92 protein-coding genes, 3 tRNA genes and 2 pseudogenes (1 of these 97 running past the window's edge) are annotated in these 95,021 nt (G+C 65.6%); 56 read left to right on the plus strand and 41 right to left on the minus strand.

All coding sequences use genetic code 11. The features are described 5' to 3' along the window. The 7 genes from NQ152_RS09610 to ndk form a co-directional block, all read left to right on the plus strand. Positions 1-438 carry the final stretch of an ABC transporter permease gene (locus NQ152_RS09610; protein WP_257523804.1) on the plus strand. 552 nt of this gene lie to the left of the window's left edge, so 438 of the gene's 990 nt are visible here — the last part of the coding sequence; its start codon lies off the left edge, out of view; its stop codon occupies positions 436-438. Next, positions 438-1,241, plus strand: a complete 804-nt coding sequence (locus NQ152_RS09615) for an ABC transporter permease (protein WP_257523805.1) — start codon at positions 438-440, stop codon at positions 1,239-1,241. Before NQ152_RS09610 ends, NQ152_RS09615 begins: the two co-directional genes overlap by 1 nt. Further along, positions 1,238-2,890 carry an ABC transporter ATP-binding protein gene (locus NQ152_RS09620; protein WP_257523806.1) on the plus strand — a complete coding sequence of 551 codons (1,653 nt, stop codon included), beginning with the start codon at positions 1,238-1,240 and terminating at the stop codon, positions 2,888-2,890. Before NQ152_RS09615 ends, NQ152_RS09620 begins: the two co-directional genes overlap by 4 nt. 153 nt (positions 2,891-3,043) lie before the next feature. Further along, positions 3,044-6,442 (plus strand): isoleucine--tRNA ligase, encoded by a 3,399-nt coding sequence (gene ileS / locus NQ152_RS09625; RefSeq protein ID WP_257523807.1) that lies wholly within the window; start codon positions 3,044-3,046, stop codon positions 6,440-6,442. Then, positions 6,439-7,791, plus strand: a complete 1,353-nt coding sequence (locus NQ152_RS09630) for a folylpolyglutamate synthase/dihydrofolate synthase family protein (RefSeq protein WP_257523808.1) — start codon at positions 6,439-6,441, stop codon at positions 7,789-7,791. The genes ileS and NQ152_RS09630 overlap by 4 nt, the downstream gene beginning before the upstream one ends. After that, positions 7,788-8,201, plus strand: coding sequence for a DUF4233 domain-containing protein (locus tag NQ152_RS09635; protein ID WP_257523809.1), 414 nt, complete (start codon positions 7,788-7,790; stop codon positions 8,199-8,201). The genes NQ152_RS09630 and NQ152_RS09635 overlap by 4 nt, the downstream gene beginning before the upstream one ends. A gap of 2 nt (positions 8,202-8,203) precedes the next feature. After that, the gene (gene ndk, locus NQ152_RS09640) at positions 8,204-8,620 is read left to right on the plus strand and encodes a nucleoside-diphosphate kinase (RefSeq protein WP_257523810.1); all 417 of its coding nucleotides are present in this window, start codon (positions 8,204-8,206) and stop codon (positions 8,618-8,620) included. Here the strand turns inward: ndk and NQ152_RS09645 are convergent, their stop codons facing one another. Then, positions 8,621-9,223: a vitamin K epoxide reductase family protein gene (locus NQ152_RS09645; protein ID WP_257523811.1), complete on the minus strand. Its 603-nt coding sequence runs from the start codon at positions 9,221-9,223 to the stop codon at positions 8,621-8,623. A 286-nt stretch (positions 9,224-9,509) separates the two neighbouring features. On the opposite strand from NQ152_RS09645, the gene NQ152_RS09650 reads away from it, so the two are divergent. Beyond that, positions 9,510-11,777, plus strand: a complete 2,268-nt coding sequence (locus tag NQ152_RS09650; RefSeq protein WP_257523812.1) for a ribonuclease E/G — start codon at positions 9,510-9,512, stop codon at positions 11,775-11,777. A gap of 2 nt (positions 11,778-11,779) precedes the next feature. Here NQ152_RS09650 and NQ152_RS09655 read toward each other — a convergent pair whose 3' ends face one another. Beyond that, entirely contained in the window at positions 11,780-12,052 is a 273-nt protein-coding gene (locus NQ152_RS09655) for a DUF4031 domain-containing protein (RefSeq protein ID WP_257502151.1), read from the minus strand. 176 nt (positions 12,053-12,228) lie between these two features. On the opposite strand from NQ152_RS09655, the gene rplU reads away from it, so the two are divergent. From rplU to rsfS, 9 genes are all read left to right on the plus strand, one after another. Further along, positions 12,229-12,537, plus strand: coding sequence for a 50S ribosomal protein L21 (gene rplU, locus NQ152_RS09660; RefSeq protein ID WP_257502153.1), 309 nt, complete (start codon positions 12,229-12,231; stop codon positions 12,535-12,537). Between the two features lie 20 nt (positions 12,538-12,557). After that, entirely contained in the window at positions 12,558-12,815 is a 258-nt protein-coding gene (gene rpmA / locus NQ152_RS09665; protein WP_179432775.1) for a 50S ribosomal protein L27, read from the plus strand. A 111-nt stretch (positions 12,816-12,926) separates the two neighbouring features. Then, positions 12,927-14,447, plus strand: a complete 1,521-nt coding sequence (gene obgE, locus NQ152_RS09670) for a GTPase ObgE (protein ID WP_257523813.1) — start codon at positions 12,927-12,929, stop codon at positions 14,445-14,447. Beyond that, positions 14,444-15,295 carry a glutamate 5-kinase gene (proB, locus tag NQ152_RS09675; protein WP_257502155.1) on the plus strand — a complete coding sequence of 284 codons (852 nt, stop codon included), beginning with the start codon at positions 14,444-14,446 and terminating at the stop codon, positions 15,293-15,295. The genes obgE and proB overlap by 4 nt, the downstream gene beginning before the upstream one ends. Beyond that, positions 15,295-16,554: a glutamate-5-semialdehyde dehydrogenase gene (locus NQ152_RS09680; protein ID WP_257523814.1), complete on the plus strand. Its 1,260-nt coding sequence runs from the start codon at positions 15,295-15,297 to the stop codon at positions 16,552-16,554. The genes proB and NQ152_RS09680 overlap by 1 nt, the downstream gene beginning before the upstream one ends. A 56-nt stretch (positions 16,555-16,610) precedes the next feature. Then, entirely contained in the window at positions 16,611-16,835 is a 225-nt protein-coding gene (locus NQ152_RS09685; RefSeq protein WP_257502157.1) for a hypothetical protein, read from the plus strand. 9 nt (positions 16,836-16,844) lie between these two features. After that, positions 16,845-17,441 (plus strand): nicotinate-nucleotide adenylyltransferase, encoded by a 597-nt coding sequence (nadD, locus tag NQ152_RS09690; RefSeq protein WP_257502158.1) that lies wholly within the window; start codon positions 16,845-16,847, stop codon positions 17,439-17,441. Continuing rightward, positions 17,438-18,433 carry a hypothetical protein gene (locus NQ152_RS09695; RefSeq protein ID WP_257523815.1) on the plus strand — a complete coding sequence of 332 codons (996 nt, stop codon included), beginning with the start codon at positions 17,438-17,440 and terminating at the stop codon, positions 18,431-18,433. The genes nadD and NQ152_RS09695 overlap by 4 nt, the downstream gene beginning before the upstream one ends. Then, positions 18,433-18,810 (plus strand): ribosome silencing factor, encoded by a 378-nt coding sequence (rsfS, locus tag NQ152_RS09700; RefSeq protein ID WP_257502160.1) that lies wholly within the window; start codon positions 18,433-18,435, stop codon positions 18,808-18,810. The genes NQ152_RS09695 and rsfS overlap by 1 nt, the downstream gene beginning before the upstream one ends. 4 nt (positions 18,811-18,814) lie before the next feature. Here the strand turns inward: rsfS and NQ152_RS09705 are convergent, their stop codons facing one another. Then, the gene (locus tag NQ152_RS09705; RefSeq protein WP_257523816.1) at positions 18,815-18,997 is read right to left on the minus strand and encodes a VOC family protein; all 183 of its coding nucleotides are present in this window, start codon (positions 18,995-18,997) and stop codon (positions 18,815-18,817) included. Between the two features lie 215 nt (positions 18,998-19,212). Between NQ152_RS09705 and NQ152_RS09710 the strand changes: the two genes are divergently transcribed. The 5 genes from NQ152_RS09710 to NQ152_RS09730 all read left to right on the plus strand — a co-directional run bounded on the left by NQ152_RS09710 (position 19,213) and on the right by NQ152_RS09730 (position 22,182). Then, positions 19,213-19,285, plus strand: a tRNA-Ala gene (locus tag NQ152_RS09710). Between the two features lie 346 nt (positions 19,286-19,631). After that, complete coding sequence (locus tag NQ152_RS09715; protein WP_257523817.1) at positions 19,632-20,393, plus strand: SDR family oxidoreductase; 762 nt, start codon at positions 19,632-19,634, stop codon at positions 20,391-20,393. A 77-nt stretch (positions 20,394-20,470) separates the two neighbouring features. After that, positions 20,471-21,331 carry an RNA polymerase sigma-70 factor gene (locus tag NQ152_RS09720; RefSeq protein ID WP_257502165.1) on the plus strand — a complete coding sequence of 287 codons (861 nt, stop codon included), beginning with the start codon at positions 20,471-20,473 and terminating at the stop codon, positions 21,329-21,331. After that, the gene (locus tag NQ152_RS09725; RefSeq protein ID WP_257523818.1) at positions 21,328-21,747 is read left to right on the plus strand and encodes a hypothetical protein; all 420 of its coding nucleotides are present in this window, start codon (positions 21,328-21,330) and stop codon (positions 21,745-21,747) included. The genes NQ152_RS09720 and NQ152_RS09725 overlap by 4 nt, the downstream gene beginning before the upstream one ends. Before the next feature lie 51 nt (positions 21,748-21,798). Continuing rightward, positions 21,799-22,182, plus strand: a complete 384-nt coding sequence (locus tag NQ152_RS09730) for a PPOX class F420-dependent oxidoreductase (RefSeq protein ID WP_257523819.1) — start codon at positions 21,799-21,801, stop codon at positions 22,180-22,182. A 76-nt stretch (positions 22,183-22,258) separates the two neighbouring features. Here the strand turns inward: NQ152_RS09730 and NQ152_RS09735 are convergent, their stop codons facing one another. Continuing rightward, on the minus strand, positions 22,259-24,316 hold the full coding sequence (locus tag NQ152_RS09735) for a serine hydrolase (protein WP_257523820.1): 2,058 nt from the start codon (positions 24,314-24,316) through the stop codon (positions 22,259-22,261). 118 nt (positions 24,317-24,434) lie between these two features. Here NQ152_RS09735 and NQ152_RS09740 point away from each other — a divergent pair, with 118 nt between their 5' ends. The 4 genes from NQ152_RS09740 to NQ152_RS09755 are packed head-to-tail and all read left to right on the plus strand — an operon-like array spanning position 24,435 to position 25,815. Further along, a complete protein-coding gene (locus tag NQ152_RS09740; RefSeq protein ID WP_257523821.1) occupies positions 24,435-24,836 on the plus strand; it encodes a helix-turn-helix transcriptional regulator in 402 nt (133 codons plus the stop codon). Next, positions 24,829-25,260, plus strand: coding sequence for an SRPBCC domain-containing protein (locus tag NQ152_RS09745; protein ID WP_257523822.1), 432 nt, complete (start codon positions 24,829-24,831; stop codon positions 25,258-25,260). The genes NQ152_RS09740 and NQ152_RS09745 overlap by 8 nt, the downstream gene beginning before the upstream one ends. Continuing rightward, a complete protein-coding gene (locus NQ152_RS09750; RefSeq protein ID WP_257523823.1) occupies positions 25,257-25,481 on the plus strand; it encodes a hypothetical protein in 225 nt (74 codons plus the stop codon). The genes NQ152_RS09745 and NQ152_RS09750 overlap by 4 nt, the downstream gene beginning before the upstream one ends. Positions 25,482-25,485: 4 nt before the next feature. Then, on the plus strand, positions 25,486-25,815 hold the full coding sequence (locus NQ152_RS09755; protein ID WP_257523824.1) for a TfoX/Sxy family protein: 330 nt from the start codon (positions 25,486-25,488) through the stop codon (positions 25,813-25,815). Here the strand turns inward: NQ152_RS09755 and NQ152_RS09760 are convergent. From NQ152_RS09760 to NQ152_RS09780, 5 genes are all read right to left on the minus strand, one after another. Further along, positions 25,775-26,986 (minus strand): trans-acting enoyl reductase family protein, encoded by a 1,212-nt coding sequence (locus tag NQ152_RS09760; protein WP_257523825.1) that lies wholly within the window; start codon positions 26,984-26,986, stop codon positions 25,775-25,777. The two genes, NQ152_RS09755 and NQ152_RS09760, sit on opposite strands and share 41 nt — an antisense overlap. 77 nt (positions 26,987-27,063) lie before the next feature. Further along, the gene (locus NQ152_RS09765) at positions 27,064-27,426 is read right to left on the minus strand and encodes a hypothetical protein (RefSeq protein WP_257523826.1); all 363 of its coding nucleotides are present in this window, start codon (positions 27,424-27,426) and stop codon (positions 27,064-27,066) included. A gap of 15 nt (positions 27,427-27,441) precedes the next feature. Beyond that, on the minus strand, positions 27,442-27,570 hold the full coding sequence (locus NQ152_RS09770; RefSeq protein ID WP_257523827.1) for a hypothetical protein: 129 nt from the start codon (positions 27,568-27,570) through the stop codon (positions 27,442-27,444). Positions 27,571-27,591: 21 nt separating this feature from the next. Further along, positions 27,592-28,389: an ABC transporter permease gene (locus NQ152_RS09775; protein ID WP_257523828.1), complete on the minus strand. Its 798-nt coding sequence runs from the start codon at positions 28,387-28,389 to the stop codon at positions 27,592-27,594. Beyond that, complete coding sequence (locus tag NQ152_RS09780) at positions 28,382-29,341, minus strand: ABC transporter ATP-binding protein (protein WP_257523829.1); 960 nt, start codon at positions 29,339-29,341, stop codon at positions 28,382-28,384. Before NQ152_RS09780 ends, NQ152_RS09775 begins: the two co-directional genes overlap by 8 nt. A gap of 139 nt (positions 29,342-29,480) precedes the next feature. Between NQ152_RS09780 and NQ152_RS09785 the strand changes: the two genes are divergently transcribed. From NQ152_RS09785 to NQ152_RS09805, 5 genes are all read left to right on the plus strand, one after another. Then, positions 29,481-29,556 (plus strand) — tRNA-Ala (locus tag NQ152_RS09785). Positions 29,557-29,713: 157 nt separating this feature from the next. Next, positions 29,714-29,947 carry an AlpA family transcriptional regulator gene (locus NQ152_RS09790; RefSeq protein ID WP_257523830.1) on the plus strand — a complete coding sequence of 78 codons (234 nt, stop codon included), beginning with the start codon at positions 29,714-29,716 and terminating at the stop codon, positions 29,945-29,947. 71 nt (positions 29,948-30,018) lie between these two features. Continuing rightward, the gene (gene xerC, locus NQ152_RS09795) at positions 30,019-31,215 is read left to right on the plus strand and encodes a tyrosine-type recombinase/integrase (protein WP_257523831.1); all 1,197 of its coding nucleotides are present in this window, start codon (positions 30,019-30,021) and stop codon (positions 31,213-31,215) included. A 388-nt stretch (positions 31,216-31,603) separates the two neighbouring features. Next, positions 31,604-31,879 (plus strand): hypothetical protein, encoded by a 276-nt coding sequence (locus tag NQ152_RS09800; RefSeq protein ID WP_257523832.1) that lies wholly within the window; start codon positions 31,604-31,606, stop codon positions 31,877-31,879. Continuing rightward, complete coding sequence (locus NQ152_RS09805; RefSeq protein WP_257523833.1) at positions 31,872-32,840, plus strand: hypothetical protein; 969 nt, start codon at positions 31,872-31,874, stop codon at positions 32,838-32,840. The genes NQ152_RS09800 and NQ152_RS09805 overlap by 8 nt, the downstream gene beginning before the upstream one ends. Here NQ152_RS09805 and NQ152_RS17360 read toward each other — a convergent pair. Further along, positions 32,772-33,167: pseudogene (locus NQ152_RS17360) on the minus strand (aldo/keto reductase); the annotation flags it as partial. The gene NQ152_RS09805 and the pseudogene NQ152_RS17360 sit on opposite strands and share 69 nt — an antisense overlap. A gap of 34 nt (positions 33,168-33,201) precedes the next feature. Then, positions 33,202-33,525: a hypothetical protein gene (locus tag NQ152_RS09810; RefSeq protein ID WP_257523834.1), complete on the minus strand. Its 324-nt coding sequence runs from the start codon at positions 33,523-33,525 to the stop codon at positions 33,202-33,204. Between the two features lie 74 nt (positions 33,526-33,599). Here NQ152_RS09810 and NQ152_RS09815 point away from each other — a divergent pair, with 74 nt between their 5' ends. The 3 genes from NQ152_RS09815 to NQ152_RS09825 all read left to right on the plus strand — a co-directional run bounded on the left by NQ152_RS09815 (position 33,600) and on the right by NQ152_RS09825 (position 35,757). After that, positions 33,600-33,860: a hypothetical protein gene (locus tag NQ152_RS09815; protein ID WP_257523835.1), complete on the plus strand. Its 261-nt coding sequence runs from the start codon at positions 33,600-33,602 to the stop codon at positions 33,858-33,860. A gap of 310 nt (positions 33,861-34,170) precedes the next feature. Next, on the plus strand, positions 34,171-34,920 hold the full coding sequence (locus NQ152_RS09820) for a hypothetical protein (protein WP_257523836.1): 750 nt from the start codon (positions 34,171-34,173) through the stop codon (positions 34,918-34,920). Between the two features lie 348 nt (positions 34,921-35,268). After that, complete coding sequence (locus NQ152_RS09825; RefSeq protein WP_257523837.1) at positions 35,269-35,757, plus strand: hypothetical protein; 489 nt, start codon at positions 35,269-35,271, stop codon at positions 35,755-35,757. Positions 35,758-35,845: 88 nt separating this feature from the next. Here NQ152_RS09825 and NQ152_RS09830 read toward each other — a convergent pair whose 3' ends face one another. After that, positions 35,846-36,424, minus strand: coding sequence for a hypothetical protein (locus tag NQ152_RS09830; protein WP_257523838.1), 579 nt, complete (start codon positions 36,422-36,424; stop codon positions 35,846-35,848). A gap of 348 nt (positions 36,425-36,772) precedes the next feature. Here NQ152_RS09830 and NQ152_RS09835 point away from each other — a divergent pair, with 348 nt between their 5' ends. Continuing rightward, a complete protein-coding gene (locus NQ152_RS09835) occupies positions 36,773-36,949 on the plus strand; it encodes a YegP family protein (protein ID WP_257523839.1) in 177 nt (58 codons plus the stop codon). Between the two features lie 154 nt (positions 36,950-37,103). On the opposite strand, the gene NQ152_RS09840 is transcribed toward NQ152_RS09835, so the two are convergent. Then, a complete protein-coding gene (locus NQ152_RS09840; RefSeq protein WP_257523840.1) occupies positions 37,104-38,030 on the minus strand; it encodes a nucleotide-binding protein in 927 nt (308 codons plus the stop codon). A 248-nt stretch (positions 38,031-38,278) separates the two neighbouring features. Next, complete coding sequence (locus NQ152_RS09845; protein WP_257523841.1) at positions 38,279-38,479, minus strand: hypothetical protein; 201 nt, start codon at positions 38,477-38,479, stop codon at positions 38,279-38,281. Between the two features lie 198 nt (positions 38,480-38,677). On the opposite strand from NQ152_RS09845, the gene NQ152_RS09850 reads away from it, so the two are divergent. Next, the gene (locus NQ152_RS09850; protein WP_257523842.1) at positions 38,678-38,902 is read left to right on the plus strand and encodes a hypothetical protein; all 225 of its coding nucleotides are present in this window, start codon (positions 38,678-38,680) and stop codon (positions 38,900-38,902) included. Positions 38,903-39,226: 324 nt separating this feature from the next. Here NQ152_RS09850 and NQ152_RS09855 read toward each other — a convergent pair whose 3' ends face one another. Next, positions 39,227-40,135, minus strand: coding sequence for a hypothetical protein (locus tag NQ152_RS09855; RefSeq protein WP_257523843.1), 909 nt, complete (start codon positions 40,133-40,135; stop codon positions 39,227-39,229). Positions 40,136-40,263: 128 nt separating this feature from the next. Between NQ152_RS09855 and NQ152_RS09860 the strand changes: the two genes are divergently transcribed. Continuing rightward, complete coding sequence (locus NQ152_RS09860; RefSeq protein ID WP_257523844.1) at positions 40,264-41,970, plus strand: AIPR family protein; 1,707 nt, start codon at positions 40,264-40,266, stop codon at positions 41,968-41,970. A 298-nt stretch (positions 41,971-42,268) separates the two neighbouring features. On the opposite strand, the gene NQ152_RS09865 is transcribed toward NQ152_RS09860, so the two are convergent. From NQ152_RS09865 to NQ152_RS09945, 17 genes are all read right to left on the minus strand, one after another. Next, complete coding sequence (locus NQ152_RS09865) at positions 42,269-42,844, minus strand: hypothetical protein (protein WP_257523845.1); 576 nt, start codon at positions 42,842-42,844, stop codon at positions 42,269-42,271. 7 nt (positions 42,845-42,851) lie between these two features. Beyond that, positions 42,852-43,280, minus strand: a complete 429-nt coding sequence (locus tag NQ152_RS09870) for a single-stranded DNA-binding protein (RefSeq protein ID WP_257523846.1) — start codon at positions 43,278-43,280, stop codon at positions 42,852-42,854. A 54-nt stretch (positions 43,281-43,334) separates the two neighbouring features. Further along, positions 43,335-45,107 carry a type IV secretory system conjugative DNA transfer family protein gene (locus NQ152_RS09875; protein WP_257523847.1) on the minus strand — a complete coding sequence of 591 codons (1,773 nt, stop codon included), beginning with the start codon at positions 45,105-45,107 and terminating at the stop codon, positions 43,335-43,337. Further along, positions 45,104-45,622: a hypothetical protein gene (locus tag NQ152_RS09880; protein WP_257523848.1), complete on the minus strand. Its 519-nt coding sequence runs from the start codon at positions 45,620-45,622 to the stop codon at positions 45,104-45,106. The genes NQ152_RS09875 and NQ152_RS09880 overlap by 4 nt, the downstream gene beginning before the upstream one ends. A 68-nt stretch (positions 45,623-45,690) precedes the next feature. Then, positions 45,691-47,184 (minus strand): ATP-binding protein, encoded by a 1,494-nt coding sequence (locus NQ152_RS09885; protein ID WP_257523849.1) that lies wholly within the window; start codon positions 47,182-47,184, stop codon positions 45,691-45,693. Beyond that, a complete protein-coding gene (locus NQ152_RS09890; RefSeq protein WP_257523850.1) occupies positions 47,181-47,663 on the minus strand; it encodes a hypothetical protein in 483 nt (160 codons plus the stop codon). Before NQ152_RS09890 ends, NQ152_RS09885 begins: the two co-directional genes overlap by 4 nt. Positions 47,664-47,718: 55 nt before the next feature. Then, on the minus strand, positions 47,719-49,182 hold the full coding sequence (locus NQ152_RS09895; RefSeq protein ID WP_257523851.1) for an SCO6880 family protein: 1,464 nt from the start codon (positions 49,180-49,182) through the stop codon (positions 47,719-47,721). Then, entirely contained in the window at positions 49,179-50,528 is a 1,350-nt protein-coding gene (locus NQ152_RS09900) for a conjugal transfer protein TrbL (RefSeq protein WP_257523852.1), read from the minus strand. Before NQ152_RS09900 ends, NQ152_RS09895 begins: the two co-directional genes overlap by 4 nt. A gap of 32 nt (positions 50,529-50,560) precedes the next feature. Next, positions 50,561-50,830, minus strand: a complete 270-nt coding sequence (locus NQ152_RS09905; protein ID WP_028495551.1) for a DUF6112 family protein — start codon at positions 50,828-50,830, stop codon at positions 50,561-50,563. 98 nt (positions 50,831-50,928) lie between these two features. Next, positions 50,929-51,195: a DUF6112 family protein gene (locus NQ152_RS09910; RefSeq protein ID WP_257523888.1), complete on the minus strand. Its 267-nt coding sequence runs from the start codon at positions 51,193-51,195 to the stop codon at positions 50,929-50,931. A gap of 10 nt (positions 51,196-51,205) precedes the next feature. Continuing rightward, entirely contained in the window at positions 51,206-52,375 is a 1,170-nt protein-coding gene (locus NQ152_RS09915) for a M23 family metallopeptidase (RefSeq protein ID WP_257523853.1), read from the minus strand. A 12-nt stretch (positions 52,376-52,387) separates the two neighbouring features. Beyond that, on the minus strand, positions 52,388-53,068 hold the full coding sequence (locus NQ152_RS09920; protein ID WP_257523889.1) for a hypothetical protein: 681 nt from the start codon (positions 53,066-53,068) through the stop codon (positions 52,388-52,390). Then, complete coding sequence (locus tag NQ152_RS09925) at positions 53,068-54,072, minus strand: ParB/RepB/Spo0J family partition protein (protein WP_257523854.1); 1,005 nt, start codon at positions 54,070-54,072, stop codon at positions 53,068-53,070. The genes NQ152_RS09920 and NQ152_RS09925 overlap by 1 nt, the downstream gene beginning before the upstream one ends. A gap of 2 nt (positions 54,073-54,074) precedes the next feature. Next, positions 54,075-54,974, minus strand: coding sequence for a hypothetical protein (locus NQ152_RS09930; protein ID WP_257523855.1), 900 nt, complete (start codon positions 54,972-54,974; stop codon positions 54,075-54,077). 423 nt (positions 54,975-55,397) lie between these two features. Next, positions 55,398-56,054, minus strand: coding sequence for a DUF2637 domain-containing protein (locus tag NQ152_RS09935; protein ID WP_257523856.1), 657 nt, complete (start codon positions 56,052-56,054; stop codon positions 55,398-55,400). Then, positions 56,051-56,941, minus strand: a complete 891-nt coding sequence (locus NQ152_RS09940; RefSeq protein ID WP_257523857.1) for a bifunctional DNA primase/polymerase — start codon at positions 56,939-56,941, stop codon at positions 56,051-56,053. The genes NQ152_RS09935 and NQ152_RS09940 overlap by 4 nt, the downstream gene beginning before the upstream one ends. After that, complete coding sequence (locus tag NQ152_RS09945) at positions 56,941-58,041, minus strand: ArdC-like ssDNA-binding domain-containing protein (protein ID WP_257523858.1); 1,101 nt, start codon at positions 58,039-58,041, stop codon at positions 56,941-56,943. Before NQ152_RS09945 ends, NQ152_RS09940 begins: the two co-directional genes overlap by 1 nt. 398 nt (positions 58,042-58,439) lie before the next feature. Between NQ152_RS09945 and NQ152_RS09950 the strand changes: the two genes are divergently transcribed. Then, positions 58,440-58,862 (plus strand): hypothetical protein, encoded by a 423-nt coding sequence (locus NQ152_RS09950; protein WP_257523859.1) that lies wholly within the window; start codon positions 58,440-58,442, stop codon positions 58,860-58,862. Here NQ152_RS09950 and NQ152_RS09955 read toward each other — a convergent pair. Then, positions 58,817-59,329, minus strand: a complete 513-nt coding sequence (locus NQ152_RS09955) for a hypothetical protein (RefSeq protein WP_257523860.1) — start codon at positions 59,327-59,329, stop codon at positions 58,817-58,819. The genes NQ152_RS09950 and NQ152_RS09955 overlap by 46 nt on opposite strands. Before the next feature lie 62 nt (positions 59,330-59,391). Between NQ152_RS09955 and NQ152_RS09960 the strand changes: the two genes are divergently transcribed. Both NQ152_RS09960 and NQ152_RS09965 read left to right on the plus strand, forming a co-directional pair. Then, complete coding sequence (locus NQ152_RS09960; protein WP_257523861.1) at positions 59,392-60,411, plus strand: hypothetical protein; 1,020 nt, start codon at positions 59,392-59,394, stop codon at positions 60,409-60,411. Beyond that, the gene (locus NQ152_RS09965) at positions 60,408-61,553 is read left to right on the plus strand and encodes a S9 family peptidase (RefSeq protein ID WP_257523862.1); all 1,146 of its coding nucleotides are present in this window, start codon (positions 60,408-60,410) and stop codon (positions 61,551-61,553) included. Before NQ152_RS09960 ends, NQ152_RS09965 begins: the two co-directional genes overlap by 4 nt. A gap of 70 nt (positions 61,554-61,623) precedes the next feature. Here NQ152_RS09965 and NQ152_RS09970 read toward each other — a convergent pair whose 3' ends face one another. Next, positions 61,624-64,266 (minus strand): CFI-box-CTERM domain-containing protein, encoded by a 2,643-nt coding sequence (locus NQ152_RS09970; protein WP_257523863.1) that lies wholly within the window; start codon positions 64,264-64,266, stop codon positions 61,624-61,626. 360 nt (positions 64,267-64,626) lie between these two features. Here NQ152_RS09970 and NQ152_RS09975 point away from each other — a divergent pair, with 360 nt between their 5' ends. Continuing rightward, a complete protein-coding gene (locus NQ152_RS09975; RefSeq protein WP_257523864.1) occupies positions 64,627-65,223 on the plus strand; it encodes a hypothetical protein in 597 nt (198 codons plus the stop codon). A 278-nt stretch (positions 65,224-65,501) separates the two neighbouring features. Here NQ152_RS09975 and NQ152_RS09980 read toward each other — a convergent pair whose 3' ends face one another. Further along, entirely contained in the window at positions 65,502-65,696 is a 195-nt protein-coding gene (locus NQ152_RS09980) for a hypothetical protein (protein WP_257523865.1), read from the minus strand. A 268-nt stretch (positions 65,697-65,964) separates the two neighbouring features. Between NQ152_RS09980 and mobF the strand changes: the two genes are divergently transcribed. The 3 genes from mobF (at position 65,965) to NQ152_RS09995 (ending at position 71,817) form a co-directional block, all read left to right on the plus strand. Further along, a complete protein-coding gene (gene mobF / locus NQ152_RS09985; RefSeq protein ID WP_257523890.1) occupies positions 65,965-69,459 on the plus strand; it encodes a MobF family relaxase in 3,495 nt (1,164 codons plus the stop codon). 81 nt (positions 69,460-69,540) lie between these two features. Then, positions 69,541-69,891, plus strand: coding sequence for a sulfate permease (locus tag NQ152_RS09990; protein WP_257523866.1), 351 nt, complete (start codon positions 69,541-69,543; stop codon positions 69,889-69,891). Between the two features lie 576 nt (positions 69,892-70,467). Then, on the plus strand, positions 70,468-71,817 hold the full coding sequence (locus tag NQ152_RS09995) for a hypothetical protein (RefSeq protein ID WP_257523867.1): 1,350 nt from the start codon (positions 70,468-70,470) through the stop codon (positions 71,815-71,817). Between the two features lie 31 nt (positions 71,818-71,848). Here the strand turns inward: NQ152_RS09995 and NQ152_RS10000 are convergent, their stop codons facing one another. Then, on the minus strand, positions 71,849-72,325 hold the full coding sequence (locus NQ152_RS10000; RefSeq protein WP_257523868.1) for a hypothetical protein: 477 nt from the start codon (positions 72,323-72,325) through the stop codon (positions 71,849-71,851). A 50-nt stretch (positions 72,326-72,375) separates the two neighbouring features. On the opposite strand from NQ152_RS10000, the gene NQ152_RS10005 reads away from it, so the two are divergent. Next, a complete protein-coding gene (locus NQ152_RS10005) occupies positions 72,376-72,501 on the plus strand; it encodes a hypothetical protein (protein WP_257523869.1) in 126 nt (41 codons plus the stop codon). Positions 72,502-72,638: 137 nt separating this feature from the next. Here NQ152_RS10005 and NQ152_RS10010 read toward each other — a convergent pair whose 3' ends face one another. From NQ152_RS10010 to NQ152_RS10025, 4 genes and pseudogenes are all read right to left on the minus strand, one after another. Beyond that, positions 72,639-73,130, minus strand: a complete 492-nt coding sequence (locus tag NQ152_RS10010) for a GCN5 family acetyltransferase (protein WP_257523870.1) — start codon at positions 73,128-73,130, stop codon at positions 72,639-72,641. 192 nt (positions 73,131-73,322) lie between these two features. Next, positions 73,323-74,207, minus strand: coding sequence for a PIN domain-containing protein (locus NQ152_RS10015; protein WP_257523871.1), 885 nt, complete (start codon positions 74,205-74,207; stop codon positions 73,323-73,325). Between the two features lie 467 nt (positions 74,208-74,674). Next, positions 74,675-75,877: pseudogene (locus NQ152_RS10020) on the minus strand (IS110 family transposase); the annotation flags it as partial. A gap of 159 nt (positions 75,878-76,036) precedes the next feature. Further along, entirely contained in the window at positions 76,037-76,849 is an 813-nt protein-coding gene (locus NQ152_RS10025; RefSeq protein ID WP_257523872.1) for a GIY-YIG nuclease family protein, read from the minus strand. 93 nt (positions 76,850-76,942) lie between these two features. On the opposite strand from NQ152_RS10025, the gene NQ152_RS10030 reads away from it, so the two are divergent. Together NQ152_RS10030 and NQ152_RS10035 are read left to right on the plus strand one after the other, a co-directional pair. Further along, complete coding sequence (locus NQ152_RS10030; protein WP_257523873.1) at positions 76,943-77,689, plus strand: hypothetical protein; 747 nt, start codon at positions 76,943-76,945, stop codon at positions 77,687-77,689. Between the two features lie 137 nt (positions 77,690-77,826). Beyond that, positions 77,827-78,750: a hypothetical protein gene (locus NQ152_RS10035; RefSeq protein WP_257523874.1), complete on the plus strand. Its 924-nt coding sequence runs from the start codon at positions 77,827-77,829 to the stop codon at positions 78,748-78,750. Positions 78,751-79,169: 419 nt separating this feature from the next. Here the strand turns inward: NQ152_RS10035 and NQ152_RS10040 are convergent, their stop codons facing one another. Continuing rightward, complete coding sequence (locus NQ152_RS10040; protein ID WP_257523875.1) at positions 79,170-80,321, minus strand: ATP/GTP-binding protein; 1,152 nt, start codon at positions 80,319-80,321, stop codon at positions 79,170-79,172. Positions 80,322-80,609: 288 nt separating this feature from the next. On the opposite strand from NQ152_RS10040, the gene NQ152_RS10045 reads away from it, so the two are divergent. The 9 genes from NQ152_RS10045 to NQ152_RS10085 all read left to right on the plus strand — a co-directional run bounded on the left by NQ152_RS10045 (position 80,610) and on the right by NQ152_RS10085 (position 94,894). After that, positions 80,610-80,813 (plus strand): helix-turn-helix domain-containing protein, encoded by a 204-nt coding sequence (locus NQ152_RS10045; RefSeq protein ID WP_257523876.1) that lies wholly within the window; start codon positions 80,610-80,612, stop codon positions 80,811-80,813. Beyond that, on the plus strand, positions 80,810-81,502 hold the full coding sequence (locus tag NQ152_RS10050) for a DUF1819 family protein (protein ID WP_257523877.1): 693 nt from the start codon (positions 80,810-80,812) through the stop codon (positions 81,500-81,502). Before NQ152_RS10045 ends, NQ152_RS10050 begins: the two co-directional genes overlap by 4 nt. Next, positions 81,502-82,113, plus strand: coding sequence for a DUF1788 domain-containing protein (locus NQ152_RS10055; protein WP_257523878.1), 612 nt, complete (start codon positions 81,502-81,504; stop codon positions 82,111-82,113). Before NQ152_RS10050 ends, NQ152_RS10055 begins: the two co-directional genes overlap by 1 nt. Before the next feature lie 4 nt (positions 82,114-82,117). After that, positions 82,118-85,600 (plus strand): BREX system P-loop protein BrxC, encoded by a 3,483-nt coding sequence (gene brxC / locus NQ152_RS10060; RefSeq protein ID WP_257523879.1) that lies wholly within the window; start codon positions 82,118-82,120, stop codon positions 85,598-85,600. Next, positions 85,600-89,082, plus strand: coding sequence for a BREX-1 system adenine-specific DNA-methyltransferase PglX (pglX, locus tag NQ152_RS10065; RefSeq protein WP_257523880.1), 3,483 nt, complete (start codon positions 85,600-85,602; stop codon positions 89,080-89,082). Before brxC ends, pglX begins: the two co-directional genes overlap by 1 nt. Then, the gene (gene pglZ / locus NQ152_RS10070; RefSeq protein WP_257523881.1) at positions 89,075-91,567 is read left to right on the plus strand and encodes a BREX-1 system phosphatase PglZ type A; all 2,493 of its coding nucleotides are present in this window, start codon (positions 89,075-89,077) and stop codon (positions 91,565-91,567) included. The genes pglX and pglZ overlap by 8 nt, the downstream gene beginning before the upstream one ends. A 7-nt stretch (positions 91,568-91,574) precedes the next feature. Next, entirely contained in the window at positions 91,575-93,767 is a 2,193-nt protein-coding gene (gene brxL, locus NQ152_RS10075; protein WP_257523882.1) for a BREX system Lon protease-like protein BrxL, read from the plus strand. A gap of 57 nt (positions 93,768-93,824) precedes the next feature. Then, a complete protein-coding gene (locus NQ152_RS10080; RefSeq protein ID WP_257523883.1) occupies positions 93,825-94,598 on the plus strand; it encodes a hypothetical protein in 774 nt (257 codons plus the stop codon). Between the two features lie 220 nt (positions 94,599-94,818). Continuing rightward, positions 94,819-94,894: transfer RNA gene (locus NQ152_RS10085), tRNA-Ala, on the plus strand. The last annotated feature ends 127 nt before the right edge of the window (positions 94,895-95,021 follow it).

Below are 95,021 nucleotides of genomic sequence, written 5' to 3' on the forward strand. Positions count from 1 at the left end.
GCCGTCACGCTCGCGCTTCCCTGTGCGGCGCTGCTGGGCCAGGTGCTGCGCGACGGAATCGAGCAGGCCGAGCGCCAGCCCTTCGCCCTCACGGTGCGTGCGCGGGGAGCCGGCGGCTCGCGGCTGCTGCTGCGTCACACGCTGCGCCACGGCTCGACCGGAGCCCTCACTCTGGCCGGCTACCTCGTCGGATCGCTGCTGGGCGGAGCGGTGCTCGTGGAGACGGTGTTCGCCCGCGCGGGGCTGGGGCGCGTGACGCTCACCGCCATCACCGACCGGGACCTGCCCGTGGTGGCGGGTGTGATCATGCTCAGCGCCGTGGTGTTCGTCGTGGTGCACCTGCTGGTCGACCTGGCCTACCCGCTCCTGGATCCGCGCTTGCGTTCGCACGCGGCACCGATCGGCGTGACGCCCACCCGGATGCCGGAGCCGGTCTGATGCGCCGGGTGTGGCTGGTCGCGGCATCGGTCGTCCTGCTCGTCGTACTGGGCATGGCCGTGGCGCCCGGCGTCTTCACCAGTGCGGATCCTCTGGCGACGGACCTGCGTGCGGCACTGCTGCCCCCGAGCGCGGAGCACCTGTTCGGCACCGACCAGAGCGGGCGCGACATCTTCACGCGGGTCGTGTACGGCGCCCGCATCTCGATCGGCATCGGGCTGGCAGCCACTCTCCTCGCCGCTGTCCTCGGGCTCCTGCTCGGTATCGCCGTCGGTCTGGCGCCGCGTCCGGTCGGCGCCGTCGCGATGCGCGGAGTCGATGTGCTGCTGGCGTTTCCGGAGTTCCTCGTGGCGCTGGTCGTGGTGGCGATCCTCGGCCCCGGGCCGGTGACGGTGGCGGTCGCCGTCACGATCGCCGCGGTGCCCGTGTACATCCGCCTTGCGCGCGCGCACACCCGCACGCTCCGGCAGGCCGATCATGTGGAGGCCGCGTACCTGCTCGGTGTGTCCCGGCCGGTGGCGATCGCACGGCACGTGCTGCCCGGTGTGGCCGGCTCGCTGAGCGTGCTGGCCACCATCGGCGTCGGCTCGGCGATCCTCGCCGCGGCCGGTCTGAGCTTCCTCGGGCTCGGGCCCACCGAGCCGACCCCGGAATGGGGGCTCCTGCTGTCGGGCGGCCGGAACGTGCTGGGGCGAGCCTGGTGGATCGCGGTCTTCCCGGGCATGGCGATCACCCTGACGGTGATCTCGCTGAGCGCGCTCGGGCGGGCGCTGCGTGCCCGCGCCGAGGGGCGGCGCGGATGAGCGCCCTGGAGGTTCGCGGTCTGCGGATCGTGATGGATGGGCGCGTCATCGTGGACGGCGTCGAACTGTCTGTGGCGCCGGGGGAGTGCCTGGCGATCGTGGGGGAGTCCGGCGCGGGCAAATCGATGACCGCGCACGCACTCCTCGGCCTTGCCCCCGATCGGGCCACCGTCACCGCCGACGTGCTCTCGGTCGACGGAGTGGATGTCAGCACAGCGGATGAACGCGCCTGGCGCGGAGTGCGCGGATCGCGGATCGCCCTGGTCTCGCAGGATGCGCTGGTCTCCCTCGACCCGTTGCGTCGCATCGGCCGCGAGATCGAGGAACCGCTGGAGATCCACACCGGCGACACACGAGCGCGACGACGTGAACGCGCCCTGGCGGCGCTCGAATCCGTCTCGATGCCCGATGCGTCCCGGCGCATCGAGGCGTACTCCCACGAGCTCTCCGGGGGTCTCAGGCAGCGCGCGCTGATCGCTTCGGCGCTGGTCACGAACCCGCGCATCGTCGTGGCAGATGAACCCACGACCGCCCTGGACGCGACCGTGCAGCTGCGGATCCTGCAGCTGCTGCGCGAGATCGTGGATGCCGGAACCGCCCTGGTCGTGATCAGCCACGACCTCACTGCCGTCGCGCACGTCGCCGACCGGATCGCGGTCATGCGGGCCGGGAAGATCGTGGAGGAGGGGGCGACCGCCGAGGTGCTTGCCGGCCCGGGGCACCCGCACACCCGTGAGCTCGTCGCTGCGTGGCGCATCCGCACCCCGCCCCGCTCCGAGCCGTCCGGACAGATCGTGCTGGCCGCGCAGGGGCTCAGCAAGAGCTTCGCCGGGAGCGGGACGGTGGTCCACGACGTGTCGCTCGCTCTGCGACGCGGGAGCACGCTGGGGATCGTGGGCGAATCCGGATCGGGCAAGACCACTCTGGCCCGCCTCCTGATGGGGATCGAGTCGCCGGACGCCGGAGAGGTGACGCTGGAAGGCGCGATGTGGAACCCGGCCACCGAAGCACGGCGGCGGCCCTCGCGCAGCCGCATCCAACTCGTGCATCAGAACCCCCGGGCCGCGTTCGATCCGCGCTGGAGCATCGGTCGTTCGCTGTCCGAGGCTCTTCGCGCGGGCGGGGTCGCCCGTGCCGCCAGCAGGCACCGTGTCGCCGCACTGCTCGAGCAGGTGGAACTCGATCCGGGCATCGCCCTGCGCCGCCCGGGGGAGGTCTCCGGCGGACAGCGTCAGCGCGCGGCGATCGCACGTGCGCTCGCCGTCGGACCCGACATCCTGATCCTCGACGAGCCGGTCTCCGCGCTGGATGCCTCGGTGCAGGTCACTGTGCTCGCCCTGCTGAACCGTCTGCAGCGCGAGACGGGGATAGCGATGATCCTGATCTCCCACGACCTGCGGGTGGTCGCGGCCGTCGCCGACGAGATCATGGTGATGCGGGATGGCCGCGTCGTGGAAGCGGGGTCCACTGCGGAGGTCTTCCGCGAGCCGCGGCATCCGTTCACCCGCGCGCTGCTGCGCGCCGGGAAGATGGACGGAGCCGATCGGGGAGAGGCGCCGGGCGGCGTGCGTGGGTACAATCGACTCAGCAGCGCAGATCCGGCCATCACCGGGGAGCTTCCGGAAGAACAGGGCGCGAGCCCCCAGTAGAACCGGACGGGGCAGGCCCGTCACAGCCGCAGTGAGAGGGGCACGGTGGACGGATCGGAAGATCCGGTGCACCGGCGCAAGGCGGGGTGGTACCGCGGTTCTCCGGACAGGGGGGTCGTCCTCGCAGGAAGCATCGCAACCTGCTGGAGTGACATGACCTATCCCAAGTCCGGACCCGACGTCCCGCCGAGCCCCCGGTTCCCCGCGATCGAGCGCGAGGTCATCGACTTCTGGAACGCGGATGACACCTTCCAGGCGTCCATCCGCAACCGCGAGGGCGCACCGGAGTGGGTCTTCTACGACGGGCCTCCCTTCGCCAACGGTCTGCCGCACTACGGGCACCTGCTCACCGGGTACGCCAAGGACCTCTTTCCGCGGTTCCAGACGATGCGCGGCCATCGCGTCGATCGCGTCTTCGGGTGGGACACGCACGGCCTGCCCGCCGAACTGGAGGCGATGAAGCAGCTCGGTATCACCGAGAAGGAGGAGATCGAGCGGATGGGCGTCGCGACCTTCAACGCGAAGGCCCGCGAGTCGGTGCTCGCCTACACCCAGGAGTGGCAGGAGTACGTCACGCGTCAGGCGCGCTGGGTCGATTTCGACCGCGGTTACAAGACCCTCGACACCGACTACATGGAGAGCGTGCTGTGGGCCTTCAAGACCCTCTACGACAAGGGGCTCGCGTACGAGGGCTACCGCGTGCTGCCGTACTGCTGGCGCGACCAGACGCCGCTGTCCAGCCACGAGCTGCGCATGGACGACGACGTCTACAAGATGCGCCAGGACCCCTCGGTGACGGTGACCTTCCCGCTCGTGGGTGTGAAGGCCGAAGCGCTCGGGCTCACCGCCGTCCGCGCTCTGGCCTGGACCACGACCCCCTGGACGCTTCCGACCAACCTCGCCCTGGCCGTAGGCCCCGGCATCCGCTATGTCGTCGTCCCCGGCGGTCCGCTGGGCGCCGCTGACGTGCATCACGACCCGTCACCCGGCGCAGCCGGGGCGGCGCACGATCCGGCCGAAGCCCAGTCGCACCGCTACCTCCTCGCGGAGGACCTGCTGGCGAACTATGCGAAGGACCTCGGCTATGAGAACGCGGCGGATGCCGTGGCGGCCGTCGAGGCGGTCCACCTCGGCGCCGATCTGGCGGACGTGCACTACGACCGTCTGTTCGACTACTACGCCGACGCCGAGGTGTACGGCACCCAGAACGCCTGGCGGATCCTGGCCGACGACTACGTCACCACCGGCGACGGCACCGGCATCGTGCACCAGGCTCCCGCGTACGGCGAGGACGACCAGAGGGTCGCCGATGCCGCCGGCATCCCGACGATCCTCAGCCTCGACGACGGCGGCAAGTTCCTGCCCGCGGTGACCGATGTCGTCGGCCAGCTCTGGATGGACGCGAACACGCCGCTGGTGCGCATCCTGCGCCAGAACGGCCGACTGCTCCGCCTGGCCAGCTACGAGCACTCGTACCCGCACTGCTGGCGCTGCCGCAATCCGCTCATCTACAAGGCCGTCTCGAGCTGGTTCGTGCGGGTCACCGACACCCGCGACCGCCTGGTCGAGCTCAACGAGCAGATCACCTGGGTTCCGGAGAACGTCAAACACGGACAGTTCGGCAAGTGGCTCCAGGGCGCGCGGGACTGGTCGATCAGCCGGAACCGGTACTGGGGTTCGCCGATCCCGATCTGGAAGAGCGACAACCCCGACTTCCCGCGCGTGGACGTGTACGGCTCGCTGGCCGATCTGGAGCGCGACTTCGGGCGGCTGCCGCGCGACCCCACCGGTCAGGTCGATCTGCACCGCCCGTACATCGACGAGCTGACCCGGCCGAACCCGGACGACCCGAGCGGCGCGAGCACGATGCGCCGCATCGAGGACGTGCTGGATGTGTGGTTCGACTCCGGCTCGATGCCCTTCGCACAGGTGCACTATCCGTTCGAGAACCACGAGTGGTTCGACCAGCACTCGCCGGCTGATTTCATCGTCGAGTACATCGGCCAGACCCGCGGCTGGTTCTACGTGATGCACGTCCTGTCCGGTGCGCTTTTCGACCGCCCCGCGTTCACCGGGGTCAGCTGCCACGGCATCGTGCTGGGCAGCGACGGCCAGAAGATGTCCAAGTCGCTGCGCAACTACCCGGACGTGTCCGAAGTGTTCGACCGCGACGGCTCGGATGCGATGCGGTGGTTCCTGATGGCCAGCTCGGTCCTGCGCGGGGGCAACCTCGTGGTCACCGAGGAGGGCATCCGCCAGGGCGTGCGGGAATTCCTTCTCCCGGTGTGGAACGCGTGGTACTTCTTCTCCACGTACGCCAACGCCGCCGGCGGCCCCGGCGGCGGCGGGTATGAGGCGACCTGGCGCACCGACTCCACGGATGTCCTGGACCGCTACATCCTCGCGCTGACCGGCGACCTGGTCCGCGACGTCGCCGCCGACCTGGACGGGCTGGACTCCACCACGGCCGCGGCGAAGCTGCGCGACTTCGCAGAAGCGCTCACCAACTGGTACATCCGCCGCTCGCGCGACCGGTTCTGGGTGGGCGTGAGCGACGATCCGCGAAGTCGCGAGGCCTTCGACACGCTGTACACCGTGATGGAGACGCTCACCCGGGTCGCGGCTCCGCTGATCCCGCTGGTGTCCGAGCGCGTGTGGCAGGGGCTCACCGGCGGACGCAGCGTCCACCTGCAGGACTGGCCGGATGCCGACGCGTTCCCGGCCGCGGATGACATCCGCACCGCGATGGATGCCGTCCGTGAGGTCTCCTCGGTCGCCAACGCACTGCGCAAGCGTGAGGGGCGGCGTGTGCGGCTCCCGCTGGCGCGGCTGACCGTCGTCGCGACCGCCGCCGAATCGCTCCGGCAGTTCGAGGACATCCTGCGGGAGGAGCTCAACGTCAAATCGGTCGAGCTGGTGGAACTGCAGCAGGACACCGCGTCGCGTTACGGCATCTCGCACCGCCTCTCGGTCAACGCTCGCGCCGCAGGTCCCCGGCTGGGCAAGCAGGTGCAGCAGGCGATCCACGCGGCCAAGGCGGGGGACTGGTCCGAGACGGACGGGTCCGTCACCGCGGGTTCGATCGTGCTGCAGCCCGGTGAGTACGAACTCGTCCTCGAAACGACCGGACGGCCGGAGGGAGAGGCCCTGGCAGTGCTCCCGCACGGCGGTTTCGTGCTCCTCGATACGAACACCACCCCCGAACTGGAAGCCGAGGGCCTGGCCCGCGACGTCGTGCGGGCGGTGCAGGACACGCGCAAGGCGGCCGGTTTCGATGTCAGCGATCGCATCCGGCTGGTGCTGACCTTCCACTCCGTCACCGACGGCGAGGCGGTGGCATCGGCGTTCGACATCGCCGACGTCGCCGGCGAAACCCTCGCGGTCGAGTACGCCGTCACCGACGCGGACGCGACCCTGCTGCTCGGCGACGGAGCGCTCTCGGCGGCCGGAGCCGACCACGCCACGGAGTTCGCGAAGGGCACCTTCGCCAACGCCGGAGACTTCACCGTTTCGGTGAGCAGAGCACTGACGAAGGTCGAGGACCCCCGATGAGCGATCGCAGCCGCGCGGACGCCGTGTACGACGCCCTGCTGACCCGCCAGGGCGAGCGCTGGGTGCAGCCACGGGTCGAGCGCACCCGTCGGGTGCTGGAACTGCTGGATGACCCGCAGCGCACGTACCGCGTGGTGCATGTCACCGGCACCAACGGAAAGACATCCACGAGCCGCATCATCGAGAGCCTGGTGCGCGCGCACGGACTGCGCACGGGGCTGTTCACCAGCCCGCATCTGGAGCGTTTCACCGAACGGATCATGATCGACGGAGAGCCCGTCTCAGATGGGGCGGTGGCCGACGCCTGGGACGAGATCCTCCCGTTCGTCGAGTTCGTCGACGCCGAGCTGGCGGCAGCGGACGACGCGCCGCTGACGTTCTTCGAACTGCTCACCGTGCTTGCGTTCGTGGCCTTCGCCGACGCGCCGATCGATGTCCTCGTGCTGGAGGTCGGGATGGGCGGATCGTGGGACTCGACCAACACGGCCGACGGCGATGTCGCGGTGTTCACGCCGATCGACATCGACCACGCGGACCGGCTGGGCTCCACCATCCGTGAGATCGCCACAGTGAAATCCGGAATCATCAAGGTCGGCGCAGCTGCGGTCTCCGCACGACAGGATGCCGCGGCCGAAGCTGTGCTGCGCGCGGCGGCCGCCGCGCAGGACGCCACGATCGCGTTCGAAGGAGAGCAGTTCGCGCTCACCGACGCCCGACTGGCGGTGGGTGGCCAGCTCATCTCGGTCCGCGGGCTCGCCGGCGTCTACTCGGAGGAATACCTCCCGCTGTTCGGAGGACACCAGGCGCAGAACGCTGCGCTCGCGATCGCGGCCGTGGAGTCGCTGATCGGAGGCGGAACCCAGCCGATAGCCGGCGACATCCTCGCCGAGGGTTTCGCGCAGGCCACCTCACCGGGCCGGCTGCAGCTGGTCGGGGTGAACCCGACGGTGATCGTCGACGCCGCACACAACCCGCACGGCGCGCGCGCTCTGGTAACGGCGCTGGGCGACTCGTTCGACTTCGACGAGTGGGGCGTGGTCCTGGGGGTTCTGGCCGACAAGGATGCCGCAGGCATCCTGGCGGAGATCGCCCGCATCGCAACCCACGTGTTCGCGACGGCGCCCGACTCCGAGCGTGCCGACGACGCGGACCGCATCGCCGATCTGGCCGAGGCGGCCGGACTGCCCGTCACCGTCCACGCGAACGTGACCGACGCGGCCGAGGCGGCGCGCTCGTGGGCGGCGGCATCCGACCGCCGGGCGGTCGTGATCGCCGGCTCCGTGGTCCTGGCCGGTGAGGCCGTCGGCCTCGCGGCCGAAGAGGACTGGAAGGCCGGGTGGGTCGAATGAGCGGGGGAGAGGTGCGCGCGCCGCGTCAGCGCCGCGCGCGCGGCGCAGAAGAATCGCTCGGATCGATCGTGCTGGCGTTCGAATCGATCGTCGTATTCCTGGGCGGGCTCGCGATCTACGGGCTGAACGCGCTGCCACCGCAGATCCCCGGCTGGTGGGGCATCGTGGCCGGGGCGGTCCTGGCGGTCGTGATGGTGCTCACAGGTCGCGCGCTGCGGCACCGATGGGGCATCGCCCTGGGCTGGGCCCTGCAGCTGGTGGTCGCCCTGGGCGCCATCCTGGTGCCGGCGCTTGCGCTGGTCGCGCTCATTTTCGGTGCGATGTGGGGATATGCGACGATCAAGGGGGCTTCCCTGGACGCGCGCAACGCGCGGCTCGCCGCCGAAGCCGACACCCTGAACGGAGAATGACCATGGCCACCGAAGAGACTCTCGTCCTCGTCAAGCCCGACGGCGTCGCGCGCGGCCTGACCGGCGCGATCCTTGCTCGAATCGAGGCGAAGGGGTACTCGCTCGTCGACATCCGACTGGTCGAGCCCGATCGCGACATGTTCGAGAAGCACTACGCCGAACACGCCGGCAAGCCGTTTTACGAGCCGCTGGTGGAGTTCATGATGTCGGGACCGTCGGTGGCCATCCGGCTGGCTGGCAATCGGGTGATCGAAGGATTCCGGTCCCTGGCCGGTACGACCGACCCCACGACGGCGGCTCCGGGGACCATTCGTGGTGACTTCGGACGCGACTGGGGACTGAAGGTGCAGCAGAACCTCGTGCACGGCTCGGACAGCCCGGAATCGGCAGCTCGAGAGCTCCACATCTGGTTCCCCTGATCAGAAGACGGCGCCGAGAACGTCCAGACGGATCTGGGCGATCACCGCGATGATCGCGTAGCTGATGACCGCGAGCAGCGGAAGCCACGCCATCAGCGTGTCGGCGGCGCTGCGGACCGGTCGGGGCGCAGGGACGAGTCCGGTGCGCAGCAGATGCAGGGTGACCGCGTAGAAGGTCGGGATCGTCACCACCCACGTCACCATGCACCATGGGCAGAGGGTGCCCAGCACGAACACGCTCTGAGCGATCAGCCAGATCACGAAGACGAAGGCGAACGCCAGGCCGAGTTCGAACAGCAGCCAGAACCAGCGCGCGAACCGTGCCCCGGCCAGGATCGCCGCGCCAACGACGATCGGCGCCACCCACCCGGTCAGACCCATGATCGGGTTGGGAAAGCCGAACACGCTGCCCTGCCAGGACTCGAGGTTCTTGCCGCACTGCACGAGGGGGCTGATGTCGCAGCCGAGGATCGCATCCGGGTCCATCAGCAGGTGCAGTCGCTCCATGGTGAGCGAGAAGGCCGCCCACCAGCCGATGACGCCGGCGATCAGAAGCCACACCGCCAGGGCGGTCGGCCGGGTGCGGGAACCGGGCTGCGTCATGTCTCGGATTATGGCATCGAGGCCTGTGCAGACGCCGCGCGCGTCCGGCCTCGAAACACCGATGGGGCGCGTCGGCACATTCAGTCCCTGAAAGTGCGATAATGGTTGCGATGCGTCGCGGCCGCGCCGCCATACGCGTCACCAGAAGACTTCGGGCGATGAGCGCCCTTCGCAGCACGAGCCACGGGCCGGCTGCAGACCGATGAGTTAGCGGCACCGCAGGTGCGGCACCGCACGAGATTTCGCCGGACGACGCGCGGTGTCGTCCGCAGGGAGTACGCCAGTGATGGCCGATGAAACCGATGCACACCTCGAATCCGCCGACGTCTCAGACGCACCGGTAGCGCCCAGCGCTCCCGACGCACCGGACACGCCCGCGCCGGAAGTCGAGTCCGATGTGACCCAGACCGCCGAGGCGACGGGTCCGACCTCCGCCGATCCGGCAGAACCCGGCACGGAGGTCGCAACACCTCCCGCCGAGCAGCCCGAACCGGCTGCACCGCCGGCCGAGGACTCCGGCCCGAAGTCCGCGGTGGATCTCGGTCTTCTTCCGGAGGTCTTCGTCTCGGCGGTGTCCACTCAGCTGGTGTTCTACGCGCCCGAGCCGCCGGCGCTGCCGGCGCTGCCGGCGTTGCCCGATGAGGAGCCCGCTGCCGAGCAGTCCTCATCAACCAGTGCCCGCCGCCGCAACCGCCGCCGGACGGGCGAGGGCCGGGACGAGGCATCCGCTCCGCCGGAGCCGCAGCAGCCCCGTCAGCGGGCGGTCGAGCTGATCACCGAGCCGCAGCGCATCAAGGGCTCCACCCGCCTCGAGGCCAAGAAGCAGCGCCGCCGGGACGGCCGTGAAGCGGGTCGTCGTCGCGCCGTGGTGACCGAGGCGGAGTTCCTCGCGCGCCGCGAATCCGTCGACCGCGAGATGATCGTGCGTTCCAAGAACGGGCGCATCCAGATCGCCGTGCTCGAGGACAACGTGCTCGTTGAGCACTACGTCGCCCGCAATCAGGACGCGTCGCTGATCGGCAACGTGTACCTGGGCCGGGTCCAGAACGTCCTGCCCAGCATGGAGGCGGCGTTCGTCGACATCGGCCGTGGACGCAACGCGGTGCTGTACTCCGGCGAGGTCGACTGGGACGGCGTGGAGACGGGCAACCAGCCCCGCCGCATCGAGCTCGCGCTCAAGAGCGGCGACCGTGTCCTGGTGCAGGTCACCAAGGACCCGATCGGCCACAAGGGCGCCCGGCTCACGAGTCAGATCTCCCTTCCTGGTCGTTACCTCGTGTACGTGCCCGGCGGCACGATGAACGGAATCTCGCGCAAGCTGCCGGACACCGAACGCGCTCGCCTGAAGAAGATCCTCAAAGAGGTGCTGCCCGAATCCTCGGGCGTCATCGTCCGCACCGCGGCCGAGGGGGCCACGGAGGATCAGCTCACCCGCGACGTGCAGCGTCTCACCACGCAGTGGGAGCACATCAGCCGCCAGGTCGAATCCATCCAGGCGCCGGCACTGCTGCACTCCGAACCCGACCTTCTGGTCAAGATCGTCCGCGACGTCTTCAACGAGGACTTCACCAAGATGCTCATCCAGGGCGAGGACGCGTACCAGACGATCACGGCGTATCTCGAGAGCGTGGCACCGGACCTGCTCGATCGCGTCGAGGTGTATGACAGCGACGTCGATCCGTTCGACCGGTTCCGTGTGACGGAGCAGATCGAGAAGGCGCTGGACCGCAAGGTCTGGCTGCCCTCGGGCGGGTCGCTGGTGATCGACCGCACCGAGGCGATGACTGTGGTGGATGTCAACACCGGCAAGTTCGTCGGCACCGGCGGAAACCTCGAGGAGACGGTCACCAAGAACAATCTCGAGGCCGCTGAGGAGATCGTCCGCCAGCTGCGGCTGCGCGACATCGGCGGCATCATCGTGGTGGACTTCATCGACATGGTGCTCGAATCCAATCGCGACCTCGTGCTGCGACGCCTGGTGGAGTGCCTGAGTCGTGACCGCACCAAGCACCAGGTCGCCGAGGTGACCTCGCTCGGCCTCGTCCAGATGACCCGCAAGAAGCTGGGTCTCGGCCTGCTCGAGACCTTCAGCGAGCCGTGCGAGGTGTGTGCCGGTCGCGGAGTGATCGTCCACCACGACCCCGTCGTGAAGCACCGCGCACCGGCCGGCAACGGGTCCCCTCCGGGTCGCCGTCCGCGTGCCGCCGCGCCCACCGCCAACGGTGCGACCGGTGGCACCCACGTCATCACCGAAGGCGTCAAGTCGGCACTGGCCCAGATCGCGGCATCCACGATCCACTCGCACCAGGACGAGGAGATCGTCCCGGTCGAGGCGCCGGTCGCAGAGGCGCCGGTCGAGCGGCCCAAGAAGCAGCGTAAGAAGCGACAGGATGCCGGGTCGAAGGCGCCGCGGACCGAGAAGGATCTGCTGCTGGACTCCGTGCTCAGCGCTCTTCCCGAGCCCAAGGCGCCCGGTCAGGGGCGGTCGCGCCGCCGTGTGACGACGGCTGCGCTGACGGGAACTCCTGTCTCGCATACGCCGACCGAGGAGTAGCCTCAGCGTTCGCGGCGTTCCCTCGCCGTGACGCGAAGACCGGATGCGATGAGCGCTTTGACCAGGACGCGCCCGTCGACATGGCGTGCGCCTGCAGCGACCAGGCGGGCGTGCGCCTCATCCGGCACGTCGTAATGATCGCGATCGAAGCCGCGCCCGGGGATGCCGTTCGCGGCCGCGAACTCGTGCAGTTCGTCGAGGCTGGAATCGCTCACCAGGTGCGCCCAGAATCGACCGTGCGCCGGCCAGCGCGCGTCGTCGATGAGGATCGCCATCACCCGATCCTATGCACCGACCAGGTCGTGGGGACGAGCCCCAGGGGAGGCGCTTTTGCTTGTGGCGTGCGCATCCGGTAAAGTATCCCCTTGGTGCGTTGACGACATTTCTGCTCCGCATCGAGTCTTTGCTCAGGCATCCGGAGCCGCGCGCTCCCCGAAGAAACAGGTATGAAGTGGTCTACGCAGTTGTGCGCGCCGGTGGCCGGCAGGAGAAGGTCGAGGTCGGCACGATCGTCGTCCTCGATCGTCAGTCCGCGAAGGTCGGCGACGAGATCAAGTTGCCCGCCGTGCTGTTCGTCGACGGGGACACCGTCACGACCGACGCTGACAAGCTTGCCAAGGTGACCGTCACGGCCGAGGTCGTCGGCGAGGAGCGCGGCCCCAAGATCGTGATCCAGAAGTTCAAGAACAAGACCGGGTACAAGAAGCGCCAGGGGCACCGACAGGACCTCACGCGCGTCAAGGTCACCGGCATCAAGTAAGCACGGAAGAGACTCAGGACATGGCACACAAAAAGGGCGCAAGCTCCACTCGCAACGGTCGTGACTCCAACGCACAGCGCCTCGGCGTGAAGCGCTTCGGCGGCCAGAAGGTTCTCGCCGGCGAGATCATCGTCCGCCAGCGCGGAACCCACTTCCACCCCGGCGTCAACGTCGGACGCGGTGGAGACGACACGCTGTTCGCCCTCGAGGCCGGCGCGGTCGAGTTCGGCGCCAAGGGCGGCCGCAAGGTCGTCAACATCGTGGTCCCGGCGGAGTAGTCCGCCGCACACGCAGTTTTCTCGTGAGGGGGCGGGCTTCGGCCCGCCCCCTCACGTGTTCATCAGTAGGCAACACTCATCAGGCACCAAGAGCCCGAAAAGGGGGAGCGCATGGTCACATTCGTTGACCGAGTGACGCTGCACCTGTCCGCCGGCAAGGGCGGAAACGGGTGCGTGTCGGTGAAGCGCGAGAAGTTCAAGCCGATGGCCGGCCCCGATGGCGGCAACGGCGGTCACGGCGGCGACATCGTGCTGGTCGCAGACCCTCAGGTCACGACCCTGCTGTCGTATCACCACTCGCCGCACCGATCGGCCGGCAACGGCGGATTCGGAATGGGCGATCATCGCTCCGGCGCTGTCGGGGAGACTCTGGAGCTGCCCGTGCCCGTGGGCACCGTGGTCAAGGACGTCTCCGGCGAGACCCTGGTCGACATGATCGAACCCGGTATGCGGTTCGTGGTGGCGCCCGGCGGCATCGGCGGCCTCGGCAACGCGTCCCTGGCCAACCACAAGCGCAAGGCCCCCGGATTCGCCCTGCTCGGTACGCCCGGATGGGAAGGCGACGTCCTTCTCGAGCTGAAGACGGTCGCCGACGTGGCGCTGGTCGGGTACCCGTCCGCGGGCAAGTCGAGCCTCATCGCCGCGATCTCGGCCGCACGGCCCAAGATCGCCGACTACCCCTTCACCACGCTGCACCCCAACCTGGGCGTCGTCCAAGCAGGGGACGTGCGCTACACCGTCGCCGATGTCCCCGGCCTCATCGAGGGTGCCAGTGAGGGCAAGGGCCTGGGCCTGGAGTTCCTCCGCCACGTGGAGCGCTGCACTGCGCTCGTGCACGTTCTGGATTGCGCCACGCTGGAGCCGGGGCGCGATCCGCTGACCGACCTCGACGTGATCCTGGCCGAGCTGGCGGCGTACCCCGTACCGGAGGGGCAACTGCCCCTGCTGGAACGACCGCAGATCGTCGCCCTGAACAAGGTGGACGTTCCCGAAGCCAAAGACCTCGCCGACCTGGTCCGTCCCGAGCTGGAGGCTCGCGGCTACCGCGTCTTCGAGATCTCCACGGTCAGCCACGAGGGCTTGCGTCAGCTCACCTACGCGCTGGGCGACATCGTCGCCGCGCATCGGGTGGAAGAGGCGGACAAGCCCGTGGTCGAACGGGTCGTCGTCCGCCCGCACGGTTCGGAGCGCGAGTTCACCATCCGGGTCGAGGGTGGCACGTACGGGGACATCTACCGCGTCCTGGGCGCCAAGCCGCTGCGCTGGGTGCAGCAGACGGACTTCCAGAACGAAGAAGCCGTCGGCTACCTGGCAGATCGTCTGGAGAAGCTGGGCGTGGAGGATCAGCTCTTCAAGTCGGGTGCGCAGCCCGGATCGACGGTCGTCATCGGCGAGGACGACGGTGTCGTCTTCGACTGGCAGCCCTCGCTGGGATCCATGGCGGAGCTGGCGACGGCGCCGCGCGGCACGGACCCGCGTCTCGACCTGAATCCGCGGCGCACGACATCCGAGCGGCGCGAGCGCTACTACGAGCGCATGGACGCGAAGTCGGAGGCGCGCGCTGAGCTGGAGACCGAGCGCATCGCCGCGAAAACCAACCCGGTCGGGCGGGACGACGAGGAGCAGGCGTGACGGCCGCCACACGGGCGGAGCTTCGCACCGCGCGCCGCATCGTCGTGAAGGTCGGCTCCTCGTCGATCAGCGGGGAGAACTCCGGAAAGATCCCTCCGATCGTCGACGCGCTGGCCGAGGCGCACGGGCGCGGAACGGAGGTCGTGCTGGTCTCCTCGGGAGCGATCGCGACCGGCATGCCGTACCTCCGCCTCGGGGAGCGTCCCAGCGACCTCGCCACCCAGCAGGCCGCGGCTGCCGTGGGTCAGAACGTCTTGATCTACCGCTATCAGGAGGCGCTGCGTCCGTTCCGGATCGTCGCCGGTCAGGTGCTCCTGACCGCCGGTGACCTGGAGAACCCGACGCCGCGCTCGAACGCGCGTCGTGCGATGGAGCGGCTGCTGGGTCTGCGGATCCTGCCGATCGTGAACGAGAACGACACGGTCGCGACGCATGAGATCCGCTTCGGCGACAACGACCGGCTTGCCGCCCTCGTCGCTCAGCTGATCGGCGCCGATGCGCTGGTGCTGCTGAGCGACATCGAATGCCTGTACACGCGCCCGCCTGACCAGCCCGGTGCGCTGCCGATCTCCTACGTCGCGCACGATGACGACCTGCACGGATACGAGTTCGGATCCGTGGTCGTCAACAGCGTCGGCACCGGGGGAGCGGCGACGAAGGTCTCCGCGGCGAGGCTGGCGGCGGCATCCGGAATCGGCGTGCTCGTCACGAGCGCCGATCTGGTGGATCGCGCCCTGCGCGGCGATGAGATCGGCACCTGGTTCGCGCCGCATCCTGAACCGGTCGTGGGTTCGCTGACCGGGCCCATCCGCCGGCCCGCCGCGCACGCCCTCGATACACTGGGCTGATGACCACCACCGCGACGACCGCGCGCGACCGGATGCTCCTGGCCAAGTCCGCGGCCCGATCCATCGGCCTGCTCGGCGACGCGGAGAAGCGCGATGCGCTCCTGGCCGTCGCCGGGGCCATCGATTCCGCGGCTGCGGACATCGTCGCCGCCAACGGTGAGGACCTGGAGCGCGGACGCGTGAGCGGACTCTCGACCGCGCTGCAGGATCGTCTGCGTCTGGACGAGCCGCGCGTTGCCGCTCTGGCCGCGGCGGTACGCGACATCGCCGCCCTGCCGGACCCGGTCGGGCGGGTGCTGGAGGAGCGGACGCTCGCCAACGGCGTCGCGCTGACCAAGGTGAGCGTGCCGTTCGGTGTGGTCGGCTCGATCTACGAGGCGCGCCCGAACGTCACGGTCGACATCGCTGCGCTGTCGCTGCGCTCCGGCAATGCCGTGGTGCTGCGGGGCGGCTCGGCAGCGGAGCAGACCAACGCGGCGCTGGTGCGCGCCATGCGCGACGCCCTCGCCGCCCGGGGAATCGATCCCGAGGCGATCCAGACCATCGACGAGTTCGGCCGCGACGGCGCCCGCGAGCTGATGCACGCGCGCGGCATCGTCGACGTGCTCGTGCCGCGGGGCAGCGCGCAGCTGATCGAGACCGTGGTGACCGAATCGACGGTGCCCGTCATCGAGACCGGTGCGGGTGTGGTCCACATCCTGCTGGACGAATCGGCCCCGCTGGAGTGGGCGCGCGAGATCGTCGTGAACGCGAAGGTGCAGCGTCCCAGCGTCTGCAACTCCGTCGAGACCGTCCTGGTGCACCGTGACGCCGCCCGCCGGCTGGTGCCCGCGGTGGTCTCCGCATTGACCGAGCGCGGTGTCACCGTGCACGGCGACTCCGAGGTGGTCGGGCTCTGCGCCGACGTCGTTCCCGCCACCGATGAGGACTGGGCCACCGAGTACCTCAGCCTGGATGTCTCCATGCGCGTCGTCGGCGATCTGGACGAGGCGCTCGCGCACATCCGTCGCTACTCCACCCACCACACCGAGTCGATCATCACGCAGGATGCCGGGAACATCGAGCGCTTCCTCGCCGAAGTCGACTCGGCCGTCGTGATGGCCAACACGTCCACGAGGTTCACCGACGGCGGTGAGTTCGGCTTCGGTGCCGAGGTGGGCATTTCGACGCAGAAGCTGCACGCGCGCGGTCCGATGGGTCTGAACGAATTGACCAGCACCAAGTGGCTGGCGCGGGGCTCCGGGCAAGTCCGCCCGTGACCACATAAACTGATAGCTGCGTCGTCGCTGCGACGCGAAACCCGAACGGAGCACGAATGACCATCGCCTCGCTTCTCGTCCTCGCCGCAGAAGAGGCCGAACATACCGGCAACGTGGCGCTGGAGACCGTCATCTTCGGCATCGTCTCGATCGTCGTGTTCGGTGCGCTGGCGCTGGTCACCCTGTCGTACCGCAACGTCGCCAACCGGCACGCGAACAAGGCCGACGCGTATGCCGCCTCCCACGCGCATGAGGTGCAGAGGGCGGGGCACGGCCACTAGGCCGACTGCATGTCGGTGACGCGCGCCCCGAGGATCGGGGTCATGGGCGGGACGTTCGACCCCATCCACAACGGTCACCTCGTGGCGGCCAGCGAAGTCGCCCAGTCCTTCGGCCTGGACGAAGTCGTGTTCGTGCCCACCGGTCAGCCGTGGCAGAAGCACGACGTGTCTCCCAGCGAGCACCGTTATCTGATGACCGTGATCGCCACGGCATCCAACCCGCAGTTCACCGTCAGCCGCGTGGACATCGACCGGGCCGGACCCACCTTCACGATCGACACTCTGCGCGACCTGAAGACGCAGCGGCCCGACGCGGACCTGTTCTTCATCACCGGAGCAGACGCCTTGGCGCAAATTCTCAGTTGGAGGGACCATGATGAGTTGTGGGACCTCGCCCACTTCGTCGCCGTCTCCCGACCCGGGCACGTATTGAGCACTGCGGGTCTGCCGACAGAAGACGTAAGCCAACTCGAGATCCCCGCCCTGGCCATCTCATCGACGGACTGCCGCGAGCGCGTTGAGCACGGTAATCCCGTCTGGTACCTCGTTCCCGACGGGGTCGTCCAATACATCGCGAAGCATCACCTCTACCGGAGCAAGGAATGAGCACACCCGAGCAACCGGCGACACCAGCCCTCACCCGCAAGCAGCTGCGTGACCTGCGCAATACGGGAGCGACCCCCGTCGCCTCTGATGCGAGCGCTGACCCCGAATCGGCATCCGACCTCGCAGGCGAGGCGACCGAGCCGGACGATACCGCTGCGCCCGTCTCGGCCCCGCTTCCGCGCGCGGCTGTCCCGGCGCCCGTTCGCGACCAACCCGCACCCGACGCCAGCGTCGATCTCGATGCCACCCCGCTGACACGCCGACAGGCGCGTCAGCAGGAGCGCATCCGCACCGCGTCGGTGCCGGTCATCACGCCCGAGATCGCCGCCGCGCATGCGGCATCGGTGGCCGACGCTGCGGCATCCCCCGTCGAGACCGCCGAGGCGGAGCGCGACGGTGCAGACGAGGTCGCGGACCAGAACGACAGCGAGTCCGCCGACGCGGTGCTGGACTTGGTGGCAGTCGAAGGCGATGCGGACGAGGACGGCGCCGACAAGGCTGTGGTCAGTCCTCAGCTGGGTGCCGGGCTCCTGGCCGGTGCGGCGGTGCAGCCGGATCTGCCTCCCTCGTTCGACCAGCTCATCTCTCGTTCGGTGACCGGTTCCATCGGCACCGGCAACGCGCTGATCCTTTCGCAGACCCCTTCTGCCCCCAACCTCGTCGCACCGGTGACCGCGACCGGCGAGGTGCTGATCACGGGATCATTCAACCTGCCCGAGGGTCTCGGTTCGACCGGCCACGCCGACGGGACGGCGGACGGCAAGGACGTCGACGCGGTCCTGGTCGACGGCGAACTGCCCGCACACTCATCGCCGACGCCGATCGCCGCCAGTGCGGCGATCAGCACCGTCAAGAACGACGGCGACATCATCAAGCCCCCGACGCCGGAGAAGGGCGGGCGCCTCATGCTGACGCTCGCAATCACGGCTGGCGTGCTCGCGCTCGCGCTCGTCGGTGTGCTCATCCTTGCGTTTGTGACTGGAGTTTTCTGATGACCGCCACCCCGCAAGCCCGCGACATGCTCCGCGTCGCTGCGCACGCTGCCGATGCCAAGGGCGGTGAGGATCTCGTCGCTCTCGACGTGTCCGGTCCGCTGCCTCTGGTCGACATCTTCCTGCTCGTCACGGGCCGCAGCGAGCGCAACGTGGCAGCGATCGCCGACGAGATCGAGGACAAGCTCCTCGAGGCCGGACACAAGCGGCTCCGTCGCGAAGGCCGCCAGGAATCGCGGTGGATCCTGCTGGACTTCGGGGATCTGGTCGTGCATGTCTTCCACGAGGAGGAGCGCCTGTATTACGGGCTCGAGCGTCTGTGGAAGGACTGCCCGGTCGTGCCGATCGAACTGGCCGCCCGGTCAGCGGTCGAGTAGCCCCTCACTGCAGGCAGAACTCGTTCCCCTCGGGGTCCTGCAGCTGGTAGTACAGCTCCGGCCACGGTCCCCAGCTCTGCTCGACGAGCCGTACGACGGTCGCGCCCAGCGACCAGGCGGTCGCGCCCAGCGACCAGGCGGTCGCGCCCAGCGACCAGGCGGTCCTTCTCGGCGTCGAGCTGGGCACGCGTGGCCGACTCCAGCATCGGTTAGTGGAAGACCCCGGCCCAGAAGTGCGCGAGCGTTCGCGGGTCCGTCCCGTGGAAGGTGATGTTGCCGAGCGTGGCCATTCCGCCCCTTTCGTGCACCACCGTAGACGGATGCACGGACATCGGCCGGTTCGGACCATGCGTATCGGTGTAGTAATCTTTTGGGGTTGCCTCCGATCGGGAGGCGGTTTCCGGGCCTGTGGCGCAGCTGGTAGCGCACCTGCATGGCATGCAGGGGGTCAGGGGTTCGAGTCCCCTCAGGTCCACCGTGTGATGTCTCGCGACATATGTCTCATATGTCGCGAGACATCTGTCATTTGTGGGGCCAGCGGCCGGGTGGGGTGAGTTGGCCCGCGCGTCGGATGCTGACGCGGTCGTCGGTTTCGACGCGGTCGTAGCGCAGCCGGTATCGGTCGGGCAATCGTCCCTCGGCAGGGAGAGCTTGGGCGGTCGCGCGGTGGACGGCGTCGGGGGGAGCGGTCGGACGTCGGCCGCTCACCAGGAAGGACCGGAGGGCCCGTCCCGATGTGACAGCACCGGGCAATTCGGCCCTCGTCGTCACACATGCGGCTGCCGCGCGGTCTGAGCTTTCGAATGAGGAAAGGAACCGAGATGAGAATCACCGTCATCGGAGGCACCGGTCTGATCGGAAGCCGATTGGTCGACGTGCTCGAACGCGGCGGGCACCAGGTCATCGCGGCGTCCCGAGCGACCGGCGTGAACTCCTTCACCGGCGAAGGCCTCGCAGACGCGCTCGAGGGGACGCAGACCGTGATCGACGTCTCGAACTCTTCGTACACCGACGAGGCGGCCGCACTTGAGTTCTTCGAGACATCCACCCTCAACCTGCTCACCTATGGTGCCGCCGCGGGCGTCGCACACCACGTCGCGCTCTCCGTGGTCGGAACCGATCGACTCGCCCGGTCGCACGGCGGATACTTCATCGCCAAGGCCGTGCAGGAGCGCCTGGTCATCGATTCGAGGCGCGCGTACTCCCTCGTGCACGCCACCCAGTTCTTCGAGTTCATCCGGGACATCACAGAAACAGCGCTGCGTTGCGGCGGCGGGTCTCTCGCCGATGTGCTCGTCCAGCCGATGGCCGCGGACGATGTCGCCTCGGCTGTGGGCGACATCGCCGTCGGCGAGCCCGTGGGGGGCATCGTGGAGTTCGCCGGGCCGGAGGTGTTCAGCCTCGCCGATGTGGCCAGGCGTGACCTGCGGTTCCGGCACGATGAGCGTGAACTGCTCGCAGATCCGCTCGGAACCTACTTCGGTGCGCGGGTAGGCCGGTGGGACCTGCTCCCCGACAGGGGCGCGACAATAAGTGCCACGTCACTGCACCAGTGGCAGACCGGTGTCCCGGTGCCACACTGAATCGATTCGATGCTCCGGATCCACGCGGAAAGGGCGGATTGATCGTGCCAGACGACGCGAGCACACAGGACTTGGCAGTGGCGACGGAAGCGTTCCAGCGCTGCAGAGGCCGACTCTTCGGCATCGCCTATCGCATGCTCGGCAGCGTCGCCGATGCCGAAGACATCCTTCAGGACGTGTGGATCCGCTGGCAATCGACCCGCCGTGACGAGGTGCTCGAGCCGGCGGCGTTCCTGTCCACGATCACCACCCGGCTGGCGATCAATTCACTCCAGTCCGCGCATACGCGACGGGAGACCTACATCGGCCCGTGGTTGCCGGAGCCGGTCAACACGGCCGACGATCCGTCGTTGGGCGCCGAGCGGGGCGAAGCGCTGCAGTACGCGATGCTGATCCTGCTCGAGAAGCTGACTCCCACGGAGCGTGCCGCCTATGTGCTCCGTGAAGCATTCGACTATCCCTACGACCGGATCGCCGAGATCGTGCAGACCGCACCCGCCACCGCACGGCAGCTCGTGAGCCGGGCGCGCAAGCACCTGGCCTCGGAGCGGCGAACAGCGGTGGCCACGGGTGAACAGCGCCGCCTGCTGGAAGCGTTCCTCTCCGCCGCGCAGCGGGGGAACGCCGTGGCGCTGGAAGAGCTCTTCGTCGCGGATGTGGTCAGCTACACCGACGGCAACGGGGTCAAACTGGCCGCGCGCATTCCCGTCGTCGGGCAGTCGCGGGTGGCCAAGTTCGTCGCCGCGTTCTCCAGTCATTTCTGGACCGGGAAGACCATCGATTGGGTGGAGGTGAATGGTCAGCCCGCCGTGACCCTGTCCGAGGACGGCGTCGTCACCACGGCGCTGACGCTGACCGTATCCGACCGAGGGATCCATCAGCTGCTCTGGATCATGAGCCCCGACAAGCTTCAGCACGTCACGACGGTGGGCGCATGACATGGTGGCGCAGCCCGTCACGGCACCCGGATCCGAAGACGAAGGCCGTCCAGCAGCAGTGGCACGCGGTTGCCGTGAGCGCACTCGAGGCAACGTGCGAACGGCGTGATCCCGAGCAGATCGCGCGGCTGTTCGCCCGCGATGTGGAGCTCGCCGTCGACAGCGGGGGGCTCGTCCCGACACCCGCGGATCGGGTCGAGGGCGACCGGGCCGCAGCCGATCTGCTCCTGGGGATCCTCGCGCAGTACTCACCGCTCACCCTCGACGTGGGTGCCGTGAACGGTGCGCCCGGGATCCTCCTGCGCGAGGGCGGCATCCTGGTCGCGGTGATCAGCGTCGCAACGACGCGCGAGGCGATCTCGCGCATCTGGGTCGTCGTGAACCCGGATAAGCTCGTGCGCTTCGACGTCGCCTGACGCTGGTCCGTGCTGGCGCCGGGCCAGTGCGGAACGGCGGAGAATAGAAGAGTGATCCCTGCGCTCCACGACATCGCCGCCCGCGAGTACGTTCTGCTGACGACGTTCCGTCGAACCGGCGTCCCGGTGGCAACTCCGGTCTGGATCGTCCGCGACGGGGAGGATGCCCTGATCACCACCGCCGCCACGTCGGGCAAGGTCAAGCGCCTGGCTCATACCGCCCGCGTGGTGCTGACCCCCTGCGACATGCGAGGACGACTCCTGGACGGCGCTGAAGCAGTGGAAGCCACGGCGGTCGTGCGCCACGACGAAGACACTCGCGCGCGGATCGACCGCGCGCTGATGCGCAAGTACGGCGTGAAGTACACGGCGATCCGGGCCGGGCAGAAGCTGATGCGTTCCAAGAGCGTCTCGGTGACGCTCGTGCTCAACTGATGCGCTGCTGCCTTCCGCGTCGGTAGCCGCGTGATTCGGGCTCTGTCACGCCGGCGACACTGTCCCTGCTCCGGGTTCAGATCCGTTCAGCACTGAGACTGATGGTCTCTCCGGCCATCCCGAACACGGCGACGAGCGATCCGGCGGGCAGCACTCCCCAGCCGGTCGCCACATCGATCGGATCACCGTCCGCGGTGTACGCGCGCCAGCTGCCGTCGCCGGTCGAACTCAGCCGCGTCTCGGCGGGGACAGAACGCCATTGCGCGGCGGAATCGACGCCGATCGATATCCGCACCACGCCTTCCTCCAGGGGTGGGATGCTCTCGACGGGGCGATACGTCGCCGAGCCGAACTGCACCCACTCCTCGCCCTCGCGCAAGAGCATGCGCAGGTCGTTCATGTCGCGCCCGTTCACCCCGGGCAGCTGCACGAACATCGACGCGAGATCATCGCTGTCTCGCGGATCGACGGGTGTCGATCCCTGGGCATGGGTGACCCACAGATAGCCGGTGCCATCCGGATCCGCCATGGTCAGGGTCGGGTTGCCGTTCCAGAGCAGCGAGTCGGAGCGCTCGTTGACGATGACCCAGCTCCGCTCCGCCCGTTCCTTCCAGGTGGCGCGGAGCGCGTCGTGCGGTGACACCTTCTCGCCGAGGATGGTGGTCTCCAGAAAGGTCCCCTGCGGTTCGGCAAGCTGAAGCACCAGGTAGGTCCGTCCCCAGGCGGAACGGGTCTGCAACGATCGTGACGGCTCGGTCGTGCTCCAGAAGAGGCCGTCGCTGCGCAGCGTGTAAAAATCCGGCGGCACCCATTTTCCGCCGGCGTACGCATCCACGGCGAGCGAGTCCTCCGGCGTGGCTGCCACGCGGACCAGCATCGACCCGGCGTAGGAACCGACCATCGCGGCCAGCTGACCGGTCGTAGGCCGTGCCTCCGGCGGGTCGTGCTCGACGGATGCACCCGGCGGCAGCACAGCGCCATGGATTTCGCTGATCGCGCTGCGCAGGACGGTCTGCGCCAGAGTGCTCAGCATCCCCGAACCGACCTGCCGGCCCGCGGCCGTGATGATCACCGCGACGTCGGAATCCGGAGCAAGCAGGAACGCCGCGTGGTAATCCACCGTGTCGCCGCCTTTGCCCCAGCCGCGTGCACCGACTGCCTCCAGCCCGGGATCGGCCACGGTGTCCCAGCCCAGACCGTACCGGAAGGCCGTCGAGGCGATAGGGTCCAGCGTGCCGGACATGTGGTCCAGACCCATCTGCTGGATCGAAGCGGGGGAGATCACCTGCCGGCCACGCCACGTGCCGTCGCCGAGCAGCACCGCCGCCAGCCGTGCCAGCTCGTGCGGTGTCGAGAACAGGGCGCCGGACGCGTAGAGGTTGAGGTATTCCGGAGGCTGGGCCTCGCCGTCGACGATCACCGGTGCGAACCCGCCGGGCTCCAGCGGATCCGTGGGGTACATCGACGCGGTCATGCCGAGCGGCTCGAACACTCGGGCCTGGACGTATTCGGTGAACGGGATGCCGCTGACCCGTTCGACGAGGAGACCGGCCATGGTGAAGCAGTCGTTGCAGTACACCGCGACCGATCCCGGCATGCTCTTGAGCCGGGAACGAGCGAGCTGCGCGAGCATCTGCTCGGCGTAGTCGGCGAACGGGGCGGACGTGAAGCCGTTGGCGTAATCGGTGCCGGGGAACCCGGCGGAGTGGTTCAGCAGCATACGCACGGTGACCCGTGTGTAGCCCGGGTCCTCCATCCGGAAATCGGTGATGTAGTCCGCGACCGCCGCGTCGAGGTCCACCTTCCCGGCGTCGACCAGCTGCATGACCGCCACCGTCGTGACGATCTTGCTGACCGACCCGATGCCGTACAGCGTCTCGGCGGTCGGCGCTGTGCCGCGCGTGTCGACCGCGCCGAAGGTGGCAGACCAGGCGAGCTCGTCGCCGGCGACCAGCGCCAGGGAAAGGGATGTCCCATCGTGCGCGGCGAGCAGGGCTTCCGCGTCCTGGCTCGCGATGGAGGCGGTCCGCGAGAAGTCCGAGGTCTTCGGGGTCGCTGCGATCGTCACCGCGACCACCGTGATGATGGCGGCGCAGGCGGCGAATGCCGCGTACACGGGCGAGGTCGCCCTCATCTTGCACTCCTTCGTGCCGAGGGGGCGCCATCGAGCGTGCACGCCATGTGGCGACGGAGGTGGCGACCCCAGCACCCGCGTGGGCGTCAGTCTCCCGCATCGCTTCTGCGGAGCGCAAATGCTGACACGCCGCGGAACGTCCTTCACCACCTTGCGCTTGTACAAACAGATGTTTGTGGGCACACTGGTAGGCATGGAACCGGCGGCCCTCGACGAGGCGTTTCGCGCCCTCGCAGATGAACACCGCCGGGCGATCCTCGCGTTGGTGCGCGACGGTCGGCGGCCGGTCGGGGAGATCGCCGCCGAGCTGGGGCTGTCGCAGCAGATCGTGTCGCATCACCTGAAGGTGCTCAGCCAGGCCGGGCTGGTCTCCGGCACCCGATCCGGCACCCGGCACCTGTTCGCCGTGCGTGTGGAGGGCCTCGCGATCGGCAAGGCGTTCTTCGATGACTTCTGGCCGGAGCGCCTCACACGCCTCAAGCGCGCGGTCGAGAGCAGCACGGAGGGTCTCGATGGCTGAGCATCGATCCAGCGTCGAGATCGCGGCAGCACCGGAGCGCGTCTTCGAGTATCTGATCACCGCGGATGGGATCACCGCGTGGATGGGCGATTGGGCGCAGGTGGAGCCGACCCCCGGGGGCGAGTTCTCGGTGAACATCGCCGGTTACGGCGCCCGCGGAACCTTCCTGGAGGTGGACAGGCCGCGGCGGGTCATCGTCTCGTGGGGATTCGAGGGCAGCGCGACACTGCCGCCGGGTTCATCCACCGTGTCGTTCGAGCTGACCGCCACCGCCCTGGGCACGCGGGTCGAGGTGGTGCACACCGACCTGCCCGAGGGTGAGGTCGCCGGGCACGTCGACGGGTGGCAGCACTTCGTCGGGCGACTGGCATTGGCGGCCACCGGCCGGAACCTGCCGGCGGATGACTGGACGCCCTCAGCATGACCACCACCGAGTACGAAGGAGAGCACGGGATGCCGAACCCCACCACACCGCAAGCCATCGTCGATGCCTACCACCGGGCCTGGACCAGCGGCGATGTCGATCGCGCACTGGATCACGTGTCGGATTCGCTGATCTGCGAGCTGTTCACCGTGGAAGGCGATCAGATCACCGATATCCGCCTGTCCTTCGACCGGCTCGGCTACCTGCCGCACGGGGGGTGAGCCGATGTCGACGCAGGTTGACCGGCGTGACCTGTTGAACAGGATCGAGCAGCTGCTGCCCGCCGAGTCCGTGCGCGAGGTCTCCATGTTCGGGGCCGTCGCCGTCATGGTCGAGGACACCATGCTCGTCGCCGTCAACAAAGACGGCAGTCTGCTCGTGCGCATCGACCCCGCGGACGACGCGACGCTGCTTCAGCGATCGGAGGCCACACGGGCGGAGATGGGTGCGGGCAGGTCCATGGGCATCGGCTGGATTCGCGTCGACGGCGCCGCCGCCGCCGACGAGGCGATCCTCAGCCTGTGGGTTCAGCACGCGCGCCGGCGTCCAGCGTGAACCCGTGCCGGCGCAATCGATCGGCGAGCGCCTCTCCCATCGCCACCATCGGCGTCAGAACCCCGGAGCGGTCGGGCAGGTCATCGAGTGCGAGGCTGAGCGCCGACTCACCGAGCATCACACCGGTGCCCCCGTAGCCGGGATCGTACGGCGCCGCCACGCGCGTGCGGATGGGGTCGCCTTCGACGGGGTAGATGTCGATGTCGAGGGCGAAGCGGCCGCGGGCGATCGCCGTCGCCCCGGGGCCGGCCCCCGGCGCGGGCAGAACACGGTCCAGGATCGCCCGGCTCGGCCGAAACGCCACGCCGGCGACGAAACCCGCCGTCCCCAGGCCGATTCCCGCGGCGCGCACGAAGCCGGGCAGCCCGCGTCCTGTGCTCACGACCTCGCGGTACCGCATGAGCTGACCGTAGCTCCAGCCCGTCAGGTGGTTGCTGCGCTGGACGATCTGCTGGTTGTAGGCGCCCATGATGAACGGCGCCTGCCACACCCCGCGCTCTCTGCCCCACACACGCGGGTCACGGCCGGGCAGACGAACGGAGGGACCGGGCGTGAGTGCATACGGATCCCCGACGATGCGGCGGGCCGCGGCATCCGTTCTGACCTCCTTCATCTGCTGGCGCAGCGAGTCGATGGTTCCGCCGCTGATCCCGCCGCGCAGCGATCGCACGCGCAGCGTCGCCGCGACGATCGGCACGCCGCCGGCGGCCGCATGGCCCAGACCGAGGCCGAGATCGGACGGGATCGAGTCGAAGCCGCACGAGTGGACGATCTTCGCTCCGCTCTGCTGGGCGGCGTCGTGATTGTCGCGGATGCTGCGCGCGACGAAGATGCTCTCCCCGGCCAGGTCGGCGTACGACGTGCCGGCCCGTGCGGAGGCGGAGACGACGCGCTCGCCGTAGCGCAGATACGGCCCGACCGTCGTCGCGATCACGGACGTCGAGGCGGCGAGGCGGGTGACACCCGCCTCGTCCGCGGTGTCCACCTCGATCGTCGGCCAGTTCACGCCGAGCTCACGCGTGAGGCTCAGCAGCCGTGCGCTCGATCGTCCCGCGACGGCGATGCGCGCGCCCTCGGGCGCGGATCGGGCCAGATGCTCGGCGGTGAACCGCCCGACGAAGCCCGTGGCGCCGAGCAGGACGATGTCATGTTCGCGGTCGTTCGTGCCCATGGCACGCGAGCCTACGCGCGGCAGACCGCCGCAGGCACCGGCTTGCGTGCGCGCGTCTGACCCCTACGGTGCCCTCGTCATCGTGAGCGGAACCGCAGCACCAGTCGCACCATGCTCGGCAGCCCGCGCGAGGTGGCCGGGTGCCCGGTGATGCGCTCCAGGGTCGGGGTGGCGTGTCCCTCGCCCGCGATCCTGTTGCGCACGAGCGCCCAGCGCGGACCGGTGTCGACGAGTTCGCAGCGATTGCGGTCTGCTTCACCGACGACCTGCGCATCCACGAGGTCGATGGTGCCACCGCGGTGCGCGGTGAATTCGAACCGCCGTGGCTCGCTCACTCCGGCGTACCTGTCGACGACCGCCGCCACGTCCTGGAAGGCGATCCAGAACATGTCACGCACATGTCCCGAGCGGATGGCGATCGCCGCAGCAGCGGCGTCCACCACCGTTTCCGGGGATCACGCATCGAACAGGATCGTCCCGTTGCTCTGGAACGTCACCGCGTCGGGGCACCCGGCGTCGGCGAAGCCGGCCAGGATGGCGTCGGTGGACGGGTGGCCGCGCTGGCCTTGGTTGACGTTCCGCATGAGGGCGACGCAGCGCATCCGTCAGCCCGTGACGTCGCGGCGCTGCAGCGCCCCGGCACAGGCAGCGATCAGGACAGCGGTCGCAGCCCACAGCGCGGTCAGCCCGACCGGATCGGCGCCGTCGGCGAGCGGGGACTGGTGGTATGCCCACGAGTACGGTGAGAAGAAGCGCAGCCACTCCGCTTCCGGCAGCTGGTTGGCGACCGCGGTCAGGACGTACCCGAGGACCGCGACCCCGGCTCCCGCCCCGATGGCCCACAGCCGTCTGCCGCTGAGGGCGCCTGCCAGGAGCGCCACTGCGCCGCACAGCGCGGTCAGTCCCCACAGCGCGACGGTGGCTCCGAGGATGTTCGCCCCATCCAGTCCGAGGGTGGCCGGCGCGTCGAGAAGCGCGACGATCGCGCCGGCCGCTGCGCTGAGCCAGAGGAGGCGCAGCAGCATCGCCAGCGCGGACTGGAGTGCGTAGGATCGCCGCGCGATGCCATGGGCGAGATCCAGCTCGAGACGGCCCGATTCCTCCGCACCGGCGACCGCGCCGGTGCCCCACGCGATGGCGGCGATGCTCAGCAGCAGGAATCCGATGAGCCCGTAGAACGTCGATTGGGTGTATCCCGCGCCCGTTCCGATCTGGTCGTATCCGAGCGCGGCGACCAGTTCTGGCGGCAGGCTGTCGATGACCTGCTGCAGCTGGCCATTGCCGCCGATACTCGGAAACAGCGGGAGGTACAGCGCCAGCGCCGCCGCGACGCCTGCGGTCCAGCCCAGCAGCCCGCGCCATGACTCCCGCAGGGTCCGCCGCAGCAGGGCCAGCTCACGCATCGGGTGCTCCCGTGGTGTGCGCTCCGTAGAGGCGCAGGACGGATTCCTCCAGGTCGGGCTCTTCGACGGCGAGATCCGCGATGCGATGGCGGGCTAGCATCCCGACCACGGGATTGATGTCGCCGGCCACCGTGGCGGTCACCCGGACGGACCCATCCGGACCGGAGATGACGTGGACCTCCCCGACCTGGCTGAGCGCGGCCAGTTCCTGCTCGATCCTGGCGGGCTCGGCGTCGACCAGTCCGACCCGGAGGCGGCGCACCGCCGCGAGGCGCAGTGACGCCACATCGCCGCTTGCCACCACCCGCCCGCCGCTGAGGACGGCGACGGCATCCGCGGCTTGCTGAATCTCGCTGAGCACGTGCGAGCTGAGCAGTACCGTCTGGCCGGCGGCACGCGCTTCTCGCAGCATCTGCAGGAACTCGCGCTGGACCAGTGGATCCAGACCGCTGGTCGGCTCGTCCAGGACCAGCAGCTCCGGCCGGTGCATGAAAGCCTGAACGAGCCCGAGCTTCTGCTTGTTGCCCTTCGAGAGGGTGTGCACCGGCCGATTCAGCTCGGCGCCGAGTCGGTCGGCGAACTCCTCGATCGCACCGGCAGCGACCGGACCCGACACCTCGGCGTAGAACTCGAGCAGGCGTCTGCCCGTGACGCGTCCCTCGAGCCGGAGGTCTCCAGGGACGAAGCCGATCCGTCGTCGCAGCGCAGGTCCGCCTCGTCGCGGGTCGGAGCCGAGCACGCGGGCGATCCCCGCCGTCGGGCGGATGATGTCCAGCAGCATCCGCAGCGTCGTCGTCTTGCCCGCTCCGTTCGGGCCGATCAGCCCGAACACGCTGCCCGCGGGGATCGTCAGGTCGAGGGACTGCACAGCAGTACGGGTTCCGTACCGTTTGTGCAGGCCCGAGGTCTCGATCGCAGCAGGGGTGGTCCGATCAGCAGTGGGTGTGCGCACGTACAGGATGCTAGACACCGTTCGCGGGCGCGCAAGGGGGGCGTCGAAGTGATCCCCGGCACGACTCGGCTAGACTGGCGTCACCACCTGGAACGAGGCGCTCGGCCGAGAAACCGGGGTGGTGGCGAAAGAACTATTCGGGCCTGTGGCGCAGCTGGTAGCGCACCTGCATGGCATGCAGGGGGTCAGGGGTTCGAGTCCCCTCAGGTCCACCAAAACTCCCGGTAGCGTCCCAAATCTTCATTCCCTGATCAGGGAGCATGAATGTTTGGTAGTCGTTTACTGGACACTTCGCCGGGTCGCCGCAGTGCGCTCTCGGACCTTCTCGAAGTATCTGGAAGGTACGCGGCAAGGCCCGCGCACCTTCGCTATATGGACGGCATTGGCACCTCGGAGTCGGGACACGGGAACTACGTCTCGTTGGCTGAGCTTGCCGCCGACCTGAAGGTTTCGGTCCAGACGATCTATGACCTGCGGAGTAAGGGCCGTGGACCCCGTGGATTCCGCGTCGGCACACAGCTGAGGTTTCGCAAGAGCGAGATCGACGCATGGGTCCACCGCATGGAGCTGGCCGACGAGCAGCGACACAGCGGGGGAGTGTTGTGAACGGGGGCCGGCCGCGCACCCTGATCGGCTCATACGGAACCATCAGCGTTAGCAGGCGGGGATCGTCGTACGTGGCGTTGGCGCGCATTCGCGACGCCGACGGGCGTCTGCGCAGAGTGACGGGTGCTGCACGTACGGAGTCCGCCGCTCGAGCCCGTTTGAAGGAGCGCCTGCTGGACAGGCCGGGCTTCGGGGCGGGAGGCCTGCTCGATCTCAGTAGCTCCTTCCGTGACCTCGCTGATCTATGGCTCGAGGATCTGGAGATGCGTGAGCTGTCGGATGGGACAAAGAAGAACTACCGCGATGATCTCCGCCTCCGCGTGCGGCCGCAGTTCGAGCACTTTTCGGTCGGTGAGATCACCACGGGCCGCGTGGAGTGGTTCCTCCGCTCTGAGAGGGCCGTGTCGTTCTCTCGTGCGCACCACTCGCGGACGATACTCAATCAACTCTTCGGTTTTGCTCTCCGGCACGACGCGGTACCGCGGAATCCAGTGCAGGGAACGAGTCCTTTGCGCCGGCCGAAGGGCGAGCGTCAGGCGTTGACTATCGAGCAGATCAACGCGATCCGCGATGCCGCGGGTCGCTGGCGGACGGGACCGGACGTGAAGGGTCCCAAGCCCGACGGGCAGGTGCGCGACATCATCGAGGTGCTCCTCGGCACCGCGCTGCGTATCGGCGAGTGCCTCGCTCTCCGCGTGTGCGATGTCGAGGACGGTCCCAGCGGGATGACGATCTCGGTGACGGGGACGGTCGTGTTGCGCACCGGCAGCGGTGCCGTGCGTCAAGACCACCCGAAGACCGAGCACTCTATCCGCCGCATCGCGGTTCCCGACTTCGCTGCGGACGTCGTTCGAGCACGGCTCACCGGCATCTTTACGACGGACCCGCAACGGACCATCTTCGCCAATCGTGCGGGCGAGCCACTGAGCCCGTTCAATGTGCGACGCACCTTCCGAGCGTTCCTCGAGTTGGCAGATCTCGAGGGGGAGGGGATCACATTGCGCTGGTATCGGCGGACTGGTGCAACGGTCATCGCGCGCGGGGCGAGCGCCGACGCTGCCGCCACCTTCCTCGGCCACGGATCGACCGCGATCACAGAAGGGCACTACATCGAGCCCGACCGCACCGTGGATCGGGGGCCGGCGGGAATCCTCGACCGGACCCTACGCCGCGTGAGCCCAGACACCTCGCTTCTCTCGACCGACGACGGAGCGGGCGATGAGCCGGCGCTCGAGTTCCTCGACGAGGAAGACATCGAAGCGGCTTAGAACCTATTCGATCGGTTGACCTCGATCGTTCGTGCCCCAACTCGCGATCGGTTCGCCGTTCGGGCCGTGGTTCCGCAGGAAACTCGTCGTGGACCCGCTCGCAGGCGAGACGGAGGTTTGTTGACCAGCCGATGGCCTTACCCCGGAAGCTGGCACGGTAGCGAACTTCGGTGGCGTTCACCCGGCGGATCTCGATCGTGCCGTACACGCGGTAGAACGCGTCGACTAAGGTCCACGTGCCCGCCGGACCTTCCTGCGCTGCGAGCAGCGGGTGCCACCGGCGCGGTTCGGCCGTTGGCTTCTTCCTCCGGCCGAACATGCACGAGAGTAGACCGACCAGCAGACGTCGCCGCGCGAATCGTGGGCGCTGGGTGCGCACCTTCCTGCTATGAGCGATCGTGAGCGCGTTGACGCCGTCCTGGAGCACGTAGCTGTGCTCGCGTTCCTGTACTACCCCGGCATCGAGGTGGATGATCCGAGCTACAGCCTCGCCGACGACATCGAATGGAGTCTCGCGCGGCTGGGCGATGTGGCCGACGTCGATAGGGAATGGATCGGCGAGCTCTTCGCGCGAGCGATCACCGACCCCACCGCGGCACGCGAGGAGCTGTTCACGGCGCTCGCTGAGCTCGACGGCGTGCTCATGGTGGATCACCATGAGTGACGCGCAGCCGAGCGACGACGAGCGTGCAGCGCGCTTAGCCGCGCAGCGGAAGGCATGGAACGACGCGCACCCGACGTACTACGCGGAGTACCGTGAGCGGAATCGCGAGGACATCCGCCGGAAGAACCGCGACCGGGAGCGTGAGCGTGCCCAGCGCGAGCGGGAGGAGAAGGCGCGGCGCCAGAAGGGGATCGATCGCGCAAGGGCGTGGGCTGCGGAGCACCCGGAGGAACGTCAGCAAGCCCGCGAACGCTACAAGCAGAAGCACCCGGACGTGTACAAGCAGGCTCAGCGCGACTACTACCGCCGCAATCGCGACGCGATCGCCGAGCGCCGGCGGGCGCGTGAGGCTGCCGACCCAGAGAAGGCGAACCAGGCTCGACGCCGCGCGGTCGACCGTGCCCGGGCTACCGGCCGCGACGCGGCATGGTCGCCCACTCCTGACCAACGCGCGACGTATCGTGAGCGCGAGAACGAAGCGAGGCGCCTGCAGCGTCGCCGCGCGCGTGCCGGGCTGCCAGAGCGTCGGCTGCATCGGGCACTGGCTGCAGAGCGGCGTCACAACGCCGCCGCCGCTGATGCGTTCTTCGCACGGAAGCGCAGTCGGGGGGAGGTTGCTCGGATCCGAGAGCAGGACGTCCGCACTCCACCGGAGCTGGTGCACGCGCTCGAGCAGCGGTCAGAGACGGGTCGCGTGGTTCGTCAGATTCTGGCCGTCGCTGACGTCTACTTCACCGAGCACGAACTTGAACTCCGGGCGCGTGTCGCCGAGATCTCGCGTACGCGCTTCCGCGCAGGGCTGCTCCCGCTGGATGTGTATACCGAGCCGCGCCGCCGCGCTCTCGAAGTAGCGAGCACCGGCTACCTCCGTCGCAGTGCCGTGTCTCAGACCTCATCGCTCGCCGTCTTCCAGTGGCTGACGTCGGATCTTGCGAAGCGGACACCCGACATCCTGCTCTGATCCCGTGGCCGCTTTCAGAGTCGCGCTCACGCAATGGCTCAGCAAGGTGGTTCGGTTCCGCACGCACTGAGTCGCCGGCGAAAGCCAGCAGGAGGCGCGCGACGAAGAGTCCCTTGCAGTGCAAGGATGGTCCGCGCTGGACGAAGGGTGCGTCAAGGGGCGATGCGTCCTCTCGCTGAGCTCGAGGTCGTGGGTGCCGACTGCCTCGGCAGAGTGGCGAGGTTTGGTGGCACGCACGATCGGTGCGGAGACGAGGCAGTTGCGCAGGACCCATGCCAGTGCGACTTTGGCCATGGTGACGCCGCGGCGTTCCGCGAGCGTCTCGACGGCGTCGAGAGTCCGTGCTCAGCGGGAGAATGCCCTAATTCGCTGGACGCGTTCCGGCCGGGGTGATGGCGTTTGCCCAAACCCAGCAACGCATTTCCTTGTCTGCGACGGTGAATTGGATGCCGCACGCGAGGTCGTTCCAGACGACTACAGTCGCGTCGACTTGCACGGCGTGTGGACCGAACCGGACCCAAGCCCGACAAGGCTTGGGCTGCGGGTCACGAGTAACTGGCAGTGTGTCCTTGCGGAGTTCTTGATCGGTGAGTGTCTGCAGAGTGTGGTCGGCGGCGATACGTTGCAGGATGCGGTTGTTCATCATGCGGTCGACACCGGCGCTGTATCGCTTGTTGGTTCCCACGCCCGGACGTCCCTTCACCAGGCTACGAAGATCAGACTAGAGCTTATCGAACGCATGTTCTACTATTGGGTTTCATGACTGATGTGGCGATCGAACATGACGTGATGCTCTGGATGGAAGAGGACGTCCCAGTGCGGATGTTCTACGGCGGCCGGCGCTGGCGTGTCAGCGATACTCCCACCCGCCTACGGGAGTCGATCTGGTCTACTTCCGTGCAGTCACCTCGGGGACTGTATGGGTGGCGGTTTCAGGGAACTGACGAGGCGGGGGAGAGCCTGGTGTTTGACGTGTTTCGCGCCGAGGGCGGCTGGCACGTGCACCACGCCTACCGCTGACGCTGTTCGACCGGGATGTCCCAAGGTCCGGGGTGAGTGTCCCTATCAGCCTCCGAAGCCGTCATCCACGTCCTCACCAATTCGGCCACGAACGAACCGTCAATCAGTCTCGGAGAGTGCACGATGCGATCGGCCGGCGATCCCTGAGCGAGACGATCAGCGACTACCGCATAGCCGGTCAGTGGTCTGCGCGGTTGGCTGGCTGGCGCACGCTAATCACGTTGAATTTATGACGCATGCGACGCGCCCTGCGGCACATCTCTCGAGCCACCATGGACGCGGTTGCGCAAACGGGACTAATGTTCGCGTCATGGGGAATGCCTGGACGACCGCGGTGAAGCGCCAACTGGAAATGATGCCGGTATGGCCGGTGGTAAACCACATGGAGATGGGGTACGTCGTCAACGTTAGAAGCGACGTCGTCACTCCCGTCGGAACCTTCGAAGACACCACTCATGATCCAGATGCCAGCGCAGTTCTGCAGCGGACCGCCACGCTACAGGGCGTAAATCGGAACGTGGAGATCGTGTCGGAACGCTCGGTCGCCGTGAACGCATTAGCGAAGGGGCAGGCTTCGAGCGTATTCCCTAACGCTCCCGCCGTTAACGCGAGAATCGACGTGCGGTTCAATAAGCGAGATTCGGCCTATGGGCTTGCGACAGGTATCGAGGGCGTCACTCTGACTTCACCAGTTTTACTAATCCCCCACATCCAGAGGGCTTGGCGCGACGGCAATTGGCAACCGGACCACGTATTCGTCTATGCGATCGCGAGAGCCAAGGCGGCACGCTTCTACGCCGGCACGGACTCAAACACGGACTTCCAGCTGGCAGCCGACGTTGATGTTACCGTTCCGGGCACCCCAGTCGGCCGGGCTGAGATCGCGGCTTCCCTCGGAATAAGCCAACAGTCGAAGGCGCTGTTGACTCATGAGGTTGAGAACAGCATCGAGTTTTTCCGGGCATTCCGTGTCCGGGGCAATGTCCTGCAGGACGTTGGCACCTTTGAATTCGATCCCGAAATGCCCGCGGAGGATGTGTTTGAGGAAGTCGAGATTTAGCCTTCACCGGCCGGTCCCACCAAAGTTGGCCACGCAGCCCGCGAGGTTGCCCTGATCAGGCTGGCCTCGGAATCGATCGGCGATAACGTCCGCGGTGATGTCGGTGGCACCGTAGTGAGGGCTCGACCCAGATCAGGGATCGCGATGCGCGACTGTTCTCGTTGGTGCGATGGCCGGTCGCTGACCGAGCGGGTTAGGGCATGGGCGAAGCTCCTGGACCAGCTGCTCAACTCCGCGATTGCGTTGCCGAGCTGCTCGCCCCGAGCCTCTTTGGCCGTGGGGGTCTGGTGTAGATCACCCGCCGCCCCGCAGCATCGAATGCGCGAGTGATCGCACTACCCTCCTCTCATGCCTAACTTCCAGGAGATGCAGCTCCGAACGCCGATGGAGTTCAAGGTAACGATGAGTGGCGACACAGACCTCCTGTCCGGCATTCGCACAGATCTGAAAGCGGCCATTTGCGACTCCGCGCCTGAGGGTTGGCTGAGCTATTTCGTGCGCGTGCTTGCAAAGTCTGTCCAACCATGGGACGTGCAAGAACGACGGTTCCTCGAAGCGGGATGGCCGCCGATCACAGCGAGCATTCCAGACGTCGATTGGGGGCTCTCGGAAGACCCTCGGGTGCGGGGCAATCAGCTGGCGCTGAGTTTCGACGGCTCCATTACCGTGCAAGGCCTCCTCAGCCGTCTCGGGGAGTACGCATATGGTGGGAGGCTCGAACACTTCACCCTCCACGCCATCCAAGAGCTCGAGATTGAGCGCTACTACCACCACGAGTGGTGGTTCGGAGTGGTGGGTAAGACGGTGGCGGGTAGTGGTCGTGGTCGTGGCGAATAGTCGGAGCCGCTGACACCAGCTCGCAGTCCGCCGCTGACCGCACCCCTCTCAGTGAGCGGTCGCTCTGCGTGTGCGTCGACGAATTTGGCTAAAAGTTGCCGCCCGCCACCTTGACGGTCATCCAGTCGCTGACAATTTGCTCGAGCTTGAGGCATTCAGATTTCGGCCACCCGTCGCCCTTCGCGTACTCCAAGGCGCGACGCCACATCTGTACAGCCTCATACGCTTCTTGCTCGGTAGCTCGCGCTGGAGTCGCGGCGGCGACCTTCGGGAAGCCCGGCGTTGGCCGTCGTCGCATTCGCTGCGATGTCAGCCCGGCCGCACTGCGCACGAGTGCAATCCATGCCGCCTCATTGGCGACCAACTTCTCTTGCGCTACCTGAAGTTCGCGTGCCGTTGCACGACGATAGACGTAGTTGAAATCACCTTGATATCCAGTACCGAACCCCACTATGACTGCCGGCTGACCGCTGTAGTGATCAAGTACCACTCGGTCGCCGAGTGCTGGAGGGCTGGAAAGTTCCCATATGTGGGCGTACCCGCGTCCCAGGTCTGTGGGATTCCAACGAGGGGCGGGGTGGTGGAAGGGGCGGTACGCGATCCGGACGATTCGTGAGCCCCGCTTCGCGACTGCCTCCGCGCTGTTGTTCTGGGACAGGAAACTCATACGGCGAGAGTATCCGCGCTCAGCGAGGCCGGGCCACCGGCGAGGGGGCGGGTGCGGACATGTACCTCTTCGACGTGGCGGAGCAGCCGAGGTGTCCGGAGTGCGGGGTCGTCATGCGTGATGTCCCGGGCGGATGGCATTGCCCCGCGTGTGGACACTCGAACTTCCCCAGCCCTGACCGCATCGTCATGCCCCCGCCATTCCGTGGACCAAGCGTCCACGGCGGATGAGCGAGTTATCCCAGCGGCCTCCATTGGCTCATAGCTCGCTGTATCGCTTGCCGGGCCGCCCGCCTTCGGCCAGGCTGTCGAAGTGGCGTCAGTCCAACGCGACCGATTGGAGCGAATGATGGCTGGGAAGTTTGAACTGTACAAGGGTTCTTCGGGCGACTTCCGCTTTCGCTTGAAGGCTGGCAACGGGGAGATTATTGCCACCTCCGAGGGCTACACAACCAAGGCGGCAGCGCAGAACGGAATCACCTCCGTCAAGAACAACGCGGACTCGCCGACCGTCGACCTGACGTAATAGCGCAACCACTCGCGGGGCGAATCGGCCGCGCAGGATCCCCAAGCGGGCAGTGCGCGAATGGGGGCTGAAGCGTGCGGCTGTGCCAGCGTGCGATTAGGGGACTGCTACGCGTATCGCTTGCCATCGCCGAAGGGCCGATCGGCAAGAGGATTTACGCGAAGGGCCGCCAGCCCGACCACGTTTGTCCGTCAAACCACTGGACGTGGACGCCGCCGTCCCTGTTTGTCCAGAGGGCGTTCTCATGGGATGCCTTGCTCGCTAGCGCCAACGGGCCCGAGACTCCTGAATCGTGCCACTCGCCCCAGTCGCTCCACCCGGTGTCCGGCCCCCACCCCCGGTGGAATAGCCGACCGTCTGTCGTGGACACGAAAAGGTCAACCCAGTCGCCGTGCGCGCCAGCGCCGACGTGCTCGAGAGCCAGGTTCGCGAGCACCGGCATCTCCGTCCAAGCGCTCCATCCTGTGTCGGTGGACCAGCGATGCCAAAGGCGGCCAGTTCGCACCTCGAACACCTCGAGGTGCGAGCCAGGGACGCCAATCGCTGCGCGAGAGAGCGAGGTGGCTCCGCCACTTCTTGCGGTTGCGCTTCCCTTGCGGGTGCCGAGTTCCGCAACTCGTTCGACAATCTCCAATGCCGGACCCACCAATGCCGCGGCGAGGTTCGCGCTGGCGTGACGGGTGAATGGCAAGTAGGTGATACCAAGAACATCCGTGGGGAGCTTGATGTCAGCATCTGTCCGATCCACCACGATGTAAGTCCGATCGCGACCGAGAGCCGCTATGAAGAGCCCCAGCTCGAAGATTACGTTGTCGCGTGGCGCGGGAGCGCCGGAATCGCCGCGGGCAACGAAGTCATCTGGAGTGACAATAAGCACCGCAAAATCGCTGTCCTCCGCAGTCTTCACCAGTGAATCGAGCGTGTACGACGAGGCAGTGAAGATGCCTTGGTCCCAGACCATCGGGATGCACGACTGACTCTGCTGAAGGTCGCGCTGAAGGTACTTGGCGACCTGGAGCGCTTCCGACGAAGACCCGATGAAGACCCGAGGCAAGTGATGCGCATTCGCGGTATTGGTCACAATGGGAAACATACCTGGAGCCGCCCCGATTAAGCCTCTGTGCGCTCCGATCAGTCATGCCTATCGGGGGGATGAGAGCGACGCGAACCGCTTCGCGAAGGCACTATCAAATCGCGATCCCTCAGCGCGACGGTTCACGTCTCACCGGGATCCGTTTACGGACACCCCTGGACCACTCCCGCAGCGTGGCCGCCCGGCGATACTCCGCGAGATTGCTCACGCCGCGCGTATAGTCCGGCTGCGCCTTCTCAGTGGCGAATCGAGCGAATCGCGGCAATTAGGATCCCGAATGCGAAGACAGGGACGGCCGCGACGACTGACCGCCAGTTGCCGTTGAGGAGCGGGAGCCCGATCGCCACCAGCAGCCCGATCACGAAGATTCCGATGATGATGACGCGCCACAGCGTGTCGGTCCTGGTTCTGGCCCTAGCCTGAAACGGTTCGCTCAAGAAGCATCCTCACTTCGGTCGTTTCATCAAGCTATCGGCCCGGCTCCGTCGGCAGATCACGTTTTTCGACGAGCGGGCGTCGCGCGGAAGCGGATCCCTCAACGTGCAGGGCCGTCAGCGAACTGCGATAGCATGCACGAATCTATTGCCGCGCAGATGCGTTTGCCACGCGCCAAGTGGTGGATGAAGGAGTCGGGTGTGGATCGCGACGAGAAGGCGCGCATGCGCAACTACATCGGCGAGCACCTAGACGTATCGGATGCACGCCTGTCGGACTATCAAGCTCAGCGTCTGGTCGACTTCATCGACAATTACGCCCAGTATCGCTGGCGGTCGTTCGAGAGGAACAGCACTCATCGGGGTTCAGTTCCGACGGCAAGTACGCGCGCAGCGACACAATCGTCGACACTTTCACCGACGTAGTCGGCATACACCGCGACACCTACCACCGCTATGACGATGGTCAGGAAGATCACTTCCCGAAGACATTAGGACCGCCCGGGGGATCCTCGACTGGCTCGACGCGAACGGCTGAGGGCCGGTCCATCTAGCGCCAGCGGCGTTCGAAGACCATCCATGCCAGTCGTGAACCGCGCGGTTGTGATTCGCGGGCTGGCCGCGGCCAGAGAACGAGCGCTCATCCTGTGTTTGGGCTGTTGGCGGTGGGGGCTCGATCGCCGCGCGCTTGCTGCCGGCTGCGTTCTTCGCATTGCACGATCGGTGCCGCAAGGAGTCTGTCCCCGAGGGTCACCAGCCGAGGTACTGGCCTGCCAGATGTATGAGACGGTCGGCAGCGACCTCACTGGTGACGCCGGCGGCGATGGCTACGGCTCCCGACCCGATGGCAGTGCCGAGCTTCTTGAGCTTGGAGCGTTTGGCATCGGCGGGTTCGTCGCTCGTCACGACGGTTACGACCTCACCAATCGCGCGCTCGTCCTCAAGAATCTCGGCGAGAGCGCTCACGAACTGCGCGATGTCCCCCTTGGTGACAGTCAAGTTCTGCGACATTCCCGAACCTTGCGCGATGTTGACCCCGTCACCGTAGATGTGGTTGGTGACGTGTAGAACCGCTTCCCGCACCGAAGGGCTTTGGATGGTTGGTCCGTCGCGGCTCCCCGCCTCGCGATCCGCTGACTGAAGGCTGAGGGCGAACTCAAGCGCCGTGTTTCGCACCGCGTCGATCACACCGATCAGCATTCCGCGGGTCAACGTTCGATGAGCAAACACGAGGTTGGCGCCTTGCATGTGCGCCACGAGGCCCTTCTGGGCGGCCTGGTTGTATAGGACCACCAGGTTCGCCGGCCAAGAGATCTGTGCATCCTGGTCGCCTCCGGAGAGCTGCTCCAACTCGGCAAGGCTCTGTCGCAGATCGACCTCGAATGCCCAGCTGACCTCGTCTGGCAACGCGCCCATATCGAGTCGATCGGTGGCCTTGTAGTTCATTGCTACCCAGGTCCCCATGACGGGAGTCGGCCGGGCCGCTCGGTAGTCCGGTAGAGGATCGTCTGAGCCGTAGCCGCGGAGCTCGCGTTGCGCCCAACTCCGAATTTCCTCCGCGCCGAGGTAGTGACTCGCAATCTGCACCTGGCGAAGCAAGTTCGAGGTCTTGACGGACTCATCAGTTGCGCCGCTGATGATCTCGTCGAGGTGGCTCACTCTCACAGTATGCCGGGGGTTGGGCGCCACGGTCGTGCGTCGATCCCAAGGCGGCGAGGCGCGAAAGTGGAGCAAATTTCGACGCGGGGCTTTGCTTCAGAGCGGCCGCCGTGTGCGAGTATGCAGCGGTGGACCGAATTACAACCTCCTATGTCGAGACCTTCCGCACGGAGCAAAGCCTGCCCGTTGGCGACGTTGCGACGACGTTCGAGCACTTCGCGAACTACTGCATCCTCTCGGACTCCTACGACGAAGAGTTCAGCGTCCCAGACGTTCACACTGGAGGTGGAAGTGATCTGACGCTTGACGGCGTGGCGATCCTTGTGAACGGCGTGCTCGTGACGGAGATCGACGAGATCGAAGAGTTGCTCAGAACAAACGGCTTCCTTGACGTCCGCTTCGTTTTCATTCAAGCAAAGACCGCCAGCGGATTCAGCGGCGAGGAGATCGCGTCATTTGGAGACGGTGTTCTGGAGTTCTTCGCCGAAGAGCCCGTTCTGCCGATGTCGGATCGCATCGTCCACTTGCGAGAACTCATGGCATGGATCTACGACCACAGTGTCCAGTTCAAGCACGAGAAGCCAACCTGTGAGCTGTCGTTCGTGACCACCGGGAAGTGGGTGGATGATCAGCACCTGCTGGGAAAGATCATGAGGGCCGAGGCGAAGCTCGCGGATACGAATCTGTTCAGCCGAGTTGCCTTAAAGCCCTTCGGTGCCACGGAGATCCAGGCGAGCTGGACTCGGAGCAAGAATGCAGCATCGGTCGAGTTCACTTTCGCAAACAAGGTCACCGTGCCCGATATCCCGGGGGTGACCGAGTCATATGTCGGTGTCTTGCCGCTGAACGAGTTCCTCCGAGTGGTGTCGGACCCGGAGTCAGGCAGCATTCGTAAGCACATCTTTTACGACAATGTTCGCGACTTTCAAGGCGATAATCCGGTGAACAGCGAGATCGCGCGCAGCTTGGGGACGGTCGAGGGACGCGATCGGTTCGCCGTTCTCAACAACGGTGTAACGCTCGTGGCACGCAGTCTGCGCAACACGGGCAACAAGTTCTTCGTCTCCGACTACCAAATCGTCAATGGGTGTCAGACGAGTCACGTCCTCCATAACAGCCGCGAAGAACTGCCCGACAGCCTTGGAGTGCCATTCAAGGTGATTGCGACGAATGACGAGGAAGTCATCAACTCAATCATCACGGCAACCAATCGCCAGACGCAGGTCACCGATGACGACCTGTACGCACTGAGCACTTTTCAGAAGCAACTCGAAGCGTACATGGGCGCGTTCGATGAGCGCCATCGCCTGCACTACGAGCGTCGGTCGAAGCAGTACAACACCGCAAGTGTCGAGAAGGTCCGTATCGTAACGAAGACGCTCGAGATGCGGTCTTTCGCGGCAATGTTCTTGGACGAACCGCGCCGGGCGGCCAACTACTACTCAGAACTGAAGCCGCAGGTGGGCAAGACGATCTTCAGTCCGACCCACAAGATCGAGCCCTACTACACAGCCGCGTTCGCGTATTACAAGCTTGAGTTCTTCTTCCGCAACGGCCAGATCCCGGTGAGCTTCAAGCCAGCGCGTTTCCACATCTTGATGGTTGCGCGCTATCTGGCGGCGGGTTCCGAGATGCCGGCATTCACGGCTAACAAGATCGAGGGCTATGCCAAGAAGGTTAACGACGTCCTTTGGGACGACCAGAACGCTGTGGATCTATTCAAAGCGGCGTGCGCCGTCATTGACTCAGTGCAAGAGGGAGTGCCGCTGACTCGCGAGTCGGTGAAGCCGCAGTCCTTTACCGACGCCGTGCTGAAAGTGGTCAAGGCGCGGTAACGAGGGGTAGCGGTACCGTTCAACACGACGTCCGAGCCGTGAGGTCAAGTGGGCGGAGATTGGTGGACCGGATTCGGCACCGCTTGTCCCACGTTTGTTCCGACGAACCTTAATCGTGCTCGCAACGCCCGTACGCCGGTCCATCAGCGGGCGAGCCCGACGATGCACTTGGCCAGGCTTGCGGGCTTCATCCATGCATCGACCAGCGATGCAGACTTCGATCGCATGACCCGCCCGCCAACTTGCACGTTCAACCCCGGCCAAGCGGGCAGTACTCGCAACCCTCACCCGAGTCGATTCAAGGGTGATGATTCGACTCGGCGGCTTCCGCCATGAACGCATCCTCGACGACGCGCCTGCGCGCGACGTCCTCGACGACGAACCTGCGGAAGTCGGCCGAACGATCCTCGATGGTGACCTCTTCGACCGACGGTGCTGGATCTTCCCCAGGCCAAGCGGTCTGACGTGTCGCCCTGTCGCGGTCGAGGCGTGAGCCGCAGGCGGCGACCCAGTCGTGCAGGCGCTCTCGGGCCTCGGCGAAGTCCTGGTGCCAGCCGAGGGGAGCGGAGCCATGCTGCTCCTCGTCGTAGGCACAGAGCCAGTGCAGGTGCAGGGCGGAGAGTTCCCAAACGAGTTCGGAGTGTCGGTGCCACAGCGGCGGGATGATCGACGGTCCGAGGCCGTAGGTGCGTCGTAGCCAGTTCACCCATCTGTCGAGTTCGACCCACTCGAATGCCGCTTGATCGGAGGTGAGCACGTTCCAGTTCACCGGGCGGGGCACGCTAGGCAGGCCATCGGCCTCACTTTCGGGGCCGTCCGGTGTCGGAGGTTCGAACTCGTACCCAGGAAAGTACAGGGGCTCGTCGGCGGTCATCAGGCGCTCAGAGGGCCACGGGCCTGACGGCGGACTTTGCCGTAGAAGGGGCTGATGCCGCCACAGACGGAAGCGCGTTGCGGCGGCGTTGCAGGATGTAATTGGTGCGCGCGGAGTCGTGGCCGAGGCGCTTCGCGACGAACTCCTCGGTCTCGAGCATTTCGCCGTCGCGTTCCCGCGTCAAGGTGTGCGTGTAGCCCTCGGCGATGAATACGTCGCCCTTGTTGAACATCGCGTAGGCCCGCTCCGCGTTGCGGCGGAACATGACGAGGTCGTGGTACGTGGTCTCAGTCTGGGTGAAGGTGCCGTCTTCGTTGCGTTCGAAGTGCTCCTGCCCGATGCGCACCCAGAACCGGGCTTCGCCTTTCGCGTTGAATGCGAGTTGAGGCTGCGACGCGATGAACCCGGAGAGAGATTGCTGGGTGTGGATAGTCATCGGATGCTCCTCTCAGGGCCGCAGGGGTCGGCCATCACCTGATAGGTGCGTCACCTATCCCCGCCGCAGTTGCTCTTCAACGCGAGCCCGATCGACACGGAGGTCCGCAGCGTCGGGCCGGGCAGTCCATTCGCGCATGCGCGTGACGATTGGTGGCGCCGACCTCAGCAGTAGGAGCGCCGTGCCGTACGGCAGCGTGCGGATCACGTCGGGCGGCATGATCGGAACGCGGCGCGTTGATCGCTGGTTGGAGCGCATGCCGCGTTCACCGATCGTGATCGAGTCGGTGGCCTCGTCGCGGTCGCCGATCAGGGTTGCGATGTCCTGGAGGTCTCGAGACCCTGAGGCGCCGCCGAGCACGATCTTGGCGATACTCGCGTCCCAGATCGCGGTGGCTGCGTTGTCGCCCCACCGCTGACGGGCCTGCGCGAGCGACTGCAGCACCGGCATCGTGGTGACACCGGTACCTCCGCCTTCGGCCATCAGGACAGGCAGCGATGGCAGAGGGGCAAGGTTGCCGATTTCGTCCAGCGCGAGAAGCAGTGGCGGGTCGAGGCGGGCGCCTGGGGATCTCGCGGCAACGCGCCTCGCGGTTTCGACGAGGTCTTCGACCAGCGCGGCGACGAGGGAGGAGGATGCGCCGGCGCCGGCGCCCGTCGCGAGAAGGTACAGGGTGCCGTTGCGTCGGAGAAAGGTCTCCGGATCGAACTGCTCGTCCTGGCTCGGGCTGACTGCGTCGAGAACACGAGGGTCAGCCAGAGCCGCCAACGCCAGGGAGACGCCCTGCCAGATCGAGTCGCGCGTGCGTGGGTCGGCGTCGATCATCGCCTCAAGCGACTCGGCCCATCCCGTCGCGGCGGCAGGGTTGGATGTGAGGATCGCGACGGCATCCTTCGCCGCGGCCGGGTCGAGCGTCCAGCGAAAGAGCTCACCAGGCGAGCGGCCGTCGAGTGCCGCGGCGTGCAGCAGCGACTGAAGGGCTGTACGGGTTTTGCCCTCCCAGAAGCCGCCGTTCTCCACCCCAACGCTCGACAGGCCTGTACCGGCTGCGAGTCCCGCGGCGCGAATCATCGCGGTGAGTGGGAGCTCGCATCCGCGTACCGGCGACCACCGCAAGCCCGCGGGTACGCCCGGAGCAAGATGTTGTGGGTCGAACACGGCGACGGGCCCACGTCTCATGCGCGAGCGAATGGTGGTCGTGAGGTTGTCCGGCCTGGTGGAGGTCGTGACGACCGGGCCTGGCGCGTCGAGGATCGCATTTATGACGATGTGGGCGCCCTTGCCCGACCGGGGAGGGCCGATCACGAGGATCGAATCCTCGACCGACGTCCACACCTTCGTTCCTCGCGCCACGCCAACGAGATAGCCGACGTCCTCGGATCGCGGCTTATCGACGGACGCGCGAAGGTGGGCAGCGCGCTTCAGCAACGCGCGATCGGAGGCAGCGCGGCGCACGTCGGCCGACGTCGCGATCCCGGCAATCCGGTTCGGGTCGGACCTGGCGTGACGAGTGTGGTTCCGGATGACGCGCCACACCCACCACCCCGAAACGCTGAGCAGCGCCACGAACGCTAAGACGACCGTCCAGTAGGCCACGGCGTTGAGCCCAGGAGATCCGAGTGCCGCCCCCGGATCAGCGGGGGAGCCGAAGACACCGAGCCCCGCTGCCAGACCACCTGTCGGCTGCTCCGCTCCTGACAGGAAGGCGGCGAGATTGCCGCCCACACGCAGGATGCCGGCGATCGCAACGGCCCCGCCGAGAGCGAGCAACGCGACGTTGGTCAGCCCGTCGGGACCGGAGATACCCACACCGTGCGCACCCGTCATGTGATAATCCCGAAGACACACGTGCCGGAGATTCTCCCCACGAGGACAATTTCGCCAGCGGCGGTCACGCGGCAGAGCCCCGGTTCCAGCGACGCTCGAGCGGATCCGTCCGCAGAAGCCTTGATGTGACGCACGATGATCGCTAGGGCTACGTCTTCGCCCGGGAGGAAACCCTCTTCGCCGTATACAACGCGAGGCGGCTCGATCAAGGGCGTCGTATCGATGAGTGCTGCGGGTGCGGCAAGTGGCTCCGCCGGAGCGCTCGACACGCCGTACCGGACCTGCGGCGGCGCACTCGGGGCGACGGAGCCCTGCAGCGGCCGGGTGATGAGGTCGGTGAAGACCGTGCCGTCTGCCTCGTGGATGACGACCCGCACCGGCGACCCGTGAGCGAGCAGGACCGTGTCTATGACTTCCGCAAAGGACGCGCGGGCCCATGGTGCCCCGAACCGAGGCGGTTCGAACGGCGTCCCATCGACGGCGACGGTCATCGTGCCGTCCGGCGAGATCGTCATGGTGATCACGGGAAGGACCGCCGGCACGCGGATCGCGTCGGTGGATCGTCGGAATGCGTGCGCTGTCGTCATCTCATGCCCTCCGTCATCCGGCTCGTCGTGTCGAATGCTGCAAGCTCCGCGGGATGCAGTTGGTGCTGAACCACGAAGCTACGATCCTTGATCCGCCAGAGACCTTGACCAGTTGCCAAGCCGGGCAGCAGGCTCTGCTCGGTGCCAGTGAGGCCCAGCGCGGTCGCAGTCGCTCCGAGTTGGTCCGATTCCTGACGGTAGATGATTCGGGTCTCCGCGTTGGCGAGGAGGGAGGAGGCGATCGCGCGCATCGCGGAGCCCTTGTCGCCGACGTTGTCGAGGTCGGAGAGCTTGTGGAACACCAGCAGGTTCGCGATTCCGTAGTGGCGCGCGAGCCGCCACTGCGCGTCCATGCGTCGCAGGAGGGCGGGATGCGACATGAGGCGCCAGGCTTCGTCATAGATGACCCAACGCTGTCCGCCGTGAGGGTCGAGGAGGGCGGACTCCATCCAGGCGGAGGAGCACGTCATGAGGACAGAGACGAGCGTCGTATTCTCGGCAACGCGCGACAGATCGAGCGAGATCATCGGCAGAGTCGGGTCGAAGGTGACGGTGCTGGGACCATCAAACAGGCCGGCGAGATCTCCGGCGACGAGCCGACGGAGCGCGTGCCCGACGACCCTGCCGTCCTCGACCAGGCGGCGGTCAGCTCGCTGAGATGCGTCCGGAGAGAGGATGCGTTCGACGACCATCGGCAAGATTGGGGTCTCGCATGAGCGGACAGTGTCCGCGAGAGCGAGGTCGATCGCGGTGTGCTCCAGTGGGCTGAGTGGTCGTTCGAGCACGGTTTCGGTCAGGGCGCCGATGAGGTCGCGGCGACGAGAGGCGACGTGACCGGCCCAGCTCTCGTCCGAGACGCCGGATGGGCGATGCCCTTCGTCGAGCGGGTTGAGTCGGTTCGCCATGCCGTGTCCGAGCACGATCGCCTGTCCACCGACCGCTTCGGCGACGGCAGTGTGTTCGCCCTTCGGGTCGCCGGGTACGTAGACGCGGCGGCCGAAGGGGATCGAGCGCGTGTAGAGGCTCTTCACGAGCGATGACTTACCGGAGCCCACGATCCCTGCCAGGACGATGTTCGGCGCGGTGATCATCCCACGTGAGTACAGCACCCACGGGTCATAGACGAATGACGCACCCGAGTAGAGGTCCTGGCCGACGAAGACGCCTTGCGAGCCGAGCCCGCCTTCGGCGAGGAACGGGTACGCACCGGCAAGCGTCGCACTGGTGTCCTGGTGGCGCGGTATCCGCAGGCGGCCGGGTGTTCGGAGCGCCGCGGGCCGCGACTCCCCGGCGGCAGGCAGGTAAGCCGTCGCGCGTAGATCCGCGCGCTGCGCTTCGACCTCGGCACGGTCGGATTCGGTGGCGGCAGCGCGAGTGGCGGCACTGAGACGCTGGGATGCCTTTCGTCGGGCACGACGCTCCTTCCTGCGTTCGCCTGCCAGGTCCACGAGCGTTGTGGTGTGAATGCGCTCACCCCCTTGCGCGTTCACAGCGACATCCCGTTGCGGCGGTGAACTTTCGCACCAGACCCCTGGAAGGCGAAGGGGCCAGGGCGCTGGAACGAGTCGTTCGGATTGACGCGGGGCGCGAGTGATTCCGAGACCGGCGGCGCGGCGACGACGGATGGGCCCCATGCGATTCGGCTGGAGTGCTGAGATGCCCGATCCAGGGCCAAGCCGGCCCGAGCGACAAGGGTCGACGCACGCCGCAGCGCGAGAGCGGCCGCATAGGCTTCCTCCACCCCAGCCCAGTGATCACCGTCGTCAGTCCGGGCGATCGCCTCCGAGCTGGTGTGCGCGAACGCGAGCTGATCGAGCACCTGTTCGAGCGATCTCAGGCCGCCCAGCAGATCCCCGACCACCTCGTACGTCTGCGCTGGGTCATCGAACGTGCGCGTGGCGTGCGCGAGAGCGCGCAGAGCGTGACATGCTTCCTCGCCATCGACGACAGGATCCTGAAATGTAGGCATTGCGTGTCCCTTGCAACAGAAGTCGTCAGTCAGGTGCGCCAGGTGTCCCCGCGCGTCACACGGTTCGGCACAGGGGCAGCGCGGCGACGGTGAACGCTTGCGCCTGCTGACCCACGAGCCTCCGTGTTTCGCAGGCAGCTTGCACGGCGGCCTGCTCGATCGCCGCGACTGCGGCATCCAGCTCGTCGACGCTCGGCGCCGACACTGCCACGAGCCCGGTGAAACGCAGCACGCCGTGACCAGCCTCAAGGTCTGACTCTTGCTGCACGACGTCGTTGTATTCGGCGGTGCGCGCGGCATCCTCGATCTGCCCGACCTTCGCCCGCTGCGCAGCATCCGAGAGAAGCCCCACCTTCTTCCTCCTGATGTCCCTCGCGGCGAGGTCGGCACGGACCGGCGTGCACGTCAGAGTGAATGTGCGCTGGATACCCGAGGTCAGCAGCAAGGGGGAGAGGAAGCCTGGGTACACCTGTGACCTCGGCCACTCCGAGATCCAGAGAACCGCGTGGTGGGCCGAGTCGGTATGCAGCCGGTCCCAGGTTTCGGCAACTGCGATGGGACCGGCCGTTGCGAGAGATCGACCGATGTCCCCGTGTCTCTCAAGCGCGGGAGCGGCTGCGGGATCGTATGCGGAGCGCAGCACGACCGCGACCTCGCCTGGGTTCAGCCATCCTGTGGGCGTTAGGTCGGCTGCCCGCAGTGCTGCCACGAACGTCGTCATCTCCTGACGCAGTACGCTCGCGGCCCCCTTCATACCACCCCCGGCGGCGCGGATCTGGCGGGCCGCCGCGCGCATGTCGAGCGCGAGGGCGATTGTCGTCTCATGCCGTTCGCCGGCAGGGCCGGCGCGCTCAATCAGCTCCTTGTACGTGACCGCGGGCCAAGAGTCATCGTCGACGCCGTGCCTGGCCCACCATTCGGCGAGACCGCTTCCGGAGCTGGGCACCGTGCGCTCGGAGACCTGCACGCGCGCGATGCGGCCCGACCGGCAGATCGTCGCGAGCACACGCCCCCAGCCGGTCACCCGACGTTCCTGTTCGCCGCTGTCGAGAAGGACGAACGCCGGATGCGTGATGCCGGCGATTGCCGTCAGGGTCTGAGCGTGAGGGTCTTGGATCATGGCGGCGCCCGTCTCGGGGTCGACCCACTCTCGGAGCGCGGCGGCGTCGCCGGGGAGTGCGAGCGTGCCCGCGGGGCGCGGCTTGACCAAGTCCGCGCGGAATCGCAGCTGCCCGCCGACGCTTCGCCACACCCAGCGGATTGAGATCGGCACCCATTCAATGAGCTTCCGGCCACCCACGGGAACGAAGGCAAGAGCGATGCTCGTCACCCAGATCGGTGACGTGAGGCCGAACAGGATGCCGCCGCCCATGTACACCGCGCTAGTGAACGCCACTAACCCGATGGCGAGTGTCACGAGCTGTGCCAGGGAGAGGCCAAGCATCACGCCTCGCTTGGACAGACGGGAGAACTGAACCGGGTGCAGTTGGTTCGCGCGCGGGGCGTTGCTCGCTGTCATGCTGTCGTCCTTTCGCGCGGAGTGGGGATCGGCCGCGGAGGCGGGGTCGGTGTGCGCGGCTGTGGGATCGGTTGCCCGGCAGCCGGGGAGGTCGTCGGTGCCGGTGGTGTGTCTGTCGGATTGGCGCCCTCTGCATGTCCCATGGCTGCTGATCCGGTGGCGTTGCCGAGCTTGGGTCCAGCGGAGGCCGCCTTGCCGACTACCTGACCGCCGACGATGACTGCGGCGGCCGGGCCGGCGGCCGCCGCAGCGCCTGAAGTTCCTGCGCCGGACGCTGCTACACCAGACGCACCCGCGCTGGCACCAGATCCAGCGGTGTTGGCAGCGGCGCTCGTCGCCACCGGGGGAGCCGACCCACTCGAGGTGCCACCTCCGTCGAGGATCGACTTCGCCGACTTCGCACTCGCGGGGCTCACTGGCACGGGGACTGGCCGATTCAACGCGCCCTTAGCCTCCTGTTCGGTCGACATCGCGTGGTACATATCGACGCCGACGAACGAGATGAATTTGTAGGTCATGTATGGCGCGAAGGCTGCGACGAGCATGAGTACGACTCCGGCCACGGGATCGCTGATGGAGGCGAGATCAACGTCGATCGGCGCCGCGGTCTGGTTGATCGCGACGAGGAAGAGGACGACAAGCACGAGCTTGGAGAACACGAGGGCCACAACGAACGCCACCCACTTGCCGAACCAGCCGCGGGTAGCATCCCAGGAGAATCCGGCCAGTGCGATCGGCGCGAACACGATCGCCACCAGGAGCAGGGCTTTGCGGATGAGGAGTGAGAACCACACAATCGCGGTGGCTGCGATCGCGAGTCCTGCGAGGAAGATCGTCATGATCGCGCCGACGCCGGGGCTCGCGATGTTGATCGCGACCAGCCCGGCGGCCATCAGGGCGATTCTGTCGCCCATTCCCTCCATCGTGTTTCCTGTTGCCTGGACGATCCCGATGGCCAGCTGATCCGTGATCTCCAGCAGCGTCGCCGTCAGGGCGATTGCGACGAACGAGCCGAGCACGGACTTGCCGAGCCCGACAGCAGCCCGTGACACCGCGGTTGGATCGCGATGCGCCAAGCCGGTGATCAGTTGCAGGCAGAAGAACACGAGCATGACGAACAGCGCTACGCCGAAGAGCAGGTTGTACACCTGCGTGTACTGGTCACCGGTGACGTCGACGAGTGTGGTCGTGTCGAACACCGCCCAGACCGCTTCGAAGAACCACGCGGCGGCTGCGGCGAGCGTGTGGGCGAGCCAATCGAAGGGCGCGGCAACGAGCGATGTGACACCCGACCCGACGGTCTGGCATACCTCGGCGATCGCCGGGATATCGCAAACTCCACCCACTCGCGTCGTTCCTCTCAATCGGCCGCGTTCGCTCAGACGGACTGGCCTACACCCCAGAAGAAGTTCACGAGCGTGACCGACGCCCCGCAGATGAGTGCCGCGCCGCACGCCACCAGAACGCCGAGCTTGCCCCGTGAGGCGAGATGGGGGTTCGATGAGTTGGCCCCATACCCCCACGCGACCGCGGCGATGATGAGGGCGAGCACGGCGAGAATGAGCCCGACTGTCATCACTGCGCCGACGATGACGCGGAGTTGCTCGATGCCGGGAAGTCCTGACCCGTTGGGAACGATGTCGATCACGGTCGTGCTCCTTGTCTGCGCAGAAACGAACCTGCGTACAAGGTGCGTGCGGCGTCCCCGAGATCCGTCGACCCGCGCAGTCCGTGCACGCACTCTGGCTAGAGCTGTTGGCCGACCCCAATGAGGAAGTTCATCCAGGCGACCGCCGCGCCGGCAAGCGCCGCTGTGCCGACAGCAACAAGAAGGCCGGTACGGGCTCGCATGGCCGACTGATAGTTCCCGCTCGTCGACGCGATCGCCCATGTGGCGGCGCAGATGAGGATCGCGAGTACCGCGAAGACCAGGACATACATGAGGAGCGCGCCGACGATCACGCGGAGGTCACCCGCTCCTCCAACCGCTCCGAAGTCCGGGAAGATGTCCATTTCGGTCACCTCATGCGCCTGCCGCGCACGCCGTCCTGCCAGCGGTCGCGGCATCCAATCCTTCGGCGCCGTGCTCGGCGAGCCATGGGTCTGCGTCGATAGCCGGCTCGAACGCTCCGCCGGGACGGATCTCGAAGTGAAGGTGAGATCCCGTGGACTTGCCGGATGACCCTACGTCTCCGATGTGCTGGCCAGCGGTGACGCGCTCGCCGACCGTCACGTGTACGCCGGTCGCCCACATGTGCGCGTACGCCGACGCCACCCGCTCTCCGTTGACCGTGTGCTCGATGACGATCAGCTGTCCGTAACCCCCATACGGCCCCGCCCAGCCGACGATCCCGTCAGCGATCGAGAAGATGGGTGTGCCGTCTGCCGCGGAGAAGTCGGTTCCTGCATGGAACGCAGGTCGACCCGTCATGGGGTCGGTTCGCCCGCCATAGCCGCTGGCCCGCACCCACGTGTTGCTCGGGAGGGGAAAGACGATGCGGGTCGTCTCGGGGACGGAATCCAGAGGTGCGCCCCCTCCCGTCACCGACGCGATCGGCCGGGTCAGCGCGACGAGGATGGCTTCCGCGACGGGCTGATAATCCTGGTAGCGGTCGGGGAAGGCCGAGCGCTCGACAGCTTGCGCAGCCGAGCCCGGATCAGCTGACTGCCAGCCCGCGATGTCGAGGAGCCCCGCGGGCGAGGGGAAGTTGGGTCCCTCCGCGCCGCCGAAGAATGCGCGCACCTGGTAGTCCGGATTCATGAGCTCATCGACAGTGCCCCAGCCGGCGGTCGGCCGCATCTGAAACAGGCCGAGGGAGTCGTGGTCGCTGCCGATGCCGTCGTTGGGCATGCTGAGTGATGCGGGATGGGCGGCGTTCGCGAGCATTCGCAGGGTCGACTCGGTGAGTGCGGCCATCAGCCCGATCAGCACCCCCTGCCGCCCGACACCCTCAATCCCACTGCCTACCGTGATGATCGTCGCAGCACGGGTGAGTTGTGTGTGCCCGAGCGTCACCGACACCCCGTCGCTCCGTATCGCGGTCAAGTTCTCCGGCACGTCGGTGACGACGAGTGGCCCGGATGTCTGGCAGGCAGCGAGCGCGGCGGGGGAGAGAACGAGTGGGACTGCGATCAATCCTGCGAACGGCAGGGTGAGAACCGCGACGGCGAGGGCGACCACGAGCTTCTTCATGTTCGGCGTCCGTCACCGGAGCGGATTGTCGACCTCAGAGAGCCGGAGCAAGCGGCACTCGTCGAAACTCGGCTCACACGCTATGAACAGGGTGAATGCGATCGGTCGAGAGGTCTCCTGGGTCTGAGTCCCCACGATGCCGGCCCGATGGCGTGTTCCCGTGATCGTGTACGCGATGGTTCCGGGGAGTAGTTGGCTAGGTGCCGCTTGATCGACGGCGTCGCTCCAGGATGCCGGCACGAACGCCTCATCGATGGTGAGCCACTGGCGCGTGCCATAGGTGCGCAGCGTCAACCACGCGTCCGTCGTCGGCAGATAGGTGCGGACATCGGACGCAAGCCCGGCAGTCTCGGTACCAGAGGGATCCCCTGCGTCGACGATCACCTGTGCGTAGTCGGCTGGATCGAAGTCGGTGGCGGCGTCCCAGTGGATGAGGGTGTGGGCGGCATCGCGCGCGAAGGACTCGGCATCCGATGTCGAGCGGATCGGGGGAAGCGTTGCGCTCGAGGCGCTCGGTTCAGGATCGACGGTCGCGGCAGTCGGGGCCGTCGGCTCGACCGAGGTCGTTGGCGTGCTGGGCGTCGGTGCCAGTACCAGGCCGTACAGGCCGATGCCGACAAGTGCGGCCAGCACGCCGAACCCGATCGAGAGGAAGATGACGAGGCGCCGCCCAGGGCGCACAGTGGCGACCATCACGCGATTTCCCGCCCCAGCCGGACACGTGCGCTGCGGAGCGCCGCGAAGAACTCCACGGTCGACGCCAGAGTCGATTCGAACTGCTCGAGTTGCTCGTCAGTCAGTTCGGAAGCCACAGCTGCGACGTCGAAGTGGGTCCACCACAGATCGAGGTCCTCCCACACACGCACGAAGGCCCGGACGGGAAAGACGTGCGCGCCAGCGGCACGGTGGCGCGGCGTTCTGGGGTTGCGCTTGGCCTCCTTGACTCTCGCGAGCGCCGCGTTCGCCAATTGCTCGAGTTCATCGGGCGGCTCGAAGTCCTCGGGCGCTTCGAAGTCCTCGAACTGCTGTGGCGACACCGGCTCGAGGAGTTGCCTGATTCGCGCGTGTGACGCGGCGACACTGCCGCCCTCGTCGATGAGCCGCAGTTCTTGGCTCGCTTTCTCCTTTAGGGCAGGGTCGGTGCCGGGGTCAGCGACAACGCGCTGAAGTTCGGCAATGCGTTCCAGCGTGGTGTACGACGCCTTTCCGGTGACCATCTGGGCTGCCTGGGTGCGACTCTTGCCTGCTTTGAATTGCGGTGGTGCCACGGTGGCACCACCGTCTTTTCCATCCCGAGAATCCACACGGCTGAAACGCGTCGCGGACTGCCGGCGAGTCGCGTCGTCAGTGATGTGATCCTTCAGTTCGGTGTACAGGGCAGCTGCCTCTGTCGGCGTGAGCGGTTTGTGGAGGAGGTTCTCGGCCTGCTCTGCCAGCAACTCGGCGAGCCGATCCGAGATCCCGGACCTCACCCATACCTTGATCGTCTTCTCGCCCAGCCGCTTCAGCGCTTCGAGCCGACGGGCACCGCACACCAGAACGCCTTCTGGTGTCACGGTGACAGGCTGGAGAAGTCCGTCGCGGGTGATCGACTGGGCGAGCTCATCGATGTCTCCGAACTCGGTACGGTGGCGCTTCCCGACGACGATCGACTCGATCGATCGTTCGAGCTCGATGTGGCCGACTCTGGTTCCCATGGTCACCGCCTCGATCGCTCGGCGGGGGCGGCGAGACTCACCGCGAGGACGAGATCGTCATCCGTCAGCAGTGAACGTAACGGTTCACCGATCAGCAGGCGGAGCAGGATGCCGCGTCCGGCTGTCGTCCGGGCGACCTCGGGTTCCGGGTTGCCGAGGACAGCGCGTAGTAATCCGTTCCACGATGAGGACGACAGATCGAGGAGAGTTCTTCCGTGAACGTCGCGCCGAAGCGATTCCCAGGCGGTCGCACGCGAGGGAACCTCACTGAGTCGTGCGCAGATGTACTCCATCGCGGTTCGCGCGGGCGTGCGCGGCCAGCCGAGCAAGGTCATGAAGGCGATCGCATTCTCGACTGCCTCTCCAATCCCGGCGCCGTCCGATGAGCACCCGTCATCGAGCGCGTCCCCGGCACCCTGTACACGCAGTGACGGGTGATAGTCGCTCAGGGGGTTCTCTCGGTCACTGAATCGCTCGGGGTCATGGAACGACGAGAACTCGGGTCGGCGCGCCTGGTAGACCGAGCACAGCAGGCCGTTCGCCCGTTCCTCCGCGATCAGCGTCACCTGCACGGCCCGAGTGACTACCGCCCAGGGGTCGTCGGCATTGCGCACCGCCGACGAGCGCATTGCGTCGAATGCGGCCGCCGCGGCATCCCATGGATCGAGTCCGTGCTTGCGCGCCAGCTTTGCGTAACGCCGAACGACATACTCCATGAGCGCTGCGGCTTCGGCGTCGCGACGCCAGGCGCCGTGGTCCTGCGCGGCGAGGCGTTTGAGCACTTTGCGCAGCCCCTCGGAGCTCTCAAACGCGGCGGGCACGCTCGCCGACTCGGACGAGTCCGGAACGCGCTGCGAGTGCACCGATGCGGCGGCAGCTGAGCGGGAACCCTGGCTCGACATGGCAACCTCGCTACCGACCGATTCCAGAACGACGGACGGACACGTGATCAGCGCGGCCGTTTCCGAACGCCTCCACCGGCGGTAAGTGAAGGGCCCGTTCTCGGATTGCGCGGCGAGTAGCCGCAACCCCCTGCGTCGGGAAAGCGCGCGCTCGCCGGGCGAGCGAGGACTCGAGGTCGATTCCCTGGCCCGCGACGCGCCCGGTGACGGCGGGAACGAGTTCCGTAGGTCGCATCCAGACCACCTCGCTTCGAACCCGCTCAGCGCCGGATAGGGACAGCGGCTGCCTCGCAAGCGAAGGATCGCCGTGCCGCGCCAATTCGGAGACCTCTTCGGGTGACCGCTTATCGACGAGTTCACGTTCACGCTCGGACGCGTCCAAGCGAAGCGGCAGCCCGGATCGCTCGACTCGCTCGTATTCGTTCATGACGTAACCTCCTTCTGAACCTCAGGTGTGCCGATCGTCCCCCCGAACCACCGGCCGACTGTCGACGGATGAACTCCCGTGGCGCTCGCAATCTCCTTGTTCGACATCCCGCGCTGACGCATCAGCGCGGCAACGCTTCTACGGGCACCCTTCTCCGGAACCTCGACCAGCGAGCGAATCGGAACGACTTCTGTGGACAGGTCTCGTGACGTCTCTGCTGTGGAGGAAACGTGAAGCCGGAATCGCTGGGTGAGAACGACCGTCAGGTGAGTGATCGCGAGAAGCACCAGCGGCGGTACTGCGGCAACCGACGCTGCAAGCACGGGAAGAACATCGGCATCGGCCGCGACGACGGCATGGATCGAGTTTGCGGCGACCGATACCGCAGCACCGATCATGAGCAGCATCCACGGATACCACGCACCCCGCTGTCCGGCGAGCGCGACCACGGCAACAGTTCCGACGACGATGATTCCGTCGACAATGAGCGGCCACGCCCACGCCTGCGTCGCCGCGATGCCGGACCGGCGTGCGAGATCCGCGAGAGCGGTGAACGACAACCAGAACGCGCCAACAGCGATGAATACGGTGCCGACAACCGCGGTCCACACGGCAATCCGTCCTGACCGCGGGTCCGTAGCACCGATGATCACGAGATCACCTGCCCGCTGAGCGAACGGGATTTTGAACTGCCACCACTGCTGCGAAAGGGTGGCGTCGGCCCCACCACCGTTCGGTACGCAGATCGGATGGTCGTCAGGATCTCGGCGTGATGCAGCCCCGCGTGCTCCGCCGCAGGCCCGAGTACATTGCGCGCACTCTCATCGGTGATCCCGTTCTCCGCGAGCCGGCATGCGGCCCAGTACAAGGCGCGGTTCCGTTCGCCCTCAGCCCGCGCGGCCATCCAGGCCGCGATACGCTCCGCGTCAACATCGAGGCGTGCCTCCGCGCGCAGCGTCGCAGCGGGGGCCGGCCTCGGGTCAAGGAACTGTCGAAGCGCCGATCCGTCGATTGACACGGCGTCCCCGCGTCCAGCGCCGATCAGCTCATACGCGGACGTGTTGCCTTCGAACAGCACCAGCGACGGCGGCACGATGACGTAGCCGCCCTCGCCTCGGAAGTCGATGCCGGCGCGGGCGGCCTGCCACGATGCCTGAACGCGATCAGGGTCTGCGGGGTAGTAGGCGTGCATCCCACCGGACGCCGTCTTCACCAGCGCCTGCCAGCGATCCACGAGACCTTCCCGGCGAGCGAGCTCGAAGGCTGCGAATCCGCGCACCCGCCCGTGCACATCGATGTCTACGACCTCAAGGGCGGAAGCTCGCCCGGTCGGCATGCCGATGTTCGCTTCGGGCCATCGAGACCACCATCGGGCAATCTGCCGGTCGTCGGAGGTCGCGTCGCGGAACCCGTGCTCTGTGAGCGGCCGCTTCTCCGCTGGCTTGCAGGGGAAGATCGGGACTCCTGCCGCAGCGAATCGAGCGGCGCCTTCCCGCGGCGAGAGGCCGATCATTCCGGCGAACAGGGCGACGGTGTCCATCACAGGTCCCGGGCCGAGATTGCGGATTGGGCAAGGGTGCGACGACCGCTCGCGAAGCGGACATTATCGAGCCGTTCCACCGGAATAGCAGCGGTTGGCTGAAGTGCACCCCGCTGCGCTTCCCTCGTCAGACCCGGCGGGTCGCCCGAGCCGGCCTGCAACGTCGGCAACTCCGTGAGGATCGTGAGCGCTGTCGTCCGCACTCGCTCACCAGTGGCTTGCACCACTTCCACCGGCGTCTTTCCATCGACGGATCTTGCCCAGGTCGCCACATACGGGATCGTGTAGCCCGATGTGTCGAGGCCCTGGGCCGCTCCGATCATCAGAGCCACGGACTCCGCTTCGACCTCCCCGATCCCGCGATGGAGTACGGCATCCGCGTTGTCAGGGCCGTGCAGCATCACGTGCGCCAGCTCGTGCGCCAACGTCTTCGTACGCGCCGCGGGGTCTATGTCACCCCGAATGGCAACGCTCCGTGTGAGGTAGTCAGTCATGCCGTTGGCTCCGCCGAGATCGCGATCGCTCCCAACAATGCGAAGTGTGTACCCGTGCCCCCGTACCAAGGACGCCAGACCATCCCAGAGACCCTGTGGTGCCTCGCCCGCGAGCAACTGCGGAGCGGGCACGTGGGGAATCGGGACACCGCTCGTCTGCGAGGCATCCCACACGTATGCGGGCCGCACGCCGACCAGTCGCGTGCGCACGACGTCGTTGCGGCTCGGGATCTCGCGAGGCGCAAGACGACGCCATGACTCGGCGATCTGTGGGGTGGGGGACGCGAATCGCGCGAGGATCGGCGCAAAGATCATGTAGCCGGTCTGGCCGCGGTCGACCGACCTCCCAAGCGTGCGCCATTGCCGGAACCCCGCGACGTACGTCGGCGTGGGTTCAGCCACCCTGCCCTGCTCGAACGCAGCGAGGTGCTGCATCCAGATGAGAAGGGTGTTGTTGAACGAACGAGAGCGGAATCGCGCGGCGAACTCGAGAGCCCGTACCCAGTCATCGCCCGTAACGAGCGTGGCCACGGCATCCGCCAGCTGAGCGTGCAGCCGTTCTAGCTTCGCCTCGGTGGAACCGACGGTGGGGGGTTGGCGAGTCATGGCGCGGGCACCTCCTTCTGATCGGCCGACAGAGCGGCTTCCTGTGGGAGGTACGCGCCATCTCACCGGAGCCGACGGGGGAGCGTACGAACGACCAACCCGAGACGGTCGTACAACTGTTCGCGCTCTAGCGGGCGCGCTCATGAAGTTCGGGTGCGCCACCGCGCCGACTTGGTGGGGGTGGAGTGCCGGCAACTCCGGTGATCCGTCCTGGGCGATGGCCTCCTCTTTGAGCATGCTCAAATGCCTCTCAAGTTGTTTCTAGCACCGACATTGATCATGCGCAACGGTTGATTTGAGCATGATCAACGAGTAAATTGAGCATTCTCAACGCCCGTCGACGGGCGCTCCGAAACGACAAGCCTTGCCTCACCCGAGGGGAAGGGTGGTCTACCGAAATGACAGAAGACGAGAGCAAAGTGGCCGCGGAAGACCTCGCGAAACGCCTCAGGCTGCTCCTTGACGTCGCGATCACCGAGTCGGGTTCCGAACCGACCTACGCCCAGATTGCGGCGTTCCTCGAGAAGCGCGGCATCAATTTGTCGAGATCTCGATGGACATACATGGTCAACGGCCATCGCTTCGTGCAAGACCCCGCGCTGTTCGAAGGGCTGGCTGCGTTCTTCGACGTGGATGCCGCGTTCCTCCTGGGCGAGGACGGGGTAGCAACCCCGGACAAGATCACCGCGCAGCTGGATCTTGTGCGGGCGATGCGAGCAGCGAAGGTGAAGTCCTACGCCGCGCGCACCCTGGGAGATATCTCCCCGAAGGCTCTTCAGGCGATCAGCAGATTCCTGGACGAGGAAATGACACATACCTGAGCAGTGCCCTTGCCGGTCCCTTGTGGCCCCCCACCGGCACATGCTCCCCAGACGGGAGTGACATCGTGAATATCGAGCAGACCGTGTCGACGGCCGTCGCAGACCTTGCGCTGGGTAGCACCTTCACCTTTGACGATCTCGTTCGGGCAATTCAGGATCACCGGCAGCGCACACTCCGAATCGTGGAACTTGCGGATCTCGGCGATCACGACGGCATCTGCGCGGTGTGGCTCATCACCGAGAGCGAAGACTTCGTCCTTCACGCCCACAGCGACTCCGTCCTCCATCGCCAGCAGTTCGTCCTGCACGAGTTCGCCCACATGATCCTCGGGCACGGAGACGACGACGAATGCTCGACGGAAGACTTCCTGCTTCCCGACATCCCCGCCCGAACTCGCCGCCGGCTGCTCACTCGGCGAGACCTGGACTCTGACACCGAGATAGCGGCTGAGGCCTTGGCTGACCATCTCGCTGCGGCAATCCGAGGCTCGGTATACGGCGAATCGCGTTACCTCGAGATCTTCGGGTGATGCAGACCTTCGTCGCAGTGCTGATGTGGCTACTCGTGGCGAGCCTGCTCATCCTGCGCCGCGGACGAGCCGAACGAAGCATCACCTACGCGGCGATCACGATCGCCGTCGCAATGACGATCAACGTTGATGCGGTCTACCAGCCCATCGATGCACTCCTCGGTGGCTCGAATGTCGCCACCCTCATCGGGGACTGCGCGCTCATGGTCGGGATCTTTTTCCTTGGCCGAGGGATCATGAAAGCGGGGGAATATCAGCCCGGCCCTGTCCGCATAGCGCTCGGCACCACAACCCTCCTTGTTGCTCTGGGTGGCGTCGTGATCACCTTCTTGCTCATCGACCGTGGCGCCACGACGACCAACTTCATGATCGATCTCGGAGCGCAACCTGCAGCAGCTGCGTACTCGATGATCCAGTTCACTTACTACGGGATCGTCGTTGGCACCATGGCAGTCCTCGCGAGTCGCCAGTATCGGCTGAGCGTTGGTCTACAGCGTTTGCCTGCCGGTTGTCTCGTCTTCGGCGCGCTCCTCGGAGTGGTTCTCTGTGTCGTCGTCCTCATCATGGACATCGCACACGTTGCCGGGCGTGTAGACGTGATGGCTGACGTGTCTATCGCGTATGGACCGGTTTACATATTGACCTTTCTCTTCCTCTGCGTCGGACTCGCTGGGCAGCCGACAGTGCGCTACCTGAGCGCGCGCCGGAGGGCGGCGCGAACACGCACGCTCATCAAGGAACTCTCGCCCACATGGCGAGCGGCGACGATCGTTCGCCCGGGATTGAGTCAGACGGATGCCGCGTCCGTGCAAACCGATGGCCTCGAGGCACAGTTGCATCGACAGGTCGTAGAGATCCGCGACGCGATGATCGACCCGCGCGTGTCCTTTTCTCTCAACGCACGCGACCGTCTCGTCCTTGAACGTGCGGAGCAGCATCTCCTCGGAACCGACGAAGCTCGACTTCATACGTCGGTTGCGCCTGCCACGCGGCGCACGTCTCAACGAGGGGCGGCATGAGAGGCCCGATTGCGCTGTGGGGCGTGATGGCCGCCACAGCGTCCCTATCGTTGGGACTCGGTTTGGTGATCGCGCGGCGCCTGACGGGGCCTTCGCGCACGCGCCGATTCGACCTGTCCATCCGTGCCGTCGAACAGGATGGCGACCGGCAGGTGATCGTGCTCGATCGAACGCATCAAACTGAGTCCCCGGGTGAGTTCACTCTGCTGTTTCAAGGTGGCCATTGGGTGCAGCTGTCTGCCGAGGTACTTGATCGCGGGTCTGGGCGCCTCGCACGAGCCGTGACAGCAACAGCACCGGGCTTCACACCGTCAGCCGACGAGCGCGCCTCGTGGAGTGGCATCTACTTCATGACGCCCGTCGATGCGGGCCTCAGTGCCTACGACATTGCCATCCCCACGCGGTCGGGGCCGGCGCCAGCGTGGCGCATCGATGGCAGCGACTCGCAGTCAACCAGGTGGGCTATCCACATCCATGGGCTCGGCAGCCCGCGCGCCGGAACGCTGCGCGGTGTGCAAGTCACCACCGAGCTGGGCTACACGTCCCTCGTCGTCAGCTACAGGAACGACGGGGAGGGCCCGAGGCGCGGAAGCGGTCGGTCAACCCTTGGCGCCACTGAAGTCGACGACGTGGATGCTGCGATCCAGTACGCCATCGATCACGGCGCGCGTCGCGTCGTTCTCTTCGGCTGGTCGATGGGAGCACAGGTCGCGCTCCAGCTCGCCGCGCGGCCGCATTACAGGCGGCTGATATCCGGGCTCTTGCTTGAGTCGCCCGTTCTCGACTGGATCGCGACGATCAAGGCGAATTGCGCTCGCGCCCGGCTGCCTGCCGCGGCGGGGCTCCTCGCGCTCCCGTGGCTCATATCGCCTCTGCTCGCACGCGCAATCGGCCTGCCTGGCGCCATCCCGCTCGGGGATCTTGACTGGATCACGCGCGCTCAGGAGCTGGCAGTCCCTACTTTGATCTTGCATGGAGCGGATGACGACTCGGCGCCGCCTGCCGTCTCTCGCAAGCTTGCAGCGCTGCGCCCAGATCTCGTTCAGCTCGAAATCTTCGATGCGGATCACACGATGACGTGGAACTCCGACCGAGAGCGCTGGCGATCCACTGTCGCAGCCTGGCTCTCCAACCGATCCTGAGCCCAATCGAGCTGTATGGTTCAGGTCTTCAAGCGCGCCTCGGCTGTAGCGGACGGCTGACATCGTGAGATCACTCGGAGCCGTAGCCCCGCCGATCGAGCAGGCGGACAAGAGCGTCGAGGGCGGTTCTCGCACAGCGATTTAGCGCAGATGCACCCACAAAGTGTCGTGCGAGCGGCGGGCTGATCGCGTAGTACGTGCGGATCGCGATCCGTCCGATCGGCGACCGTGCGAGGACGCGATCGCGGAATCGGCGAAGCGTCAAGACCGGGGTCGCATCGTAGGATCCGTAGACCGCGGTTGCGATGTAGCAACCGCCACGGTCGATCTTCTTGAGTTTCGCCATGGTGTCGCGGACGAGCTGCTGGTACTCACGCCAGTCGCCGAGAATCTCGGGGTACGCGCGCGGCAACTTGTAAGACGCGTTCCCGTTTATGTCGCGGAGGTACTCAACAAGCGCGTGTTCGCTCTCGACGGCATCGATCATTCGGGCGCCGTGGTCCGACGTCTGTGACTCGTTGCCGACGATCCGCTCGATGTCACCGAGAAGTCGGTACGCAAGTACAACGTCCCCCGCACTGGCGACAGTCTTGTACAGCCCGAGGAGTAGCTGAACGTGAACAACCCCTGAGGTCTGAGACAGCTGGACATACGTCGCGGCGGAGTCAAAGAAGTTGCCTTGCCTCTTGCTCGCTACGGCCTCCGCGAGTTGGCTATCCCAGTCCGCTGGGCAGCGTGCCGTCGATGTCGATAGGGGGCCGCGAAAGTCATACTCATTGCGGAGTGCTTGCACCAAAGCGCTCATCTCGGTCAACCGCCCGTCCGCGCGGTAGGGAATGCCATCTCTGGGTGCGAACGTGTAGCTGTCGGGCTCGTCTTTGCGCAGAGTCACGGATCCAGGGGTCTTCGGATGACGAGGCCCGGCTTCTAACCACGGAGCTTGAGCGCGGCCTTCGGGAGTCAGGTAGGCGACGGCCCAATGGTCGTGATTCTTGACCCGACTGCTGACATCCCTTCGGGGCGCTGTCTCGCCACCCCTCACCAACACGAGGCCCGCGTCATACATCGGCCCTGGATCGGCGCCTGCACGGAGCAGTTGCACAACGATGCGCGCGAACTCGCTCGACGGGACATCGGGCAACCGCTGTCCAAGCGGTGAAGCCATCTGGGCTGCGATTGTCAGCGGCGTGTGGCCAGAGTCGCCTGGCTCCGTGTCGCAATTCGCGCCGAGCTCGAGCAGCCCCTCAACGGTGGTCCGACGACCCTTGGACGCGGCATAGAAGAGAACGGAGTCCCCCTCGTCGTCGCAGGCATCGATGTCCGCGCCGAGATCGGCAAGCGCTGCAACGCTGGCGTCGCAACCTGCTCCGGCCGCGAGCATCATCGGTGTTATACCAATATCACGTGCCGAGTCCACTTCGGCGCCGTTCGCGACCAGCAGCCGTATCCCTTCGGCCCAGTCGATGCCCGCAACGGCATGGAGGATCGTAAGCCCAGGCTCGCCCGCGGCGCCTGTGCTAGGGGAATTGGCATCAGCGCCTCGACCGAGGAGAAGGCTGAACAGTCCCGCGCTCTTGGTGCCCATCGCATACCGCAGGACGCCATCGCCGTCTTCGTCTGTTGCTGCTCCAAGGTCAGCACCGTTGTCAAGCAAGGAGCGAACCTGGGCTTCGTCGCCTACTGCCGACCAATGGAGGAGTGAGCGCGCCGTGATGACCGCGTCGGGCTCATCGTGCTGTGCTCCTTGGTCCCGGAACTCCGTTGTCGAGGTGGCCTCGTCTCGCGGCGAGTCGAGTTGATCGTGTGCCTCAGCTCCGGTGAGATCAGCCGGCACCTCGAGCGCGGGCCATCGTCGAGGAAGAAGACCCATCTCGGAGTTCTGCTGGGCCATGTAATCGATACTCGGGTTCTTGAGCACAACGATCGTGCCGCTGCCAATTAACGCAACAAAGGAGTTGTGGCTCCCCTCCATTGTGGCGCCGGCGATCGCCACCACGTCTTCGAGGTCAGCCGGAACAGGGAATCCGCCCGCCCAGCCGCCGTCGGAGACGACCGTGCCGTCGCCGAGGATCGCGAGACGATGTTTCCAGCCGTACGTCACAGACTTCACGTCGCGGAAGCTGTCCGGTACACGCATGAATGCGTGGTCATTTCCCCAATCGACGACGGAGCCGTCGGCGAGGACCGCCGAGCTGTTCTCGTATCCAGCCGAAATCGCGACGACTCCGCTGAGGCCGAAAGGGACGTGGCGTTGGTCGGAGTCGGGATGTCCCCATGCCACGACACTTCCGTCGCTGCGGAGCGCAAGGCTATGCCACGACCCGGCCGCAATCGCAGTTGCGTCGCGCAGGTAGTAGGGCGGCTCTGTTTGTCCATCATCGTTCGCACCCCAACCCACGACGGTTCCATCGCTACGCAGCGCTAGGCTGTGTCGCCCACCAGCGGCGATCGCGACGACATCGCTGAGATTTTCAGGCACGTCGGCTTGGCCAGCGCCGCTGTGCCCCCAGCCCGCGACTGTGCCGTTGCGCAAGAGCGCGAGGCTGTGCACGGAACCGGCGGAAATCGCAACGACCTCGTTCAGTTCCTGCCTGGGCTGGTACGCGTTTCCCCAGGTCCTGATCGTCCCGTCATCGAGAAGCGCGAGTCCGTGCTGATCCCCGAGCGCAATCGCGGTGACAGTTCTCGAGGGACGCCCGGGTCGATCAGCCATGCGGTGAGCATATCGATCCCGGCAACGCTGACCCGGCCTCTCAATCGAACTTCGCGCCCAACCAATACGCTTGCGCGGAACGGTGTCGCCGCGACCCGACCGCGGTGCTATGTACGGACTCAGACACGCTGGGGCGTCGAAAGGATCCCTTATGAGGATGAACGAAGTGAATTTCAGCTCGCCGGTATTCACGGATCACCCGCCTGGGTGGCAGAGCCCCTCTGACATCGTCGCAGGATTCACGCTCGCGTGGGCGCTTGAGCTCAAGGAGCGGACCCGAATCTCACCGTCGCGCCGTTTGCCGAGGGGGTTCGCGATCGACTGCCGGCGGAGTATCGATTTGACACGCTCGGTCGGCGCGTGCAGTCGTGGCCCGGCGCATCGGGCGCTGACTTCGGCTTTCGACCCCTGGCACGATTGACAACGATCTGCGGCGCTTGGCAACTGTTCGATCTGATGAATAAAGCGTGGAAGATTGAGCCAAATGACTTCACGCAGTTCACGAACCTGCTCGCATTTGTAACGGGCGGCCCCGAGAGACCGTCGCTGTATCAGGACCTGAGTGCGAATCTCAGCAAGTGTCTGCTGGCCGTGCGCGTGCGACGTGCCTACAGCCAAGAGGACGAGTTGGACCTCAGTGAGCAGTGGTTCCTAACGGGAAGCGAGGAGCTGACATTCGAAGATGCACGCGGTAACGACTCCCTCCTCTTCCACTTCGATGCCATGACCCAGGTTCCGCTTGGGATCTTCAATCATGAGTTCGTCGAGACTGTGTGGTCCACCGCACGGGTCACCGTCGATCAGCTTGGACCCGATCGCGTGATCGCCCTGCACAGTAACCGGCTCGACTCATTGTCGGATCTGCTTCAGCGCGGCGGTGAGAAGGCCACAAGGGCACAGGACGAGCTGTCTTTCGGCCAGTTCCGCTACTTCGACTTTTGGCCTGGCTGGGCCTGAGCACGCGGATGAAGTTTGGTGGACCGCCAAGCGGCGCCGACCTCATCAGTCGCCGCGTGCATGGCCACTCACTGTCGTCCGGGCCCGGACGTCCAAGAATCGTCGAGAAATCAGCATCTGCCGACAGGGAAAGTCCGCCCCGATCCGGGCGAACTGGGTCCTGTACAGCAGAGTCGGAGCACGAACTGTCACCGACGTAGACGGAGTAGCGACCGGAGTCGAACCCCCTCAACCGCCACCCCGCAAGGTCGTGACCAATTGCCTCGCGGTGGTGCTGACTACTGCGCGGGGATGTGCTCCCAGGTGACTTTGTAGGCGTGGCGCGACTTCTGCATGTCTTGGTAGAAATCCCAGCCCTGGTCGCGGCTGGTGAAGATCCGCTCATCCCGCTGGCCGCCGCTGTCCATGATTGTCCACGCGACGCGATAGTTCAGGGTCGCATCCTCATATCCGCTGGATGGCTCGTGTCTCATCTTGCGAAGCTAGCAGGCCGTCGCTTCGACAACGGATGCTTTGACGCCACGCTGGCCGTCCGTGATCGGCCACACGTCTTGCAGATCGAGGGCGGTGGCCGCGGAAGCGGGCACCCCCGCGCACCCTTGTGGGCGCGGGGGGGGGGTGCCCGGGGGCGCGGCCGGCGCGCCCCCACTGGTGTTCCGGCGGGGGGGGGGGGCCGGGGCCCGCCCCCCCCGCGGCGCACCTTTCTGGCAGAGGAGAGGCGGTGCCGGGGTGTCGGTGTCGATGCGGGTGATGAGCGCCGGGGATGGTTACAAGTACCTCCTTCGCACTGTTGCCGCGGCCGATGGGGAACGGCCGCTTTCGACCCCGCTGACCCGCTACTACGCCGAGGCGGGGACGCCACCTGGGCGATGGCTCGGGAGCGGGCTGCCCGCCCTTGCCGACGGGCGGATCGACGCGGGATCGCGGGTCTCCGAAGCCCAACTCGAGCTGCTGCTGGGGATGGGGCGAGACCCTGGCACTGGTGCTCCTCTTGGGCGGGCGTATCCCTACTACGCGGCCTCCGAATCCGGCCCGAATGGCGTGACCTCACCCGGGTCGACACCCTCGCAGCAGACCCGCCGCCGTGCCGTAGCCGGCTACGACTTCACCTTCTCGCTGCCGAAGTCGGCATCCGTCCTCTGGGCGGTCGCCGACGCCGATACACAAGCGAGGATGGCCGCAGCCCATCACAATGCCATCGACGACGTACTCGCCTTCATGGAGCGCGAGCTCGCCGCGACTCGCGCCGGCGAGGCAGCACGCAACGGCGCGGTTGCGCAGGTCGAGGTCACCGGCTTGATCGCCGCGGCCTTTGATCACTTCGACTCGCGCGCGGGTGATCCGCAGTTGCACACGCACGTAGTGGTGAGCAACAAGGTCCGCACAGTGTTCGACGGCAGGTGGCGCTCGCTCGACGGGAGACCGCTGCACGCGGCAACGGTAGCGCTCTCTGAGTTGCACAACGCCGTGTTCGCCGACTACCTGACGCGTGCGCTCGGCGTCGGGTGGGAGCTGCGCGAGCGCGAAGCCGATCGCAACCCCGTCTGGGCGATCGCAACCGTTCCCGAGGGTCTCGTAGCCGAGTTCTCGTCGCGCTCGCGGCACATCGACATTGAGAAGGATCGGCTCATCGACGAGTACATCGCTGCGCATGGGCGCGCGCCGTCGAAGGTCACGGTCATCCGGCTACGCCAACAGGCGACGCTGTCGACCCGCCCCGACAAGCAGCTCCGATCGCTCGCGGACCTCACGCACGAGTGGCGCGCTCGCGCCACTCGACTGCTCGGACGCGACGCGACAACATGGGCGCGAGCTGTGATCCGAGATGGAGATGCCGCGACGCCTTTGCGCGCGGAAGACGTGTCGCACAGCATCCTGAACCAACTCGCGGCGCGCGTTGTCGAGGCCGCAAGCGAGCGCCGGTCCACTTGGAGTCACTGGAACCTCTACGCCGAAGCTGCGCGGCAGACGATGGGATGGCGCTTCATCGCAACCGAAGACCGGGAGGCGATCGCGGGCATGATCACGGATGCCGCGGCGCAACGCTCCGTTCGGATCACGCCGCCCGAACTTGCACTTTCGCCCGCCGAGTTCCGACGTGCGGATGGCACCAGCGTCTTCCGCCCGAAGAACTCCGAGCGCTACTCGTCGATCTCTCTCCTGGATGCGGAGGCGCGCCTGCTCGCAGCGTCGCAATCAATCGCCGGACCGGTCATCGGCGCTGCAACCCTCGAACGCGCCGAGCGTGCGCGCCGCAACCACGGCATCGTGCTCGGGGAGGACCAGCGCACAGCGCTCCACTCGATCGCAACCTCCGCGCGCTCGCTTGACGTTTTGATCGGCCCGGCGGGTGCGGGCAAGACGACCGCGATGCGCGCCCTCCGCCTCGCATGGGAACACGAGCACGGACGCGGCTCGGTCATCGGACTCGCACCCTCTGCAGCCGCTGCGCGTGAGCTCGCCGACGACCTCGGCATCGCGACCGAGAACACCGCCAAGTGGCTGCACGAGCACGGCCAAGGTCGCGCAATTGTCCGCGCGGGTCAGCTCGTCATCATCGACGAGGCATCTCTCGCCGGCACGCTCACGCTCGACCGCATAAGCGCGCTCGCGACGCAAGCAGGGGCGAAAGTGCTCCTGGTGGGGGATTGGGCGCAGCTGCAGTCGGTCGATGCCGGTGGTGCGTTCCGGATGCTAGTCGAAGCACGCTCCGATGCTCCTGAGCTTGCTGACGTCCATCGCTTCCGCAACGCGTGGGAGAAGGAGGCATCCCTCGACCTGCGAAACGGGCGACTGCAGGCACTGGATGCGTACGGCGCCCACGATCGGATCCTCGGCGGCGATGCCGACGCGATGGCCGATGCCGCCTACAGTGCGTGGCTGCGCGATGTCGATTCTGGTGTGTCGTCCGTGCTCGTCGCCGAGACTGGCGACGCGGTCGCCACGCTCAACCAACATGCACGCGCCGAGCTGATCCTGTCCGGCATCGTGGATGCCTCGGTCGGAGCATCCCTGCGCGATGAGTCCGCAGCATCCGTCGGTGATGTCGTCATCACTCGCAAGAACGACCGTCGTCTGCGTTCGGGACGCGACTGGGTGCGAAACGGCGCGCGATGGAACGTCGTCGCCGTTCGTCGCGACGGATCGCTGCGCGTGCAGAACACCGACCGCGCTGGTGCCCGACCGCTCACCCTGCCTGCCGAGTACGTGGCCGAGAACGTCGACCTCGGCTACGCGGTGACCGCCTACCGTGCCCAGGGGATCACGACCGACACCGCGCACGCCGTCGTCGAGCCCGGAACGACGCGCGAGAACCTGTACGTCGCGATGACGCGGGGGAGAGCCTCGAACACCGCGTATGTGGTCGTGTCGCGCCCCGACGACAATCACTCCGCTCTGCATCCCGGTGAGGGTCCGGATGCCACGGCCCGCGACATCCTCGCGGGCGTGCTCGGGCACGTCGGCGCCGAGCTCTCGGCACACGAGACGATCGCTACAGAACAAGATGCCTGGGGATCGATCGCGCAGCTCGCCGCCGAGTACGACACGATCGCGGCATCCGCCCAACGGCCACGGTGGACAAGCCTTGTTCACGGGTGTGGCTTGTCCGCCGAACTGGCGGACGCGGCGATCGAATCCAATGCCTTCGGCGCCCTGAGCGCAGGGCTTCGACGTGCCGAAGCGCTCGGTCACAATGTCGAGGCGCTACTCCCGCGCATCGCCGCCGCGCGCGGATTCGAAGATGCTCAGGATGCCGCGGCCGTGCTCCACGAGCGACTCGAGCGCGTTCTCGCTCAGCCATCGAGCGGCAGCTCACGGGGGAGTGGGCGCCGGCTGGTCGCCGGCCTCATTCCGGAGGCGGTAGGGGAGATGGATGCCGAGATGCGGCGTGCCCTCGACGAACGGGCGCATCTCATCGAGGAGCGTGCGTCGGCTCTCGTCGATTCTGCGGTGGCGTCGGGGGAGAGGTGGGTCGCTTCGCTCGGACGCATCCCCATCGATCCAACGCGAGCAGGTGCCTGGCGGCACCAGGCGCGCATCGTTGCCGCCTATCGTGACCGGTACGGCGTTCTCGAGGATGACGCGCTCGGCGCTCCCGCATCGTCGCGTAACCAGCGAATGGATGCCGCGGCCGCAGCCGTGGCGCGGGATCGCGCGATTTGGCTCTCACGGGCGGGTGCTCCTACCCAGCCGCAGCCGGCGCCTGCGCGCACGCGCGCCGTCCACAACCTGTAGCGGATGGTCCTATCGACGCCGGAGGGGCGGGCGTAGCCTGAGCGCGACCGCAAGCCCCACGCCTGGAGGAGAGGCTGGTCGATGTTCCAATTGCTGATTGCCTTCGTGAGTCGCATCTACGCGCTTTTCCAGCGGACCATGCCGACGAACATCCTCATCCGTGCCACCCACACCCGGCGCGGGCTGAGGTGGGGCGTGCCTGCGATGCTCCTGGCGGTGGTCTACCTCGTGATCGCCGCCGCGCTGGCGCAGTGGGTTGCCAGCGGTGCACCTGGTTGGATCAATTTGCTCGTGCTTGTGTGCCTGTGGAACGCGCTGAAGTTCGTGGTGAACGGGCCGGCCACGCTCGTGCGGCTGGTTCGCGTTCGGGCGATCGAGCGGCGCTACCGCGACGCGGGTTATGTGTCGAACGAAACGATGTCGGTCGGCTGAGATCCAAGCGCCAACGCGACGGCGTCAGCGCACTGGCCGTCTCAATTGCGGTCACTCACCGCTCGTGCTCATGCGCCGGTCTTACCGGCGAAATCCATGAAACGATTGGGATTCGGGACGCAACCGGGCGACTCAGCGCGTTGCCCCTCACCTCACTGTGACGGCGAACACTCAATCCCCCGACTTTTGCTCGAGTAACTCTGGGGAGATTCGGGGAGCGCCGTCAACTGGGCCCCGTTTCCAGCGGGCGTGCCGGTCCGGTGGCGGATCTGTGACGCGAGAGGATTCACGTTGCGATCGACATTGACGGAACGGAACGCGCACGATGTGCCCAGCGGCTGTACAAGCAACTTCGACAGAGACATGACCGTTTTGCAGAAGTCGACGGGCGAACTCACGTGAGCAAATCCAGCCGCAGTGGTTGCTCCGTCGCGCAGACGCTACGGGGCCGGCGCCCTTTTCGTGGACCGTGGGCGGAATGCCGGTGCTCGACAAGCGCAACTCGCCGCTGCATGACGCGGCCGAAGTCCCTGCTACGGTCTGGGCAAGACGTGGCTGCGTGTTTCTGGGGGAGTAGTGGACGAAGAGCTTGCGACATTCGACATGCACTCGTCGCCGGACTCCATTGCGCCGACGAGCGCCAATGAGGGGACCAATGCCATTCGCTTCGCCATGATGGCGTCGCTGGTTCCGGTCGCTGCTCGCCCGCAGCTGCTGATCGCTCCGGAGGACCTGGCGGAAGTCGGGATCAACCCTGACCTGGCCTCACGCTTTGTCGACGCGGAAGCGCGGGAGCGCGAGTACCGCGAGGCGGAGTATCTTCTTTCGAACTACCGCACCGGCTTCGAGCCGATTGAACTTCGGTACGCGGCATTTGCGGCGCTCAGCGGCGAGGCACAGATCTACGCTCGCTTGGCGCTTCTCGCGGCAGGCCTCGGCAGTCGCCTCGAGCGCGAGTCCGCTACCGCAGCGTCGGCCATCCTCACATCTGTGCCGCCCCAGGTCGTGCCGCCCTCGACTGCGGGCTGGCGGGGCTGGCCATATCGCTTCTTGGATCGCCGGATCGACTCCTTGCGGTTCGCCGGGCCGCTCGCGGACTTCGTCTCCCCGCCCGATGAGGACGGCAATCCAGTGGCGCCGCTGCCGTGGGACGGGGACGGGTGGGAACGCTACTGCTCATATTGGCTCCGCGATGTGTTTGACAATGCGGATCCTCCCAGCTTGCTCGCGGCGCTGCGCTTTCTCGCCCAGGTGCGTGCCGACTTAGGGCAGCGATCCGGCGATCCGATCGTGCGCGAGCTGTCTTTCGCCTCGTTCCTGAACCAGCCAGACGGTGGGGGGCCGCCCCCGTTGAATCCAGAGCTCGACGGTGTCAACACTGCCACGATCGCGCCTTCGACGATGGTGCATGGCACCTGGGGGTGGAAGGGTTCGTGGTGGTATCCCGGCGGCGACTTCCATTCATTCGTCGCGGCAGGAGTGCGGCCGGCGCTCTACGCAGGCGGGCAGGAGTTTGCTTGGTCAGGCGCCTACAGTGGCGCGCAGCGGGCGACAGGCGGTCATCGCTTCGCTCGTTGGGCCGCTGCGGCCGGTGGGAGTGCCGGACTCGGCACTGTGTTTGGCCATAGCTACGGCGCTGAGGTAGTCGCGCGCGCCGTCAACGCGGGGAGCCAGATAGATGAGGTGGTGTTTCTGAGCGCACCGATCCACTCTCACCACAGGCAGATGCTCGGTGCCGTTCGGCGCGTCGTCGATGTGCGGCTGAAGTTCGACATTGTGCTGCTGGCCGCCCGGGCCTCGCAGAAGCTCCCTGCCGCATCGAACGTCACCAAGTGCGTCCTGAAGCCGCGCTACTGGAGCCACGGTGCGACCCACAATCCGCAGATCTGGGCGACTGAGGGCATCGCCGCGGCGGTAGGCCTGTAGCGACGCGGCCGGGGACCGCAGCGCGCCATGGTTAGCTCGTCGGCGCCTCGCCCGGCCACAGCTCCCAGCGGTTGGCCCGTCCGCGCTTCACGACTGCGTCTGGATGCTGCACCTGCAGTTCCTGCAGCTTCGCAATCACTTCCGCGATCGGCAGCTTCGCGGGCAGCGTTGCCAGCGGCTGAGGCGTGGGTGGGGCGGGCCGGGTGTCTTGCACGCGGTCGCTGGCGGAGCGGAGGATCTCCCAGACGTGCTCCATTCGCGCGGCGTGCATCGGCCAGAGCGGACAATGGCGGGACTCGTAGATGTCACCACCTGAGGCGTGCTGGAAGGCGGGCGTGTAGCAGTCTGCGCACATCTGCTCCGCGTTGAGCCGGGGGATGGCCAGAAGCACGGCCAGCCGCCGCTCCGACGAGTGCAGGTGGATCCCCAGCGTGGACTTCTCCCGCCGATCCTTCATCGCCGCGATCTTCGCCTTTTGCGCCGCGACGTCATCCTGCAGCTTTTCCACCCACTTCGTGCTCCGGTCTCACCGAGACGGGCATCAAGGCGCTCGACGGCGTGGTCTGGGAGGGCTACAACGGCTGGCACGACTCGATCGCCGAGACCATGACGATCAAGAACCTACGCGACCTCGCCGCGAGCGACGGCTACGACCGCAACATCGTGCTGGAGTACGCCGCCTAGCGCAAGGGCGAGCAGGCGCTTCGTCGCCTCGAGAAGATCCTCGACACGTTCGAACGGTCACTGCCTTCAGCCGCCTAGGTGCGGGCTCGGGCCGCTGCCCCTAGATCGGCGCGCGTGGGAGGTTCGCCTGCGTGCGGCTACTCCGCTCGTCCGTCCCACACGACCAAGCGCCGGTACATCGTGTCGCTGTCGAGGCGTGGGCGACGCTGCCAGCCGACCGCCGTCCAGAACTCGTCGGCTTGCTCCGAGAACGCTATGAGGAGGCTCCCGGCGTACTTCGCCGTGATCAGATCGACCGCCCTGCGGCCGATCCCACCGCCGCGATACCCCTCTCGAACCTCGAGGAACGGGATGTCGACGACATCTCGGGGGAGCGGCCGCCCGAGGTACTCTCCGCCGAGCGTTGCCGTGTAGTCCACCTCGGCGCGCGCGACTTCCACACCATCGCGCTCAAACGAGAGCCAGTCGTAGTGCGAGGTACCGACTCTGCCAACCCGGTTGTCCCACCAGCCGTCCGTGAACCCGTCGACTTCAAGGTCGAAGGGCATGAAGTAGTCCTCGACCTGATCAAGGCTTCGCATCGTCAGAGGCGCGGCCTTACGCGAGGCGTCATCGTCGATACTCGTCACTCCTCCATCATGCGGCTGCCTCGCCACCGCGGTTTGCCTCGTCCCTCCACGCGCGGCACCCGCGGCGTGTCGCATCGAGTCCGGCGGCGGTTGTGAACAACTCGAGGCCACTACGCAGTCAGTTGCTTCGAGCCTTAGCCCGTCGGTTGTTGCTGACGAAGCGCGGTTCCTCGTGATCTCGGCTGCCAAGAGCTACTCGTCGCTGGTCGGCTTAAACGCCTTCAGCCCGAGGCTTCGGGCCCGGAAGATCATGGCGTGGTCGTACGTGGCAACGGCAACGTCAGCGACGTACGGTCGGAGCCCGACTGCATCGTCGAGGATGTCGAGATCGGGGCGGGCAAGACGCTCACGTCGCAGATCGTCGACCATGAGGACCGCGTTCAAGTCGGAGACAGGTTGACCCCCCTCAAGCCCACCCTCTCGGATCTGCGTCGAGAAGAAGTCATGCGGGAACGTCTCGTCAAGCCACGCCAGCGCCCTCCTCGCGAGCGTGCGTCGTGGCACGTCCTTGCCGTTCAGCGTCATGGTGCCAGTGCCGAGCTTGAGGCGGTCCAGCTCCTCAACGGCGGTCATTGGGATGCCGAGAGAGAGCGTCTGTCCATAGCGGACGTCGATGCCGACGTTCCAGCCGATCGTGAGCAACTCGTGCGAGTGCCGCATGAGCACGTTGGTGTCCAGGATGATCGCCGGGTGTCCCGGACGACTGTCATTCGGCTGCCATCCCCAGCGCCCCCACTGTTCGCGTCTTGATCGAATCTCGTCGGCTGCCTGCCCGAGTGCAGCAATGCAGTCGGTGAGTTCCAGATCGACCAAGTCGCCCAAGGCCGGCAGTCCGTATGCGGCCGGATCGAGCGCTTGCAGTACCCAGTAGCGGCGGGTCGCGATGAGGTCATCGACCGTCGAGGGAAGTAGCCAGGCCGAGAGGGCTCGGATCTGCTGACTCGACCACGGCCGGTACGCGTTCAGCTTGTCGATGGAGCTTCCGCCGGTGCCGAGGATGTTCCCGGCGGTGCGAGCGGCCTCCTCCAGGGCGGCCAAAGCGGCGGCGGCCGAACCACCAGGAGCAAGCTGAACCATAGCCTCACGGTAGCTGGGACTGCGGACGTCTCGGTGCTTTCCCACCGTGCGGGTCCTCCGTAGCGGTGCTGCTGTCAGCGGCGACGACGTCGCGGGTGCTCGAGGAGCCCCATCCCTACATCCCTTGCCGCCTTGTCGCCCATCGCGTCCGAGACGGACCGCATGTACGCGTCCGACGGCACGAAACTGGCTACCTCAGCAAAGAACCAGTCACCGCGGATCGACGTCGTGATCTCGACCCCGGCGGCTCGCGCTGCCTCTCGTAGACCGAGACGGAATTGCTGGACATCTCCAGGCAGGTTGACGGTCCGACAGAGAAACGTTCCCTCGCTCCGAAGGCGCGCCACGAACCCGTCGTACCTGTGATCGAGGAGCTCCGGGTCGCGCTCGGTCGGGCGTCGTTTGGTGCGGTGGATCCGCCTGACAGGCGGCGCCTCGATGCGAACGGCGGTCGGGCGCCCGTCCGCGCGATACGGCTGCCCATCTCGCAGCATCGCGTACAGCACATCCAGACGCCGCCTCGTCAGTGCTGCGATCGCTTGCTTCGGCTTCTTGCCCTCGGCGACCTTCCTGTCGAAATACACGCGTGACGCGGGGTCGTACTGGATCGACGTCCAAGCCGAGATGAGCAGGGCGTGCTTCAGCGCTCGGTTTCCGCGATCACTCCGTTGCTCACGACGTATCGACGTGCCGGAGCGCCGAGACACCGGCGCGATGCCCGCAAAGGCCGCGAGGTGCCCGGCGGAGGGAAAGTGCCGGTCCGAAATCTCGGCCAAGATCCGTGCACTCGTCGCCACACCGACACCGGGCATGCTCGCCAAGATCGGGTACAGCGGATGATGCTCCACAATCCACGTCACCTGACCCGCGATGTCTTCGCGCTGCCGTCTCATGACCTGCAGCTGCTCGGCGAGGCGCAGCAGCACGGAAGTCGCGGCGCGAGTCCCCGGCACTACGACGGTCTGGGACTTGAGTGCCGACTCGATATCTGTGGCGATCTGCGGCCCGATTCGTGGCGCGTGGGGGAGGAGCCGCCGCTCGATCTCCCGTCTGCCCGCCGCCTTGAGCCGATCGGGCGATGGGTAGAACTGGAGGAGATCGAGCACGGCAGGGTGCGCCAAGCGTGGTCCGATCACGCGCTCCAAGGCGGGATGAATTCTTGTGAGAAGGGCGCGCAGACGGTTCGTCGTTTGGTTGATCAGCATGACGAGGTCGTAGTCAAACGAACACAGCAGCCGCAGTTCCGTCAGCGTGACGGCTTCCTCGTGAATCGGCCGCAGCGCGTGCGGCAGTGTTCGTGCGGCCTGTGCGATGACGAGGGCGTCCTTGCGATCGGACTTCGCGTTGCCAGGATGAAGATCTGCGATGCGTCGCATCGCGAGCCCTGGCAGGTATGCAACTTCGACTTCCGACGCCCGCGCGATTGCGACCGGAAACGCGCCGATGTCGGAGGGCTGGTCGACGACGAGGAGTACGTTGCCCTTTCGCCGGAGGTTGGCGATGACTTTGCTGATATCTGCTTCATCGTTGGTCAGGTGCTGATCGAGAAGCACCTTTCCGGCGCGTGAGAGTGCGACCGCATGGTGAAAGCTCTTGCCCACGTCGATACCGAGGAACACATCGGTCGCCTCGTAGTTCTCAATCACGGCCGCTCCGTTCGCGCGCACCATTCGGCCGCTACGCCCGGTGACAACAAACCGCAACAGATCATCGAGTGACAGGGCAAAACGATCATGCCGGGCGCAGCAGGCCGCAATGGCAAGCCCACCGTAGCCCCGTTCGCTCCTCGGGCCCAGGGGTCGCAGCTAACGGCCGCCTCAAGGCGTGCGTCAGTTGCGGTTCAGCCCATGTCGCCTGGAATCGAGCGCGTCCTTGAAATGACTTTCCGCGATGTCGATGTCCCGCGTCGGGGTCGAGGGATCGAAGACGCGTAGCAGCGAGAAACGGAAGCTCGACGGGTCGAGACCGCGTAGTTCGACATTTCCGCCGTGTCCGTTGGTGGCATACGCGCTCCAGCGCTGCCGGATGCTCTCCTCGCCATCCGCCTTACCGACGTAGTGCCGACCATCACGGGTGTCCGTGATCAGGTAGACCCCAGAGACCGAAGACAGGGCAGTGCGCCACGAGGCGTAGCGGTGTTCCCGCATCACGGCTTGCAGCTCCACGTGGCTCAGGACGAGCCGGTCGAAGCCGGGGAACGGGATCGGCTCGGCGTCTGCGATTCCGACCACCGGATAGCGCGCGGCGGTGGACGCGCTCATCTTCCAGGTGCGGGGAGACTTCCAGCCGATGACGAGCCGGCTGCGGAGATCTGCCATGAAGTCGGTCTCCGCGACCTCGAAGGTGCGGATGATCCCGTTGTTGGCGGTCTCCCCGCGGTTCTCCACCACTGACCACAGTCGCGCTTGGTCCCCGCCTTCCTTGATGAAGACCACCCAGATCGGTGGGGGAGCGGCCGGGAAGCTTCGCGTGCTGGCGGACTGTTTGCGCGTGTACTCGAAGATCTCCGCGTGGGTCGAGTTGGCGTGGAGGCCCGTCAAGCCGCTCTCCTCAGACTCTTGGGCAAAGGCATGACGGATCACGAGCGCCCGTGCAGGGTCGATACCGGCGTCGATCAGCAGCGGGCCAAGCGTCAAGGGCATGGCCGTGACGATACCTTCCTGGGCCGGGAGGGCGAGCTCGCAACCCCGCCAGTCGATAGCGAGCGTGTCGCCTACCGACCGTATTCTTCAGCTGTGACCTCGACGCCGCAGTTGCTGATCGACCTTCGTGTCGCCGCCGACCATCTCGACGCGCTGGGCCGCCCTCTCTCCTACGACGAGTTCGTGGCTGAGCTTGAGAAGGCGATCCCAGACTCATCGAGTGACGTGCATTGGATGGCAGACAACCAGCTCGTCGGCATCTTTTTCGCACGCCGGACTGCGGAGCCCAGCGAGCTCACCAACCGCTTCCGGGAGTGGATCGTGGACTTCAGCCGGTGGACGGTGGAGGGGCTCCGCCGAGCGGGCTTTGAAGGGTTCGTACCGTTTGCTGGGCTCCCTCCGGCCGACGTGCCGACTGCGCCCGGGGTGTACGTAGTCGTGCGCACCCTCGACGCGCCGCCGCGCTTTCGCGACGCCAGCCCGGCCGGACGCTTCAAGCAGCGTGACCCATCTGTGTCTGTCGCCAGACTCAACGCCAAATGGGTCGCCGGCACTGAGGTCGTGTATATCGGGGTTGCCACCGCGGGCAGCCGCGGCACCCGTGGCGTCGCGAAGCGACTCGACGAGTACCGTCGGCACGGAGAGGGCGAGCCCGTCGGGCATTGGGGTGGGCGCTTCATCTGGCAGCTCGACGACAGCGACGAGCTGCTGGTGGGGTATAGGACGGAACCATCGGAAGACCCAGAAGTCGTCGAGGCGCGCCTCATCGCGGAGTTCAAACGGGACCACGGAAATCGCCTCCCGTTTGCCAACCTGAAGCAAGCGCGACGAGCCGGGTAGGCGTGGGGCGGAGCGCTGTGAGCGGCACTCGATCGACAAATACATGACGAAGCTCACCGCGACCGATGTGGACTTCCCATCGCACCCCGGCGCCGTCGCCCGGAACCGCTAGAGTCGCGCATGACGAAGGAGGTCAGGTGTCGAGCAAGATTCGGGCAGACCTGAACTTTCCCGACGAGTTCGGCTCAGTGATGGATCGGTTCGCTGAGATTTGCGACGGATTGATCGCCGCGTGCCTCGAGGTGGCGACTGGCAGCGGGGACCTTCCAGACCCAGCCTCTCAAGTTGCGACCGAGTCGGCTATCTTCCGGACGGCCTACCCCCACGCCGTCAAGAACCTCGAGTTTGCGCCGGTGCAAGCGGCGACCGCCTACGCCGACTCGGCGAGACTCCAACTTGCCTCGATTTCGGCTCTGCTGCGAGCACGGGAGGTCGTGGGAACCCTTTGGCCAATCGTGCGAGCGGAACTTGAGATCGCCGGACGCGTGGCATGGCTCCTGGACCCCACGGTTGGCCAGCCGGCCGGGGAAGTCCGCGTGGCACGATACTTCCTTGAATCGATCTCGTCGCTCCAGCGTGCTCGCTTTACTACCGGCAAGTACGACCGGGCGGCGGAGAAGAAGTTCAAGGCGCATCGGGACGCGACAATCGCGACCGCGAAGAGTGTGTTTCCCGAACTCGAACTGGAACTGGGGACACTGGATGTCATCGCCGGGTGGACGATTCACGGCCAAACGATTCTCGGACTCGGGGCGAGCGCGAAACTGTTCGCGCAACTCTTCCTATCGGGCCCGGGCAAGGCGATGTACGACATCCTCTCGGACTACTCCCACCCGTCGCTCGTGTCGATTGACCTGCAGACGCGCCTGGTCGACGACGGTGAGGTCGCGTCGCATCCGTGGGTGGTCACTCCGGAAACGGTTGAGCATCACTGTCGGTGGGCATGCACGATTCTCTACAAGACTTGCCATCTCATCTGCGCGTACCTTCGCTTAGACACCGGCCCTCTCGAGCGGTGGGCGGACGGGGTCCCAGAGAGCTGGTTCGATCCAGCCGCGTAGCTCGTTCATCGCAGGACCGCGGAAGAACCTTTGCGATAGTGGCGTCTGATCGATGGCACCAACTTGGCTGCGCAACTACGGCGAAGGTGCGACATCCCACAAGCGGTCGTATTCGGCCGATACCGACTCCCATGCGACTCGCGCTGCATCATCGAGCGCGGGCAACTCACTGGTGCCCGTCGAGCGAATCACGAAGTCGTGGGAGATGATCCGTCGTGCGTGGTCCTGTCGTCCCTTGGGGTCTGGGAAGCGGAGCACAATCGCTTCGCCGACTCGCTTCGCCACCTCGCGCTGGTCGGCGACCCCGGCAAATGCCGCCTCATAGATGGGGAGCGGATCCGCGAAGCCGCCGTCGCGTAGGAATCGGAACCCCCATAGGCGTCCCCGCGTGGCCCAGATGTAAGAGCCGGGTTCCAGAGTCACTTCAGGCTCCGGAGGAGGATCTCTTCTTCCTCTCCCTTGTTCAGGTCCATCTGGAAGCGAGTCAGAGTGGCGGTGACGTAGTTCTGCTTCGCAATCGCTTCCTCATTCAGCGCACGCAACTTGTCCCCGGCGAGTTGCGCCGCTTCATCGAAAACGTCGGGGTTGATGAGCGCGAGGATGACGCCGAGCGGACCTGGCTTCGCCTTGCCTAGGAGCGCCGCGGCGAGGAGCTTGGCACCGCCACCGATGATGCTTTCGGCGACTTTTGTGGGCAGCTGCTGGACTCTGGCCCACTTCGCATGGCGCTCGAGCGGCAAGAGCGCCGCGACAGGTAGAAGGAGGTCAAGCCCGACGCGCTTAGAGACCTCGATCTTGCCCGGCTCGAACTTGGCCGAAGACAGCAGGAGAAAGTCTTCGGCGACTGACATGGCATTGGGGTCCTGCACGAAACCAGCGAGCACTTTGCGGAGTTCGTTGAGGTCATCGGCAGCCTTTAGGTCCAGCAGATCCCTGAATTTGAAAGCGTCCATCTCTGGAAATAGGTCGGCCTTCGAGAGCGCCATGATCCAGATCCGGGGGAACTGCACGAGCGGCGTTCCGGCGTCGAGGAGCTCGTCCTTGAGGGAGATGAGTCCGTTCGAGAAGTTGCTGAATAGTGACTTCAGGTACCGCTCTTCTTCGCCGGCGTGATCCAGCAGACGTTGCCCGTCGACGAGAAGAAGGGCCACGTCCGATCCGAGGAGCGAGCGGAATGTGTCCACACGACGCTGCGCCTCCTCCTCGCCACTGACACCCTGTTCGAACCAGTCACCCGGATAGTCGTGCCAGACGAGCCGGAGGGCATGGAACGGCTGTGCCTTGACCGCCTTGGGGCTGGGCGGGTCCTTCAACTTGATCGAGAATGCATACGAAGTTGCGGCGAAGCGCGTCACATCGGGAGTCGTCGCTTCGTCACGCATACCGAGGTAATTGCGGTTGAGGCGAGAGCCTTGACCGATGTCGTCCGCGACCACGCGGTACAGGCTCTGCTTCAGGAACGACGCCTCCTGGGCCGCGCCGTAAAACGACGACACCAAGACAGTCTTTCCGCTTCCACTCTCGCCGAACACGGCGATGTGCTGTTCAAGGGTGGACTTCTTTTCTTGCATATGCACCAACGTAGGGCACGCTGGCGACAGTCCTTCCGCGACGGACAGTTGGAGCACATGCAAGGCGCAGTCGCACTAGACCTTATGCAGGCGGAGGCGTCGAGCGTACGAGGCTTGCTGCTCTGCAGACATCCGGTGGTGGCGATTGCGTCAGTCAGAATAGGAGTTTTCCAGTTCGAAACCGGTCCTAGCCGGGTGACACAGTGCCTAGCGGGTCTCTGGCGGGTATCCCCGCCGATATGGTGACACTGTGCGCGACTCGCGCACTCGATCCTGGAGGTCCGCGACGTGGCTGAGCCCTGGATGTCTGCGGAGGAGATCGCCACTCACTTGGGAATCACGAAGGACACCGTCTACGACTGGATCGCAAACAAGGCCATGCCCGCCCACCGTGTCGGCCGGCTCTGGAAGTTTCAGGTCAGCGAGATCGACGAGTGGGTACGCAGCGGGGGTGCGGCGCAGCACGCCCCCGACGACAAGCACGAAACGTGATCGCCGCCGAACCGCCGACGCGAAGTGACGGACGTTCGACCTATCCTGATCAACTTGCCATTTCCCAGAGGGGGTGTCCCCTGAGTAACAGCTCAGCTTCAGCGCCGCGCTATGCGCTCTCGTTCACGACGGGCGGCCTCTTGGAGCGCGAGGCAGCAATCTTGGCGCCCATTTACCTCCAGAACCGTGACTGGGTGAAGGTGCGCGACCTTGCGGTCAAAGAGAACCTCCTGCGGGCGCGGACCTACCGCACGGGGGTGCGACTGGTTCGAGAGACCGTGAAGCGCCTGTCGTCGCTCTCCGACCATGAGGTTGAGATCCTCGACGAAGTCACTGCTTCCGAGCGCGGCCACCTCATGTGGGCCGCGGCCTGCCGCCGATATGACCTCATCGGGGAATTCGCCGAGGAAGTCCTGCGCGAGCGCTTCCTCACCTTGGCAAACACCGTCTCCTATGAGGACTATGACTCCTTCTACCGCGCCAAGGCCATGTGGCACGACGAGCTGGATGACGTCACCGACCTCTCCTACAAGAAGCTCCGAGAGGTGCTGTTCAAGATGATGGTCGAGGCTGGGTTGCTGACCAGGCAGCGCGCCATCGAGCCCGCGCTTCTATCTGCCCGCGTTGCTGAGTGCCTTACCGAGCGCACGCCGAGCGACATACGCTTCTTTCCCACGAGGCTGGCCTGATGCCCACGCAATCCAAGCTCACACTGGCTCAGCAAGAGGAGCACCTGTTCAAGGTGCTCAGCAGCGAACGCTTCCTGAAAATGGAGGGCCTCGGCAACGAGGTCGCCCATTTCATCTACGACTACGACCCGACGTGGGCCCTTGACGTCGCCCAAGCGAAGAAGCGGATCAAGACCAAGCTGGACACCCAGTTGGGCATCAAGGTGTTTGAAGTCAACCTCTACGACCTCTGCGTCGACCTGCTGAAGAAGCGCAACGTCTGGGAGCGTGTCCTCGCTGCCGAGCCGACCATGGAGAAGCCTGACTTCCTCAAGATGCTCCAGAACATGATCGACCCGCAGCTGCATCTCGCTCCGGCCATCAAGCAGCGCATCGCGGCCGAGTCGTTCCAGATCCTCTTCCTCACCGGCATCGGCGAGGTGTTCCCATTTGTACGCTCACACACTGTGCTCAACAACCTGCAAACCGTCGTCTCCGACAAGCCGATGCTGATGTTCTTCCCCGGACGGTACGAGGTGTCGCCCACGCAAGGCTCGGCACTGGTCTTATTCGGCCATCTCAAGGACGACTCCTTTTACCGCGCAAAGCGCATCCTCGACCAGGAAGCATGACCCGATGAAACTCAACGCGATCTTCCTCAAAGACGTCACCCGCTCGATCGAGGGCGTCGTCAAGGCCGACGATGTCGACCACCTAGGAATCGAGGTCGAGGAGTACGTCTTCACCAACGACGCCGCGAAGGGCGTTGCGCCGCTGCTGGAGGAGTACACCAACTACACGAACGCCAACGGTGTGTGGATCTCCGGCTTCTTCGGCTCCGGTAAGTCCCACCTGCTCAAGATGCTCGCGCACCTTCTCGGCGACGTGGAGGGTCAGGCGTTCCCGCGCGAGCGGGCAAGCGAGAGCTTCCTCAGCAAGACCGACGACGCGATGCTCATCGCCTCGCTGAAGAAGGCCGCAGCCATCCCTGCGAAGAGCCTGCTGTTCAACATCGACCAGAAGGCGACCCTGATCGCCAAGGACCAGACTGACGCGCTCCTGAAGGTTTTCGTCAAGGTCTTCGATGAGAGCCGCGGCTACTTCGGCAACGATGGCGCTGTTGCTCGGTTCGAGGAGGATCTCGACAAGCGCGGCCAGTACGCAGCGTTCAAGGCGGCCTTCGCCAGGTACGCCGGCATCGACTGGTCGCAGGGGCGCGAGCAGACCGCGCTGGAAGGTCACAACATCGACAAGGCGTTCGCCGAGGTCAACGGTGAGGCGAACCCTGGGATCATCGCGCTGTACCAGAAGTCCTACGCCGTGTCGATCGAGGACTTCGCCGCCGCGGTCAAGGCGTGGATCGACAAGCAGGAACCGGGATTCCGGCTCAACTTCTTCGTCGACGAGGTCGGCCAGTTCATCGCCGACGACGTCAAGCTCATGCTGAACCTCCAGACGATTGCCGAGTCCCTCAACACGAAATGCAAGGGCCAGTCGTGGGTCTTCGTCACCTCGCAGGAGGACATGGATAAGGTCATCGGTGACCGCACCAGGCAGCAGGGCAATGACTTCTCCAAGATCCAGGGCCGGTTCAGCGCCAAGGTGAAGCTGACCAGCCAGGATGTCGAAGAGGTCATCAGCAAGCGTCTGCTGGAGAAGAACGACGCGGGCGCTGGCGAGCTCATGGCCATCCACGCCAAGGAAGGTGCAAACTTCAAGACGATCTTCGATTTCGTCGACGGAGCGAAGACCTACCGCAACTACGTCGATGGTGGGCGATTCATCAGCACGTACCCATTTGTCACCTACCAGATCCCGATGTTCCAGGCGGCGATCGAGGGTCTGTCCGACCACAATATGTTCGAGGGCAAGAACAGCTCGGTCGGCGAACGCTCGATGCTTGGTGTGGTCCAGGAGGTCGCCAAGCGCATCGGCACCGAACAGGTGGGCTACCTCGCAACCTTTGACCAGATGTTCGCCGGCATCAGCGCCGCGCTGAAGTCGACTGCTCAGAGCGCGATCCTTCAGGCTGAGAGGCATCTGCCCGACCCTGGCTCCGAGGTCACCATCCTCGCCAACCGGCTGCTCAAGGCGCTGTTCTTGGTCAAGTACGTCGATACCTTCAAGGCCACACCCCGTAACCTCACCGTGCTCGTCTACGACCGCTTCGGGCTTGACCTCACGGGGCTTGGCAAGCAGGTGCAGGAAGCGCTCAATCTGCTGGAGGCGCAGTCGTACGTCCAGCGCAGCGGCAACGTCTACGAGTACCTCACCAACGAGGAGCAGGAGATCGAGAAGGAGATCAAGGCGGTCGACGTCGACTCCTCGGAGGTCTCCAGCAAGCTCTTCCGGTATCTCTCGTCCGACATCTTCAAAACCAACAAGCTGAAGTACGCGAAGAACGGGCAGGACTTCTCGTTCGGCTACAAGCTCGACGACGTGCCCCAGGGAAATCAGCGTGAGCTGACTATCCACTTCATTACGCCCGAGACGAGCTATAGCGACTCTGAGATTGCGGCGCAGAGCATGGGCCGGGACGAGTTGCGGGTGTTCCTCGGCCGTGACAAGCGGCTGCTGGCGGACTTGCGCCTGCTGCTCAAGACAGAGAAGTACACCAGGCAGCGCACAAACTCAGGGGCGACGCCCTCGATGCAGGCGATACTCCAGTCGAAACAGGTACTCAACGCCGACCGCGAGAAGGAACTCATCGAGCGCCTCCGCCAGACTGTTGGTAAGTCGCAACTGATCATCAACGCCGCCGAGATCCCCTCCAGCTCCCAGGATGCTGTGACTCGGGTGTCGGACGGGTTCCAGGAACTGGTCAGCCGTACCTACACGAACCTCGGGTTACTCGGCGGCAAGGTCTACCCCGAGCAGCAGGTCGCCGGTGCGGTCCAGAGCGACACGGGGCTATTTGACTCGGCGACGCTCAGCTCGCTCAACTCGCCAGGCACCGAGATGGAGTCCTGGATCATCACACAATCGGGCCTCGGCGAACAGGTGACGATCAAGAAGATCGTCGCCCGCTTCGAGACCAAGCCCTACGGCTGGGACCTCGGCTCCATCGAGGTCGTGCTGGGATGGCTCGTCGGCAGCGGCAAGGTGGCGCTGAGCGTCGATTCCAACCCGGTCGTCCGAACCGAGGCAGTGGGCCTCATCCGCAACACCGGCAAGCACCAGCACGTCGTCGTCGCACCCCAGAAGGCCTACGACCACGCGAAGGTCGCGGCATTCAAGAAGTTCTGCACCGACTTCTTCGACGCGGGGGCCGTGCCGAGCGACCCCACAGAACTCGCCCGGTTCGGCAAAGACCTACTCGCGGCCAGGCGGGACGAGCTCAACGCTCTCGTCAGCAGCAGCCGGTATCCCTTCGTCAGCGAGCTCGCCGGCGTTGTCGCCTTGCTCGACGAGGTCGTCAGCAAGCAGGTCGACTGGTATCTCACCGACTTCAACAAGGCGGACGAGCTGCTCGAAGCCAAGGAAGACCTGATCGATCCGATCAAGTCGTTCCTCAACGGCCAGCAGGCCAAGATATTCGACGAGGCACAGGCACTCCTCAGTGCCAACACGGGGAACCTCGGCTACCTCCCCGCAGGGAGCGCGGATTCGGTCAAAGCCCTGCTCGCAGATGCCAGTGCCTTCCGCGGCAACAAGATGAACCAGCTCAAGGCCGCTTCCGACTCCCTGCGGGTGCAGATCGACGATGTTGTCGCCGACAAGCGTGCGGAGGTGACCGCGGCGATCGACGGGCGCCGGGCCGAGATCCTCGGCAGCACCTACTACGTCAACGCCACGCCAGCCGCACAGGAGAGCGTGATCGGGTGGATCGATGCGGTCCTCGCGCGACTCGGCGGCGAGACGCAGTCCGCGCTCATCCTCCAGGCGGGAGCAAGCTTCGAGCAGGACGACTACCCGGAGCTGCTGAGCCGGCTCGTCGCGGCGCAGCAGGGGGGGGATGATGACGCGCCGCCGCCGAAGCCGATGGTGTCAGTCAAATCGATCAGCGTGCCCGGCGCGTCGGGCGTGCTGGAGTCCGAGGCCGACGTCGACGCCTATCTCTCCAAGTACCGCGCCGCGCTCGTCGCGACCCTCAACGACGGAAAGCGAATCACGCTCTGATGGACACCGCAACGCTCAAGTCCTTCGCCACGTCAGCGCGCATCGAACTCATCCGCGAGGTAGGCGCGCGCATCACCGCCGTACTCGCCCAGGGATCACCCGAACGGGTCGAACAACCGCGAGCCGTGACCTCGCTGGAACGCGCCATCCGCCTCGGGGGCGGCGGTGAAAAGGGCAAGACGCACGTGGCCGACAGGGTCGCGTACACCTGGTTCAACCGCATCATCGCCCTGCGCTTCATGGATGCCAACAGCCACACCGCGATCGGCGTCGTCTCGCCCGCTGTCGAACATGTCGGCCAGCCCGAGGTGCTCGCTGCAGCCAAGCGCGGCCAGATCGACGGTGATGTGGTCAAGGGCGCGAACGCATCAACCATCACCGGACTACTCAACGGCACTCGCCAGCCTCGCCCCGGCGTCGACGCCCAAGCCGAGGCATACGCGCTCCTCCTCGCGGACTACTGCCGCTATTGGAACCGGGCCATGCCCTTCATGTTCGAGCGTGAAGGCGACTACACCGAGCTGCTCATCCCCGCTAACCTGCTCGCGGAGGACTCCGCGCTGAACCGCTCCGTCAAAGTACTTACTGAGGAGGTCTGCCGGGACGTGGAGGTCATCGGCTGGCTTTACCAGTTCTACATCTCCGAGCGGAAGGACGAGGTCTTCGCCGGGTTTAAGAAGAATAGGAAGGCTGGCGCCGACGAGATCCCCGCCGCCACCCAGCTCTTCACCCCGCACTGGATCGTCCGGTACCTCGTCGAAAACTCCCTTGGGCGCCTGTGGATGCTCAACCATCCCGAATCGCGTCTCGTCGACCAGATGGACTACTACATATCGCCGGTCGATGAAGAGACCGACTTCCTCAAGGTCACCAAGCCTGAGGATCTCACGGTGATTGACCCCGCATGCGGCTCTGGCCATATGCTCACCTACGCCTTCGACCTCCTCTACGCGATCTACGAGGAGGAGGGCTACACGCCGTCGCAGATCCCGAATCGGATCCTCACGAACAACCTCTACGGCACCGAAATCGACCCGCGAGCAGGTGCACTCGCTGCTTTCGCGCTGACCATGAAGGCCGCGGCCAAGCGCAAGCTGTTCCTTAAGAACCCAGTCGAGCCGAACATCTCCGTGCTGAGCCCCATGACCTTCACCCCGGAAGAGCTGGACTACCTCGTCACGGCGGACGGCGACCGGCACGCGGAGGAAGCCTTCTGGAACCAGTTCGCCGATGCCGACACATTTGGCTCGCTGATCCAACCAGACCCTGGTCTGATTGTTCGGCTCGCGGGGCACCTCGACGCGGTTGACGACCGAGGTGACATTCTCCGCGCAGACGCGCTCAATTGGGCGCAACTGGCAGTGAGGCAGGCTGAGGATCTCGTACGTCGGTATTCGGTAGTGGTTACGAACCCGCCATATATGGGCAACAAGAACATGAAGGCGGAATTGTCGACTTGGCTGAACGACAACTACCCCGCTTCCAAATCCGACCTAATGACTGCCTTTATGCAGCGGTGCTCTGCGCTGTGCGAGCGAGGCGGACGCTGGGCGATGATCAATCTCCCCACGTGGATGTCTCTCAAGAGTTACGAGAAGTTGCGTACGTGGCTACTTCGGACGCAGCAGATCGAAACTCTTGTACAGCCAGGTAGGGGAGTATTTGGTTCAGACTTCGGATCTGTAGCCTTCGTCGTTGCACAGAAAAACCCGAGCAGCACGGCAACAGCTGTCTATCGCCGGCTTTTTACGCAGCATGTGAGTGTCCGCTCCAACCATGCCATCGAGGCTCTATTCCGCCAGAGCGACTACAACAGGTTCGAGGTCTCTCAAGCGAGCTTTCTGAAGATCCCCGGGTTTCCGCTTGCCTACTGGCTGTCGGACGAAATGCTCGACCTATTTTCCAAAGGGCAGACTCTTGGAAAGCTCTCCGAAGTGAAGCATGGTCTTTCGACCGGAAAGAATGAAGCGGTCCTCAGGTTCTGGTGGGAGGTCTCATCAAGCGACTTTCTCCGGGACGCGGGTAGCCATCAGGACGCGGACAATTCCGGCGCGAAGTGGTTCCCTTACAACAAGGGTGGCGCGGCGCGTAGATGGTTTGGAAATGTTGAGCAGGTCATTCGCTACGACCGTTTAGGCAGGGAGTTGATGGCATCCTTCCCGGGGCACCGTCACGACGGGCGAAGTCACTATTTCGTCGAGGGAATCACTTGGTCGAAAGTCACTGCTGGGCGTCCATCGTTTCGACTCATGCCGCGTGGTCAGATATTCGATGTAGCAGGAAATTCGTTCTTTCCGAATGAAGTATCGCGCACACACGAGATGCTGGCCGTTGTCAACTCGTCAACCATAAAGGCGGTGCTTGAAGCGATCGCTCCGACGGTCAACTTCGAAGCCGGACAAGTCGGGAGCCTTCCTGTGCTTTCCGTACCTGGTCGGGCACGTGAATTGGCGGATGAGTTGGTGGCAGTCTCCATCGACGATTGGAATAGCGCTGAGACCTCCTGGGGGTTCACGGGTTCGCCGGGCGCTTTGAGCGCGGCCGATCGCGAGGACGCGCGGTCAATTTCATCCGTTATCGGCGAGATTCTGGAGTTGCAGGCAGAAACGGTTCTGACCGCCGCCAACCTCGAGACAGAATTGAACGAGCTAGTCGCTGAAGCATACGGTGTCGCAGACGACGTATCGCGAGACTTTCCAGTGCACGACGTGACCCTTTCGTTCAATCCTGCGTGGAAATACGGAGATGGCAAGAGCGCCCCCCAGTACGACGCACTGCGAACTCGCGATTTCTGCGAGGATCTAGTTTCGTACGCGGTCGGTTGCATGTTCGGCCGCTACAGCCTTGACGAGGCGGGCCTGATCCTCGCCGATCAAGGCGCGACGTTGCAGGACTACCTCGCGAAGGTGCCGACGCCGACGTTCACACCAGACGCGGACAACGTCATCCCGATTGTCGAGGGCGACTGGTTCGAGGACGACATCGTTGACCGCTTCCGCCACTTTCTTCGCGTGGTGTTTGGTGAGCAGCATTTCGAGGAGAACCTGCAGTTCGTCACCGATTCGCTTGGTGTGAAGAGCCTGCGCGACTACTTCGCGAAGTCCTTCTATAAGGACCACGTCCAGCGGTACAAGAAGCGCCCGATCTACTGGCTCTTCTCCAGCCCCAAGGGCTCATTCAACGCCCTTATATTCATGCACCGTTACACGCCTTCTACAGTCTCGACGGTACTGACCTATCTGCGTGAGTACGTGACCAAGCTGGAGTCCGCCCTCCAACGGGCCGAGCGCGCAGGGAACGCGAAGGAAGCGGATCGATTCCGCAGGATCCTCGTCGAACTAAACGAGTACGAGCACGACACGCTGTTCCCGAAGGCGTCCGAGAACGTTGTGATCGACCTCGACGACGGAGTGAAGGCGAACTACCCGAAGTTCGGCGCCGCGCTCAAGAAGATTCCGGGGCTGGAGGCGGCGAGTGACTGACCTTACCTCCGTCCAGGACGTCCTCCAAAGCCGCCTCGCCTCGAGGAGGGTTGTGTTCTGGCACGACCCCGCCGGCGAGTACGCCGCCGACCTGGACGCGCTCGATCTCGGTCCCGTCAACGTCATCCGTGTCGAGGACAACGAGTTCGGTGTGAAGAACACGATCCTTGCCGATCACGTGAGCAAGCACCTCGTCTACCGCCGTGGCGACATCCCGCGAGGGACGGCAAATTGGCTGCTCGATCTCGAACTCGCGTACGGGGTCTTCACGGCCGACAAGACTTCCATGCTCCAACAGGAGCTTGGCCTCAACGACCCGGCCCTGCTGCCGGTCATAGAGCAGCATCAGAAGTTCTTCGCCGCGAACACCCGCAAGCAGGCACTGGAGAAGCTCCTGAACGACGGAGACGACGCGGCCCGCCTTCGCGCCAAGATGTCCCAGGTGCTCGTCAAGGCATCGGGCAACAAGCTGACCGATATCGTGCGCGAGCTCCTCGTCGAGAACGCCGCCGGCAAGAGCGCCAAGTTCGACGAGCTCGTGACCTTCGGTCTCGATCAGTTCTTCTGGGATGGGCTCGCGAGCATCTACAAGTACCAGAGCGCGGCGCCGACGATCGACGACTTTGTCCTGTGGATGTTCAGCCGAGCCATCGAAGAGTTCGCGTCGATGACTCCCGACGAGTTCCGCAACATCCGCAGCGACTTCAATGCCCTGCGCTACGACGTCCGCAGTCGGGAAACGATGACGACGCTCGCCTCCCGCGCGGCTGATGCACTCGACGTGAGTTCCAAGATCGAGCATCGCGACTACCGCGAGTTGTCCAGGATCACGATCTTCGAGGAGATCGACCGCAAGGTGGTTGTGGACCTTGCCGCAGCGGTCGCTACTCAGTCGGTGACGCCTCGCGAGGTTGCCGACATGTTGCGGCAGCGCCAGGAGAGCCTGTGGAAGGCGAAGTACGCGAAGCTTTACCAGGCCGTTCAAAGCGCCTCAGAGCTGCTCGTAGCAATCGCGGCCCTGCCGCACGCGATCGCGTCCGCCGCGGTGGGGCTGGAGAAGTACCAGTCTGACTGGTTCCGCATCGACCAGCACTACCGGTGGTTCACCTACGCTCACCAGACCGCCGACTTCCAGAAGCCGCTCGAAGCGCTGAAGACTGAGGTCGACAAGCAGTACGCCAACAAGTACCTCTACGACTTCGGCGCGCGCTGGCAGCAGGCACTTGAGCCCACGGACGAGTGGAAGTCAGCTGCCCTCGCGCCACAGGCGAAGTTCTTCGAACGCCACGTTGCCCCCGTCGTGAAAGACGGACGCACGAAGGCGGTCGTCATCATCTCCGACGGCATGCGCTACGAGATCGCCGAGGAACTCGCATCCACGATCCGCAGCGAGGACCGTTTCGACGCCTCGCTTTCGGCCCTACTTGGATCGCTACCGAGCTACACCCAGCTCGGCATGGCCTCGCTCCTCCCGCACTCGAGCCTTGAACTCGACCCCGAGGCGCTGCCCGTACTCGCGGACGGGAAGCCGACGAATGGCACCGCGAACCGCGACAAGATTCTGCAGGCGGTCAAGGGACACGCCATCACCGCTGCCGAGGTCCTGTCTATGCCAGGGAGCGAACTTCGCGAGTTGTACACGCAGCACCAGGTCTTCTACGTCTTTCACGACCGCATCGACGCGGCGGGCGACAAGGCCCCGACGGAGCGGACCGTCTTCGAGGCCGCCGAGGAGACCCTCCGCGAGCTTCTGCTCCTCGTAAGAAAGTGGACCAACGCGAACGCGACGAACATCCTGATCACTGCCGACCACGGGTTCCTCTACCAGGACATCCCCCTAGAGCAGGCGTACTACTTATCGCAGAGTCCGCAGGGTGACGCGGTCACCAAGACCAACCGACGCTACGTGCTCGGTCGGTCGCTGAAGCCGTCCCCGTCGTTCATGACATTCAGCTCGGCTCAGGCCGGGCTGGTTGGAGACATCGACATTCAGATTCCCAAGTCGATCCACCGCATCCCGCAACCCGGTGCCGGCACGCGCTACGTCCACGGCGGCGCATCCCTCCAGGAGATCGTCGTCCCGGTGATCACGGTCAACAAGAAGCGCAAGAGCGACGTCCGCGCAGTGAACGTCGATCTCATGCCTGAGACCGACAAGATCACCACAGGGCAGCTCGCAGTCAAGCTGCTGCAGCGCGAGGCCGTCTCCGACAAGATCCAGGCGCGCCAGGTCCGGCTCGGCCTCTACGTCGGCGACACGCTGATCTCCGACCAGCGTGTCCTCACCTTCGACAGCGCATCCGACGACCAGCGCGACCGCTACCAGAAGGCCGTGCTGTATCTGACCGAGGACGCCGACCACTTCAACAACCGGCCCGTCGAATTGCGGCTCGAAGAACCGATCCCGAACACGACACAGTGGAAGACGTTCTCCAAGGGGAACTACACGATCAAGCGGTCGTTCACGACTGACTTCGACTTCTAGGAGAGCCATGACCAACCTCGAAGACGCGCTCGACGAGATCGACGTCCTTGCCGCCGAGGCGACCGATGCCTCGCCGACCAAGTCCGCACTCGATGACAAGATCAACGAGCACTTCGCCGGCGCCGTCGTCCGCAAGGACTTGGTCAAGGCGGTCCGCGGCAACGCGGTGGTGCCGTCATATGTCTTGGAGTACCTGCTCGGCCAGTACGCGGCATCCGATGACGAAGCGACGATCCAAGCTGGGATCGACAGCGTGCGCCAGATCCTCGCGACCCACTACGTCAACCGCAACGAGCACATGCTCGTGAAGTCGGAGATCCGCCGCAAGGGCCGCCATCGCGTCATCGACAAGGTCACCGTCACGCTCAACGAGAAGAACGACGTCCACGAGGCCGAGTTCGAGAACCTCCAGATCAAGGGCGTCATCATCGACGACGTCACGGTCAAGCAGAACCCCAAGCTCCTCGTCGGCGGCGTCTGGTGCATCTGCGACATCGAGTACTTCCACTCCGACGACCAGCGCGTCGTGCCGTGGATTCTCGACAAGCTCAAGCCCATCCAGGTCGCAGGCGTCGACATTGACCGCTACTACGACGCCCGCAAGGCGTTCACAACCGATGAGTGGATCGACCTGCTCATGCAGTCGATCGGCCTCAACCCCGAGCAGTTCAGTGAGCGCGGCAAGCTCATCGCCCTGACCCGCTTGATCCCGTTCGTCGAACGCAACTACAACGTCGTCGAACTCGGGCCCAAGGGCACAGGCAAGTCCCACACGTTCAGCGAGTTCTCCCCGAACGGGATCCTTATCTCCGGTGGCGAGGTCACCGTCGCCAAGCTCTTCGTGAACAATGCCAGCGGGCGCATCGGCCTGGTCGGCTACTGGGACTGCGTCGCTTTCGACGAGTTCGCCGCCAACCGGCGTGCCGACCAGAACCTCGTCAACGTAATGAAGAACTACCTCGCGAACAAGTCGTTCTCGCGCGGCACGAGCATCTACGGAGCCGAGGCCTCGATGGCCTTTATCGGCAACACGACGCACACCGTGCCCTACATGCTCAAGAACAGCGACTTGTTCGACGAGCTGCCCGACGCCTACCGCGACCCTGCCTGGCTCGACCGCATCCATCACTACATCCCCGGCTGGGAGGTTGCGCCGATCCGATCGGAGATGTTCTCCACCGGATACGGGTTCGTCGTCGACTACCTCGCCGAGATCTTGCGCGCCAAGCGGTCGGAGGACTTCTCGGACAAATACAAGGACCACTTCACGCTCGACAACTCGATCTCGACGCGCGACCAGGACAGCATCCGCAAGACCTTCTCAGGGCTGATGAAGCTTGTTCACCCGACAGGCGAGGCAACCGAGGTCGAGGTGCGCGCGCTGCTCGAGTTTGCGATCGAGGGTCGCAAGCGAGTCAAGGACTCGATTCTGCGGATCGACGCCACGATGCGCGACACACCCGTCTACTTCCGATACGCCGACAAGTCGGGCGCGTGGCACGACGTCGCGACTCTCGAGGAGAGCCAGTACCCGCGGCTGTATCGGCGGGATTGGAATGCCGCGCCCCACAGTGATGGAGCATCGGCTGACGGCCTGGTATCGGCGACGCGTGAGTCCGCGCGTCCTCTGTCATCGCCTGCCGCTGCTTCGGTTCCTCAGAATGTGCCGCAGGAAGCCCCGACCTCGGCGCTGGCGCCGGGGCACCGCGACTTCACCGCCGGCCAGAGGGGCGTCTCATACGAAGAGATACTCCTTCCGTACCTTCGCGGTGCCGCCAAGATCACGATCACGGACCCGTATATCCGCCTTCCGCATCAGGGACGCAACCTTGCGGACCTGCTCAGTCTGCTCGCCGTAGCCAAGGACGAGGCCGACGAGATCGACCTCGAACTCGTCACCACCGAAGAGCCGAAGGCCGAGTACAAGCACACTCAACTGCTCATGCTCAAATCGATCAAGGACGCATCCGACGCCGTCGGCGTCCGACTGGCGGTGCGACTCGATGACACGATCCACGACCGCCGAATTGAGACCGACCACGGCTGGCGCATCGACCTGGGGAAGGGCCTCGACATCTGGCAGAAACCGAGCGACAACCCCTTCGACTTCGGGCGGAGTCGTCAGGAGTTCCGTCTCATCGGCTCAGCGTTCAGCATCCACTACGTGAAGATCTCTGTCGCGGACAGTGAGCGGAGTTAGGCGCCTTTGTTCAACTTGATTGTCGGCTTCGTCAATGGTTCAGCCTCGAGTGATCGCATGCTGGAGTACACCGCGGAGCACGTGAAAGCGTTCATCCAACCGGATGGCTCGCTCGACTTGCATCGCCTCGCGAGCCTCCCGACGTTGGTCATGCCCGAGACTGGCTTCGTCGACGAGACACAAGTTGCCCGAGTCGGAAGGCTCACCAACCTGCGATGGCAGGGGCGCGAGCTTCGATTCAATCTCGTCGACACGCCAGGCATCTCGTCCATCGGGACGGAGCGGATCGAAGCACTCGCCGACGAGCTCGATATCCAACAGTTCGAGTTCCATCGCACACACTGGGCAGTCAAAGAGGGCGACTTGTACGCCGCACTATTTGGCGGCGGCGCGACAGGCCAACTTGCCCCTAAAGTCTTCAACTTTCCCGTCCAGCTCCCGGTCGAACGTGACCTGGTTGCGGTGATGATGCCCTTCGCCGGGTTCGATAGCGTGGATGTGTCGATCAAAGAGGCCGTGGAGAGCCTCGGGCTTCGTTGTCACCGGGCTGACGACATCTGGGAAAACCACCACATCATGGACGATGTGATCAGCCTCATCTGGCGTTCACGGGTGGTTGTCTCCGACCTGTCAGGGAAGAACCCGAATGTGTTCTACGAGACGGGTATTGCGCATGCGCTCGGACGCGACGTCGTTCAGCTCGCACAGAGCCTCGCGGACGTGCCCTTTGACCTCCGATCGATCCGCACACTTACGTACCTCAATAACGGCGAGGGGCTCAGCAAGATGAAGACGGCGCTGGCGCAGCGCCTTGAGAGTCTCGTCGGATGAACTGTCGGCGATCTCGGGAAGGAGATTCCCAAGGCCGCATCCAGCTTCAGCGCCTCTGGACTTGAGTTGTGGTCAGTTACTCGACAGTTCAGATACGTCGAGAGTCCTCGAAGGGCATCCAGATCCCTCGAAGCCCAGTCGCGTATGCTGGTAGGCACCACCATTGGAGTGAAGCCCAAGGGCCGAATTCCGGGGGTTTTGGGTATTCGCGAGACCATCCGGGCCTGTGGCGCAGCTGGTAGCGCACCTGCATGGCATGCAGGGGGTCAGGGGTTCGAGTCCCCTCAGGTCCACCATGTGATGTCTCGCGACATATGTCTCATATGTCGCGAGACATCTGTCATTTGTGGGGCCAGCGGCCGGGTGGGGTGAGTTGGTTGCGCCAGTAGCCCTGGGCGGGGTTTATGTGGTGTTCGCTGAGGA

Origin of the sequence: Microbacterium sp. zg.B48 (assembly GCF_024623505.1) — a bacterium.
Lineage (GTDB): Bacteria > Actinomycetota > Actinomycetes > Actinomycetales > Microbacteriaceae > Microbacterium.

Coding starts and splice junctions, on each gene's coding strand:
- NQ152_RS09615 (WP_257523805.1), top strand. CDS start 438: ATGCGCCGGGTGTGGCTGGTCGCGGCATCGGTCGTCCTGCTCGTCGTA.
- NQ152_RS09620 (WP_257523806.1), top strand. CDS start 1,238: ATGAGCGCCCTGGAGGTTCGCGGTCTGCGGATCGTGATGGATGGGCGC.
- ileS (WP_257523807.1), top strand. CDS start 3,044: ATGACCTATCCCAAGTCCGGACCCGACGTCCCGCCGAGCCCCCGGTTC.
- NQ152_RS09630 (WP_257523808.1), top strand. CDS start 6,439: ATGAGCGATCGCAGCCGCGCGGACGCCGTGTACGACGCCCTGCTGACC.
- NQ152_RS09635 (WP_257523809.1), top strand. CDS start 7,788: ATGAGCGGGGGAGAGGTGCGCGCGCCGCGTCAGCGCCGCGCGCGCGGC.
- ndk (WP_257523810.1), top strand. CDS start 8,204: ATGGCCACCGAAGAGACTCTCGTCCTCGTCAAGCCCGACGGCGTCGCG.
- NQ152_RS09645 (WP_257523811.1), bottom strand. CDS start 9,223: ATGACGCAGCCCGGTTCCCGCACCCGGCCGACCGCCCTGGCGGTGTGG.
- NQ152_RS09650 (WP_257523812.1), top strand. CDS start 9,510: ATGGCCGATGAAACCGATGCACACCTCGAATCCGCCGACGTCTCAGAC.
- NQ152_RS09655 (WP_257502151.1), bottom strand. CDS start 12,052: ATGGCGATCCTCATCGACGACGCGCGCTGGCCGGCGCACGGTCGATTC.
- rpmA (WP_179432775.1), top strand. CDS start 12,558: ATGGCACACAAAAAGGGCGCAAGCTCCACTCGCAACGGTCGTGACTCC.
- obgE (WP_257523813.1), top strand. CDS start 12,927: ATGGTCACATTCGTTGACCGAGTGACGCTGCACCTGTCCGCCGGCAAG.
- NQ152_RS09680 (WP_257523814.1), top strand. CDS start 15,295: ATGACCACCACCGCGACGACCGCGCGCGACCGGATGCTCCTGGCCAAG.
- NQ152_RS09685 (WP_257502157.1), top strand. CDS start 16,611: ATGACCATCGCCTCGCTTCTCGTCCTCGCCGCAGAAGAGGCCGAACAT.
- nadD (WP_257502158.1), top strand. CDS start 16,845: ATGTCGGTGACGCGCGCCCCGAGGATCGGGGTCATGGGCGGGACGTTC.
- NQ152_RS09695 (WP_257523815.1), top strand. CDS start 17,438: ATGAGCACACCCGAGCAACCGGCGACACCAGCCCTCACCCGCAAGCAG.
- rsfS (WP_257502160.1), top strand. CDS start 18,433: ATGACCGCCACCCCGCAAGCCCGCGACATGCTCCGCGTCGCTGCGCAC.
- NQ152_RS09715 (WP_257523817.1), top strand. CDS start 19,632: ATGAGAATCACCGTCATCGGAGGCACCGGTCTGATCGGAAGCCGATTG.
- NQ152_RS09725 (WP_257523818.1), top strand. CDS start 21,328: ATGACATGGTGGCGCAGCCCGTCACGGCACCCGGATCCGAAGACGAAG.
- NQ152_RS09735 (WP_257523820.1), bottom strand. CDS start 24,316: ATGAGGGCGACCTCGCCCGTGTACGCGGCATTCGCCGCCTGCGCCGCC.
- NQ152_RS09740 (WP_257523821.1), top strand. CDS start 24,435: ATGCTGACACGCCGCGGAACGTCCTTCACCACCTTGCGCTTGTACAAA.
- NQ152_RS09745 (WP_257523822.1), top strand. CDS start 24,829: ATGGCTGAGCATCGATCCAGCGTCGAGATCGCGGCAGCACCGGAGCGC.
- NQ152_RS09750 (WP_257523823.1), top strand. CDS start 25,257: ATGACCACCACCGAGTACGAAGGAGAGCACGGGATGCCGAACCCCACC.
- NQ152_RS09755 (WP_257523824.1), top strand. CDS start 25,486: ATGTCGACGCAGGTTGACCGGCGTGACCTGTTGAACAGGATCGAGCAG.
- NQ152_RS09760 (WP_257523825.1), bottom strand. CDS start 26,986: ATGGGCACGAACGACCGCGAACATGACATCGTCCTGCTCGGCGCCACG.
- NQ152_RS09770 (WP_257523827.1), bottom strand. CDS start 27,570: ATGCGGAACGTCAACCAAGGCCAGCGCGGCCACCCGTCCACCGACGCC.
- NQ152_RS09775 (WP_257523828.1), bottom strand. CDS start 28,389: ATGCGTGAGCTGGCCCTGCTGCGGCGGACCCTGCGGGAGTCATGGCGC.
- NQ152_RS09790 (WP_257523830.1), top strand. CDS start 29,714: ATGGACGGCATTGGCACCTCGGAGTCGGGACACGGGAACTACGTCTCG.
- NQ152_RS09800 (WP_257523832.1), top strand. CDS start 31,604: ATGAGCGATCGTGAGCGCGTTGACGCCGTCCTGGAGCACGTAGCTGTG.
- NQ152_RS09805 (WP_257523833.1), top strand. CDS start 31,872: ATGAGTGACGCGCAGCCGAGCGACGACGAGCGTGCAGCGCGCTTAGCC.
- NQ152_RS09815 (WP_257523835.1), top strand. CDS start 33,600: ATGACTGATGTGGCGATCGAACATGACGTGATGCTCTGGATGGAAGAG.
- NQ152_RS09820 (WP_257523836.1), top strand. CDS start 34,171: ATGGGGAATGCCTGGACGACCGCGGTGAAGCGCCAACTGGAAATGATG.
- NQ152_RS09825 (WP_257523837.1), top strand. CDS start 35,269: ATGCCTAACTTCCAGGAGATGCAGCTCCGAACGCCGATGGAGTTCAAG.
- NQ152_RS09830 (WP_257523838.1), bottom strand. CDS start 36,424: ATGAGTTTCCTGTCCCAGAACAACAGCGCGGAGGCAGTCGCGAAGCGG.
- NQ152_RS09835 (WP_257523839.1), top strand. CDS start 36,773: ATGGCTGGGAAGTTTGAACTGTACAAGGGTTCTTCGGGCGACTTCCGC.
- NQ152_RS09865 (WP_257523845.1), bottom strand. CDS start 42,844: ATGACCGCCGACGAGCCCCTGTACTTTCCTGGGTACGAGTTCGAACCT.
- NQ152_RS09870 (WP_257523846.1), bottom strand. CDS start 43,280: ATGACTATCCACACCCAGCAATCTCTCTCCGGGTTCATCGCGTCGCAG.
- NQ152_RS09875 (WP_257523847.1), bottom strand. CDS start 45,107: ATGACGGGTGCGCACGGTGTGGGTATCTCCGGTCCCGACGGGCTGACC.
- NQ152_RS09880 (WP_257523848.1), bottom strand. CDS start 45,622: ATGACGATCTCGCCGGACGGCACGATGACCGTCGCCGTCGATGGGACG.
- NQ152_RS09890 (WP_257523850.1), bottom strand. CDS start 47,663: ATGCCTACATTTCAGGATCCTGTCGTCGATGGCGAGGAAGCATGTCAC.
- NQ152_RS09895 (WP_257523851.1), bottom strand. CDS start 49,182: ATGACAGCGAGCAACGCCCCGCGCGCGAACCAACTGCACCCGGTTCAG.
- NQ152_RS09910 (WP_257523888.1), bottom strand. CDS start 51,195: ATGGACATCTTCCCGGACTTCGGAGCGGTTGGAGGAGCGGGTGACCTC.
- NQ152_RS09915 (WP_257523853.1), bottom strand. CDS start 52,375: ATGAAGAAGCTCGTGGTCGCCCTCGCCGTCGCGGTTCTCACCCTGCCG.
- NQ152_RS09920 (WP_257523889.1), bottom strand. CDS start 53,068: ATGGTCGCCACTGTGCGCCCTGGGCGGCGCCTCGTCATCTTCCTCTCG.
- NQ152_RS09925 (WP_257523854.1), bottom strand. CDS start 54,072: ATGGGAACCAGAGTCGGCCACATCGAGCTCGAACGATCGATCGAGTCG.
- NQ152_RS09930 (WP_257523855.1), bottom strand. CDS start 54,974: ATGTCGAGCCAGGGTTCCCGCTCAGCTGCCGCCGCATCGGTGCACTCG.
- NQ152_RS09940 (WP_257523857.1), bottom strand. CDS start 56,941: ATGGACACCGTCGCCCTGTTCGCCGGAATGATCGGCCTCTCGCCGCGG.
- NQ152_RS09945 (WP_257523858.1), bottom strand. CDS start 58,041: ATGACTCGCCAACCCCCCACCGTCGGTTCCACCGAGGCGAAGCTAGAA.
- NQ152_RS09950 (WP_257523859.1), top strand. CDS start 58,440: ATGACAGAAGACGAGAGCAAAGTGGCCGCGGAAGACCTCGCGAAACGC.
- NQ152_RS09955 (WP_257523860.1), bottom strand. CDS start 59,329: ATGGTCAGCCAAGGCCTCAGCCGCTATCTCGGTGTCAGAGTCCAGGTC.
- NQ152_RS09960 (WP_257523861.1), top strand. CDS start 59,392: ATGCAGACCTTCGTCGCAGTGCTGATGTGGCTACTCGTGGCGAGCCTG.
- NQ152_RS09965 (WP_257523862.1), top strand. CDS start 60,408: ATGAGAGGCCCGATTGCGCTGTGGGGCGTGATGGCCGCCACAGCGTCC.
- NQ152_RS09970 (WP_257523863.1), bottom strand. CDS start 64,266: ATGGCTGATCGACCCGGGCGTCCCTCGAGAACTGTCACCGCGATTGCG.
- NQ152_RS09980 (WP_257523865.1), bottom strand. CDS start 65,696: ATGAGACACGAGCCATCCAGCGGATATGAGGATGCGACCCTGAACTAT.
- mobF (WP_257523890.1), top strand. CDS start 65,965: ATGCGGGTGATGAGCGCCGGGGATGGTTACAAGTACCTCCTTCGCACT.
- NQ152_RS09990 (WP_257523866.1), top strand. CDS start 69,541: ATGTTCCAATTGCTGATTGCCTTCGTGAGTCGCATCTACGCGCTTTTC.
- NQ152_RS10015 (WP_257523871.1), bottom strand. CDS start 74,207: ATGGTTCAGCTTGCTCCTGGTGGTTCGGCCGCCGCCGCTTTGGCCGCC.
- NQ152_RS10025 (WP_257523872.1), bottom strand. CDS start 76,849: ATGCCCTTGACGCTTGGCCCGCTGCTGATCGACGCCGGTATCGACCCT.
- NQ152_RS10040 (WP_257523875.1), bottom strand. CDS start 80,321: ATGCAAGAAAAGAAGTCCACCCTTGAACAGCACATCGCCGTGTTCGGC.
- NQ152_RS10055 (WP_257523878.1), top strand. CDS start 81,502: ATGCCCACGCAATCCAAGCTCACACTGGCTCAGCAAGAGGAGCACCTG.
- brxC (WP_257523879.1), top strand. CDS start 82,118: ATGAAACTCAACGCGATCTTCCTCAAAGACGTCACCCGCTCGATCGAG.
- pglX (WP_257523880.1), top strand. CDS start 85,600: ATGGACACCGCAACGCTCAAGTCCTTCGCCACGTCAGCGCGCATCGAA.
- brxL (WP_257523882.1), top strand. CDS start 91,575: ATGACCAACCTCGAAGACGCGCTCGACGAGATCGACGTCCTTGCCGCC.
- NQ152_RS10080 (WP_257523883.1), top strand. CDS start 93,825: ATGCTGGAGTACACCGCGGAGCACGTGAAAGCGTTCATCCAACCGGAT.